Annotated in this window: 80 protein-coding genes and 1 rRNA gene; 50 read left to right on the plus strand and 31 right to left on the minus strand. The window is 47.6% G+C overall.

What is annotated here, in order from left to right; genetic code table 11:
- The first annotated feature begins 75 nt into the window (after positions 1-75).
- The 3 genes from tnpB to ASC49_RS17035 all read left to right on the plus strand — a co-directional run bounded on the left by tnpB (position 76) and on the right by ASC49_RS17035 (position 2,804).
- Complete coding sequence (gene tnpB, locus ASC49_RS17025) at positions 76-435, plus strand: IS66 family insertion sequence element accessory protein TnpB (RefSeq protein WP_055464446.1); 360 nt, start codon at positions 76-78, stop codon at positions 433-435.
- Between the two features lie 39 nt (positions 436-474).
- On the plus strand, positions 475-2,067 hold the full coding sequence (gene tnpC, locus ASC49_RS17030) for an IS66 family transposase (RefSeq protein ID WP_055464447.1): 1,593 nt from the start codon (positions 475-477) through the stop codon (positions 2,065-2,067).
- A gap of 185 nt (positions 2,068-2,252) precedes the next feature.
- Complete coding sequence (locus ASC49_RS17035; RefSeq protein ID WP_055464448.1) at positions 2,253-2,804, plus strand: zinc metallopeptidase; 552 nt, start codon at positions 2,253-2,255, stop codon at positions 2,802-2,804.
- On the opposite strand, the gene ASC49_RS17040 is transcribed toward ASC49_RS17035, so the two are convergent.
- From ASC49_RS17040 to ASC49_RS17080, 9 genes are all read right to left on the minus strand, one after another.
- On the minus strand, positions 2,801-3,247 hold the full coding sequence (locus ASC49_RS17040) for a GNAT family N-acetyltransferase (RefSeq protein ID WP_055464449.1): 447 nt from the start codon (positions 3,245-3,247) through the stop codon (positions 2,801-2,803). The two genes, ASC49_RS17035 and ASC49_RS17040, sit on opposite strands and share 4 nt — an antisense overlap.
- 35 nt (positions 3,248-3,282) lie before the next feature.
- Complete coding sequence (locus ASC49_RS17045; RefSeq protein ID WP_055464450.1) at positions 3,283-3,783, minus strand: GNAT family N-acetyltransferase; 501 nt, start codon at positions 3,781-3,783, stop codon at positions 3,283-3,285.
- Positions 3,784-4,094: 311 nt separating this feature from the next.
- Positions 4,095-5,759 (minus strand): choline dehydrogenase, encoded by a 1,665-nt coding sequence (gene betA / locus ASC49_RS17050; protein WP_055464451.1) that lies wholly within the window; start codon positions 5,757-5,759, stop codon positions 4,095-4,097.
- A 15-nt stretch (positions 5,760-5,774) separates the two neighbouring features.
- Positions 5,775-7,232 (minus strand): betaine-aldehyde dehydrogenase, encoded by a 1,458-nt coding sequence (gene betB / locus ASC49_RS17055; RefSeq protein ID WP_055464452.1) that lies wholly within the window; start codon positions 7,230-7,232, stop codon positions 5,775-5,777.
- A gap of 260 nt (positions 7,233-7,492) precedes the next feature.
- Positions 7,493-7,798, minus strand: coding sequence for an isoamylase early set domain-containing protein (locus ASC49_RS17060; protein WP_055464453.1), 306 nt, complete (start codon positions 7,796-7,798; stop codon positions 7,493-7,495).
- Between the two features lie 354 nt (positions 7,799-8,152).
- Entirely contained in the window at positions 8,153-9,886 is a 1,734-nt protein-coding gene (locus ASC49_RS17065) for a GNAT family N-acyltransferase (RefSeq protein ID WP_055464454.1), read from the minus strand.
- A gap of 158 nt (positions 9,887-10,044) precedes the next feature.
- A complete protein-coding gene (locus tag ASC49_RS17070; RefSeq protein WP_055464455.1) occupies positions 10,045-10,227 on the minus strand; it encodes a hypothetical protein in 183 nt (60 codons plus the stop codon).
- An 84-nt stretch (positions 10,228-10,311) separates the two neighbouring features.
- Positions 10,312-10,998, minus strand: coding sequence for a ChrR family anti-sigma-E factor (locus tag ASC49_RS17075; protein WP_055464456.1), 687 nt, complete (start codon positions 10,996-10,998; stop codon positions 10,312-10,314).
- A gap of 5 nt (positions 10,999-11,003) precedes the next feature.
- Entirely contained in the window at positions 11,004-11,579 is a 576-nt protein-coding gene (locus tag ASC49_RS17080) for a sigma-70 family RNA polymerase sigma factor (protein ID WP_055464457.1), read from the minus strand.
- Between the two features lie 166 nt (positions 11,580-11,745).
- Between ASC49_RS17080 and ASC49_RS17085 the strand changes: the two genes are divergently transcribed.
- The 9 genes from ASC49_RS17085 to ASC49_RS17125 all read left to right on the plus strand — a co-directional run bounded on the left by ASC49_RS17085 (position 11,746) and on the right by ASC49_RS17125 (position 18,520).
- A complete protein-coding gene (locus ASC49_RS17085; RefSeq protein ID WP_055464458.1) occupies positions 11,746-12,195 on the plus strand; it encodes a nuclear transport factor 2 family protein in 450 nt (149 codons plus the stop codon).
- Entirely contained in the window at positions 12,196-12,948 is a 753-nt protein-coding gene (locus ASC49_RS17090) for an SDR family NAD(P)-dependent oxidoreductase (protein ID WP_055464459.1), read from the plus strand.
- Between the two features lie 18 nt (positions 12,949-12,966).
- Positions 12,967-14,220 (plus strand): NAD(P)/FAD-dependent oxidoreductase, encoded by a 1,254-nt coding sequence (locus tag ASC49_RS17095; protein WP_055464460.1) that lies wholly within the window; start codon positions 12,967-12,969, stop codon positions 14,218-14,220.
- The gene (locus tag ASC49_RS17100) at positions 14,220-14,996 is read left to right on the plus strand and encodes a DUF1365 domain-containing protein (protein WP_055464461.1); all 777 of its coding nucleotides are present in this window, start codon (positions 14,220-14,222) and stop codon (positions 14,994-14,996) included. The genes ASC49_RS17095 and ASC49_RS17100 overlap by 1 nt, the downstream gene beginning before the upstream one ends.
- Before the next feature lie 10 nt (positions 14,997-15,006).
- Positions 15,007-16,269, plus strand: coding sequence for an SAM-dependent methyltransferase (locus ASC49_RS17105; protein WP_055464462.1), 1,263 nt, complete (start codon positions 15,007-15,009; stop codon positions 16,267-16,269).
- 26 nt (positions 16,270-16,295) lie between these two features.
- Positions 16,296-16,820 carry a DUF2878 domain-containing protein gene (locus ASC49_RS17110; protein ID WP_055464463.1) on the plus strand — a complete coding sequence of 175 codons (525 nt, stop codon included), beginning with the start codon at positions 16,296-16,298 and terminating at the stop codon, positions 16,818-16,820.
- Positions 16,813-17,511: a hypothetical protein gene (locus ASC49_RS17115; RefSeq protein WP_055464464.1), complete on the plus strand. Its 699-nt coding sequence runs from the start codon at positions 16,813-16,815 to the stop codon at positions 17,509-17,511. Before ASC49_RS17110 ends, ASC49_RS17115 begins: the two co-directional genes overlap by 8 nt.
- A 35-nt stretch (positions 17,512-17,546) precedes the next feature.
- Positions 17,547-18,086: a DUF3833 domain-containing protein gene (locus tag ASC49_RS17120; protein WP_055464465.1), complete on the plus strand. Its 540-nt coding sequence runs from the start codon at positions 17,547-17,549 to the stop codon at positions 18,084-18,086.
- A gap of 71 nt (positions 18,087-18,157) precedes the next feature.
- Positions 18,158-18,520: a DUF6164 family protein gene (locus tag ASC49_RS17125; protein WP_055464466.1), complete on the plus strand. Its 363-nt coding sequence runs from the start codon at positions 18,158-18,160 to the stop codon at positions 18,518-18,520.
- A 7-nt stretch (positions 18,521-18,527) separates the two neighbouring features.
- On the opposite strand, the gene ASC49_RS17130 is transcribed toward ASC49_RS17125, so the two are convergent.
- On the minus strand, positions 18,528-18,944 hold the full coding sequence (locus ASC49_RS17130; protein WP_055464467.1) for a CBS domain-containing protein: 417 nt from the start codon (positions 18,942-18,944) through the stop codon (positions 18,528-18,530).
- Between the two features lie 66 nt (positions 18,945-19,010).
- Positions 19,011-19,979 carry a DMT family transporter gene (locus ASC49_RS17135; protein ID WP_055464468.1) on the minus strand — a complete coding sequence of 323 codons (969 nt, stop codon included), beginning with the start codon at positions 19,977-19,979 and terminating at the stop codon, positions 19,011-19,013.
- Positions 19,980-20,088: 109 nt separating this feature from the next.
- Here ASC49_RS17135 and ASC49_RS17140 point away from each other — a divergent pair, with 109 nt between their 5' ends.
- The 3 genes from ASC49_RS17140 to ASC49_RS17150 all read left to right on the plus strand — a co-directional run bounded on the left by ASC49_RS17140 (position 20,089) and on the right by ASC49_RS17150 (position 22,842).
- Complete coding sequence (locus ASC49_RS17140) at positions 20,089-21,021, plus strand: LysR family transcriptional regulator (RefSeq protein WP_055464469.1); 933 nt, start codon at positions 20,089-20,091, stop codon at positions 21,019-21,021.
- Between the two features lie 83 nt (positions 21,022-21,104).
- Entirely contained in the window at positions 21,105-22,055 is a 951-nt protein-coding gene (rlmF, locus tag ASC49_RS17145) for a 23S rRNA (adenine(1618)-N(6))-methyltransferase RlmF (protein ID WP_055464470.1), read from the plus strand.
- 67 nt (positions 22,056-22,122) lie between these two features.
- A complete protein-coding gene (locus ASC49_RS17150; protein ID WP_055464471.1) occupies positions 22,123-22,842 on the plus strand; it encodes a 1-acylglycerol-3-phosphate O-acyltransferase in 720 nt (239 codons plus the stop codon).
- Between the two features lie 15 nt (positions 22,843-22,857).
- On the opposite strand, the gene ASC49_RS17155 is transcribed toward ASC49_RS17150, so the two are convergent.
- Positions 22,858-24,216, minus strand: a complete 1,359-nt coding sequence (locus ASC49_RS17155; RefSeq protein ID WP_055464472.1) for a DUF3482 domain-containing protein — start codon at positions 24,214-24,216, stop codon at positions 22,858-22,860.
- A gap of 4 nt (positions 24,217-24,220) precedes the next feature.
- On the minus strand, positions 24,221-25,465 hold the full coding sequence (locus tag ASC49_RS17160; RefSeq protein ID WP_055464473.1) for a DUF2868 domain-containing protein: 1,245 nt from the start codon (positions 25,463-25,465) through the stop codon (positions 24,221-24,223).
- A gap of 196 nt (positions 25,466-25,661) precedes the next feature.
- Here ASC49_RS17160 and ASC49_RS17165 point away from each other — a divergent pair, with 196 nt between their 5' ends.
- The gene (locus tag ASC49_RS17165; RefSeq protein WP_055464474.1) at positions 25,662-27,275 is read left to right on the plus strand and encodes a methyl-accepting chemotaxis protein; all 1,614 of its coding nucleotides are present in this window, start codon (positions 25,662-25,664) and stop codon (positions 27,273-27,275) included.
- A gap of 64 nt (positions 27,276-27,339) precedes the next feature.
- Here ASC49_RS17165 and ASC49_RS17170 read toward each other — a convergent pair whose 3' ends face one another.
- Complete coding sequence (locus ASC49_RS17170) at positions 27,340-28,236, minus strand: LysR family transcriptional regulator (protein ID WP_055464475.1); 897 nt, start codon at positions 28,234-28,236, stop codon at positions 27,340-27,342.
- A gap of 120 nt (positions 28,237-28,356) precedes the next feature.
- On the opposite strand from ASC49_RS17170, the gene ASC49_RS17175 reads away from it, so the two are divergent.
- From ASC49_RS17175 to ASC49_RS17190, 4 genes are all read left to right on the plus strand, one after another.
- Positions 28,357-29,736: an MATE family efflux transporter gene (locus ASC49_RS17175; protein ID WP_055464476.1), complete on the plus strand. Its 1,380-nt coding sequence runs from the start codon at positions 28,357-28,359 to the stop codon at positions 29,734-29,736.
- Positions 29,737-29,897: 161 nt separating this feature from the next.
- Entirely contained in the window at positions 29,898-30,083 is a 186-nt protein-coding gene (locus tag ASC49_RS17180) for a type II toxin-antitoxin system HicA family toxin (protein WP_055464477.1), read from the plus strand.
- A 9-nt stretch (positions 30,084-30,092) separates the two neighbouring features.
- Positions 30,093-30,497 (plus strand): type II toxin-antitoxin system HicB family antitoxin, encoded by a 405-nt coding sequence (locus tag ASC49_RS17185; protein ID WP_055464478.1) that lies wholly within the window; start codon positions 30,093-30,095, stop codon positions 30,495-30,497.
- A 14-nt stretch (positions 30,498-30,511) separates the two neighbouring features.
- Entirely contained in the window at positions 30,512-31,186 is a 675-nt protein-coding gene (locus tag ASC49_RS17190; protein WP_141656871.1) for a hypothetical protein, read from the plus strand.
- 54 nt (positions 31,187-31,240) lie between these two features.
- Here ASC49_RS17190 and ettA read toward each other — a convergent pair whose 3' ends face one another.
- Entirely contained in the window at positions 31,241-32,902 is a 1,662-nt protein-coding gene (gene ettA / locus ASC49_RS17195; RefSeq protein ID WP_055464480.1) for an energy-dependent translational throttle protein EttA, read from the minus strand.
- Between the two features lie 117 nt (positions 32,903-33,019).
- The gene (locus tag ASC49_RS17200; RefSeq protein WP_055464481.1) at positions 33,020-33,925 is read right to left on the minus strand and encodes a DMT family transporter; all 906 of its coding nucleotides are present in this window, start codon (positions 33,923-33,925) and stop codon (positions 33,020-33,022) included.
- Between the two features lie 160 nt (positions 33,926-34,085).
- Here ASC49_RS17200 and nrdR point away from each other — a divergent pair, with 160 nt between their 5' ends.
- The 8 genes from nrdR (at position 34,086) to ASC49_RS17240 (ending at position 40,028) form a co-directional block, all read left to right on the plus strand.
- Positions 34,086-34,559, plus strand: a complete 474-nt coding sequence (nrdR, locus tag ASC49_RS17205) for a transcriptional regulator NrdR (protein ID WP_055464482.1) — start codon at positions 34,086-34,088, stop codon at positions 34,557-34,559.
- On the plus strand, positions 34,560-35,699 hold the full coding sequence (gene ribD / locus ASC49_RS17210) for a bifunctional diaminohydroxyphosphoribosylaminopyrimidine deaminase/5-amino-6-(5-phosphoribosylamino)uracil reductase RibD (protein WP_055464483.1): 1,140 nt from the start codon (positions 34,560-34,562) through the stop codon (positions 35,697-35,699).
- Positions 35,699-36,367 carry a riboflavin synthase gene (locus tag ASC49_RS17215; protein WP_055464484.1) on the plus strand — a complete coding sequence of 223 codons (669 nt, stop codon included), beginning with the start codon at positions 35,699-35,701 and terminating at the stop codon, positions 36,365-36,367. Before ribD ends, ASC49_RS17215 begins: the two co-directional genes overlap by 1 nt.
- 31 nt (positions 36,368-36,398) lie before the next feature.
- Positions 36,399-37,538 carry a bifunctional 3,4-dihydroxy-2-butanone-4-phosphate synthase/GTP cyclohydrolase II gene (gene ribBA / locus ASC49_RS17220; protein ID WP_055464485.1) on the plus strand — a complete coding sequence of 380 codons (1,140 nt, stop codon included), beginning with the start codon at positions 36,399-36,401 and terminating at the stop codon, positions 37,536-37,538.
- Between the two features lie 15 nt (positions 37,539-37,553).
- Entirely contained in the window at positions 37,554-38,033 is a 480-nt protein-coding gene (gene ribH, locus ASC49_RS17225; protein ID WP_055464486.1) for a 6,7-dimethyl-8-ribityllumazine synthase, read from the plus strand.
- Positions 38,033-38,512 (plus strand): transcription antitermination factor NusB, encoded by a 480-nt coding sequence (gene nusB, locus ASC49_RS17230; RefSeq protein WP_055464487.1) that lies wholly within the window; start codon positions 38,033-38,035, stop codon positions 38,510-38,512. Before ribH ends, nusB begins: the two co-directional genes overlap by 1 nt.
- A 65-nt stretch (positions 38,513-38,577) precedes the next feature.
- Positions 38,578-39,528, plus strand: coding sequence for a thiamine-phosphate kinase (gene thiL / locus ASC49_RS17235; RefSeq protein WP_055464525.1), 951 nt, complete (start codon positions 38,578-38,580; stop codon positions 39,526-39,528).
- Positions 39,529-39,542: 14 nt separating this feature from the next.
- Positions 39,543-40,028, plus strand: a complete 486-nt coding sequence (locus tag ASC49_RS17240) for a phosphatidylglycerophosphatase A family protein (protein WP_055464488.1) — start codon at positions 39,543-39,545, stop codon at positions 40,026-40,028.
- A gap of 70 nt (positions 40,029-40,098) precedes the next feature.
- Here the strand turns inward: ASC49_RS17240 and ASC49_RS17245 are convergent, their stop codons facing one another.
- Positions 40,099-41,139, minus strand: coding sequence for a Fe(3+) ABC transporter substrate-binding protein (locus ASC49_RS17245; RefSeq protein WP_342667548.1), 1,041 nt, complete (start codon positions 41,137-41,139; stop codon positions 40,099-40,101).
- 147 nt (positions 41,140-41,286) lie between these two features.
- Here ASC49_RS17245 and ASC49_RS17250 point away from each other — a divergent pair, with 147 nt between their 5' ends.
- The 3 genes from ASC49_RS17250 to ASC49_RS17260 all read left to right on the plus strand — a co-directional run bounded on the left by ASC49_RS17250 (position 41,287) and on the right by ASC49_RS17260 (position 45,394).
- The gene (locus tag ASC49_RS17250; protein WP_055464490.1) at positions 41,287-43,527 is read left to right on the plus strand and encodes a TonB-dependent receptor; all 2,241 of its coding nucleotides are present in this window, start codon (positions 41,287-41,289) and stop codon (positions 43,525-43,527) included.
- Between the two features lie 69 nt (positions 43,528-43,596).
- Positions 43,597-44,280, plus strand: coding sequence for a Fe2+-dependent dioxygenase (locus tag ASC49_RS17255; protein ID WP_055464491.1), 684 nt, complete (start codon positions 43,597-43,599; stop codon positions 44,278-44,280).
- A gap of 28 nt (positions 44,281-44,308) precedes the next feature.
- Entirely contained in the window at positions 44,309-45,394 is a 1,086-nt protein-coding gene (locus ASC49_RS17260) for an alpha-hydroxy acid oxidase (RefSeq protein WP_055464492.1), read from the plus strand.
- 64 nt (positions 45,395-45,458) lie between these two features.
- On the opposite strand, the gene ASC49_RS17265 is transcribed toward ASC49_RS17260, so the two are convergent.
- Entirely contained in the window at positions 45,459-46,217 is a 759-nt protein-coding gene (locus tag ASC49_RS17265; RefSeq protein WP_245624751.1) for an amino acid ABC transporter permease, read from the minus strand.
- Positions 46,218-46,280: 63 nt separating this feature from the next.
- Positions 46,281-47,069: a transporter substrate-binding domain-containing protein gene (locus ASC49_RS17270; RefSeq protein ID WP_055464494.1), complete on the minus strand. Its 789-nt coding sequence runs from the start codon at positions 47,067-47,069 to the stop codon at positions 46,281-46,283.
- Between the two features lie 182 nt (positions 47,070-47,251).
- On the opposite strand from ASC49_RS17270, the gene ASC49_RS17275 reads away from it, so the two are divergent.
- The 9 genes from ASC49_RS17275 (at position 47,252) to ASC49_RS17315 (ending at position 57,124) form a co-directional block, all read left to right on the plus strand.
- Positions 47,252-48,058, plus strand: a complete 807-nt coding sequence (locus tag ASC49_RS17275) for a hypothetical protein (RefSeq protein ID WP_055464495.1) — start codon at positions 47,252-47,254, stop codon at positions 48,056-48,058.
- An 8-nt stretch (positions 48,059-48,066) separates the two neighbouring features.
- Entirely contained in the window at positions 48,067-48,525 is a 459-nt protein-coding gene (gene rimI / locus ASC49_RS17280) for a ribosomal protein S18-alanine N-acetyltransferase (RefSeq protein WP_055464496.1), read from the plus strand.
- A 12-nt stretch (positions 48,526-48,537) separates the two neighbouring features.
- The gene (locus ASC49_RS17285) at positions 48,538-49,089 is read left to right on the plus strand and encodes a DJ-1 family glyoxalase III (protein WP_055464497.1); all 552 of its coding nucleotides are present in this window, start codon (positions 48,538-48,540) and stop codon (positions 49,087-49,089) included.
- 250 nt (positions 49,090-49,339) lie between these two features.
- Entirely contained in the window at positions 49,340-50,470 is a 1,131-nt protein-coding gene (gene carA, locus ASC49_RS17290) for a glutamine-hydrolyzing carbamoyl-phosphate synthase small subunit (RefSeq protein WP_055464498.1), read from the plus strand.
- Positions 50,471-50,487: 17 nt separating this feature from the next.
- Positions 50,488-53,706, plus strand: a complete 3,219-nt coding sequence (gene carB, locus ASC49_RS17295) for a carbamoyl-phosphate synthase large subunit (protein WP_055464499.1) — start codon at positions 50,488-50,490, stop codon at positions 53,704-53,706.
- Complete coding sequence (gene greA / locus ASC49_RS17300) at positions 53,706-54,182, plus strand: transcription elongation factor GreA (RefSeq protein WP_055464500.1); 477 nt, start codon at positions 53,706-53,708, stop codon at positions 54,180-54,182. Before carB ends, greA begins: the two co-directional genes overlap by 1 nt.
- A 141-nt stretch (positions 54,183-54,323) precedes the next feature.
- Complete coding sequence (locus ASC49_RS17305) at positions 54,324-55,703, plus strand: Lcl C-terminal domain-containing protein (RefSeq protein WP_055464501.1); 1,380 nt, start codon at positions 54,324-54,326, stop codon at positions 55,701-55,703.
- A complete protein-coding gene (locus ASC49_RS17310) occupies positions 55,696-56,268 on the plus strand; it encodes an Lcl C-terminal domain-containing protein (RefSeq protein WP_055464502.1) in 573 nt (190 codons plus the stop codon). Before ASC49_RS17305 ends, ASC49_RS17310 begins: the two co-directional genes overlap by 8 nt.
- Positions 56,269-56,395: 127 nt before the next feature.
- Positions 56,396-57,124 (plus strand): SDR family oxidoreductase, encoded by a 729-nt coding sequence (locus ASC49_RS17315; RefSeq protein ID WP_055464503.1) that lies wholly within the window; start codon positions 56,396-56,398, stop codon positions 57,122-57,124.
- Positions 57,125-57,193: 69 nt separating this feature from the next.
- On the opposite strand, the gene pgi is transcribed toward ASC49_RS17315, so the two are convergent.
- From pgi to dksA, 8 genes are all read right to left on the minus strand, one after another.
- Positions 57,194-58,837 (minus strand): glucose-6-phosphate isomerase, encoded by a 1,644-nt coding sequence (gene pgi, locus ASC49_RS17320; protein WP_055464504.1) that lies wholly within the window; start codon positions 58,835-58,837, stop codon positions 57,194-57,196.
- A gap of 30 nt (positions 58,838-58,867) precedes the next feature.
- On the minus strand, positions 58,868-59,719 hold the full coding sequence (gene panC, locus ASC49_RS19820; protein ID WP_055464505.1) for a pantoate--beta-alanine ligase: 852 nt from the start codon (positions 59,717-59,719) through the stop codon (positions 58,868-58,870).
- Positions 59,716-60,543, minus strand: a complete 828-nt coding sequence (gene panB / locus ASC49_RS17330; RefSeq protein WP_055464506.1) for a 3-methyl-2-oxobutanoate hydroxymethyltransferase — start codon at positions 60,541-60,543, stop codon at positions 59,716-59,718. The genes panC and panB overlap by 4 nt, the downstream gene beginning before the upstream one ends.
- A 2-nt stretch (positions 60,544-60,545) precedes the next feature.
- Entirely contained in the window at positions 60,546-61,031 is a 486-nt protein-coding gene (folK, locus tag ASC49_RS17335; protein WP_055464507.1) for a 2-amino-4-hydroxy-6-hydroxymethyldihydropteridine diphosphokinase, read from the minus strand.
- 8 nt (positions 61,032-61,039) lie between these two features.
- Positions 61,040-62,473 (minus strand): polynucleotide adenylyltransferase PcnB, encoded by a 1,434-nt coding sequence (gene pcnB / locus ASC49_RS17340; protein WP_055464508.1) that lies wholly within the window; start codon positions 62,471-62,473, stop codon positions 61,040-61,042.
- A gap of 540 nt (positions 62,474-63,013) precedes the next feature.
- Complete coding sequence (locus ASC49_RS17345; RefSeq protein WP_055464509.1) at positions 63,014-64,435, minus strand: sigma-54 interaction domain-containing protein; 1,422 nt, start codon at positions 64,433-64,435, stop codon at positions 63,014-63,016.
- Positions 64,436-64,499: 64 nt separating this feature from the next.
- A complete protein-coding gene (gene gluQRS, locus ASC49_RS17350) occupies positions 64,500-65,381 on the minus strand; it encodes a tRNA glutamyl-Q(34) synthetase GluQRS (protein ID WP_055464510.1) in 882 nt (293 codons plus the stop codon).
- A gap of 3 nt (positions 65,382-65,384) precedes the next feature.
- Positions 65,385-65,819 carry an RNA polymerase-binding protein DksA gene (dksA, locus tag ASC49_RS17355; RefSeq protein WP_055464511.1) on the minus strand — a complete coding sequence of 145 codons (435 nt, stop codon included), beginning with the start codon at positions 65,817-65,819 and terminating at the stop codon, positions 65,385-65,387.
- 167 nt (positions 65,820-65,986) lie between these two features.
- Here dksA and ASC49_RS17360 point away from each other — a divergent pair, with 167 nt between their 5' ends.
- Positions 65,987-67,147: an aminotransferase class I/II-fold pyridoxal phosphate-dependent enzyme gene (locus tag ASC49_RS17360; protein WP_055464512.1), complete on the plus strand. Its 1,161-nt coding sequence runs from the start codon at positions 65,987-65,989 to the stop codon at positions 67,145-67,147.
- A 119-nt stretch (positions 67,148-67,266) separates the two neighbouring features.
- Complete coding sequence (locus ASC49_RS17365; RefSeq protein WP_055464513.1) at positions 67,267-67,689, plus strand: RDD family protein; 423 nt, start codon at positions 67,267-67,269, stop codon at positions 67,687-67,689.
- Between the two features lie 19 nt (positions 67,690-67,708).
- Here the strand turns inward: ASC49_RS17365 and lptG are convergent, their stop codons facing one another.
- Positions 67,709-68,770: an LPS export ABC transporter permease LptG gene (lptG, locus tag ASC49_RS17370; protein ID WP_055464514.1), complete on the minus strand. Its 1,062-nt coding sequence runs from the start codon at positions 68,768-68,770 to the stop codon at positions 67,709-67,711.
- Positions 68,763-69,878, minus strand: a complete 1,116-nt coding sequence (gene lptF, locus ASC49_RS17375) for an LPS export ABC transporter permease LptF (protein WP_055464515.1) — start codon at positions 69,876-69,878, stop codon at positions 68,763-68,765. The genes lptG and lptF overlap by 8 nt, the downstream gene beginning before the upstream one ends.
- A gap of 128 nt (positions 69,879-70,006) precedes the next feature.
- On the opposite strand from lptF, the gene ASC49_RS17380 reads away from it, so the two are divergent.
- The 4 genes from ASC49_RS17380 (at position 70,007) to ASC49_RS17395 (ending at position 75,466) form a co-directional block, all read left to right on the plus strand.
- On the plus strand, positions 70,007-71,464 hold the full coding sequence (locus ASC49_RS17380; protein WP_055464516.1) for a leucyl aminopeptidase: 1,458 nt from the start codon (positions 70,007-70,009) through the stop codon (positions 71,462-71,464).
- Between the two features lie 294 nt (positions 71,465-71,758).
- Positions 71,759-72,286: a hypothetical protein gene (locus ASC49_RS17385; protein ID WP_055464517.1), complete on the plus strand. Its 528-nt coding sequence runs from the start codon at positions 71,759-71,761 to the stop codon at positions 72,284-72,286.
- 86 nt (positions 72,287-72,372) lie between these two features.
- Entirely contained in the window at positions 72,373-75,156 is a 2,784-nt protein-coding gene (locus tag ASC49_RS17390) for a valine--tRNA ligase (RefSeq protein WP_055464518.1), read from the plus strand.
- 67 nt (positions 75,157-75,223) lie between these two features.
- Complete coding sequence (locus ASC49_RS17395; RefSeq protein WP_055464519.1) at positions 75,224-75,466, plus strand: cold-shock protein; 243 nt, start codon at positions 75,224-75,226, stop codon at positions 75,464-75,466.
- A gap of 58 nt (positions 75,467-75,524) precedes the next feature.
- On the opposite strand, the gene ASC49_RS17400 is transcribed toward ASC49_RS17395, so the two are convergent.
- A complete protein-coding gene (locus ASC49_RS17400) occupies positions 75,525-75,935 on the minus strand; it encodes a CBS domain-containing protein (protein ID WP_055464520.1) in 411 nt (136 codons plus the stop codon).
- Between the two features lie 48 nt (positions 75,936-75,983).
- On the opposite strand from ASC49_RS17400, the gene tadA reads away from it, so the two are divergent.
- Both tadA and purL read left to right on the plus strand, forming a co-directional pair.
- On the plus strand, positions 75,984-76,520 hold the full coding sequence (gene tadA / locus ASC49_RS17405) for a tRNA adenosine(34) deaminase TadA (RefSeq protein ID WP_055464521.1): 537 nt from the start codon (positions 75,984-75,986) through the stop codon (positions 76,518-76,520).
- A gap of 104 nt (positions 76,521-76,624) precedes the next feature.
- Positions 76,625-80,521 (plus strand): phosphoribosylformylglycinamidine synthase, encoded by a 3,897-nt coding sequence (gene purL, locus ASC49_RS17410; protein ID WP_055464522.1) that lies wholly within the window; start codon positions 76,625-76,627, stop codon positions 80,519-80,521.
- A 57-nt stretch (positions 80,522-80,578) separates the two neighbouring features.
- Here purL and ASC49_RS17415 read toward each other — a convergent pair whose 3' ends face one another.
- Complete coding sequence (locus tag ASC49_RS17415; protein ID WP_055464523.1) at positions 80,579-81,439, minus strand: LysR family transcriptional regulator; 861 nt, start codon at positions 81,437-81,439, stop codon at positions 80,579-80,581.
- 106 nt (positions 81,440-81,545) lie between these two features.
- Between ASC49_RS17415 and ASC49_RS17420 the strand changes: the two genes are divergently transcribed.
- Together ASC49_RS17420 and ASC49_RS17425 are read left to right on the plus strand one after the other, a co-directional pair.
- A complete protein-coding gene (locus ASC49_RS17420; protein ID WP_055464524.1) occupies positions 81,546-82,409 on the plus strand; it encodes an urea carboxylase-associated family protein in 864 nt (287 codons plus the stop codon).
- Between the two features lie 428 nt (positions 82,410-82,837).
- Positions 82,838-82,924, plus strand: a 16S ribosomal RNA gene (locus ASC49_RS17425); the annotation flags it as partial.

Here is an 82,924-nt window from a genome sequence, read left to right on the forward strand (position 1 = left end):
GTAAGCGTCCGGTAATCTACACATTCACTCGTTAATTCAATCACACTAACCTCTCCATTTTTACGGAGATAAATCATGATTGGGTTTTCTGAGTCCTTGCCTGTCATATTGATATGCGGTCCAACCGATATGCGTAAATCTATTGATGGATTGTGTGCCATCGTAGCCTATGAATTGGAGCAGGAACCTTGCTCTGATCGACTGTTTGTTTTCTGTGGCCGCACTCGTAACCGCCTCAAAATTTTGCAGTGGTCTGCAAATGGTTTTTGGTTGCACTATAAGCGTTTGGAAAAAGGGGCCTTTAAGTGGCCAGGGATCGAAGATGATGAGCTGTCTCTCACCATTTCAACACGCCAGTTACATTGGCTGCTTGAAGGATTGCCTCTCGAATTAGAGCAAGCGCATCCACATGTTGTATATCGATATCATGGCTAATACGCTTTATGTTAAGGCCGTTATGGTATAATCCACGCCATGATGAAGACAATGAATGACCTCCCTGACGATATTGAACTGCTTAAGAAAATGTTGCTTGAGCAGCGACAGATGTTGACTGAAAAAGATCAACAGATTGCCAAAAAAGACACCGAAATCACGCAGTGGCAATCACGCTATCAGCATGTTTTAGAACAATGGCAACTGGCTCGTCAGCGTGCGTTTGGCAAAAGCTCTGAGGCCATGCCCGGTCAAGGCGAGTTATTCGATGAACCACAATCTCTGCTCGAAGAAGAGACAGAGCATAAAGCGATTGACACACCAATTGCACAATCTCGTAAGCAACCAAAGCGTCAGCTTTTGCCAAAAGACCTACCTCGTGAAGTGGTGCTGCTCGATATTGCGGACAGTGAAAAAGTCTGTGACGGTTGTCATGGTGCCCTGCATCGTATGGGGGAAGACAAGGCAGAGCGTCTAGAGTTTATCCCCGCTCAACTAAAAGTTATTGAAACCGTTCGCCCGAAATATGCATGCCGACAATGTGATCAAACGGGGACTAGTGTACAGATTAAGCAACGAGCTCCTGAGCCAAGTCTTATTCCAAAAGGCATCGCCACCCCATCATTGTTAGCGCAAATCATCAGTGGTAAATATCAATACGCCTTGCCGCTGTATCGCCAAGAAGCCCTGTTTAAGCAATACGGCATTGAGCTAAGCCGACAAACGATGTCGGACTGGATAGAAAAATGTGCGATCGCGATACAGCCTATTTATGATCGCTTATATGAAGTGCTGCTGGAGCAACCAGCACTTTATGCAGATGAAACCACACTGAATGTGGTCAAAGAAGCAAAAAACACCTGCTACATGTGGGTGTATTGCAGTGGTACTGATCAAGATGTCTCACCCCCCAAATTATTAGCATCGGGGGCTCAACGCATCGTGTTGTACGACTTCCAGCTCTCGCGATCAGGACAATGTCCCAAAACGTTCTTAAAAAATTATCAAGGCTACCTACAGGTTGATGGCTATGGTGCTTATGAACAAACAGACGCACAGCTGGTCGGTTGCTGGGCCCACGCACGTCGCTACTTCATGGACATTGCAAAAACGTCCCCCAAGGGAAAAGCGGGCAAACATACGCTAGCACTGAACCATATTCAAAAGCTGTATGCGATTGAAGCCCGAGCACAGCAGTGTAAGACGACTAAAGAAGCGTTTGCCTATCGTCAGGCCCATGCGCCGCAAGCGCTTGCAGATTACAAAGCATGGTTAGAGAAAACGGTTTCACAGAAGCCACCATCAGACAAACTGACCAAAGCTCTGAACTACAGTCTAAACCAATGGGATAAACTGATCCGTTACGTTGACGATCCCTGCCTCAATATCGACAACAACCGCGCCGAACGAGCCATCAAGCCGTTTGTGATTGGACGTAAAAATTGGTTGTTTGCCAACACAGCAAACGGCGCGCAATCGAGTGCGAACCTTTACAGCTTGATCGAAACCGCCAAAGCCAATGGCTTGATTGCCTATGATTATCTTGTGAAGCTGTTTGAAGAACTGCCGAAGCGGGAAAAGGGAGTGGATCTTGATGACTTATTACCATGGAACATCAAACTGACACACTGACAAATCACTCTCGCCGCCTCCATGCGGCTCAGGATCTTCCTGAAGAAAGGTAGAGCTCCCGTCCTTGGGAGCTTAAACTATCCATAGCTCTCTACCTTAGACATACCATAAAGATATCAGTGTTGGATTGCATCACTTGAGTATCAGAAAGCTGTTTTAGGTCAAAAAATAGACTCAAGGTGTGGATGCCCAGACGCTTACAGCGCTATGAATTACATGATGTTAAAGTCGAAATGGCCGATGAAGGGAAAGATCATTACGATATCCAAGCCAAGACCGTACGTCTTAGCCCGTATGTTTTGAATGAACGTTCATTGACTGCCGTCGCAGTCGCCGCCCATGAAGTTGGGCATGCCATCGCTCACCATCGCCAAGAGACGGTAGCCCGTCTCAGAACACGCTATTTGCCTTACGCCATGATGGTACAGCGTCTTGCCGTCATCATGCTATTCGCGTGGCCTGTGATAAGTGCGGCTCTTCGTTTGCCCTATACACCAGTGTTGCATGGTTTAGTCATTGTCACGTTGGGTCTGGTAACGGTATTTGTACAACTGGCAATCTTGCCAGAAGAATGGGACGCCAGCTTCAACAAAGCCTTACCGATGTTACAGAAAGGCCGCTATTTACCTAGCCAAGACATTCCCAAAGTACGCCGTATCCTGACGGCTTGTGCTATGACCTATGTGGCGTCAGCGTTAATGAATATTTTATTGTTCTGGCGTTTCCCAAGGCGCTAGAAAATTGTCATCTCCATCGGTTGAAATATTAGTCCCGCGATTTGACCAACGTTACCTGAGATCCCAAAGCCATATTTTTGATAAGCTGGCACCGAAGACAGCGATGCGCTAACGGTGATCTTATTACTGCGTACCTGCTGTAAAAGCCCATTAAAAAGTGCTTTACCTATGCCTTGTTTTTGCTGATCAGGGGATACAAACAACATAGAAACATGACAGCCATCTCTTAGTTCTGCTACACCGACTACCTTATTTTCAACCTCAGCGACCAGCATCACTGTGTCCTTAGCCATTCGCTCTCGAAAAGACTCAGGCATAGCGATGTTGCGGAAGGTGGCAATCCCTTCGTCTGGCAATGAACTGGCGACCGAGTGATGGAATGCCGCTAAACAAACGGCGCTGGCCGCTTCCATGTCGGATGGCTGTAATGTCCTTATGTTCATGAGGGTTCTCTGTTAGTAGTGTTAAAAGATATTTTTCATGTCAGAGCAGAGGTCTCTTCCTTGAAGACTTTCATGCCTCGCGACATGTAATTATTCAACGCATTCGGGTGGTCTAATGTACATGTGTGAACCCAAACTCTTTGAGTCCCAGACCATTCCCAAGCGGATGTAATCGCTTGGCTAAGCAATGCTCCACCGAATCCTTTACCAATATTTCCTTGTGAAAGGCCGAAGTATTTAATTTCGGTGTTTACACCGTCTGGTCGATACAGCTCATAATAACCTGCAATGCTTCCACGGTAGTAAGCAACCCATGTTCTCAAATTTTTATCTTCTACCCGAGCCTGCCACTGCTTATCTGTGAAGCTATCTAAATCCCCCCAATCCCAAGCACCGCCAACGAGCTGATATAGAAAACGGTTAAATTCGTATTGTGGTTGCTCACATTCAACAATGTTCAGCGACTCTGGGAGCGTTTTAGCATTGAGTTGATGAGGAGAATGCATTTCCAAATAGTAGGTAGTGAAAGTTGCCATCGTGGTTACGGATCCATGTGTACAGAGACGAAATTAATATACAAAGTACTGATAAACCTTGAACAGAGCAATGGTTAAGTTTATGTGCTGAGGCAGTTACCAAAACAATTTCGCGGCGACTTCTAGCGCTTGCGCGTGGAGCTAAAAATTGGTTTTGGTGGCTGTGATGTGAAGAACTAACTATCTGAGGCAATGCGAGTTTGCTCCCCGAACAGAGTCGGGTCGTACGACTCTCGTTTTGGAAACTGCAATCTATAGACATAAAAAAAGCCTCCGAGGAGGCCTAAGGTGGAGTAACGCTAAACTAATGTTTAGCGTTGCTGGGTCTCATAGTTAGGATGAATCCAGACTGGAACACCGGCTTCGGGCAACAGATCTTTGCCTAGAATCATGTCGGCAGCACGTTCTGCCACCATGATGGTTGGCGCGTTTAAGTTGCCGTTAGTAATGGTTGGGAAGATCGAAGAGTCCACCACGCGTAGGTTTTCCACCCCACGGACACGACATTCTTCATCTAACACTGCCATCGGATCGTCATCCGCGCCCATCTTACAAGTACAAGAAGGGTGATAAGCGCTTTCCACGTTGTCTTTTACCCAACGGTCGATTTGCTCATCTGTCTCGATATGCATACCCGGTTGAATCTCTTCACCACGGTATTCGTCTAATGCTGATTGTTGCAGTAACTCGCGGGTTAGACGGATGGTGTCGCGCCAATCCTGTTTGTCCTGTTCAGTGCTCATGTAATTAAACTGAATGCGTGGTTTGGCTTCTGGGTCATTCGATTCGATCCAGACTTTACCGCGACTTTCCGGTTTGTTCGGGCCCACGTGTACTTGGAAACCGTGACCATCCACCGCTGCCTGACCGTCGTAGCGCATCGCCGCTGGTAGGAAGTGGTATTGAATGTTAGGCCATTTAAGCCCTGCACGAGAGCGGATAAAACCGCAGGATTCAAAATGGTTGGTCGCGCCGAGGCCGTCTTTAAACAGAATCCAACGGGTGCCGATCATGCCTTTACTAATTAAGCCGAGCTTACTATTCAGTGTGACGGGTTTTTTACACCAGTATTGGAAGTACACTTCCAAGTGGTCTTGTAGGTTTTCACCGACCCCCGGCAGATTGTGTACAACCGGAACATGGGCATTGTCTAAGACTTGTTTCGGACCCACACCAGAGCGTTGCAAAATGGTCGGTGAGCCGATCGAGCCGGCACTTAGGATCACTTCTTTGTTGGCTTTGGCCTGAGTGATCTGACCGTTGTAACGATACTCAAGACCTGTGGCACGTTTGCCGTCAAACAGAACGCGCTTAGTAAGAACGCCAGTCAAAACGGTTAGATTCGAGCGCTTCATAGCGCGGCGAAGGTATGCGTTTGAGGTGGACGCGCGCACGCCATCTTTCACCGTCATGTGCATGGGGCCGAAGCCTTCTTGACGGTAGCCGTTGTAATCGTCGGTTGTACCATAACCCGCTTCCGCACCAGCGTTAATAAATGCTTGGTACAAAGGGTTCATGGTCATATCGTTGCCATTGTTAGTCGCTAATGGACCTTCGCCACCACGGTAGCTGTCTGAGCCACCTTTCCACGTTTCGGCACGCTTGAAATAGGGCAGAACGCTTTGGTAGTTCCAGCCCTTGGCACCATGTTCTTCCCATTCGTCAAAGTCACAGGCGTGACCACGTACGTAGACCATGCCATTAATAGAGGATGAACCACCTAGTACTTTGCCGCGAGGACAGTGCATTTCACGGCCATCAAGGCCAGCTTCTTTGTCGGTGTGGAATTGCCAAGCGTACTTGTCAGTGTTCATTGGGTAAGACAATGCGGTCGGCATTTGAATAAAGATGCTCTTATCCGAACCGCCCATCTCAACCAATAGCACGGTATGATCGCCGCTTTCTGTTAGGCGGTCTGCTAGCACGCAGCCTGCGGAACCCGCGCCAACAATGATGTAATCGTATACGTTATTCATGATGACTCCGCTGCATTAGTAAGGGCTAGGGATATCCGTCATAGACACCAACACACTTTTCACTTGAGTGTAAGCGCGTAATGTCTCAATACCGTTCTCTCGGCCAATGCCGGATTCTTTGTAGCCACCTACTGGCATTTCTGCTGGGGAGGCCCCCCATGTATTGATCCAGCAAATGCCCGCTTCAAGCTGCTTGATAACACGGTGAGCGCGGCTGATGTCTTTGGTAAACACGCCAGCGGCCAAGCCGTACTTGGTATCATTGGCGCGGCGGATGGCTTCGTCTTCCTCTTTGAAGCTCAATACAGACATCACGGGGCCAAAGATCTCTTCGCGCACTTGTGGCATATCATCTGTACAGTTAGTGAATACAGTTGGCTTCACAAAGGCGCCATTTTCACAGCCGTTTTCAGCATAACGCTCGCCACCACACAGCAGTGTCGCGCCAGCGTCTTTGGCGGCTTGGATGTAGTCTAGGACTTTTTGCATATGGCCTTGGTTAATCAAGGAGCCCACTTGCGTGTCCATATCCATTGGGTCGCCGATGACCATGGCTTCGGTGCGCTGTTTCAATTCGGCATTAAAGGCTTCAATCATGTCTTCGTGCACAAATACACGTGTGCCGTTGGTACAGACTTCACCTTGGGTGTAGAAGTTAGCCAACATGGCACCAGACACGGCTTGATCAACCGGCATGTCTGGGAAAATGATCAAAGGTGATTTGCCACCCAGTTCCATGGTCACTTCTTTGAGTGAAGTGGCTGCCGCAGACATGACTTTTTTGCCAGTGCCCACTTCGCCAGTAAAAGAAACTTTGTCGATTTCAGGGTGATGAGTGATTAACTGACCGGTACGACCATCCCCTTGAACGATATTGAAAACACCGTCCGGAAGGCCTGCTTCGGTAAAGATCTCTGCCAATTTGTAGGCTGTCAGCGGTGTTTCTTCCGATGGTTTAAAGATCATCGCATTGCCCGCTGCCAGCGCAGGACCAGATTTCCAACAAGCGATTTGAATAGGGTAGTTCCATGCGCCGATACCTGCGCAGACACCCAGTGGTTCACGGCGCGTGTAGTAGAAGCTGTCGGCATTCAGATCTTGGAAGTCGCCTTGGATTTTGTCGGCAAGGCCAGCGTAGTACTCGATCACGTCGGCACCGGTTTGAATATCGACAACGATGGCTTCTTGCAGCGGCTTACCTGTGTCTAATACTTCGAGCTTAGCGATTTCTTCGTTGTGCTCGCGCAGTAGATCCGCTGCACGTTTTAGGATGCGACCACGCTCTACACCACTCATAGCTGCCCAGACACGTTGACCTTGCTTGGCTGAATCAACAGCGGCTTGAAGCTCTGCTTCACCTGCCAATTCTACCGTTGCTAGCAGTTCACCTGTTGCAGGATTGTACGTATTGAAGGTTTCACCTGTCGTAGATGCAACGTAGCGGCCGTGGATGTATTGCTGCTTATTAGCCATGTATCACCTCTCAAAGTCTAAAACGTCATGCCCTTATGGGGCTGAATTGGGTTGCTCAAGTATATTTCATCTCACAATGATTTTTGTTAAATGAGCGTTTAATAAAAATCATTGTACATAAAATGAGTGATTTTGAAATGGATAGAGATAAAAAATTTTCTTGGGACTTGTAGGGTGACGGCTAACTGCTTGACACAGAAGCATAAAAAAGGGCCTTTGCTATGTCAGCAAAGGCCCTTCGGAACCGCAGATGAGGAGAATTACAGGTGCAATACGCAGTTATGTTCTGAACTCACAGGACTCTGTGCATAGGCATCCGCGCTGTCGTCATTTAGCCAAGTAGTACCATCGACTAGGTAGCGGAATTGGTACTGCTTGTCCTTCTCAAGATTGATGGTTGAGGCAAATACGCCAGTTTTTTGTCTGCGCATTGGGGTTGCCGATTCATCCCAATTGTTAAAGTCTCCGACTAGGAAAACTTGCTTTGCCCCTGCCAGTTGCTCAGCAGGTAAGGCAAATTTTACTTTGCACTCGGGTTTGGTTTTCAAATAGGTCTTTTCAATCATCTTCAGCTCCTTGAGTCCGCTATAGGATTTTGTGACTTATGCACATCTAACTATGTTGCAAGCAAGTCTTACGCCAATGGGGGTAAGTAAGGGGGTTATCCCCAATCCGCCCGAGTTAAACGCTCCTATAACCCATATTACATAACTTGAGCGCTAAAAATGAGGGCATATTGTTCAAACTATGCACAATTTTTTGGCTTCGACGACTAAACTCAGGAAGTAACACACGTTCAATGAGGAGGTTTCTATGGAATTCGCTCATGTCGTATTACTTGTCCTAGCGGTCGCCTTTATTATCAAATTAGGTTATTTGTGGTATCGCAAACACCATCAGCATGACACGCATCGCTCCCATCACGATTCTTGAGCTATATCGCTTTCAGTTAGGTAGCGCTTACGTTTACTGTCTTTTACTTTCTCTAAATCCACTAACACTAGACCGTCGACGCAGTAACCGAAGCTAGCGTCGACACCAAAGTCTAAGAAGCGCACACCGTTGTCGTCACATAGTTCACTGTATTGTTTGAACAGGGTCGGCACCGCTGCACCAAGGTTGCCAAGCTGCTCTTTCAGGCTCCGGAAATCTTCTTCGTAGCTCGTGCCAGAGAAGTAACTCTTCAGCAGTTCTTTGTGCTCTGGCTGAATGGTGTAACGATTAAAAGATGCCGCCAAGTGCTCATGGTCGGCAAAGTAGGTGCGATAAAAGTGCACAATCATGTCTTTTGCCAGCGGAGGAAAATTACCACTCAAGCTTACCGGACCGAACATGTAGCGCACTTCTGGATGCTTCATTAGATACGCGCCAATGCCATACCAAAGGTAATCAAGACTGCGTTTACCCCAGTATTTGGGTTGCACAAAGCTACGGCCCAGTTCGATACCTTTCTCAAAATAAGGCTCCATATCGCAGCTGTAGCTAAACAAGGTGCTGCTATAGATGCTGTGGTCTTTGTCGGACTTAAGATAGCGATAGACTTCGCCGATGCGATAAGCCCCGACGATCTCTAATTCCTCTTCGTCCCATAGCACTAGGTGACGGTAATACTGGTCGTATTTATCGAGGTCTTTTTGCTCGCCAGTACCTTCACCGACTTTACGAAAAGCGATTTCACGCAGACGACCGATTTCTTGCATCAAGCTCGATTCGTGTTCGTATTCCGCCAGATAAATTTGTTTGTTGTCTTTCGTGGAGCCTAGGTGTTCTGCTCGTTTGAGTTCTAATTTTAACTGTTGACGATTTTGTGGGTGCGAGATGGTCTTTTCGGTTTTCAGTAACGGTTTACGACCCTTGGCGATGCGATATAAATGGCGCTTCACCAGTTTGTTCTTTTCCTTAGTACTGAGGGGGAGTTTAGCCAGTTCTTGGATCGGAATCGGCTCACCTACTTGGATTGGAATACGGCGGTTACGCTGGCGGAACATTTCATTGGCCAACTGCATCGTCGATAGTGGACGATACACCCAAGAGCTGGTGTAAAACATCATTGAGTTGCGTCCACCGATGTGGACCGGCAGGATTTGACTATTGGTTTTCTCTGCAATTTTTAAATAGCTCGAGTTCCATTTCAAATCTTTCACACCACTTGGTGATAACCGTGAGACTTCCCCTGCAGGGAAAATGATCACACATTCTTCACGGTGTAAGCAGTCCATAATGGCTTTTAGCTGCTTACGACCGGTTTTGCCGCCGATGTTATCGACCGGCAGAACCAAGCCCTTCAAAGCATCAAAGCCCATTAATAAGTCGTTGGCAACAATCTTCACATCTGGGCGAATTTCTGCGATCAAACGTAGAATCGCCAAACCATCCAAAGCGCCTAGGGGGTGGTTGGCAACGATCAAAGTGCGGCCAATGGCTGGAATATTGCGACGATCTACCTGACTGGCTTGGTAACCAAAATTGAAGTGATCCAAGACGCGGTCAATAAACTCAAAGCCAACACAATGGCCATGTTGTTCAAGGAATTGGTTAACTTCGTTTTCGTGAAAAAGACGCTTTAAAAAGCTGATAGTAGGCTTGGTGATAAGAGGACTCTTATCGAAAAAACCAGGGGCCTTGCTAGAAATAATTTGTTCGACTTGTAACACGATGTAGCTCCGCTAACCTTTTAGTATCTTTAAAACAGGCTAGGGAGTGACGGTGACAGCGCGGTGACGAAATTGTGTCTACTTGATGACAAAGTGAACAGTTAGACACTTTGTCACTGTATACAAAAAAGCCGATACAAGATCGGCTTTCGGAGGCGTTAAGCTTTCGGCTTACTGTTACCAAGGGTAATGTGGCGCGAACCTTTAAAGTTTGTCTGACCACTAACGCCTTGGTCGATCTGCTCGATCTGTCCACCACGTGCCAAAAACTCTTCCATTTGTTTTGCGATTGTCGCAGATGTTTCCATTGGAACATCGGCTTGTTTCTTCTTCGAGGCCATGGTGTATTCCTTGTAGTTTTTAGATTGAGTTCTAATTATATCAAATTTCCAAGGACAAGGCTTTAGTTTATTTTTTCGACGACATTAGCCGCCGTTAAGTGCATTACTTGGGTGGAAATGACGCATAATTGGATTCAACAAACGGGTCAAGCAACCCGTGAATTCGATAGGGGAATCGAGCACGATCAGACAAATGCACTCCGCATCTTTGGTCACGCGAGGCTGGTGTTTGTCGTGATGATCGCGACAAATAAAGTCACCTTCGCGGTATAAACCGTCTTCGTCAGAAAAGGCTCCCTTGAGTACTACGGTGATCTCATTACCGGTATGACGGTGGCTAGGCAAACGCGCCCCTGGTTTCACCCGTGACAAGGCAATTTGAGCGCCGCCCATTTCATTGCAAAGAGTGGCCAGCTTGAAAGAAGGCGTTAAATGAATCCAGTTCAAACCATTGAAGCCTTTCGGGATAAAGCGACGTAGGGATTGTGGAATGTGCATAAACCCCTCCCGCTCCTCTGGGGATTCAGCTTGCGCTTGAGAGTTAGCAATCGCAGCCATGACGTTGTCTTTTAGCTTGGCCATGTGCTCTTGGCTAGTGGTTTCAGAATGCGTGGCAAACAGCTCAGCGCCTACCATGTTAAGACGTCTAACTTGCTCACGGCACTGAGTACATTGGTCAAGGTGCACGGATACAGCAAGTGCGTGGGCCAGCGGCAAAGCACCGGCAGAATAATCGGTCAATGTGTCTAGTGTTGGATGGCAGCTAAGCATATCGACTACCTCTTAATAATTACGGATAACTTACTTAACGCGAGACGGATACGAGACTTGACCGTACCCAGCGGTAAGCCAAGCTCTTCAGATGCTTCGGAATGACTTTTGCCTTCCAAATAGACTTTTGACAACACTTGCTGTTGTTCATTTGGCAGTTGTCTCAAGCCTTCACGAATGCGTTCTTCATCTCGTTGTTGTTGCGCTTCACGAAATGGATCCGCATTTTCATCGGCCATTTCGCTCCAAAATTCTTCGGGATCAATATCACTCTGATAGCGTCCGTTCTTACGCATATAATCAATGCGCGCATTTCGAGCAATGGTAAAGATCCATGTGTTCAATGACGCCGTAGCAGGGTTGTAAAGATGCGCTTTGTTCCATATGCGAATCATAACTTCTTGCGCGATGTCATCTGCCATCAGATTGGCGCCGGGTTGTGCCGCAAGGCAAAAAGCCCGAATGCGCGGCGCATAATGATCAAACAGGTGCGTAAGAGCTCGAGTATCGCGAGCATTAGCAACTTTGGTCATTGCGTCCAGCAAACTGGTGTCAGTCGTTGTTTCAGAAACAGTGTTCATCCTAGGGCTCCAAACGTGCACGTGGGTCAGTCTGGGTGTGGCGAAGACCTCTCCGCAATTGCATTATACGAGTCTGTCTGGTGATTGGATCAGTGATCTAAAGTTTTTTTTCTGGCGTATAACCATCATAGGCACATTCCATACTACGACGCATAGGATTATCTGTATGCATGTTACCGATACAAATTCAAAGCTGGTGTTAATAGAACGCTTCAAAGCGTTTTATAAGGATGTTAAACATCCTCGACTTGACGCCATTGGCGATGTGTATTCCTGTCAGGTGAAGTTTCGAGATCCTGTTCACCAGATTCAGGGGTTAGCAGAGTTGCATGCTTATCTTTCAGATATGTGTGAAAGTGTGGAAAGTGGTCGATTTGAGTTTCTAGATCAATTAGTTGGCACTGATACCGCTTACATTAAATGGAATATGTATTTCCGTCATCCTAAACTGGGCAATGAGACTCATGTGGTACGCGGCATGTCTCAAATTCAATTTGATGATCGCATCTATTATCACGAAGATGTTTATGACATGGGGCAGATGATTTATGAGCATGTGCCAGTGCTTGGTTGGGCGGTCAAAAAACTACGTAAACGTCTAGCCACGGAGGGTTAAATGGCAGCAACAACGAAAGTAAAAACAGTATGGATTACAGGCGCCAGCTCAGGACTTGGGTTGGCATTGGCTAAGCATTATCTATTGCACGGATGCAAAGTTATTGTTTCAGCTCGTCGAGAAGGGGAGTTAAAGCATCTGCAACATCTATACCCTGAGGAGTTGTCCTTTATTCGTTTTGATGTCAGCAAAAATGAAGACGTCGAGCGGGTCAAGGCAGAGCTAGAGCAGCGAACAAAGCAGCTTGATTTGGTGATTTTAAACGCAGGCACTTGTGAGTATTTGGATATTGATGAACCTGATTGGGATTTATTTGAGCGCGTCAATCAGGTCAATTACATGGGGATGGTGCGCTCTTTACAGGTTTGCTTGGCGCTGCTGAAAAAAAGCGATGATGCGCATTTGGTTGGGATTTGCTCTCAAGCAGTACAAGCCCCTTTCATCCGCTCTGAAGCCTATGGTGCAAGTAAGGCGGCCGTGCGTTATTTATTGGATTCATTGCGCTTGGATTTAGCGCCGGACGGTATTGCCGTAAGTTGTATTCTGCCGGGCTTTATCGACACGCCCTTAACTCAGCGTAACGACTTCGATATGCCGTTTATTATGTCCCCAGAACAAGCGGCGCACCGCATTGAAACCGCGATTGAAAAACGGGTCTACGAATACGCCTTTCCGAAACGTTTGTCTGCCGTATTAGCGCTGGCACGTCTGTTTCCTCGAACTTGGCTTAAGCACAATGCGCGCAAGCGCTGAAAATAAGGGTAAACACTCATGAAAGTTGCCGTTATAGGTAGTGGTATTTCAGGATTAACTGCGGCGTACTTGCTGCGCAGCGAATACGACATCACGGTATTTGAGCGTGACTCTCGCATAGGCGGCCATACAGCCACCAAGGTGGTCGATGATCAAGGTGTTGAGCGTCATATTGATACGGGTTTTATTGTCTATAATGACTGGACCTACCCCAACTTCATCCGCCTGATGAAAGAGCTAAATGTGGTGACTAAGCCCACAGAAATGAGCTTTAGCGTAAGCTGCGAGCGCACTGGCTTGGAGTACGGTGGTAATAACCTAAATACCCTGTTTGCACAGCGTAAGAATCTTGTGAATTGGTCTTTTCTGACCATGTTAAAAGATATTTTGCGCTTCAATAAAGAGTCCATTCAGGATTTGGAATCGGGCAAATTAGCGGCCGATATCACGCTCGGTGAATACCTGAAACGTCAAGGCTATGGTGAGACGTTTGCAAGTCATTATCTGATTCCTATGGGCAGTGCGATCTGGTCGGCTACGTTGCAAGAAATGATGCAGTTTCCGCTGATTTTCTTTGTACGTTTCTTTAAAAATCATGGCTTGTTAAGTGTCAGTAATCGTCCTCAGTGGCATGTGATTAAAGGTGGTTCCAGTGCCTATTTGGAACCCTTAACTAAGCCTTTTAAAGACAAAATTCGCCTTGATAGTCAGATTGGGCGTGTCGTCCGTTCTCCGAACAAAGTGACCCTGTACTTTGCCGATCAGACCTCCGAAGAGTTCGATCACGTGATCTTTGCCTGTCACAGTGACCAAGCCTTGGCTTTGTTAGGTGAAGATGCGTCCGCGCAGGAACGAGCCATTCTAGGCGCCATTCCTTATCGCGACAATGAAGTGGTGTTGCATACGGATACCGCCTTGTTGCCCAAAGCGAAACTGGCTTGGTCAAGTTGGAACTATCACCTAGGAACGGATCAAACCAAGCCCGCAACCCTGAGTTATAACATGAATATCTTGCAGGGCATTGAAGGCTCACAGCAGACCTTTGTAGTGACCTTAAACCACAGTGCGGGGATTGATCCGAACAAAATTATTGGTCGTTATCACTATGCTCATCCGACGTTTACCTTGGCGGGTATCCAAGCACAGGAGCGTTGGCATGAAATCAACGTCGGCAATACGTGGTTCTGTGGTGCTTATTGGCGTAATGGTTTCCATGAAGACGGTTGCTGGAGTGCGGTGCGCGTTGCTAAGGCATTGGGAGTGAACTGGTAATGTCTGACTGGGCCAGTGCTCTGTACACCGGACGAGTGCGGCACCGTCGCTTTAGCCCGCGTCAGCATAGCTTTACTTATGAAGTCTGTATGGTGCTGTTTGACCTTGACGAAGTGGAGTCGATTCTGGCTTTGACCCCTTGGTGGTCGGCAAAACGCTGGCGTCCTGCTCGATTTGTTCGTGACGACTATTTTGGTGATAGTGCCAAGCCCTTGAAACAGGCGGTTTTAGACGAGGTAAATGGGCGTTTAGGACTTGCCTTATCAGGTCCGGTACGATTGCTCACCAATGCTCGCTACTTCGGTTATCTAATCAATCCTATTTCAGTGTATTACTGCTATGACGAGCAAGAACAGTTGCGTGCCATGTTACTCCAAGTGACGAATACTCCTTGGGGTGAAAAGGTCGCTTATGTCTTTTCTTGTGATCCAGAACGCCCCATTCAGCGTACTCATATTAACAAGTCGATGCATGTTTCGCCGTTCCATCCGATGGATCACTTTTACGACTGGCGCAGTAATCTGCCAGGTGACAAGTTAGCGATCCACATGCAGAACAAACAACAAGATGGTGAACAGCAATGTGTGTTTGACGCGACTTTATCTTTGCGTCGAGAGCCGATTACCAAAGCTAGCCTAACTTCGATTTTATGGCGTTATCCATGGATGACCGCCAAGGTGGCTTGGGGCATTTATTGGCAAGCATTGAAGCTGTTTATGAAGCGTGTACCCGTACACGATCACCCAAAACATAACTTGGGGCATTCTTCCGATTAAGGAGTACTCAATGATCAACTCAGTCAGTCTTGGTTTGGGAAAAAAAGCGTCTCGTCGTGGCAGTATGGTTGATAAGGCGGCGAAGAAAGCGGTCTTTGCGATCTTAAAGCGCTTGGAAATTGGCCATTTAGTATTAGAAGATGGCGACAACACCTACACTTTTGGCGAAAGTCTCGTTAGTGCCCAATACCACGCCCACATTACAGTGCATGATAATCATGCTTACAAAGACGTTTTTACCAACACCAGTATCGGTGCGGGCGAAGCTTATATGAAAGGCTACTGGAGTACGCCGGATTTAACCGCTGTGATACGTCTGATGTGTGCCAACTTGAGTGTGATTAATGAAGTCGATGCCAATCGTCCGATCTGGTCACGCTGGGCCAGTAAAGCGTTTCACGCATTGAACGCTAACACCAAGGGTGGTTCGCGAAAAAACATCGCGGCCCATTATGATTTAGGCAATGATTTTTTCGAGTTGTTCCTCGACCCGACCATGATGTATTCCGCGGCCATTTATCCCTCTTCGGAGGCGACTTTGTATGAGGCCTCTGTGCACAAGTTGGATCGAATTTGCCAGAAACTGGAGCTGAAGCCCGATGACCATCTACTGGAAATCGGTACGGGTTGGGGCGGTATGGCGATCCATGCGGCGCAGAACTATGGTTGTCAAGTGACCACCACGACCATTTCAAAAGAGCAATACGAGTTTGCCAAAGCGCGAGTGTTAGAGCTGGGCTTGCAAGACCGCATTACCTTGCTTTTGGAGGATTACCGAGACCTATCCGGTCAGTACGATAAGCTGGTATCGATCGAAATGATTGAGGCAGTAGGGCATGAGTACTACAACAGCTACTTCAGCAAATGTAGCGAGCTGTTGAGAGCCGATGGTTTGATGTTGATTCAAGCCATTACCATCGCCGATCAACGTTATGATTATGCCCGAAAATCAGTCGATTTTATTCAGCGCTATATTTTCCCTGGTGGCTGTTTACCCTCTAACGCGGTGATTGCAGAGAAAATTGCGACGAAAACCGATATGCAAATTGTTGCCGTCGAAGACATTACTGAACACTACGCAGATACCTTGGCGGATTGGCGTGAGCGTTTTCACAGCGCCATTGAAACAGTAAGACAGCAGGGGTTTGATGATGTGTTTTGCCGTATGTGGGATTACTACCTCGCGTATTGTGAGGGGGGCTTCCGAGAGCGCGCCATCAGCACTGGGCAGTTTGTCTTTGCTAAACCCCATTACCGTTTTTCTCATCGCTAGTTGAACAAACCGATCGGGGGCCTGCCATGCTTAAGTCTCTGTTCAATGCCATTAGCTTTCAGTTGTTTTGGTTTGCCTGTGTGCTGGGAGGCGATAACTGGGCAGTGGCGGCCATCGTGGTGTATTTCGTGATACATCATTTGGTTTTTGTTCAATCTTCCAGTGAATGGTGGCTTATCTTATTGTTTGTCGCTTTGGGCGTAATTGTTGATGGCGTACTGATTTTTGATGGTTGGTTGGTAATGCCGCCGTCGATCTGGACGTTTCCCATTCCGCCCCCTTGGTTGCTAGGGCTTTGGGCGGGGGTTGGCTCTTTATTTCTTCACTGTTTAAGTTGGGGATTGGATCGTCCTTGGTTATTGAGTGTATTGGCAGCGTTTTTTGCGCCCATGAGCTATTTTGTAGGCGCTGATTTCGCAGAAGTGTCATTAGGTCGGTCTAGTATCGTGACATGGGCTTTGATGGCGTTTATCTGGTTTTGGGTGATGCAGATAGGCGTCTTCGCCGCCAAACTCACACTAAAACATAAGGGACGTAGAAGTCATGCTTAAACTTATTGCTACTGCGACGCTAGCTTTGTGCGCGATGCAAGTCAGTGCTCAGGCATCTAAAACCGTTATTGGCGAAGCATACGATACCGATTCGAAAAAACTGTTGTATGTGGAAAAGCACCGTTATGTGGCTGGTAACAAGCACGAAGTGAAATACTACAACCCCGCTGGTGAGTTATTTGCTGAGAAGCTATTGAGCTATGGTGAATACGAGCAAGCGCCAGCGTTTGAGCAGACCAACGCGCTGCGCGGCGAATGGATTAAAGTCACAGGCCAAGGTGATAGCTTAAAAGTGGAATACCGTGAAAAATCTGATGCACTGGTGTTCGATAAACACATAAAAGTAAATGATCATCTGCTGGTGGATGCAGGTTTTGATCGTTATGTAAAAATGCATTGGGACAACTTGGTTAGCAATCAAAAGATGGACATTGACTATCTGGTGCCTAGTCGTCTCACTACCGTAGGCTTTGAGGTAGGGCGCGTCGACTGTCTAGAGGGCACGCGTGAAGAAGCGGTCTGCTTTGCCATTACGCCGACCTCTTGGTTTGTCTCCTTAGCGGTGGATCCGATTACCGTAGCCTATGACCCTGAGTCCCATAACCTGTTGCGTTTTAATGGCCGTGGCAACATTGCCAGCAGCTCAGGCAAATATCAAACCGTCGATATTCATTACCAATATCCAGAATAAAACTTTCCCTGATAAAGCTTTTTTGGAGGCTGATCATGATCCGTTTACTTACCCTGTTCTTGAGTATTGTCTGGCTCACAGGCTGTTCTTCAACGGCGATAGAGGAATACCAAGATAACCAGCCTAAGTTTAATGTTGAGGCATTTTTTCAAGGGGATTTGGTGGCTCACGGAGTGCTAAAAGATCGCTCCGGCAAAGTCACCCGCTCTTTTTATGCCGATCTTAAAGGCAGTTGGAATGAGGGGGTGGGAACTCTAGAAGAGTGGTTTGTATTCGATGATGGAGAGCGCCAAGAGCGGGTTTGGACACTCACGCCAAATACCGACGGTACGTATACAGCCACGGCGGGCGATGTGGTCGGTCAAGGTCAGTTAGAAACGGCGGGCAATGCCTTGTTTATGAAATACGTACTGCGGGTGCCTTATGATGGCGATACCATTGATTTAAATGTTGATGATCGTATGTATTTAGTGACGCCAGATCATTTGATTAACGAGTCAGTACTGACCAAGTTTGGCTTTGAAGTGGCGTCGATTACTCTAAGTATTCGCCAAAAAGCTCACCCTGTTGAATAAGCGTTTGATTGATCAAAGGGGTCTGTTATCCTGCGCAGCGAACCCAGATTGATAACTAAGTGGAGAGTGGCGTGGCACAGTTGGTATTTCGTTTAAAGAATGTTCCGGACGAAGAAGCGGATGACATCCGTGGTCTACTGAACGAGCATGAAATCGAGTTTTACGAAACCAGTGCTGGTCGTTGGCAGATTTCCATGGCTGGGATTTGGGTGCGCGACAAAACCCAAGCTCAGCAGGCAAAAGTGCTGATTGCGGAAGATCAAGCGCAACGAGCGGCGCGAGCACAACAAATCACCACTCGTGATTGGCTGGCGGGCTTTATTACCCATGCTCGACAAAACCCTGTTGAGTTCGTGTTTACCGTCGTCGCTGTCTTACTGGTGTTGTCCCTTAGCGTGATTCCGTTCTACATCGGCAAGCAACTTGCCAGCTAAATAAGGGTTAAACCGGGACACAACTGCGTTGCGCTTGCAGCAAGGTCTTAGTGACTAAGCGTCGCGTGATCACACCAATCAAGCGACCATCCTCAACGACTGGGAAGATTTTCGGTTTGTCTTCCATCATCAGCTTAGCCACCTGCATGACCTGCATGCTGGGTGACACAGTCAGCACGTCTTCACGCATGACGCTCTCCACATTACCGGGTTGGTGGCAGTAATACACCGACTGGCTCAATGGTTCGAGTAAGTCCTGCTCAGAGACAAAACCAATCACGTGGTCATATAGGTCGGTGACAGGAGCGCCACTTAGCTTATGGTGCGCCAGCTGTTCGGCACAGTCGTCTATACGTGTGTTTGGGTAAACATGAAAGGTATTGCGAGACATGACATCGCGCACACAAAGGGCATCAAATTTCATAAGTCTCCCCCACTTTTCAATGACTATCTCTTCATTGTAGCGGGGGAATTGAGAATTGCGTAACGACTAAGCGGCAGACGTCTCCAGCTGCTCTAAACGTCGTTGACGTTTATTTAACGCCGCCGTAATAAACTGCACCGAGATGGCCGCCATCACCACCAGAGCCATACCAAATAAACTTAATGTATCGGCATGACTGGATTCGATAATGCCTTGCCACAATCCCAGTGCAACGCACAGCTCAGTGACAATAAAGGCAATTACCGGTGTGAGGGCAATGGAAGCGCTGACTTGCACCGTTTGCCAGTAATTCATGGCTTGAGCAAAGGCACCATAGGCAATCAAGGTATTCACACAGCAGAAAGCCGCCACCAAGGTTTGCGACCTGTCCATTTCTAGCAGTTCGCTTGGCGAGCTGAATGGCAACATCACAACCAGCGCGTATAGATAAATGCCCAGCAAAATATTGGTTGATGACAGTTTATTAAAAAGCGATTTTTGTAATAAGGCGTAGAAACACCAAGCACACGCGGAGGTTTGTACGATCAGAAAACCTAGCGCGATCATACTGGGGTCGCCGTTCAGGTTACCGCTTAACACTGGGTGAAAAAATACCAGCATGCCCAATGCCAATAGGGCAAAGCAGGCCCATTGTTGCCAGCGAATGCGCTCTTTGAAGAACACCATGCCACCCACCGCTAAAAACAAGGGCGCGACCTGAAAGCTCAATTGCGCCACACCTGGGTGTAAGAAATCCAAGCTCCAAGCAAAAAAGCTGTAGTTAATGATCAGCAGCGTGCCAGCAGCCAGCAGGATGAGCCACTGTTTACCGTTCAGTTGGGTGAATTCCTGTAATTTGCCACGTAGACCTTGCCAGATCAGTAAAACAATACCTGCCACAGAGAAGCGTAACCAAGTCAGTGTGACAGGATCAGAGAATCCTCCAGAAAGCTTGAGCGCAATGGGCAAGGTGCTCCAAAACAGCACGCACAGGCTGCAGAAAAATAAACCGTACAGAAACTGTTGGCGCTGCATGGCGATGTCCTCGGAAACAGTGAATAGAATGAATTAAATGGTGTGCTAGTTTTGCTCATTTATCCAATGCATAATGTTTTTAATAATTATGCGATAAGTGGATAAAGCTATGCTGTCGAGCAACATGATGCATCTTGATATGAAAACGATGACGGCGCTTTTGTATTTGTTAGAAGAACGCAATGTCGGGCGTGTCGCGGATAAACTGCATTTAAGCCAACCTGCGATGAGCCGTATGCTGAATCGCTTGCGAACCGCCTTTGATGATCCGCTGTTTGTTCGTACCAACAAGGGGATGATTCCAACCAGTAAGGCATTGGCGCTGGAAATGCCGTTGCGACAAATCCTTGAGCAGATGAATGGCCTGAGCAATGAGCGGGAATTTAACCCACAAAAATCCGAACGTGTATTCCGTCTGCAGACCTCTCATTATCAGGCGCAGGCGTATATGCCGACCATTGCGGAACGTTTTTATCAAGTCGCTCCCAACGCCTCATTGGAAACCAGCTTGGTCACGGAAACCAGCTTATTACGCAGTGAAAACCAAACCGTGGATGCGGTGCTTTGCAGCGAATATGTTCAGCTACCAAGTCGCTTCGAACGATGCTTATTAGGGCAAGAGAAGTTCGGCTGTATTATGTCTAAGCATCATCCGTTGGCCGCTCAAGAGCAGATAAGTTTGGATGAGTTCTTGTCTTACAATCATGTTTTAGTGACCCTTGGTGGCAGTACTCAGGTTTACAGTGAGTCTGCGTTAGGAGAGCGTGCTAAAGAACGCAGTTATACGCTCCGTACGCCGTACTTTATGTCGGCATTGGAAGCGGTGGGCAAAACCGAGTTGCTGTTTAGTTCCAGTCAGTTACTTGCGTTGCGTTTTCAAAAACAGTTTGGCTTGTTGATTAAACCGCTGCCCTATGACTTTCCGCCAGTGAACTATTATTTATCTTGGCCTTCGGAACAAAGTCATGATCCCGGTGGTATTTGGTTACGAAACCTTTGCGCGGGTGTTGTTCAAGATATGATTCCCTATCCCGCTTCGTAGTAGTATTTGTTAGTTCACGGTAAAACCCTTTAAAATAGGCATTTTTATCAACCCGTTTTCTACCAATTTGGCCAACTTAACGCATGTCGAAAAAAGAGCTCAAGTTAAAGCTACATCCACGTAATCCTCATCGTTCCCGCTATAACTTTACCTTGTTAGCGGATTCGTGCCCTGAGCTTGCGCCTTATATTCAGTTGAACCAATACGGTAGTCAGACCATCAACTTTGCCGACCCTAATGCGGTCAAGGCGCTTAACCGTGCCTTGCTCAACCATTTCTATGGGGTGCTGTTTTGGGATATTCCAGAAGGCTACCTGTGTCCACCGATTCCCGGGCGTGCCGATTATATTCATTACTTGGCCGACTTATTGGCGGACAGTAATGACGGGCAAATTCCCCGTGGACGAGGTGTTCGTGCGTTAGACGTAGGCACTGGGGCGAACTGTGTGTATCCGATTATAGGTTCGCAAGAATACGGCTGGCAGTTTGTTGGCTCAGATGTAAACCCGATCGCTGTTCAAGCGGCACAAGCTGTGGTCGATGCTAACGCCAGTTTGAAAAAACGCATCAAGCTACGTTTACAAAGAGATGAGCAGTCCATCTTTGATGGCATCTGGCAAAACGAAGATCTGTTTGATGTGACCCTGTGTAATCCGCCGTTTCATGCCAGTGAGCACGACATGAAATCGGAAAACCAACGCAAGTGGCGTGGTTTGAAGGGCGAGTCGAATAAAAGCACACTTAATTTTGGTGGCCACGCCCCTGAACTTTGGTGTGAAGGCGGTGAAGCTGGTTTTATCGCGCGCATGATCAAAGAAAGTGTGGCTTACAAAGATCGCTGTTTCTGGTTTACCAGCTTGGTCGCACGCAAAGAGAACCTGCCTGCCGTCTATCGTGCTCTAGAAGCGGCGGGTGTGGTGCAAGTCAAAACGGTCGAAATGGCGCAGGGACAAAAAATCAGCCGCTTTGTGGCGTGGAGTTTTTTGGAACCAGCCCAGATCGATTTTTGGCGCGATACCCGCTGGCGCAAATAGTTGCTTAGGTAGACTGCTTGTCTATGAGCTAGAATACGAGAGTTGACGTGAGAATAAGGGTGTTGTGATGATCGCGTTTTTTCGGCTGGTGATACTGTTTTTTCTGATCGTAGTGGTGACCACTGGGGGGCTTATCATGAGTCTCTTTTTGGCGCGCTCCAAAGATCGCGTGTATTACATTGCCAAAGCTTTTGCTCCTGTTTCCAAGTTATTTGGTTTAACGGTTTATAAGCATGTTTCTTATAAAGTCTACGATGTGCCGCAGGCGGTTTATATTGGCAACCATCAAAATAACTTTGATCTGTTTACCTTTTCTCATGTCGTACCGCACGGCACTGTGACCGTAGGCAAAAGCACCCTTAAGTGGTTACCTTTTTTTGGTTGGCTCTATTGGGCCACCGGCAATTTCCTGATTCACCGTAATGATCGCGATAAAGCGATTGCCACCATTGCTCAAATTGTTGAGCGCATGCGTGAGACGGGGCTGTCGATTTGGATGTTTCCAGAAGGTACGCGAAGCCGAGGTCGCGGCTGGTTGCCGTTTAAGCGTGGCGCTTTTCACGCCGCGATTCAAGCGGGAGTGCCGATTATTCCTGTAGTCTGTAGTTCAACTCATAATCAAGTCAAACTCAACTGCCTTAACAATGGCTATGCTAAGGTCGAAGTGATGGATCCGATTTTTACCGAAGGGCTAACCGAAAAAGACATTCCCGAGCTAGTACGTCATTGCGAAGAGCTGATGAAAGCCAAACAAGAAGCGCTGGATCAAGAACTTGCCTTGCTCTAATTCTCTGCGTTTCGCTCATTCATTCTCGGGTAGGCGTTGTGCAATCTCGTGCTGCAGTTGTGAGATCAGCTCGTGCTCTGGCGCTTGCGGCAAGCCTTGCCATTCCGTGCGTTGACCGATTTTGGCGAATAACTTCTCTAAACGGGCTAACTCCGCTTTCGACGCAGCGGTGGCGTCAGAGCCTTGGTATGCCAGCTGAGCAGCGTGGCCACGATGATGCAAATGCTCAATCAATTGCGTACCACGCCACAGCAGGGCAATTAAGCTTTCTGGCTTGAGCGCCAGTACCGAGCGATTACGAAGTTTATTCATTAAGGTCGTTTTGAAAGAGCGTCCAGTTTGTACGCCAGCGCCGATTAGCGCGCCTAAGGTGGTAGCAGCACCTAAGCTCAACCCAGCGGTTAAAATATCAATGCCAGCACCAATCGCAGCGCCAGCCGCGGCACTGGAACCGGTGCTAATGCCCCAACTCTTTAGTGTGTCTGCGTCAAACAGATCTTGCTGCCACTGACCTTCTTGCAGTGCTAGATCATCCAATGCAACGTCTTCTTCGCGAAATGCGTAGAGTGATAAACATTGTTTAATAAAGTTTTTTTCCAGTTGTCGGATACGGTTTTCAAAGCGGTATGTTTCTTCCGCTGTGGGGGCTTGTGTTTGACAGATTTGCTGGCCGGTCGCGCATTGTACGAGTGTGTGGGCAAGCGCCCGTTTGGCATTCTTTAAGCGCAACTCAGCATCGTGTTCCCGTTGTTTGATGAATGTCTGCAGTGCGTCGTATTGTTCTGGCAGCAGGCTTTGTAAGGTTTGATAGAGCTTACGTTCATCGGCGAGATAGAACGCTACCGTGTCATAGCGCACATAAGCATGTAACTGGCGCTCAGCCAGATAACGTTTCCAATCCTGTTCATAATTGTCTTGGGCGTTGCAGAAATTCAGAATTGGCACAATCGGCTTATTGGCGCAAGCGAGAATGTTCAACTCATCCAGATATTTGCCGAGAGGTGCTTGGCGAATATCAATAACGTACAAAATGATATCGCAGCGACTCAGCTGTTTAAGAATCTTAAACTCCTGCTCAAAGTCTGTGTGCAGGCGAGTGTCCTGTTGCACTTGGTTAAGCCATTGCTCGTTTGAGAATGAGGCATAATCCGGCGTTTGGCGGGTTTGCCATAGGCCGATGGAATCCTCAAACCCAGGGGTATCGATCAGGTCGAGTAGTGGTTGATCATTAAGCTGTAAAGATATTTTCTCAACATGACGTGTGGTGCCCGAGTAGTTTTGAATGTCACCAAACTCATGATCTCTTATCAAGGTGCGGATCAGCGAGGTTTTGCCTGTGTTGGCGTGACCGACAATAAGTAAAGAGGTTGGCATGAGCTTATCCTTGGTGATTATCCGATAGACGAGCGATTTGTCGCGGCTCGATACCGCGCTCTAGCAATGCCTGTGTCCAAGCTTCAACAAAGCCATCGCCACACACATAAAACTGGTTGGTCAGCGGCTGAGCTTGGCCCATAAAGCGTAAGCTGCCACGATCCGGACTGACCTCTGCATCAATAACAATAATGCGCCCATCTTGGTGTGTTTCAAGAAAATGTTGCTGCGCTTGGCTGTCATTTAAAGTGCTAAGGTGCTCAGCTTGCTCCAGGGCAGGCGGTATGCCTCGACTCCATTCAAACAAAAAATAGTGAACAGGTTGAGAGGTTTGAATGATAGCCGTCTTTGGTGCTGGTACCTTTGCATCCGCGGCAGAGGCTTGTACGACAGAGATTTGCTCTGCGTCTAGGATCTCGCGATGCGTCTGTGAATCAGGTCGCGAGGTAGGAATAAAAGAGCGCCATAACTTGTTTCGCTGTTGACGATAGAAGAGATGACACAGTATGACGAACAGTCCGCGCACCATAACGCCGTAAATTAGCACGCAGGATAAGATCCACACGGCCCAAGTTTTTCGAGTGTCGTCGGGTTGTGTCAGATTGCCGATTTGGCTCCAAGCAATATCATCCAAGCTTGGTGGTGCAACACCCAACCAAGCAGGCACGACGCTGATGGCTTGAGTTAAAGTACGGAAGTCCGTTTGGGTCAGCAAAGTGGTTTCCCAAATGAATTGCACTTGATGGGTCATTAGAAACAGCAGCGCACTTAGCAAGCCACCGACCAAATAGCCAGTCCAAGCACTATGAACAATACGCCCAATGTGCCAAATGCCGACCGCACCACTGAAACGTAATTGAATAAAATAACTCAGCGTTTGCTCTGACAAGCCGAACAGGCGTCCTAGCTTGTTGAGTAAAACGCTGAACCAAGCGGGAGCGTGAGCTGTTTGGGCTGACTGACGTAGTTGACTAAGCAGCCATAGGAAAAGACTTAGGAAATGGGTGCCTAATAAGACGATTAGAAGCCAAAAAATATTCAGTTGCTGATCACTACCGGTACGAAAAGCCATTGGGGCAGCGATACTACCAATAATGAAGAAAAGTAGGATCAGTCCAATTTGCAGATATTTAGTTAGGCTTAATACCTTGCTGTAAGACTCTATATGATCGCTTTCCGCCATGTGATTAGAAGAGTCATTAGCCACTAGGCTCTGCAATGCTGTACGCTCGTCGTATCGAACTGTCATGAAGCAGGCTTCCTTAGCAATAATCTTTTTGTGTTAACGAGTTAACATTCTAATCGAGTCTAGCAATCAGTGACAGGCGTTAGCGAATTGTTAAGCATCGCAGGGAATGTGTTGGTAATTGTTACAGGGGATTGTCCTCTGCTGATTAACTAAATTAGTATCGCTTTAGCAAAAAATTAAGAAGGTTGGGTTGAGCATGCGTTTAAATTCCATCAGGGTAAAAGTTACGGCACCAATAGCGTTATTGGCGTTAATTTTGATAGCAGTGTTTTTATCGTCAATCTATCTACTAGATATGCAAAACACTCAGATGAAAAAGCAGTCTGAAAGCTATTTTAAGGCGAGTAATTCAGTACTAAACGGTGACCGAGATATCTATCAGGCGTTGGTCGGGCGCAATGCCATTATTAATAATCAAGGTAACTACGCTGATAATCTAGATGACTTTGAAAGCAATGCAAAACAAGTACAGGATCGCTTCAACACATATCGTGCGGCGTTGTCTGATGAGCGCGAATTACTAAGCAAATTCTCTAACTTTGACTCACTATTTAATAAATGGTTGTCACAAGAGAGACAGCTAATCAACTTGGTGCAATCCGGTCAAGATACTGCGTCTGCGCTAGCCGCTGCGGACACTAGCTTCTCTGCAATCCGAGGAATTTTGGATCAAGCTGGTGAAGCTGTGGTAGCCCGTGCTGAAGAAGAGCAAGCGCAGACTACTAGAGAAATTATTTGGCTTGAAAAGATACAAATGGCCGTCATCATTTCTGCTCTAGTCATTGCCGCAGTAGCTGGATATGTCATTCCTAAACGTGTGAATCAGCGTGTTGCTCACCTTGCGGGGCGTATCAAGGAAATCGCTGAAGGGGATGGTGACTTAACACAACGTATCAATTCGACCGCAAAAGATGAATTGGGTGATTTGGCCCATGAGTTTGATGGTTTTGTTGAGCGCTTGCGCGGCATTATTAGTAGCATTCGTCAGCAATCACAATCCCTCGGTGGTATGACCAGCGATTTGGGGCATGCCTCTGAACGCACCTCTGGCGTGACTATGAACCTAGTGAATGCGTCCAACTCGATTGTTAGCGCCGCCCATGAAATGAGTATGTCGAGCCAGCAAATGGCAGGTGTGGCACATGAAACGGCCAGCGAAGCACAAACCTCTAGCCAGCTAACCACCCAAGGTATTGCCGCAGTGAACAGCTCTCAAGCTGCGATTGACAGTCTAGTTAGCGATATCAATGATGCTTTGTCCCGTGCAACTGAGTTAGAGCGAAGCTCCGAAGCGATTGCCTCGGTGCTGGAAGTGATTCGTAATATTGCCGAACAAACAAACCTATTGGCTTTGAACGCAGCCATCGAAGCGGCTCGAGCCGGTGAACAAGGGCGAGGCTTTGCGGTAGTGGCCGATGAAGTTCGTACTCTTGCGACCCGTACGCAGGATAGCACTAATGAAATTGAAACCATGATTGATCAGCTTAAAGTCAATGTACAAGCCTCGTCTCATGCGATTCAGAACAGTCGTAACAATGCTGATACCACGGTTTCAAACTTTGATGAAGTGATTCGTATCTTCGGCTCGTTGCAGGAGTCTTTTGGCAAGGTACAAGAAATGGCTGCCCAGACTGCCCAAGCCACTCAAGAGCAATCAACCGTATCGGATGAAATTAATGAAAACCTTTCGTCGATGAAACATCAAACGGACGAAGTGCAATCGGTCTCAGAGTTGGTGCAAGCGCAATCTCGCCAGATCAGCGACCTATTTGAAGAGCTAGATCGTCAAGTAGGTAGTTTCAAAGTGTAGTGTTCACTAAATCAATTATGGATCCACGATGTGAAAGCCGCCTATATTAAAGGGCGGCTTTGTTTTAAGTGGAGCGTTCATTCGGCGTAGTCGCCATCAATTGGCGTGCTTGTTCAGTAATCCAATCGGTAAGCTTCGATTTAGGGCTTTCGACTAGCGTTACAATTCCCACCTCAATGTAGTGATCAGATAACGCATCGCTGGTAACGATTTTTATTTGCTGAGAAAACCAATGTGCACTGGCGATGTGCTCAGGCACTAAGGCCCAGCCTTGGTGTTGCGTCACCAGCTCACAGATCAAATAGTAGCTGTCGATATCCCAATGGTCGGGACTCAATGGCTGCTCACGATTCTCCCCCGAACGATTACAGAGTACGAACTGTCGATATTGCTGTAATTGCGACAAACTTAAGGTCTGTTTACCGGCTAAGGGATGCTCTTTACCTACGATAAGGACTTTCTTCAAATAGCCCAGTGGGTGTAATTGCAGCTTGGCGGGCAGCTGACTGTTACTAATCATTAAGCCAATATCTGCATTGCGATCCGCAATGGCAATGGCGATATCGTCTTGTGAGCCACTGGTAATGACCAAATGGGTATTGGGAAAGGTGTCACCTAGTTGAGAGAAAATAGTATGAATGGTCTCTAAGGGCAGGGCTTCATCAATCGCTATACGCAATGAAATGGGCTCTTGACCAGCGGCTGTTAGGGCTCTTGATTGCAAGCGAAGACATTGACTCAAAACAGCTTGAGCCTCGGGCAGCATCTCTCTTCCTAAGGGCGTTAACACGGGAAACTTTGAGCGACGATCAAATAGTTCAAATCCCAAGTCGAGTTCTAGGTTAGCAATGGCGCTGCTGATGCGTGACTGTGCCTTGTTGAGCTTTCTGGCGGCGGCTGAGAAAGAGCCCAATTCGGCGGCTGTTACAAACGCCAGCAGCTGATCTAACGTCCAATTCATAGAATCACTCATAATGTAAACGCTTTAAGTTGATAACCTATCCGTTAAGCGGATGGTAGCTAACTTTTTTATATCCCAATTTGTCATATTATTCTCTCTTTTTCTCAAGGGAGAGTCGTCATGCAAACTGAAACACCAAGCGAGCTGCCTCAATCAGTCGCTCGGGCCTTTTGGCGTTTTGCGATTCCTTCCATTATTGCCATGCTTGTCAGTGGTTTGTATCAGATCATTGATGGCTTCTTTGTCGGTCGCTATGTGGGCAGCGAAGGATTGGCCGGTATTAATATGGCCATTCCTTTGTTGGGCTTGATTATGGGCTTTGGTTTGCTGATCGGCATGGGCGGCGGCAGCGTGTTGTCTCAATATCGTGGTGAGAAGAACCTTTTGGCCACTCAAGCGACATTAACCACGTCTTTGTATTTGGCCATTAGCATTGGTGTACTCGCGTCTTTGCTGTTTATTACATTCGGCGAATGGGGGCTACATTTACAAGGTGCGACAGAGAGCACTTTGGCTCTTAGTTGGCAGTATGTGGAAATCATGTCTTACGGTGCTTTTATCTCGATTGGTGCCAGTGCCATGCCCATGCTGGTGCGTAATGACAACAGCCCTAATTTGGCCACGCTCTTTATTGTGGTAGGTGCTTTGTTAAACATTGCTTTGGATTATCTCTTTTTAGGTCCGCTGGGAATGGGGCTGAAAGGCGCCGCGATGGCCACTTTGATTGCTCAGTTTGCGACCTGTGTTCTATGTTTAAGATATTTTACTTCGCCGCAAGCCAAAACCGTCTTATCTCTTAATCAGTTTGATAAACACATTGCGAAACGCATCACGCAGCTAGGGGCGTCGAATTTAGTGATGTTTATCTATCTAAGTTTCATTATTGCCCTGCACAATCGACTATTTATGGAGTATGGCAATACCACGCAGTTAGCGGCGTTTGCCATCGTCGGCTATTTGGCTGGTTGTTATTATTTCTTTGCAGAGGGATTGGTCAGCGGTCTACAGCCTCCCGTAAGCTACTACCTAGGAGCAAAGCAATACCAAAGGATTATTCAAACAGTGGCCCTAGCATTTGCCGTTACGGTGGGCTCGGGGATTGTCGTGGTCATTGTCTTAAACTTATTCCCAGAATGGTTCACTCGCTTTTTTGCCAATACTGATGAATCGCTCATTGCAGCGACTAAAGTGGGTATACGGTTACATTTGATGGCGCTGTTCTTAGATGGCTTCTTGTTTATGGCATCGATTTATTTTGTCGCGGTCGGTAAAGGTGGCCAAGCCCTATTTGTCTCAGTCGGTAATATGGTCGTGCAACTGCCTTTTCTATTTATCCTGCCGCGTCTTTGGGGAGTGGAAGGAGTCTGGCTGTCCGTACCGTTATCCAATATCGCTTTCACCGCCATAGTGGTGCCGATGTTGTGGATCAACTTGAAAAACTTAATGTCACAACACCACAACGAGAGGAAGCAAGCGATGGCTTTATCAAACGCTCGTTAGCCGACGTTATGTTTATCAATAAAAAACCGCTTGCTGACGACAGTAAGCGGTTTTTTGTTATGTAGGTTTAGAAGAGAATATCGGTGTTGCAGGAGGATAGGTTGGAATTTTAGGGTTATTGGGGTTATCTTTAGTGTGTAAAAGATCAAAGGAATGATCTAATGAAAAGTCGAGACGTGATTCAAATGCTATTGAAGGATGGCTGGATACAGGTAAGGGTGAAAGGCAGTCATGTTCAATTTAAACATCCAACGAAACGCGGCACGGTTACAGTGCCGCATCCGAAAAAGGATTTACCCCTTGGAACTTTCAATAGCATCAGAAAACAAGCTCAGCTTGATGAGTAGGTACAAACCATGAAATATCCGATTGTATTACACACAGATAATGGCGTGAGCTACGGCGTTACTGTCCCAGACATTCCTGGTTGTTTCTCCGCAGGGGATACCTTTGATGAAGCGCTAGAAATGGCCGAAGAAGCGATTTTTAGCCATTTGGAATTGATACTTGAAGATGGAGAGGATATTCCCCTTGCCAGCCCAATTGCCGAACTAAAAGATAATCCAGACTATCGTGATGGCGTATGGGCCATTGTAAATGTCGATATCACGCCACTGCTGGGCAAAAGCGAGAAAATCAATGTGACGCTGCCGCATTTACTAATTACCAAGATTGATAAAGTCGTTGCCGCGAATCCCAAGTATAAATCCCGTTCTGGTTTCTTGGCCGAGGCGTCGAAACGAGTACTCAATTTAAGCTAACTAATGGAATGATTTTGAAAAATACACACAATGAAGTTAAGCATCCCGTGGAGTCTTGGGCTCGGCTCAACACAAACGCTAGTATGTATCGCGATATAGCGTTGCAAGAAGCTGCTCAAGGAATTGAATATCGACACAAGAAAAAGGTTAGTCATGATCAATTTGAAATTGGCGAGTACTCCACACTTGCCTATCAGCATGCTATCAAAGCTATAGTCTTCGCTAGTATGTGTGTTGAGTCAGGAATAAATGATTATGCTGGCATACAGCTAGGTGATAAATATTGTGAGAAACATATTTACAGTATGGATGTTGTATCTAAATGGGTACTAGTTCCCAAACTGGTTTGTGGAAATGAAATAGACAAATCTGGTGCTGCTTATAAAGCATTGAAGCAACTTGTACAAAGTAGAAATAGGTTAGTTCATAACAAGTCAAAAAATATCGGGGCTCTATCTTTAGAGCTAGTCGCAAAGCTGGAGAAAGCTGAGCAGGACTTTGAAAGTGATTTTCAAAACTCGTTTAAAGCTTTGTTTTTACTTTCTATGGAGATGGATTACGTTGTTGGTCAGAGATTTAACCCTATCGGAACATTCGATAGGAAAGTGGCTTTATTCCGAACGATACCTGAGATTTTGTCTGCTGAGCTAAGTGAATGCAAAAGAATGATGAGGAATCGTAAACAATAAAGCCGCTTCGATTGAAGCGGCTTTTGTGTTTTAAGCGTGGTGTCGAGGCGCGTATTACGCGTCGATACGCTTGTATTTGATACGCGTTGGTGTCGCGTCTTTGCCGGTACGAGACTTGTAGTCGGCTTCGTATTCAGCGTAGTTCCCTTCGAAGAATACGGCTTTCGAGTCGCCTTCGTACGCTAGGATGTGAGTTGCTACACGGTCAAGGAACCAACGGTCGTGGGAAATAACAATGGCAGCACCAGGGAAAGCAAGTAGCGCTTCCTCTAGAGCACGTAGTGTTTCAACGTCCAAGTCGTTGGTCGGTTCGTCCAATAGCAATACGTTGCCGCCTTCTTTCAAAAGCTTAGCAAGGTGCAGACGGTTACGCTCACCACCGGATAGGTGCTTCACTAGTTTCTGTTGGTCAGAGCCTTTGAAGTTGAAACGGCCGATGTAAGCACGTGAAGGCACTTTCCAGTTGTTCACTGTGATCATATCAAGACCATCAGAGATCTCTTCAAATACTGTCTTCTCACCGTCTAGTTCACGCATCTGGTCAACGTACGCCAGCTGTACCGTATCGCCCAGTGTCACGGTACCAGTGTCTGGTTGCTCAATCCCCGCGATCATTTTGAACAGAGTCGATTTACCGGCACCGTTACCACCGATCACACCCACGATCGCACCTTGTGGTACCACCATGTTGAAGTCTTCTACCAAGACGCGGCCATCGAAGCCTTTGGAAACGTTTTCGATTTCGATAACTTTCGTACCTAGGCGTGGACCCGGTGGAATGTACAGTTCGTTGGTTTCGTTACGATCTTGGAATTCTTTCGAGTTCATTTCCTCGAAACGCGCTAGACGAGCTTTCGACTTAGACTGACGGCCCTTAGCGTTTTGACGAACCCACTCAAGCTCGGCTTTGATGGCTTTGTTGTGTGACGCTTGTTGCTTGGCTTCCATTTCTAGACGCGCATTCTTCTGGTCTAGCCAAGAAGAGTAGTTGCCTTCATATGGGATACCGTGGCCACGGTCAAGTTCAAGGATCCAGCCCGCCGCGTTATCTAGGAAATAACGGTCGTGGGTGATCGCCACCACAGTACCTGGGTAATCTTTCAAGAAGCGTTCTAGCCATGCCACAGACTCAGCGTCCAAGTGGTTAGTTGGCTCGTCTAGAAGGATCATGTCTGGTTTGTCTAGTAGTAGACGACACAACGCCACACGACGACGTTCACCACCAGATAGATGGGCAACATTGGCATCCCAAGGTGGTAGACGTAGGGCATCGGCCGCCACTTCTAACGCACGATCAAGGTTGTGACCGTCTTTCGCGGTGATTAGGTTTTCTAGTTCCGCTTGTTCTTTCGCTAGGGCATCGAAATCCGCATCAGGATCCGCGTACGCAGCGTATACTTCGTCTAGACGAACGAGGGCTTCTTTTACGTCGGCAACGGATTCTTCCACGATAGCACGTACGTTTTTAGTTGGGTCTAGCTCAGGTTCCTGAGGTAGGTAACCCACTTTAAGACCCGGCATTGGGCGCGCTTCACCGTTGTACTCTTGGTCAACGCCGGCCATGATGCGAAGTAGGGTAGATTTACCAGAACCGTTTAGACCCAAAACACCGATTTTAGCGCCTGGGAAGAACGATAGAGAGATGTCTTTTAGAATCTCGCGTTTTGGCGGTACAACTTTGCCAACGCGGTTCATGCTGTATACAAACTGTGCCATAAGGTGATGTCTGTCCTAAGTTGAATAAACGAATTGAGGGCGAGTTCGGATTTTCTGGACTGCGCTGACTCAATTAGAAAGCGAAAAATGTTGGCGCTAAGCATAGCACAACAACTATTAATGCAGAATAATCCCCATGGCGCCAAACACAACCAATAAGGCGCCAACCCATGCCCCCGGTGCTGGGCGTTGCTTGGTCGTGAGCCAGAGCCCCGGCAAGATTAAGACCGGAACCGTTGCTGATAGAGTGGTTACGAGTCCGACGTCAGCATTCGCCACCCCCCAGACTAAAACACTCATACCGATGACCATACCGATGGTCGCCACGGCGACTAAGCGTAGCCAAAGAATCAGCGGAAAGGAATGCAACGTGCTCATGCTTTGCGGCACGCGTTTGTGGAAATACAAACGATAGGCCAGCAATAAACAGGCAGCGCTGGCACTGACGCGTGCGGCTGAGGCCACCACTGGATCAATGCCTGCCAATAGCGCAGGTTTAGCGAGTAATGCGCCCGTTGCTTGGCACAGTGCCGCAATCAAGGCAATAACGATTGCTATGGGCAGTGAGCCTTTGGTGCTTTCCCACGCGTGAGTTTGACCTCGTTTGCCAAATAGAATGGCAATGACGACACCGATTAAGACAATGCCACAGCAGATAAGCTCTATTAGAGACAATGTCTCGTCTAAGAAAAGCCATGCCAGTAAAATTGAAAACGGTGCGTTCATGGCAAACAGAATGCCGGCACGCCTCGGCCCGATACGATTGACCGCACTGAAGAGACAGTTGTCACCGATAAAGATGCCAATTACGCCAGACAATACCAGCAGCGGCAGATAGCTCGCCAACGTTTCCCAGGAAACAAAGCGCCAGAGGCCGAGCATGCACAGTAGCAAAGCAGCAATGGTGATGCGGTAAGTATTAAATCGAAATGTACCCATACTCTCGATTAAGCGAGGGGCCATCAAGCTTGATAAGGTCCAGCAGAGTGCTGCCACCAGACCGGACAGCTCTGCAAAGGGCATTCAAAGTCTCCGTGATGAAAAAAGTTAACCTAGGTTTGTGGGCAGTTACCCCGGTCGATGAGTAGCCAATATGTGTCGGGATTGGTATTATTTATCGTCATTATTAGCCATGTAAAATTGGCATCCATCGTACGAAATTTCCCCAATTATTGGAACCAGCATGCGTTGTCCTTTTTGCGGTACTCAAGATACCAAAGTCCTAGACTCACGATTAGTCTCTGAGGGGGCGCAAGTGCGTCGTCGTCGTACCTGTGGACATTGCCAAGAGCGTTTTACGACGTTTGAAATTGCCGAGTTACAAATGCCGAAACTGATTAAAAATGACGGCAGCCGAGAAGCGTTTGATGAAGACAAACTTCGCTCAGGCATTGTTAAAGCGCTCGAAAAGCGCCCCGTTAGTATTGAAGCGATTGAAACGGCGATCACGCGTATTAAAGAAAAACTGCAAGCCACGGGCGAGCGTGAATTACCGTCGCGTATTATTGGCGAAGCGGTGATGGAAGAACTAAAACGCCTAGATCAAGTCGCTTATGTGCGCTTTGCATCGGTCTATCGTAGTTTTAAAGACATCAGTGAGTTTCGTGAAGAAATCGAACGACTAGAAAGTGGTCAAACCACTTCTGAGGAGAAATAAATGGCGCAGCCTCTGCATCAAGAATATATGGCCCGCGCCGTGCAGTTAGCGCGTCAGGGTTGGTACACAACACATCCGAACCCACGAGTGGGCTGCGTCATCGTCAAAGACGGGCAAATTATTGGTGAAGGCTTTCATAAAAAAGCCGGAGAAGGCCATGCGGAGGTGCAAGCGCTAGCCAGCCTGACAGCAGACGCCAATGGGGCAACTGCGTATGTCACCTTAGAGCCTTGCAGTCATTATGGCCGCACGCCACCTTGCGCGGAAGCCTTGATTAAAGCAGGTGTTGTGACCGTGGTATATGGCATGCAAGATCCGAATCCACAGGTTGCGGGTAATGGTTTGAAAATGCTCGTTGATGCAGGCATCGAAGTGCTTGGGCCCGTATTAGAAAACGAATGTCGCGCACTCAATCCAGGTTTTATCAAGCGCATGGAAGAAGGCTTGCCCTACGTACGTGTCAAAATGGCTATGAGTGTGGATGGTCGTACCGCAATGGAATCGGGTGAAAGCCAATGGATTACCGGTCCAGCTGCCCGCCAAGATGTACAACGTCTGCGCGCGCAAAGCTCCGCGATTGTCACGGGTATCGGTTCGGTGATCATGGACAATCCAAGCATGACGGTGCGCATTGACGAGCACGACCAAGAAGCGGATACCAAAGCTGTGCGTCAGCCGCTACGGGTCATCATGGATACTGCGTTATCCATTCCGCCGGAAGCGAAAATCCTCTATCCAACCAACGAAGTGCTGGTGTTCTGCGACGAACAAGAAATCGAGCCAGAGCACTTGAAAGCGCTGCAGAAGAAAAAAGTCGATGTGCGCTTCTTACCGTTGGCAGAAGACGGACGTTTGGATCTGGTGGAAGCTATGGGGCAACTGGCTGACGATGGTATTAATGAAGTGTTGGTGGAAACGGGCGCCGTTTTAGCGGGAGCGTTTTTAGATGCAGGGCTAGTGGATGAGCTAGTGATATACATGGCACCTAAGCTGCTAGGCTCGGAAGCGCGCCCTTTGTTGAGTCTGCCATTGGAGCACATGTCTGACGCAGTTGAGCTAAACTTGTTAGACTTGGTGAAAGTCGGTAGCGACATTAAGTTAGTGTACCAGCCGATCTACCCTGAAGGTGAAGACGAATAATGTTTACTGGCATCATTGAAGGTTTGGGGCGCGTCGCTCAGCTACAGCGTAAAGGCGGCGATCTGACGCTGAAGATTCATGCTCAGACATTGGATATGTCTGATGTGAAGCTCGGTGATAGCATTGCCACCAACGGTGTTTGCTTAACCGTAACGCGATTAGAGGGCGCAAGTTACTGGGCAGATGTTTCCGCGGAAACCTTAGCGCATACGACGCTTGGGCACTGGCAAGTGGGTCAGACCGTTAACCTTGAAAAAGCGCTGCAACCGATTTCTCGTTTGGGAGGCCACCTAGTCAGTGGCCACGTGGATGCAATTGGGGAAATTAGCGCTATTTGGCCGGATGCACGCAGTATTCGCTACCGTGTCAAGGTAATGCCTGAGCTAATGCGTTATATTGCCCTGAAAGGCTCCATCTGTGTGGACGGTATCAGTTTAACCGTGACAGGTTTGGACGCGCATGAGTTTGAATTAAGCATTGTGCCACATACTGCGCATGAGACCATAATGTCAGGTTACAGCGTCGGTACTCACGTAAATGTGGAAGTAGATCAAATTGCGCGTTATCTAGAGCGTTTACTGACTCCGCAAACGGCCTCTGTAAAAACAAAAGAATCGACGTTAACCGCAGCTTTTTTGGCTGAGCATGGATTTGTAGGGCGCCGCTAAGCGTCCGCTATCGAATAAAAGGTGAAGTACCATGGCAATCAATACCATTGAAGAAATCTTGGCGGATATGCGTCAAGGCAAAATGGTCATCCTTATGGACGACGAAGATCGTGAAAATGAAGGTGACCTGATTGTACCAGCGGAATGTATTACCCCAGAAATCATTAACTTCATGGCGGTTCATGCTCGTGGCTTGATCTGCTTGACCTTGATGCCTGAGCGCTGTGAACAGTTGAACCTGCCATTAATGGTGACGCAAAATGGTGCTCAGTTCAGTACCAACTTCACCTTGTCCATTGAAGCGGCTGAAGGTGTAACGACAGGGATCTCCGCTGCTGATCGGGCGCTGACGGTAAAGCGTGCCGTCGCAGCGAATGCGAAACCGTCGGATATCGTTCAGCCCGGCCACGTTTTCCCTCTGATGGCGCGTCCTGGTGGCGTGTTATCCCGTGCAGGTCACACCGAAGCGGGCTGTGATTTGGCGCGTATGGCAGGTTACGAAGCGGCGTCTGTAATCGTCGAAGTTATTAATGACGATGGCACCATGGCACGTCGTCCAGATTTAGAAAAGTTTGCCGAGAAACATGGATTAAAAATTGGTACAATCGCCGACCTGATTCATTACCGCACACTGAACGAAGCGACTGTGCAGCGTGAAGCTGAACAGGTAGTACAAACGGAAGTGGGCGAATTTAATCTGATCACCTACCGTGACACGGTTCACGGCTTGAGCCATATGGCTTTTGTGAAGGGTGACATTTCTCCTGATACACCGACTCTCGTGCGCGTGCATGTGCGTGATCCAGCTCGTGACATTGCTGGCATCATCAGTGCGGACGGCGAAGCGAAATGGTCGATGTCAGGAGCACTTGCATACATTGCCAAAGAAGGCGCCGGTGTAGTGGTGTTGGTCGACTCATTAGATCGTCCAACCGACTTAGCGGAGAGCTTCGCGGCGACATTTAACCCACCTGCGGGTAAGGGTTCGGACAAGAGCGGTTCAGGTACTTACTTGACCGTTGGTACGGGGTCTCAAATTCTGCGTGATCTTGGTGTGTGTAAAATGCGCCTGCTAAGTTCACCCCGAAAATTCTCCGTCACAGGATTTGATTTAGAAGCCGTGGAATTTATTCCATACAAGGGCACTTCAGTCAGTGCCGATCAAGTTTAAAGTTTAGAGGCAGATATGAGCGATATTAAGACTTACGAAGGTCATTTCGCAGCACCAGGCGCAAAATTTGCGCTTGTCGTTGGCCGTTTTAACAGCTTCATCGTTGAAAGCTTAAAAGAAGGTGCCATCGATACCCTAGTTCGCCACGGTATCAAAAAAGAAGACATCACAGTGATCTATTCGCCGGGTGCGTTCGAGATCCCTGTTGTGGTTAAGAAAGTTGCTGAGCAAAACCAATACGATGCGATCGTTGCCCTAGGTGCGGTGATTCGTGGTGGTACACCACACTTTGAATACGTTGCCGGTGAATGTGTGAAAGGTCTAGGTCAACTAGCGCTTCAATTCGGTATTCCTGTGTCATTTGGTGTATTGACCGTTGATACCATCGAGCAAGCGATTGAGCGTGCCGGTACCAAAGCAGGTAACAAAGGCGGCGAAGCAGCCCTATCTGCACTAGAAACAGTTGCTGTATTGCGCGAATTGGAAGGCAAATAATGAGTGATCAAGAACAGGCTAAGAAGCCTAAAAAACCTTCTCGTTCACAACTGCGTAGCGCATCGCGCTCGTTTGCTTTGCAAGCCATTTACCAGTGGCAAATGAACCACTCATCGGTTAATGAAATCGAAGCCCAGTTCGCGGTTGATCATGACATGAGTTCATGTGATAAGACTTACTTCCGTGAATTAATCTACGGTGTATCGTCTAAGTCAAAAGCACTAGATGCCTTGTTTGAACCTTTCTTGGATCGTTCATTGTCTGAGTTGGATGCTATCGAACTAGCGACGCTACGAATCGGTTCTTTTGAACTGTCTGAACGTTTAGACGTACCTTACAAGGTAGCGATCAACGAAGGTGTTGAGTTGGCTAAGTCTTTTGGTGCAAGTGAGAGTCACAAGTACGTGAACGGCATCTTGGATAAGCTAGCCCAGCGAGTGCGCCGCGAAGAGATCGCCGCGCGTCGTAACGCTAAGTAATCCAGTCGCCGTGTTAGAAAAGCCATCAACTGATGGCTTTTCTTTTATATAGCCTAGGTAATGCGATGCAAGAGTTTGAGTTAATCCGTTCAATATTTCAGTCGTCGATCATGGCGCAGACAGAAGGTCGTTCCGATATCCTTTTGGGGATTGGCGACGACTGCGCGCAGGTGATTGTTCCTGAGGGCCAGAGTTTGGTGTTCTCTATGGATACCTTAGTTGAAGGCCGTCATTTTCCGTTTGATGCGGATCCGGTTGATATCGGCTACCGTGCAGTCGCAACCTGTGTCAGTGATTTGGCGGCGATGGGGGCGAAACCTGCATTCTTCACCTTAGGTTTGACCTTGCCTGAATCCGATCCACAATGGCTGGCAGGGTTTGCCGAGGGCATGGCAGAATTGGCGGAACCGATTGGTTTGTTGTTGGTTGGCGGTGATACCACCAAAGGTCCGCTGACGATTACCTTGCAGGTGCATGGCTATGTCGAGCGAGAGCTGACACCCAGACGCAGTCAAGCTCAAGTCGGCGATGACATTTATGTTACCGGAACACTGGGCGATGCGGCGGCGGCCGTGCCGATCGTGACGGGCGAGCTACATGTAACGGCGGAGCGCTTTGATTACTTCTATGAGCAGTATTGGCGTCCATCTCCACGCTTGATTGCGGGTATGGCATTGAAGCGTGTGGTGCACAGCATGATGGATATTTCCGACGGTATTGGTCAAGACCTGCAGCATATTACCCGAGCCTCGGGCGTTGGGGCTCGTATTGATTTTAATGCTTTGCCAGTGTCAGACATGCTCGCTAATTGGCAGCCGGACAGTGCGCGTATCTTGGCGCTAACAGGTGGTGATGATTACGAGCTGTGTTTTACTGCCCCACCAAGTGCTCGCGACGAAATACAGTTGATCCTGCAAACTTTGCATTTGCCCTGTACGCGTATTGGTGAGATTACCGAGTCAGGTTATGCGGTAGACGGCTACGATGGTGACACCGCTGGCTGGCAGCATTTTTAGATTAGAGAGGCATTATGGCTGATAAACATCCTGTGCCGGATTCTGTATGGCGCAACCCGATCCACTTTCTAGCGTTTGGCTGTGGTTCAGGTACGGTGGATAAAGCACCTGGAACGTTTGGGACGTTGGCGGCGATTCCGCTGTACCTTTTGATTCAGGATTTATCCGTTAGTAACTATTTTCTAGTGCTTATTCTATCGGCCTTGGCAGGTATCTTTATCTGCGGCAAAACTTCCCATGACCTTGGTGTACATGATCACTCTGGTATCGTTTGGGACGAGTTTGTGGGTTATTGGATTACCATGTGGATGGCACCTGAAGGCTGGAGCTATATTGTTTTGGGCTTCATTCTGTTTCGTATTTTTGATATCTGGAAGCCTTGGCCAATATCGTTGGCGGATAAGCATGTGCATGGTGGTTTCGGCATCATGTTTGACGATATTTTGGCGGGTATTTTTGCTTTCTTTGCCTTACAGGGTGTTGTGCACTTGATTGGCTGATGAGTAGATTTTAATAAATAGCCCCGCAATTGGGAAACCATTGCGGGGTTTTTTGTGTCTGGGAAAGTGTTTATTTCCAGCCGTTCGCGTCCATCAGCTCGGTTGCAAGACGATTGTTTTCACCTAGCTTATCTAGCTGCAAAGTGTCTGCTTTAAAGGTGCCAAATGGCTCTAATGTACTAGGGTAGGCGACGCCTTCAATGACAGGGTATTCGTTGTTCACTTCAGCGTACCACTCTTGGCTTTCATGGTTTACTAAGAACTCGATCAAGCGACGAGCGTTACGCACGTTGGTGGCGGAGTTTGTGATGCCGATGCCACTGACGTTAACGTGGGCACCGCGCTCACCTTCTGCTTGGTTTGGCCAGAACAGTGCCACATTGTTGTACACGGATTTCATCGCAGGGTCATCGCTGTGGCCTAGGCGACCGTAGTAGTAGGTATTTGCTAGAGTAATATCACAGACCCCTGCCTCAACGGCACGCAGTAGGTCAGTGTCTCCGCCAAACGGAGGGCGTGCTAAGTTAGCGACAAAACCTTTGATCCATTGGCCAGTTGCTTCTGCGCCATCTGCGGCAATCATCGATGCAATAAGAGATTGATTGTAAATGTTACTCGACGAACGAGTACAGATTCGACCCTGCCATTTGGGGTTGGCAAGATCTTCATAGGTTGACAGTTCTTCTTTAGTCACCTTTTTAGGGTTGTAGAAAATAACGCGAGCACGTTGCGAAAGGCTCACCCAGTAATCTTCTGAGTCACGCAGGTGAGTGGGAATGACTTCTTTGATGGTGTTCGACTCGATTTTGCGTAACACGCCTTCTTCCTTGGCACGGTGCAATCGACCCGCATCCACCGTGATAAATACGTCCGCTGGACTTGCATCGCCTTCCATTTTTAAACGATGCAAGAGCGTATCGGCGTCCCCTGTGATCAAATTTACCTGTACATGATATTCCTTTGAATAAGCCTCTAATGCCGGCGCAATCAGCGCTTCTTTTCGGGCCGAGTAGACGTTTACCTCGCCTCGCGCTTGAACTGTGGTAGACGCTAGGCTTAGTCCAGTTGTGGCTGCCATTAGTAACGCTAAAGAATAGTTTAATTCTGACACTGTTATTACCTAAATGGATGGGTTGGGGTAGGGGGATAAGGATTCAGTAAATATTTATCACTAATAATATTGACAATCGTTCTTATTTGCAAATAATAAGGTCGCTTTATAATTGATTCTAATTCTTATTATTGTTTGAGGTTTCGAGTGTCTAATATCTTGAGTGTTACGAAAGAAGCGCAAGTGTCATCGCGCGCTCCTATGAAATTGACGGCCTTGGCGATCGCTATATCTGGGGCTCTATCTGGTATGGCATTTGCGGAAGAGAATAGTAAAAATCTGGATACCCTCGTGGTCGAAGGTCAACAGGTGGCTGCAGATGCGAACCCTTACGCTGAGCCAGATGCGCCTTACAAAGCGAACCGTATGTCAGACATTAAGTACGCTCGAGACATTGCTGAAACGCCTAAAACCATTACGGTTTTGACCAAAGATGCCATTGAAGAATCGGGCAAAACAGATCTTGAGTCGATTCTAGCTGCACAGCCAGGTATCACGCTGGGTACTGGCGAAGGGGGTAACTCATTTGGTGATCGTTACATCATCCGTGGCTATGAAGCGCGTAGTGATGTGTACACCGACGGTTTGCGCGAACCTGGCCTGATTACCCGTGAAACCTTTGCTTTAGACCAAGTAGAAATCACCAAGGGTCCAAGCTCTACCTTTGGTGGCCGTGGTACCACTGGTGGTGCGGTCAACTCGGTGACTAAGAAGGCTTCTTTGGATGATGATTTTTCTAAACTAAGCGGCACATTGGGTACGGATAACAAACAGCGCTACACCTTGGATACCAATAAGGTGGTAGGTGAAGACTCCGCGATACGCTTCAATGCTTTGTACTCAGAACGTGATATTCCAGATCGTGCACCAGCGGATGAGCAGCGCGAAGGCTTCTTGTTATCCGGTACGCATGATATTAATCCAGATGTCTCTATCAGTGCGGATTACTACTACTTCCGTGCCGACGATAAAGACGATGTGGGCAACAAAATTGACCGCAGCACCGGCAATATCATTGAACGCGATTACGTGGGGCAAAAGGGCCTAGATTTTAAAAAGAGTGAAGCGGATATTGCGACATTCACAGTGGATGCCTACCTAACGAACAACCTGCGTCTGCAAAACAAAACTCGCTACGGTGAAACGAAAAACGATTACATCGTGTCTAACGTGCACTCTCGTTTCGCCAACAGTCACCGTCAATTTACGGGTTGGCAGGAAAACGAATATCTAGGCAACCAAACCAACTTCCTATGGGATGGCGATCTGTTCGGTAAGCGCAATACCGTTGTCGCGGGTGTGGAATACGCTAAAGAGGATGTGGACGCGGGCAATTATTCGGTTAATACAACAAACAGCTACACGCTGACGGAAACCAATACCAACAACAACTTATGGCAAGGTTCGTACGCACGTAGTGCGGCGCGTAGTATGTTGACACTTGAAACGGTGTCGGCTTATTTAAGCGATACAGTCACCCTAAATGATGACTGGGAAGTGAGTGGTGGCGTACGTTACGATCACTTTGACTACGACATGTTTGTGCCGGCTTACAGCAGTCGTGGTAATAATTACCCAGATACCAACTACCAATTCTCTGATGGCTTCTGGAATGGTCAGCTAGGCGTGGTGTATTCACCTTGGGAGCACGGTAACGTTTACGCCACTTGGTCAACGTCGTCGAACATCAATGGTGGTGAGTCCGATGCAGCGACTAACTGTGGTTACGGCGGTCTATGTACCGATGCTGATGGCAACTATTCTAGCGCGGATCCTGAGCAGTCAACCAACTATGAAATTGGTACTAAGTGGCAGTTAATGGATCACAAACTATTGTTAACGGCTGCGTTGTTCCAAATTACGAAAGATGACGTGATTGAAGACAATGGTGACTCTTACAGCAGCGGTGGTTCTTTGAATACCGGTAAGAACCGTGTTCGCGGTGTTGAGTTAGGTCTATCAGGTAACATGACTGACAAGCTAAGCGGCCAAGTCGGTGTGGCGGTCATGGATTCTGAAACGTTGGCTTCTTACAACCCTGATAATGTAGGTCGTCCAAAAGCCAACTTTGCTGAAAAGAGCCTATATGCGCAAGTGAAGTACGATGTATCGTCTGATTTCGCAATTGGTGGTGCGATGACTTACTCGAGTGAGATGCTTGGGGGGCAACCAGATGCTGGAACGAGCAAAGACACTGTGATCAGAGTACCGTCTTACACGGTGTACGACTTGTTTGCGACTTACCAAGTGACAAAAAACTTTGACCTGCGAGCAAATATTCAAAACGTAACGGATGAAGACTACTACACGGCGATCTACCGTGGTGGCGACATTATCTATATTGGTGATGCGCGCTCAATCAGTCTAACGGCTAACTATAAGTTCTAAAATCGGCTTTTGCTAAGTCAAGGCTCCTACTGCTACGGTGGGGGCCTTTCATCGTTTTATGAGGCTCTTATGGTGATTACCATTCCGGGCGTGTTGAGCGCCCACGAACTGGCTCAATATCAACAGCATTTAAGCCAAGCTGAATGGCAAGACGGTGCGGCGACAGCGGGCGCTCAGGCAGTGGGAGTCAAACAGAATCTTCAGATTGATCCCAATAGCAAGCTTGCACAGCAGTTGGGCGATCATATTCTACAGGTGCTATCCGAACAGCCGCGTTTTATTTCCGCGGCTCTGCCGTTGAAGATTTTACCGCCCATGTTTAATTTGTATCAGGACGGCGGTAGCTATGGTTGGCATGTGGACAACGCCATTCGCTTTATTCCCAACACGCCGAAGCGTCTGCGCACCGATTTATCAGCGACGATCTTTTTGAATGATCCCGAATGCTATGAGGGCGGCGAGCTGTGCATCCAAGATCGCTATGGTGAGCAAAAGATCAAACTGAACGCTGGCGATATGGTGCTATACCCATCGACTAGCTTGCATCAAGTCAGTCCTGTGACCAAAGGTCAGCGATTGGCGAGTTTTTTCTGGATTGAAAGCATGATACGTGACCATGAACTTCGCGAAGTACTGTTCGACTTGGATCAAAGTATCCAGCGGTTAACTTCAGAACGTGGCGCAACAGATGTAGAAACCATGAAATTAAGTGCTATTTATCATCGATTGATCCGCTTGCATGCGGATACCTAAGTGTATTGTCTAAGAAGGTAATCCGACCGTGAGTCACGTAATAATTCCAGAAGATGCTCTATGTGTGGCGGACTATGAACGTCTTGCTAAAGAGGTATTACCACATGCTATTTACGAGTACGTCTATGGTGGTGGTGCCGATGAAATGACTTTGCGCGGTAATCGTGAATCCCTTGATGCAATCAAGATACTGCCGCGTATGCTCAACGATGTGCGTCATGGCTCCACACATACTCAGGTGTTGGGGCAAACGTGGCGGACGCCCATGATGTTGGCGCCAGTGGCCTTTCAAAAGATGGCTCATGAACAAGGGGAAATAGCGACGGCTCAAGCGGCCAGTGCCTTAGAAATCGGCATGATGGTCAGTACCTTAGCGTCTGTGGAAATGGAAGCCATCAGCGAACAGCTGAACTCACCGAAATGGTTTCAGTTGTACTGGCAGGTGGATCGTGACTTCAATCTAAGTCTGATCAAGCGTGCAGAAAAAGCGGGATATCAAGCCATCGTCTTAACCGTAGATTCAGCCATTCATGGCATTCGTAATCGTGCTCAACGAGCTAAGTTTGCTTTGCCAGAAGGTGTCTCAGCAGTAAATTTAAAAGATCGCCCAGAGCTGCCACGACAAGCCTTTACGCCAGATCAAAGTATTGTTTTTCAGGGCATGATGAGTGAAGCCCCAAACTGGAATGATGTGGCATGGCTGATTGAGCAAACCGAATTGCCAGTGATTATCAAAGGTATTTTACATCCAGCGGACGCACGTAAAGCTCAAGAATTGGGGGCTCAGGGTGTGATTGTATCCAATCACGGTGGTCGTACCCTAGATTGCGTGCCAAGCGCTATTGATATGGTCGCAGCAGTACGTGAAGCAGTTGGTTCAGAGTTTTGCGTGTTGTTAGACGGCGCCATTCAACGTGGCACGGATGTGTTTAAGGCAATTGCTTTGGGGGCCGATGCGGTGCTGATTGGGCGTCCGCAGTTTTACGCCTTGGCTGTGGCGGGGGCAGCAGGAGTGGCCCATATGCTACGTATTCTGCGAGAGGAATTCGAAGTAGCCATGGCGCTGGCGGGCGTTGCTTACGTTAAGGACATCACGCGCTCATCACTTCTTTAGTTGCACTTGGCGCGAATGCCTCAAGTAAAATGCAATCTCACTTGAGGCACTGTATGGTTTAGCGTTAGCGATGATGTTCATGGCGGCGAAGATACTTTTCAAACGCACGAATGAGTAAAGACAGGCTTAAGGTTAACGTCAGATACATAAAAGCCACGACGTTATAGGTTTCAAAAAACTGGAAAGTGGAAGAGCTGTAGACCTTGCCCAATTGCGTAATGTCTTGTACACCCAGCACAGAAACTAAGGACGAGTCTTTGATGAGTGCCACAAAGTCGTTGCCAAGTGGAGGAAGAATCTTGCGCAGTGCTTGAGGCCAGATGATTAGGCGAAAACGTTGCCAGCCGCTAAGCCCTAAAGCTTGAGCCGCTTCGATTTGACCTTTGCCTACTTCTTGAATACCGGCACGAAAAACTTCTGCTATAAAAGCGCTGTAGCTAATCGCTAACGCTAGAATCGCTCGCCACAGTAAGGTGAAATCTCGTGTGCGAGCCTTGTCTAGCCATCCCCATTCGATTGGTTTTTGTAACGCCCAATTCCAAAGCTTGATGAGTTCTGGCGCGCCAACAAAAGCGATATAAAACAGCAACACGAGTACAGGAATGCCGCGCAGAATTTCAATGTAAAAGCGTGAAATTTCTCGAACAAGCCGCCACTTTGAGAATCCAGCCATTGCCACGGCTAAGCCTAAAAGGGAGGCAAGAATAAACGCACAAAGCGTTACGCCTATAGTGGTTAGCAGGCCTTTGCTAAGCGTTCGGGTGATATCTTGGTAGCTTTGGTCAGCAATAATATTCCAGCCAAGAAGAGCTCCGAGAACCACAGTGGCCAATAGCCACCATGGTAATTTTTTTAAAGAATGTTTAGAGGGCATGAAAAGGCGCAATTATTGGTTGTAGTCGAAGAACCATTTTTGATTGAGCGCATCCAGTGTGCCATCTTGCTGCATGCTTTTAATGGCAGCGTTAACGGGTTCAATTAGCTTCGAACCCGGTGTGAAAATGAAGCCAAACGCCTCAGAGCCTAGGGCGTCTCCGACGACTTTAAAAGCGCCAGGGTTCGCTCCCATGTAACCACGTGCCGAAGTGCTATCCATTAATACCGAATCCACATCACCAGACTTCAGTGCTTGCACGGAGGCGCCGAAGGTTTCAAATAAGCTAATACGAGGATTGGTTTCATCGCCATCGAGTACGTCATAAACGGCCACGTAAAAGTTCGTTGTCGCGGGTTGGGCACCAAAGTATAAGTCTTCATTCGCGGCGAACTCTTTGGCATTAGAGAAGCGATCTTCATTGGCGCGTACCAGCATGAATTGCTCTGAAATCATGTAGGGCTCTGAGAAGTCTACTTGCTGCTTACGCTCATCATTGATGGTAATGCCATCCATGCCAACATCGTATTGGCCTTGTTTCACACCTTGAATCATGGTGTCCCAGCTACTCAGTTGCCAATCTACTTTTGCATTTAGGCGTTTGGCAATCTCATTAAACGCATCGTACTCCCAGCCAATGCCTTCACCTGTTTGCGGGTCAACGAAGTTGAGTGGTGTATAAGCATTTTCCGTAACGGCAACAATCGTCTGCCCCTTAAGGTCCGGAAGGGAAGCTGCATTGGAAAAAGATGGCAGACTGAGCAGAAGGAGGTTTGCGATGCAGAGTAATGATTTTTTCATAGAGAACCTTTGTTGGCGTGATCTTTACTGAGAGGGGGCATTATACGCATCCTAAACAAGGGCCTCTATGTAATCTTGACGTATCGGTTAAAAAAGCGCATCAAACTTCTTATTTGAGAGTTTGGCGTGGCTCGTCCCTGTGCGTATAATTCTGGCTATTCATAATTTTTCAGGAAGTGCCCGTGTCGCGCGAACTCTCTCACCATCAGGCCTTTCAAACGCAATGCTTAAAAGAGTTAGGCGTTGTCAGTTGGATGCAGGGGCAAATGCCTGTGCAGGGCGAAGTGTTTCGAACGCCGCAGCCTTGGGCGCGCGCCGATGGCGTAACGCCAATTGCGCCAGCACAACCACAAATTATTCCCGAATCAACCTTTAAACCGCCTGTGCCAGCGGCGACTGCGGTGGATGAAAAGCAGAAAGACGCCTCTGTAGCGGATCTACGTCGCCAGCTCGGCGCCGCGCCAGAAGTCATTGTCGAAGATCTTCAGCCTATTGAAGAGATTTTAGCTCCGGTCGAAACGACTGCGTCTGAAATAGCGCTTGGCTTGCCGATCCCTTCTCAGATGTGTGCCTATATGTTGGCTGGACAGCTGTTGCTGATTACAGATTTGCCAAGCTCTTTCCAAGAACAAGATCAGCTGGATAAGTTGGCTTTAAGCCTAGCTAAAGCGTTACTCAAACAAGAAGTCGGAGAGTGGAGCGTTGCGTTGTACCAGTGGCCAGGCAAGCTCAAAAACCACCACCTTGTACAGCGCCAAGATTGGGCAATCGGCGCATTCGAGCAATTTTTGCATAACCAAAGTGCCAGCCAGATGCCACAGCGAGTGATTCTTGCGGGTGATCACTGTGTGCAATATTTTGCGGCCCTTGCTGAACAACACCCTTTAAAAAACTTGCCCCGAGCTCAGGTGCATAGCTTGCCACAGATGTTACGCATTCCTGAATTGCGTAAAGAAGCATGGCAAGTGATGCAGCGAAGCTTCGCTTGAGAACTATAATGACCTCACCTTTTGTGCTAAGAACAGCGGACGTATCGGATTTAGATGAGATTGTTGCGTTAGAGCAGACTTCTGATCCGCATCCATGGAGTGCTTCCTTAATAGAAGAGGCGCTGTTGAATCGTCAAAATTGGCTGTTCGAGTGTTGTGAGTCAAAGCAAGTGGTTGGCTGGCTAACGGCATCATTGCTGTTTGATCAATCTGAGCTAGAGTTAGTCGTCACAGATCACAACAAGCGTCGCCAAGGTCTAGCAAAGCAGCTATTGCAGCAATGGTTGTCTTGGGCGCTTGAGCAAGGTTGTGAAGAAGGCTTATTAGAAGTGCGCGAATCGAATCATGGCGCCATTGCATTGTATCTGCAGCTTGGTTTTGAGCAGGTTGGCTTACGTAAGAATTATTACTCACTAAATGAGGGCGGTAGAGAAAACGCCGTGCTCATGACATGTAAATTGAAATAAGCGAGATAACACATGACAACAGTATTGGTACCGATTGCCAACGGCAGTGAAGACATTGAAGCGATCACCATCATTGATGTACTCCGTCGTGGGGGAGCTGAGGTGACCGTCGCTAGTGTGCATGAGGAAAAACAAATTAAAGCGGCAAACGGCACCAATATCGTTGCCGATGTTCTGCTGACGGATGTAGCGGAGCAAATGTACGATGCCATCGTATTGCCTGGCGGTATGCCTGGTGCAGAGCATCTGCGTGATAGCAAGTTATTGATCGATATGCTGGAAAAACACGATATTCAAGACGCCTTGCTGGCGGCTATTTGCGCCTCACCTGCGGTGGTTTTTGGTACTCATGGCTTTGTAGTGGACAAGCAAGCGACCTGTTATCCAGGTTTTGAAGCAGGTCTAACGGGCGCGGAATACATTGTGGATCAGCCAGTCGTTATGGATGGTAATGTGATCACAGGGCAGGGGCCAGCGATGGCCATGGCATTCTCTTTGGCAGTATTGGCGAGCCTTCAGGGGATTGATAAAACCCAAGAAGTAGCACAAGGCTTACTTTGCTAACTTGTTCAATCTTGTCTGAATGGTCAGCTAAAAATGCGCAAAAACGGCTAAACTTTGCGGATTAGGGCGGTCTTTTGTATGGACGCTATCGCCATATAAGAGTAAAATTGTCCGGATTTATTTAGTCGTAGCGGCTCATCACATAGCAGTAGTTTGATTACGACATCAGCATGATTTTATGAAAGCGAGGTGGGCCACGAGTTTGCCTCGCTTTTTTGCAACCTAAAATAGGCTCTAACGGGAGGTTCCTTTGGCAACATCAGCGATTCTTGCTCTGGAAGACGGCACTATATTCAGAGGAGTGTCGATCGGGGCAGATGGCTCCTCAACCGCAGAGGTTGTATTTAACACCTCTATGACCGGTTATCAAGAAATTCTTACCGATCCTTCCTACGCTCGACAAATGGTCACTTTGACCTACCCACACATTGGTAATACTGGCGTTAACGCCGAAGACGAAGAGTCTGGCCAAGTATGGTGTTCGGGCCTGATCATCCGTGACCTACCTTTGCTAGCAAGTAGCTGGCGTAAACAAGAAACCCTAGATGCGTACCTAACGCGTAAAGGTGTGGTAGGCATTGCAGATATTGATACGCGTAAATTGACTCGTATCTTGCGTGAGAAAGGTGCACTAGCTGGCTGTATTATGGCGGGCGACAATATCAACGAAGAGGAAGCCGTTGCACAAGCAAAAGCTTTCCCTGGTTTGAAAGGCATGGATCTAGCCAAAGAAGTTACGACCGACAAATCTTACGAGTGGACCGAGTCAACTTGGGATTTGGTAGACGGTCACACGACGCCAACGGAATTTCCATTCCACGTTGTGGCGTACGACTACGGTGTAAAAACTAACATTTTGCGTATGCTTGTTGAGCGTGGTTGCCGCTTAACAGTTGTACCTGCGAAAACACCTGCAAGTGACGTACTTGCACTGAATCCAGACGGTGTTTTCCTATCAAATGGCCCTGGTGACCCGGAACCATGTGATTACGCGATCAATGCGATCAAAGAAATCCTAGAAACTGAAATTCCCGTTTTCGGTATCTGTCTAGGACACCAGTTGCTTGCTCTTGCAAGCGGTGCGCAAACGCTAAAAATGAAGTTTGGTCACCACGGTGCGAACCACCCTGTACAAGACATTAAATCTGGCCGTGTGATGATCACTAGCCAGAACCACGGTTTCGCCGTAGATGAAGCAACGTTGCCTGCAAATCTTGAAGCGACACACAAATCATTGTTTGACGGTTCTCTACAAGGTATTGCACGTACTGATAAGAAAGCGTTCAGCTTCCAGGGGCACCCTGAAGCAAGCCCTGGTCCACACGACGTGGCGCCGCTTTTTGATCTGTTCATTGAAAACATCAAAGCAACGAAAGCCTAAGCGAGAACGAGAAGACTATGCCAAAACGTACTGACATAAAAAGCGTCTTAATCTTAGGTGCTGGTCCGATTGTCATCGGTCAGGCCTGTGAATTTGACTACTCAGGTGCGCAAGCCTGTAAAGCCCTTCGTGAAGAAGGCTTCCGAGTAATCCTTGTGAACTCGAACCCTGCAACCATCATGACTGATCCAGTGATGGCGGATGCAACCTACATCGAGCCAATCGAGTGGCAAACAGTTGAAAAGATCATCGAGAAAGAGCGTCCAGATGCCGTTCTTCCGACAATGGGTGGTCAAACAGCATTGAACTGTGCCCTAGATCTAGAGCGTCACGGTGTACTTGCGAAATACAATGTTGAAATGATCGGTGCAACGGCCGATGCAATCGACAAAGCGGAAGACCGTCACCGTTTCGACCAAGCGATGAAGTCTATCGGCCTAGAATGTCCACGTGCGGGTATCGCGCACAACATGGACGAAGCACTTGGTGTACTGAACGAAGTTGGCTTCCCATGTATTATTCGTCCATCTTTCACAATGGGTGGTACCGGTGGTGGTATCGCTTACAACATGGAAGAGTTCGAAGAGATCTGTACTCGTGGTTTGGATCTTTCTCCAACCAACGAGCTTCTAATCGACGAATCTCTAATCGGTTGGAAAGAGTACGAGATGGAAGTTGTGCGTGACAAAAACGACAACTGTATCATCGTTTGTGCGATCGAAAACTTCGACGCCATGGGTGTTCACACCGGTGATTCGATCACGGTTGCACCCGCTCAGACTCTGACGGACAAAGAATACCAAATCATGCGTAACGCTTCCTTGGCGGTATTGCGTGAGATCGGTGTCGAAACAGGTGGCTCGAACGTACAGTTCGGTATGGATCCTAAGACTGGTCGTCTAGTGGTTATCGAGATGAACCCGCGTGTATCGCGTTCCTCTGCACTAGCGTCTAAAGCAACAGGTTTCCCAATCGCTAAGATCGCCGCTAAATTGGCAATCGGCTACACCCTTGATGAGCTACAAAACGACATCACTGGTGGCCTAACACCTGCGAGTTTCGAGCCGTCAATCGACTACGTTGTTACTAAGATTCCTCGTTTCACATTCGAGAAGTTCCCAACAGCAAACGATCGTCTAACCACGCAGATGAAGTCGGTTGGTGAGGTGATGGCGATCGGCCGTACGTTCCAAGAGTCTTTGCAGAAAGCATTGCGCGGCCTTGAGACGGGTTCTGATGGTTTTAATCCACAGCTTGATCTTGCAGATGAAACCAGCAAAGAGAAGTTGCAGCGTGAATTGAAAGCACCTGGTGCAGACCGTATTTGGTATATCGGAGATGCGTTCCGTTCAGGCATGAGCATTGACGAAGTGTACGAAGTGACTGGTGTTGATCCATGGTTCCTTGTACAAATTGAAGACCTAATCAAAGAAGAACAAGCGCTAGAAAACGCTGGTCTTGCGGATCTTGATTACGACTACATGCGTCGTCTAAAACGTAAAGGTTTCTCTGATGCGCGTTTGGCATCTTTGCTAAGTGTGACTGAGAAGTCTCTGCGTGAGCGTCGTTACCTAGTGAACGTACACCCCGTGTACAAGCGCGTAGATACTTGTGCGGCAGAATTTGCGTCCAACACTGCGTACATGTACTCAACGTACGAAGATGAGTGTGAAGCAGCACCTTCTGATCGCGAAAAAGTGATCATCCTAGGTGGTGGTCCTAACCGTATCGGTCAAGGTATCGAATTCGACTACTGTTGTGTACACGCAGCCCTAGGTCTACGTGAAGACGGTTTCGAAACGATCATGGTTAACTGTAACCCTGAAACCGTTTCTACTGACTACGACACCTCTGATCGTCTTTACTTCGAGCCAGTAACGCTAGAAGACGTACTAGAAATCGTTCGTACTGAGAAGCCAACAGGCGTGATCGTACAGTTCGGTGGTCAAACACCACTTAAGATTGCTCGTGCTCTGCAAAACGAAGGCGTGCCAATTATCGGTACGACGCCAGAAGCAATCGACCGTGCGGAAGACCGTGAACGTTTCCAAAGCATGATTCAGCGCCTAGGCTACAAACAGCCTAACAACGCGACCGTTCGTTCTACAGAACAAGCGATCGTGAAAGCTGCTGAAATCGGCTACCCATTGGTTGTGCGTCCGTCTTACGTACTAGGTGGTCGCGCGATGGAAATCGTATACAACGAGAAAGAGCTGTCTCGTTACATGACGTCTGCTGTGAAAGTATCGAACGACAGTCCAGTACTACTAGACCACTTCCTAAACTCAGCGATCGAGATTGATATCGACTGTATCTCTGATGGTAAGCAAGTAGTGATTGGCGGTATCATGCAGCACATTGAGCAAGCCGGTGTTCACTCTGGTGACTCAGCATGTTCTTTGCCGCCATACTCATTGCCAGCGGACATCCAAGATCAAATTCGCGATATGATCAAGCGTATGGCGCTTGAGCTTGGTGTCATCGGTCTAATGAATACTCAGCTAGCGGTTCAAGACGGTGAGATCTACGTAATCGAGGTTAACCCTCGTGCATCACGTACGGTGCCTTTCGTATCGAAATGTATCGGTCGTTCTCTAGCGCAATTGGCTGCTCTAGTCATGGCTGGCAAGTCTCTAGCAGAGCTAGGCTTCACTGAAGAAGTGATCCCAAGTTACTACAGCGTGAAAGAAGCGGTATTCCCATTCAACAAATTCCAAGGTGTTGACCCAATTCTTGGCCCTGAAATGAAATCTACGGGTGAAGTGATGGGTGTGGGCGATACGTTTGCTGAAGCGTTCGGCAAAGCGGCATTAGGTGGTGGTACAGTGCTACCAACATCTGGTCGTGCATTCATGTCTGTTCGAGACCAAGACAAACCAGGTGCGGTTGAAGTGGCGAAACGCCTCATTGGCCTAGGTTTTGACCTAGTAGCAACAGGTGGTACTGCGAAGTTCCTTGCAGAAAACGGCGTTGACGTTCAGAAAGTCAACAAAGTAAACGAAGGTCGTCCACACATCGTGGATATGTTGAAGAATGGCGAAATCGCTTACATCATCAACACAACTTCTGGTACACAAGCGATTGCAGATTCTTCTGTGATTCGTCGTACAGCGCTACAGGGCAAAGTTTGCTACACCACGACTCTAGCGGGTGCGGAAGCGACTAGCCTAGCCATCAGCCGTATGAATGAAGAAATCAAAGTCAGAAGACTGCAAGATTTGCATTCGGGGAAATGATGAAAAAGGTACCTATGACGGTGGAAGGGGAAGCGCGTCTTCGCGAAGAACTTAATCACCTTAAAACTGTGGTTCGTCCTCGTGTGATCGCAGACATCGCGGAAGCACGAGAGCACGGTGACTTAAAAGAGAATGCGGAATACCACGCGGCTCGTGAAGAGCAAGGCTTCTGTGAAGGCCGTATCTCTGAGATTGAAGGCAAGCTTTCAGACTCGCAAGTGATTGATGTGAAAAGCATCCCTCACACGGGTAAGGTTATCTTCGGGACAACGGTAACTCTGTTTAACGTTGATACAGAAGAGACGGTAACTTACAAAATTGTGGGTGATGACGAGTCTGATGTGAAAGCGAAGAAGATTTCTTACGCATCACCGATCGCCAAAGCGATCATCGGCAAAATGGAAGGTGACGAAGTCGCCATTAAGATTCCAGCTGGTGAAGTGGTCTACGAAATCGAAAACGTCGAACACATCTAATCACAGAAATTAGTGTTATCAAAAACGCCAAGAGGGAGACTTCTTGGCGTTTTTTTGTTCTGATAAGGTAAATTTTCTGTCAGTTTTGTCGATAGGCTATGATCAATAGCCAATGACATCTTTATTAATGGATGAGCTTTCATGAATAGAATTCTCTTATCTGTATTATGTGCGGTTGCTTTATCTGGTTGTGGCACACCAGAAGAATCAGGAGATTCTGGGGCCGTGGATGGGGGTACGGATACACCTGCAACGCCAACAACCCCCACAACACCGACAACTCCCACGACGCCAGAAGAGCCAGCCACACCAGAAGAGCCCGTTACACCCACTGAGCCTACAACACCTACCACACCAACCGATCCTGATGAGATGCCAGATCCTGCGGACTATGCTGTGGATGCGGCGTTACAGGCTCCAGTGTCTTTGACTGCGGTGGCGGCGAACCAGCAAGTGGTGTTACGTTGGAATGACACGCCTAATGCGGCGGCTTATACCGTATATTATTCAACCGAAGAAATTACCGTAGACAGTGAGTTATCAAGCTTGCTGATCGCGGTCGACAATCTACAAGGCACTAGCTATATCTCGCCAGCGGCGTATTTGAGCAATGGTTCGACGTATTATGTGGCGGTGGTTGCTAAAGAATCGTTGACCTCTACTAACGTTAGTTCGTTCAGTCCAATAAAAGCCTTTGTTCCACAAGAGAATGGCATAGTGGCAGAAGATTTCTTGCAAATGCGTGAACTGAACGATACCGGAACCCGGTTTTCGGTTACCTCAGAGGAGCATTTAGAAGGCTGTGCCGAGGGGGATCGAGCGAGCAAAGGGCAAGACTGTAGTTTTGGTCGAGATGTGGACGCGATTGCCAGTGGTGATGAGGACGGTCTCGGCGGATTTAGTTTTAGCAAAATTGGCAGTGATGGCAGCGTGCTAACCGCGGATTCTGAAGATTGGAGCTGTGTGTTAGATCAAGTCACGGGTCTGATGTGGGAAGTTAAAGAAGCGGGTGACAGCGCCCGTGGTGATGGCTTTAGTAGTGGTCTGCACGACGCGGACGATGTTTTTACATGGTATGAGCCGAGCCTCAGCGGCTCTGGTGTGACGGAAGGGGAGCAATCTCATGCAAGTTCCCCAGACACCTGCTTTGCTTATAACGGCTCTGATAGTTTTTGTAATACCTCTGATTATCGAGCTCGAGTCAATCTAGAAGGATTATGTGGCTACACTGATTGGCGCTTGCCAACGGCGAAAGAGCTACTGAGTATTACCTACTATGGGGACAGTTTTGCTCGTCGCTCAAGTTATGCTGTGGATACTAACTTTTTCCCATTTAGTGCGGATACGTTGGCAGACAGCTATTGGACGATGTCGCCTTACTATGATGTCAGTGATGCGGGTCGAGCATGGCGAATTTACCTACGTGATAGTGTGTCTAGCGGACAGAATCTTGGTGTAATGAACGGGATGTCGAAAGGCACCAGTGCTGGAGTAATCTTGGTGAGGACGGCTCATGAATAAGTTTTTTATCGCTTCTCTGCTAACAGGTGTGGTTGCCTTACAGGCTCAAGCTGCCTGCAATACCTCAACAATTGCGGCGACCACGCCCACGGCCAACTTCACCATTGATGAAGACAAAGGGGTTGTGGTGGATCACACGACTGGACTGATGTGGAAACGTTGTGTTGAGGGTTTTTCTGGGGCCGACTGTCGTTCTGGTAGTACCTTACAGTCTACTTTTGCTGCGGCGATTGAATACATTGATACCTTGAATGAGGGGGAAGGGTATGCGGGTTACAACGATTGGCGCTTACCTAACCTAAAGGAGTTACGCAGTATTGTTGAAGAGCGATGCGCACGCCCATCGCTAAATGAAGAAGTGTTTCCATTAAAAAATACGGAGGCATCGGATGATCGTACGACCATTAATAGTATGACGCTGTTCTCGTCAACACCGACATCCTATTTTGATTCCACGGATACCTTTATCTGGACGGTAAGCTTTGCCAACGGAACATTTGAACGTAGTTCTCTTGGTGAGTATGACTACATTCGCTTTTTCCGACTGGTACGCGACGCTCGTTAATCTCTTTTCATTTAAAAGCACAAATAAGCATTACTTCTTGCGGCTAAAGTAGCAAGAAGTAATGCCCTCTGCGGTTAATAATAAGTGTTCTAGAAATTTACTGACAATAAAAGTAGAGGGCGCTGTTATGAGCTATTCACTCCAAAATAAAAACGCTGCGATCACTGGCGCTGCGTCTGGCATAGGATGGGCCAGTGCACAGGCAATGCTCGAGGCGGGTGCTAAGGTGGTGTTGATTGATCGTGACGCGGCGTCACTAGAGCGAGTGTGTGCTGGTTACGTTAACGCTATTCCGCTGGTGATTGATTTGCTAGATCCAGAAGCTTGCAAAACACTCATGGTCTCGATTCTTGAATTATTGGATGGGCCACTGGATATTTTTCATGCCAATGCCGGTCTGTATGTGGGGGGGGATTTAGTCGATGCAGACCCTGATGCGATTGATCGTATGTTGAACTTGAACATTAATGTGGTAATGAAAAATGTACGTGATGTCATCAAACATATGGCTCCCAATAAAACTGGCGACATCATAGTGACTAGCTCCTTAGCGGCGCATTTTCCAACGCCATGGGAGCCTGTATACGCCTCATCAAAATGGGCCATAGACTGTTTTGTGCAAACTACCCGTCGACAAGTGTTCAAGCATGGATTACGTATTGGCTCGGTGTCGCCCGGCCCAGTGATTACTGGATTGCTGGATGACTGGCCGCAAGACAAACTGGATGAGGCTAAGGCTTCTGGAAGCTTAGTGGAAGCGAAGGAAATCGCAGAGATCATTCTGTTTATGCTGACTCGTCCGCGAGGAATGACTATTCGTGATGTGGTTGTGATGCCGACCAATTTTGATCTTTAGATCAGCGGGACTGGAAACGAAAAAGACCTTCAAATGAAGGTCTTTTGCATTGAGCTGTTCCAGCAAAGATTACTGAGCCGTTTTAAAAGCTGCGATCAGAGCTTGGGTAGAGGCATCCAATTGGCTGTTATCCGTATCGTTGACAAGGCGATTGTAGATATCAGTACCCAACACTTTACCAAGTTCAACGCCCCATTGGTCAAAGGAGTTTATGCCCCAGATGGTGCCTTGCACAAAGGTACGATGCTCATACAGCGCGATCAATGAGCCTGTTGTGAAAGGTGTTAGCTGCTCGGTTAACAACGTATTGCTTGGACGGTTGCCAGGAATGACTTTGTGTGGCGCAATCGCAGCCACTTGTTCTTCCGTTGCGCCTGCATCGCGCAGCTCTTGCTCAGCTTGCGCTAAGCTTTTACCAACCATAAGGGCTTGAGATTGGCTTAGACAGTTGGCAAATAGCTGTGCATGGTGGTCGGCCACTGGATTATGGGTTTTTAGTGGTGCAATAAAGTCTACTGGAACCAAGCGCGTGCCTTGGTGCAACAACTGGTGATACGCATGCTGACCATTTGTGCCTGCGCCCCCCCAAATGATTGGACCGGTATCTGTTTCAACGCCAGAGCCATCAACCAGATTAGCTTTGCCATTGCTTTCCATATCCAGCTGCTGAATATGCGCAGGCATAGCACGTAGGTAGTGGTCGTAAGGAATCAGTGCATGTGTCTGGGCGTTATGGAAGTTGCTATACCACACCCCTAGAGCCCCCATGATTACAGGTAGGTTCTGCTCAAATGGTGCGCTTTTAAAGTGCTCGTCCATGGCGTGAGCGCCATCAAGTAGCTCATAAAAGTGGTTCATACCGACTGCAACCGCAACCGGTAAGCCAATCGCGGACCAAAGCGAGTAGCGGCCGCCAACCCAATCCCACATAGGGAAGATATTTTCTTCCGCCATGCCGAATTTAACGGCTTTTTCAACATTTGAGCTAACGGCTGCAAAGTGCTTTTTGATCTCAGCTTCTGGTACACCTTCAGCGATACACCAAGCTCGTGCGGCGTTAGCGTTATAAAGTGTTTCTAGTGTGCCAAATGACTTAGACGAAACAATGAAGACCGTGCTGTCAGCCTTAAGAAGTTTAAGTTTCTCAGTGATGTCTGAGCCATCAATGTTGGCAACAAAATGGACCCTAATGTCGTCTTTTTTGTAAGGAGTTAGGGCCTCAGTGACCACTTTTGGGCCAAGGTAGGAGCCGCCAATACCGATCGATACTACGTCTGTAATCTTCTTGCCGCTGTAACCTTTCCACTCACCACTATGTAGCTGAGTAACAAAATTCTCCATCTGTGCCAGAGTATTACGTACTTCGTCTAGTACGTTGACGCCATCTACCATCAGTGCCTCTTGTGCTTTGCTGGCACGAAGCGCTACATGAAGAACAGAGCGATTCTCGGTATTGTTAATATGATCGCCTTTGAACATGCCTGTGATAGCAGACTTCATACCTGCTTGCTCGACTAATTGTAGCAACAGCTTCATAGTGTCGGTGTTAGCACGGTTTTTTGAGTAATCTAGCGACCATCCCGCAGCGGATGCTTTGAAAGACTCGGCACGGGTTGCATCGTTGGCAAATAATTCAGTCATTTTGACTGAGGCCATTGCTTGCTGATGTTGTGCCAGTGCTTGCCACGCGGAATGTTGCGTTGGTGAGCTCATGTCTATCTCCCTAGGTTGAGTATAAGAGTGTTACGGTAGATCTACGGTTAGGTTATCGATCAACCGAGCTTTGCCCAAATAGGCAGCAACCAGAATGACCAGTCGCTTCTCTTTCTCTGATGGTGTCAGTAAGTCATGTTGTGCACGTATTTCAAAATAGTCACGCTTAAATCCCACTGCTTCAAGCTTCTGTTGAGCTTGTTCGCAAATGTCTGCGTAGCTTACGTGACCTTCTAGGATCTGTTGCTTTGCCCATAGAAGGGTTTGGTAAAGAGTTGTCGCGGTGTTGCGTTCAGCCTCAGTTAGGTAACCGTTGCGTGAACTAAGTGCAAGGCCTGACTCAGCTCGAGCAATATCTACGCCAATAATTTCAACGTTGGAGCTCAGGTCGCGCACCATGTCTTCAATGACTTTCAATTGTTGATAATCTTTGTTACCAAAGATCGCACAGTCAGGCATAACGATGTTAAAAAGTTTGGTGACTACTGTTGCCACGCCAACAAAATGGCCTGGGCGAGTGGCGCCACACAAAATGTCTGACAGTCCAGTCACTTCAATCTGTGTTTGGCTGCGTTTACCATCTGGGTACATTTCTGAAGCCGATGGTGCAAACAGGAAATCACAGCCATTGCTTTCCAGTAATGCTTGATCCTCTTTTAGTGTACGTGGGTAGCGCTCTAAGTCTTCATTGGCTGAGAACTGCATAGGGTTCACGAAAATAGAGGAGACCACCACATCGCCTTCTTTACGTGCGCGGCGGATCAGTTCCATATGGCCTTCATGTAAGTTACCCATCGTCGGTACGAAGGCAATGCGTTTGTCTTGTAAACGTTCGCTTTTTAGGGCTGTGCGAAGTTCAGCCACTGTGTGAAATGTTTTCATGCGTCAAATGTGTGTTCTGGTGCTGGGAATGTACCATTTTTGACTTCGTCTACATAAGCGGCGAAAGCGTCAGTGATGGTGCGACCGTTGGTCAAAAAGTTTTTTACAAAGCGGGCTGGGCGACCAATGTTAATGCCCAGCATGTCGTGCATCACTAGGACTTGGCCATCGGTGTCCGCACCGGCGCCAATGCCGATGACCGGTACACTAACAGCTTGCGTCAAGGATTTACCTAGTTCACTAGGAATGCATTCGTACAATAGAATATCGGCGCCAGCGGCTACCAATTCTAACGATTCTTGTAGAATTAAGTCTGCTGCTGCCTTGTCCTTTCCTTGTACTTTATAGCCACCGAGCTTATGAACGGCTTGTGGTGTTAAGCCTAAATGCGCACAAACCGGAATGCCGCGCTCAGAAAGTAAACGTACCGTATCGGCAAGCCAGCTACCGCCTTCAAGCTTAACCATATTGGCGCCAGCCTGCATCAACTTGGCGGCGTTATCGAGCGCTTGGTTTGGGGAGCTATAACTCATAAACGGCATGTCGGCGAGAATAAAGGCATGACTGTTACCACGCTTTACCGCTGCTGTGTGGTAGCACATATCGTCAATCGACACGGGCAGCGTACTGTCTTGGCCTTGTACCACCATGCCTAACGAGTCTCCTACGAGGATGGTTTCAACCCCAGCCTTATTCATCGCGTGAGTAAAGGTGGCATCGTAACAAGTTAAACAGGTGAATTTCTCCCCTGCTTGTTTCATGCGCTGTAGTTTGGATAGGGTAATAGGGCTAACAGGTTTTTTCGCTGACGTGTCTGAATACATGGTTATGCTTCTTCTATTGTTACCAAATCGCTGGTATCAAGTTGAGTGACATGCTCTGCAACGGTTTTGCCATTGTGCAGCAGCAGCTCAGGTGCTAGATCGAACAAGGGACGGATCACGAACCCGCGTTCTAGCATAAAGGGGTGGGGGACATTCAGGCGAGGCAGATCAATGGTGTCTTGATTGAATAGCAGAATGTCGAGATCCAGAGTTCTTGGTCCCCAGTGGCGTTCCCGCACACGTTGATGGTCTTGTTCGACGCTTTGTAGAAGGTCCAGTGTTGCTATGCTATCCAGCTCGGTTTCGAAGCAGGCCACAGCATTAACATAATCCGGCTGATCCTGAGGGCCAACCGGTTTGCTTGAATAGATATTTGAACAGGTGAAGTTGGCAATGTCGCCATGTTTAGAAAGCTGTTCAATCGCACTTTTCAGTTGTGCCAATGGGTTTTCTAGATTGCTGCCTAGGCCAATGTATACCTTGTTCATGGGTCATCTCACTGTTCTTGTGAACGTTTGGCATTACTACTTTTGCGGCGACGTGGTCGACGGCGTTTCGCTTTTGGAGCCTCTCCACCAGCTTTACGCTCATCGGCTCTATTGATTAGGTCGCGCTGTTGGTTTTCCGGTGCTTGCTGGAAATCGTTCCACCAGTTGCCCAAGCCGCCTAGGTCGGTACCACTTTGTTCGCGAATCAATAGGAAGTCAAATGCGGCGCGGAAACGTGGATGATGTAGTAGTGTGAAAGCACGTTTGCCGTAGCGCTTTGGTAAGCGGAATTGCAGATCCCAAATTTCACGCATTGGGGTAGAGAAGCGACGTGGGATTGCTGTGGCAGCGACTTGGTTGTCCAGTACCATGGTCGCGGCTTGATGCAGCGCAGGCAACTCAGGTAGACCTTGCTTCTCAAATTCTTCATGGCGAAGCGCAACGCTTGGCCATAATAGAATGGCGTACAGGAAGTAAGGGGCTGTACTGCGGCCACCTTGAATGCGTTCGTCTGTGTTCTGTAGGCCCTGTAGAATGAAGGCTTCAGGATCAATGTCCTTACGCTGCCAGCCACTTTTTAGTAGAGCATCCGTGTCTGGGAATAAGTATTTAAATAAGCCGTATTCGCGTAATAGCTTAAAGGTTTCTGTGCCATTACCGCTGCCGAGTAGCTTAAGTACTTCTTCAAATAAACGAGCCGGTGGAATGTGATCTAGCAAATGCGCCATTTCTTTGATTGGTGCAGCTGTCTCGGGCTCTATGGAGAAATTTAACTTTGCCGCGAAGCGAATGGCGCGCAGCATACGCACTGGGTCTTCTTGGTAGCGCTGACGAGCATCACCAATGATACGAATCTGACGCTTTTCTATGTCAGCCAGGCCGCCGCAATAATCGTTAATCGAGAAATCTGCGATGTTGTAATAGAGCGCATTGAAAGTGAAATCTCGGCGTTCAGCGTCTTCTTCGATAGAGCCATAGACATTGTCTCGCAAGATAATGCCATGAGATGAGCGGGCAGTGTCTTTGTCTTTAAGAGATTTGCGTTGATCGCTTTCAGCGGGGTGTTGAGCGGCTGTGTTGGCGCGGAAGGTAGATACTTCAATGATTTCACGCCCGTAAGTAACATGCACCAGTTTAAAGCGTCGGCCAATCAAACGAGAGTTGGAGAACAGGGCATGGGCTTCTTCTGGTGTGGCGTTGGTGACCACGTCGAAGTCTTTTGGCTCAATGCCAATTAAATGGTCTCGAATACAGCCCCCGACGAGATAGGCATCGAAGCCTGCCTCATGAAGGCGATATAGAACTTTCAGCGCATTTGGGCTGATGTTCTTTCTCGAGAACGTATGTTTGTCCCTAGGAATTTCTAGGGGTAGTTGTCGAGACTCATCTGAGCCAAATAAGGAAGTCGCTTTACGAACCAAAGACCTAAAACCTGCAAGCATTATTTAAAAAATTTCAACAATTGATGGGTTTGGTTATTCTACACGGCTAGGGTAGAAGTTACACGATAAAGAGAGATTGAATTAACTTGGAAGATGAGAAAGGGTAAAACAGTGGAGGTGCGAAAATAAAATAATCGCTTTGGATACATCGAAGATACTAGTTCCGAAAACAAAGTTCGTGCTGCTTCTGCAGTTCTACTCAAGTTTTATTTTTATTATTGCAATGTTTTCATCGCCTTTCGGCTTGTATATCTAAAAAAATCAATTATCCAAAGCGATCTTTCCATCCGTAGCCTCAGATTTTATTTTTATTTTGAGAGGCTACAGTGTTCCTTTTGTTTTATTTTTATTTTAAGGAACGTACAAAATGATTAACTTATTTTTATTATCGTCAATCTTGTTATCGTTGTGTCATATATAAGGCATTAGTTGTGCCAATTTTTTCAATATACTGAAAAATAAGGATTTTTCAAAAAAGTTGTGCACTTTTTTTACGATATTGTAAGGTTTTGATGGGTATTATCGTATCAGGTGTTACTTTTATTCTGTTACTTTTCTGGGTATTCCGAGTTTTTGTCGTCGCTCCCAGAGGCTTTTTCGTGAGATGCCCAGAGACTGTGCAAGCTGTGTTTCTGTCATTTTATGTTGGTGCGTTAACACGAAATGCTTGAAGTAATCGTCTAGCGTTGTCCCTTCAATGGCAAATTGAGGTGCGCTATCGGCGGCACCAGTTTGCGTTGCTTTTGTAGCGGTTGTATAGCTGTCCTTGGTTTTCAGCTTTAGATTGCTGGCTTCTAGCTTGCCTTCTGGACTTAGAATAATGGCTCGCTCTAGGGCGTTTTCCAGCTCCCTGACATTCCCCGGCCAAGAGTGCTCGCGAATGGCTTTATCGAATGCTTTAGTGTACTGAGGAATGGGCTTGTCATGCTTTTTACAGGCCTTCTCCAGTAAGGTTTTGGCGATCAGTGATATGTCTTCACCGCGTTCGCGTAATGCTGGTACAGTTAGCTCCATGACATACAAACGGTAGTATAAGTCTTCTCGGAACATGCCTTTCTGAACCATTTGCAGTAGGTTTCGATGGGTGGCGGTGACCAGTCGAATATTTACCTGAGTGGAGGTGACGGCGCCAACACGACGAATCTCGCCTTCTTGCAGCACTCGCAATAAGCGAGCTTGAGCTTCTAGTGGGAGCTCTCCGATTTCATCTAGAAACAAAGTGCCGTTGTCGGCAGCCACAATCAGGCCATCCCGCGCGGAGACGGCACCAGTGAAGGCGCCTTTTTCATGACCAAACAGCTCTGATTCAATTAGGTTTTCTGGAATGGCGGCACAGTTCACACTAATCAAGGCGTTATTTTTTCGCTTCGAAAGGTTGTGGATGGACTTTGCTACCAACTCTTTACCTGTTCCTGATTCGCCATGAATGAGCACGGTGGCGTTGGTTTTAGCGACTTTCTGCAGTTCATCAAAGAGCACGTGCATTACGGGGCTATTCCCGATAATGCCGCTTTCTGGGGAGCCCAGAGCCGGACTGTTGGAGCTACTCGATTGATTGGCAAAAAGACTGATGTCGCTGCTACTCGGTTCGGCAATCAGTTCAGCTGATTTAGTACTGCGCTTAGGCTTTTCTAGTGCTTCAATAACTTGAGTGAGTACTGTATCAGGGTCTGTAGGCAAGGGGATAAAGTAGCTTGCGCCTTTGGCCATGTACTCAATAGCACCGTTAAGGCTAGGGCGCTGATCAAAAATGATAAAGGTTTGCTGGCTGATTTTGGCGAGCGATTCGTCTGATGTGACCTCTGCGTCGACCAGTAAGAGTTCAAAGTCATCCAGCTCATAGTACTTGATGGCTTGCTCAATGGTTTGGCTGATGTTGACATGAAAGCCGTTGCGGCTTAACCAACGATCGACCTCTTTGAGTGGTGAATTGTCACCGCAGATCACCATAACATGATACATCTTGTCACCCCTTGTAGCTTAGTGTAACGATTATACCCAGATTGATGGTTGGCGCGAGCGTCAATTAACGGATTAAATCCTGATCGTTTTCATCTAAAGATAGACTTGCTTGACGTAGCTGTTTGCGTGACCAGTGCTGGCTGGCCCATTCGAGTAAACGGGGGATGCTTAAGTCGGTTGGTATATGGCTAAACCCTAAATAATGAAGTACTCGTTTTAACACGGTTAGATCGCCATTAGGGATGGCTTTGGCGTGATTCTGCTTACTGATTTTGTCGCCGTGCTCATTAATGATTAAAGGTAAGTGACAAAGTTCAGGGGCTTGCCAATTAAGCTGCTGGTAGAGCCATAGCTGCTGTCCTGTAGTGTCTAGTAGGTCTGCGCCGCGAACAATATGACTAATATTTTGTAAATGGTCGTCGACCACCACGGCCAGCTGATAGGAGAAATACCCATCCTTGCGTTTCAAAACAGGATGATTCAATGGCTGGCTGATATCAAAGTATTGCGGTCCTTGAATTGGATCGACAAATGCAAAAATTCCTTGATCGCATTGTGCCCGCCAAGAATGATCAGCATGAAGATCACATTGACAGCGTTTAGGATGTAGTCCTTGGGTTGCTTTTAGGGATGCGCGGGTGCATTGGCATGGATACGCCTGATCTTGTTTGATCAGCTGCTCCAGATAATGTTGATACAGGTCGTGCCGTTCGGACTGAATGATGACGGCTTCATCGGAAAACAGTTGGTAGCTATACAGAGTATCTAAGATGGCTTTTTGAAAGTCTAATGAGCAGCGTGTGCCATCGACATCTTCAAGGCGAATAAGCCAAGTGCCTTGTTGTTGACGAGCGTCTAGGTAGCTGGCCACCGCACTGAGCAGGGAGCCAAAATGAAGCGGGCCGGTTGGCGAGGGGGCAAACCGGCCGCGATAAGCAGTGGGCATGTGTTAACCGCCGATTTGCTTCTCTTTAATCTCAGAAAGAGTCTTGCAGTCGATACACATGGTTGCGGTTGGACGTGCTTCAAGTCGACGAATGCCGATTTCAATGCCGCACTCATCACAGAAACCGTAGTCGTCTTCGTTAATGCGTTCGATTGTTTGGTTAATCTTTTTAACTAGCTTGCGCTCACGGTCACGAGCACGAAGCTCTAGACTGAACTCTTCTTCTTGACTGGCACGATCGTTTGGATCTGCATAGTTCACCGCTTCTTCTTGTAAGTTGTGTACGGTGCGATCAACCTCTTCCATTAGGTTTTGCTTCCAGTTGAGAAGGATGCTTTTAAAATGCGCCAATTGTTTTTCGTTCATGTACTCTTCACCTTCCGCTGCAACGTAAGGTGTAAAGTCTTTCATCAATGATTCAGGATTTTTACTTGGCATAGTCTTGCCTCACTTCCCAGGTGTCCTTGTGGTAACCTGTTTACATTAAGTTAAGGTGGTTTAATTTTTCGGGCGGAAACTTATCAGATAATTTGTGCCATAACCACATTTTTTGCGCAAAAACTTTATTCTTTTTTCGCGTATTTTTAAGGATTTTAGAGATTAGTATGCAGACTTTAGCCAAACGCGTCGAGCAAATAGCCCCTTTTCAAGTGATGGCGGTGATGGAGCGAGCTAAGCAACTTCAGGCCGTAGGTAAAGATGTAATTCACTTAGAAGTGGGGGAGCCAGACTTCAGCGCCCCTGCGGCCGTGAATGAAGCGGGTATGGCTGCGATCAGAGACGGTAAAACGGGTTATACGGCCGCAACGGGCTTGCCTGAGTTACGTCAAGCGATCAGTGATTTCTATCAGCAACGCTATGATGTGAACGTTGCGCCTGAGCGTATTGTGGTAACGCCGGGAGCATCTGGAGCCTTGTTGCTGTTGAGTTCGTTGATGGCGGAAGTAGGCTCTGAGGTATTGATGCCTGATCCTTGTTATCCGTGTAACCGTCACTTTTTGCTACAGGTCGGAGCAAAAGCACGCATGTTGGAATGCTTGAGCGAGAATAACTTTGAAATCGATCTGAGCGCGCTTGAGGGGCATTGGCAGGAGCAAACAACAGGGCTTTGGTTAGCATCCCCTGCCAATCCAACGGGTTCGGTCTTGTCTGCAGACTATATTGCCAAGGCTTGGGAAATCGTTAAGCAGCAGGGCGGCCATATGCTAGTGGATGAGATTTATCAGGGCTTGGTATTTGATGGCGAAGATTTTACGGCGTTGAGTGTCAGTGATGATATTTTTGTAGTGAACAGTTTTTCAAAGTACTTCGCCATGACTGGCTGGCGTTTGGGTTGGATTGTAGTGCCGCAGTGGGCCATTGAAGGCGCAACAAAACTGGCGCAAAACCTTTTTATTTCCGCGCCTTCCATCGCTCAGCATGCTGCGCTTCGTGCATTCCAACCAGATGTCTTGGCAGAGTGTGAGCAGCGTCGTCAAACGTTGGCGGAACGTCGTATGACGTTAGTTCAAGGTCTGGAACGGTTAGGCTTGCCGATCGCTTCTGCGCCTCAGGGGGCCTTCTATGTTTATGTGGATGTGTCGAGCATTACTTCGGATGCTATGCAATGGTGTTTGGCGTTATTGCAAACGGAGTTTGTGGCGCTTACCCCAGGGGCTGACTTTGGTATGAAGGACGCGCATAAATATGTGCGCTTTGCCTATACCTGTGATTGTGCTCGTATCGAGCAGGCGTTACAACGCATCGAGCGCTTCATTCAGTCTTAGCGTATTTTATTGACCTCAATCGTATTCTACAGAGGTTTTCTAAAAGCTACTTCAAAAGCGCATTATTACTCTGCATTATAGTTTCCACTGTTATGAACATGGGAAAGTGAAGAGTAACAATGCGCAAAGTTCATTTATGGCGTCGCTTGGCGGCGGCGTTCTACGATTCTCTACTATTAATTGCCCTCTATTTTCTGGTTGGCTGGATCGCGGTGATGGCGAACGATGGTGAAGCTGTCGATGGTCCGTGGCTGTTTTGGTTGCTGTTAATCATTGCTTGGGGATTTTTTGTGAAATTCTGGCGTTACCCAGGACAAACCTTGGGAATGCAAGTCTGGAAGTTTCGCGTTGTACAGGACAACGGGGCGCCATTAACTGTGCGCCAAGCGACTGCCCGTTATGTCTTGGCACTGGTGTCTTGGGGCTGTTTCGGTTTGGGTTTTCTATGGGCGTTAGTCGACAAGAATCAGCTGACTTGGCATGACAAGTTGTCGCAAACTCGACTGGAGTTCATCGATCATAAACAACGCAACCGTACCTAGGTTGCGTTGTTCTTAAGGGCTAGTGACGACGTTTTAGCAAGTAAAGACCTATCGCAAAACAGACCAAGATAGGCAACAAGATGCCTAGTAATGGTGGTAAAGAGCTGACGAGGCTTAAGCGCCCCATAATATAAAGAGTGTTTTGGAAAGCTAGACCAATCAATACGCCAGAGAAGATACGCCCGCCCATGGTTGAGGATCGCAATGGTCCAAATACCGTTGAAATAGCTACAATAACCAGTGCTAGCGACGACAGAGGTCGGAATATCTTACTCCAAAATGAGAGCTCGTAATCGCCGGGGTTAAGCCCTTGCTCTTTTAAAAAGGTTGAATACTGATACAACTGTGTCAGCGAAAGGCTATCGGGTTCTTGGGTCGACAAATATAAATAGTCTGCCTTAAGTGAGGAATACCATTCTTGTGTCGCAGCATGGCTGACCGTAACTCGATCTTCACCAAAAGTTGAGGTGGAAATATTGTGTAGTGTCCACGTGTTTTCTGACTCTTGAGAGGCACTACTTGCTGTGTGAATTGCTTTCAGAGTATCGCCTTCGCGATCGTAAATAGTGATGTTGTATAGCTTTCCTTGGCGATCGGCGGCATCAATGTAAACATAGTCTCCGTTGGTTTTTAGCCAGCTACCGCCAGTAATGGCGAAGTTGTTGTTCACGCCTGCTTGTAATTTGTCTACAAGATTGGCTTTTTGTTCGGCGATTGGTGAGACGAATTCGGCTACCAATAATCCTGCTAGAGCGAGTGCTAAAACGGGTTTACAGGCAGCAAAGCCTAAACGCCAGAGCGGTACTCCTGCGGCACGCATCACGGTTATTTCCGATGTTGAAGCCAGTGCGCCTAAGCCCACCAAAGTGCCAATTAACGAAGCCACAGGAAGGTATTCGGCGAGTTTGCCTGGAATGCGTAGGCCTAATACTTGAATTAATGTGGTCGCGGTGTATTGGTCGTTGACCTTTTTCACCTCTTCGATAAAAGTAATCGCGAAATCCAATCCCAGCAGTACAAAGGCGACTAAGCAGACCGCCAGAAGAACGCTCATGCCAACATAGTGGTCGAGTTTACGCATGGCGCCCTCCCGTGCTGTTGGGTAATTTGGCTGCTTTGCGCGAAAACACTTGGTTAAACAGCAAGAAGGTATAAGTGGCGATCATAATAAACACCCCATGCACCCACCAAAGTCCAAGTTGAGTGGGGATGGTTTGTTTCTCAATCGCGGTACGCCCCCAGATCAGTAGCCCTAGGTAAGCAATCAATAAAACGATGGCCGGCAACATTTTAAAGAAGCGACCTTGGCGTGGATTTACTTGGCTCAGGGATAGGCCAATAATGGCAAGAATTGGCACCATAATGACTAGGCTCATTCGCCATTGAAGTTCAGCCACCAGCTTAGGGTCGGTTGCATTGAGTAATGAAAGGGTAGACTGCGCTTCTTCTGCTGTGATTTCGCCAGCCGGGGTGTCTTCGATGCGCAGTGCGTAGGTATCGAATGTTGTAATCGTATAATTAGCGGTGCCGGGTTTGCCTTGATAACGCACGCCATCTTTTAAGACCAAATATTGCAATCCGTCGTGCTCGGCAAAGCGTACTAACTCGCCATAACGTGCCAGTGTTTGCGTCGGTACTAACTGGTGATTCTTGTTGGTGTAGTCGGAGACAAACATGTTTTCCATCCAGCCTTCATTATTAGTGAAGCTTTCGATGTAGGTGGCACGTTGTCCCGCGCTTTCAAATTTGCCCGGCTGTAAAAAGTCAAACGCTGTTAATTGGTCTTGTGCCTGCGTGATTTCTTGAGCCTTGTATTCAAATGTCGGTGAAATCCAAAAATTAATACAAGCTGAGAGCGCTGTTACAAAAAGTGCAATACCAAGCGTGTAACCTGCAAGCTTGATTTTGCTGATGCCGCTGGCGAACAAAATCGACATCTCGTTTTCAATGTACAGACGGCCGTAGGCCAATAGTAATGAAAGGAAAAATGCTAAAGGCAAAATGACCTGAATGAAGCTTGGGACGTGTAGACCTAGTAAAATAAATAGGAAGTCAAAGCTCATACGGCCATCAGCGACGCGACCTAGATAGTTAAAGATGCGCCCACTTAAAATGACAAGAAGTAAGATGAGGGTCACCGCTGCGGTTGACACCAACACTTCTTTAGCCAAGTATCTGAATAGTTTCAAAGGAACCTCTACTGGAGTTCTAGCGTGACTTCAGGTGATCGCTACTAAAAATTAAACGGCCAATATTATCTCGTTAGTTGCCGTAGGTAGCCAGTATTTTAGAAAGATTATTGAATTGGATGGGAAATATGAAAACACAATTGTTCAACAATGTTGCTGACGTTCAAGCAGACCTGCTTGTGGTATTTGTTCCAAGTGAAGGGGAATTGCCTGCCGCGACGGCACAAGCGGACGAAAAAGTGAATGGCCAGATTGCTGCACTTCGCGAACAAACCGTTTTCAAAGGCTCTGTGGCACAAACGTTGCTGCTGCCAAGCGTTGTAGAAGGTCAGCCGGCTCTGTTGTTGGTTGGCACCGGTAAAGAAGCGCTGTCTGATATGAATGTTAAAAAAGTGGCGGCTGCAGTAGGTACTCAAATCAAGTCTCTGCCATATGCTAACGTGGCGGTGGCTGCGAGCGGTTTGTCAGTGAAAGATCGTGATGCTGACAATATGACGACTTTGTTGGCGCAGTGGCTAAACGAAGCTTTCTATGAATTCCTAGGCTTTAAGCAATCGGATGCGGAGAAAGTGAGTAAAGTGGAAACTTTGCAAATCGAAGGCACGAGCGAAGACGCTCTGAAAGTGGGGGTGGCGACTGCGGCCGGTTCTGCATTCACGCGTCAATTGGGTAACCTTCCAGGAAACGTGTGTACACCTGCTTACTTAGCGTCTAAAGCGCAGCAATTAGGCGAAGACTACGACATCGAAATTGAATTGTTAGATGAAACGAAAATGGACGAGCTAGGCATGCACTGTCTATTGTCTGTTGGTCGTGGTAGTGATCAGCCAAGTTACTTGATCGTGATGCATTACCGTGGTGGTAAAGAAGATGAGGCACCACATGTATTGCTCGGCAAAGGTATCACCTTCGATACCGGTGGTATTTCATTGAAACCAGGCGCGAAAATGGATGAAATGAAGTACGACATGTGTGGTGCGGCTAGCGTATTCGGTACTATGAAAGCTATTTGTGAGTTGAAGCCTGCATTGAATTTCACAGCAGTGATCGCGGCAGCGGAAAACATGCCAAGTGGCCGCGCAACGAAACCAGGGGACATCGTTAAAACCATGTCAGGCAAAACGGTTGAAGTATTGAATACAGATGCTGAGGGTCGTTTGGTGTTGTGTGACGCGTTAACTTACATTGAGCGCTTTAAGCCGCAATCTGTGGTAGACATTGCCACATTAACAGGGGCTTGTATCGTTGCTTTGGGCAGTGTGAACTCTGGTATGTACGCTAATAAGCAAGACGTAGCGGATGCATTAAAAGCAGCCAGTAAAGGGGCGGCAGATAAACTGTGGCAAATGCCGTTGGACGAAGAATACCAGCAGCAACTGGATAGCAACTTTGCCGATATCGGTAATATTGGTGGCCCAGAGGCAGGCTCTGTCACCGCTGCATGCTTCCTATCTCGCTTCACTGAAAGCTACCCTTGGGCGCATCTGGACATTGCTGGAACGGCTTGGGCTGGTGGCGCTAGCAAAGGTGCCAGCGGTCGCCCGGTTGGTCTTTTGACTCAATATTTATTAAGTAAAGCTAACTAATTGCTTTTAAAGTATTTTAAAGCTCTGCCGTAGCTAAGTTATGGCAGAGCTTTTTGCTTTAAGGGAGAAACTTTTCCTCTTCAATGAGAAAAGGATAGGAATTCTAGAGTTTGTATCCTGTTGCAAGAAAATAATGGGTATAGATTAAGATGCTGATGTTGATGCGTATGAGGGTGGACTTTTGCGAGCGTCAGTGCGAAAGTTGTACAAATTAATCGTTTCCTAACAGCATCTTCGGCATCATTCTTCTGCCTTTGATTATGCTGATAAATTTGGCTTTGATTGTGGTTTTCTATGTCTGATGTGCTTTCCGATGCTCAAATGTATTTATCTGAGCCGGACGAAACTGTCCTAACTGCTGCGCTGCGTAACAAAGATGACATTCCTATTTTGATGGATGTTGTTGGTGCAGACGAAGTGACTACGCCTGTCAGTCAAGAAATGCACTTAAAAAACTTGTTATCTGTAGAAAAATCGCCGACACCGTCTGAGTCTAAAAAAACGCTATCGGATAGTGTTGTGCCAGAGTCGACACCGTCTGCTACAGCAAGAGTTGCGCCGCACTTTAAGTACGAGCCCCCTGAAACCAAAAAAACAGAATTCAAATACGAGCCGCCGGAAGAAACCGTTACAGCGGTGGTCGAAGCGGTCTCTGCATCGGTAAGCAAAACGGCCGAAAAAACCGTCAAACCAGTGCCGCAGGCGAGTAAAACTGAGCAATCTCAGCTAATCGCAACGGCTATTCGTAACGTGTTAGAGCGCCGATTACCCGGCTTGGTCGCAGAAGTCATGACAGAAATCTCGAAACGTAAAGGCCAGTAGGTGTTACGTGACTTTCTCGGTCGCTGCGTAAGCGTTATAATTCCCACAACTTAATTTTTGCCATCCAAGAGCTTTAAGACACCATAATGGAAAAGACTTACCAACCTCAAAGTATCGAACAGCCGATTTATGCGCGCTGGGAAGAAAATAATTACTTCGCACCTAAGGGTGACGGCACGCCATTCTCAATCATGATTCCGCCGCCGAACGTCACAGGTAGTCTGCACATGGGCCACGCGTTCCAGCACAGCTTGATGGACGCCATGATCCGCCGTGCGCGTATGCAAGGCAAACGCACATTGTGGCAACCAGGTAGCGACCACGCCGGTATCGCAACGCAGATGGTGGTTGAGCGTCAATTGGCAGCACAAAACCTAACGCGAACTGAGCTAGGCCGTGAAAAGTTCCTAGAAAAAGTATGGGAATGGAAAGGTCAATCGGGCGGTACTATTTCGGATCAAATGCGTGTCCTAGGTGACTCGGTAGACTGGAGCAAAGAACGTTTTACCATGGACCCTGGTATGTCTGCAGCGGTTCAGGAAGTCTTTGTTCGTTTGTACGACGAAGGCATCATTTACCGTGGTCAGCGCCTAGTTAACTGGGATCCTAAGCTACACACCGCGATTTCTGATCTTGAAGTTTTGTCAGAAGAAGAAAACGGCTTTATGTGGCATTTCCGCTACCCACTAGCGGATGGCGTGACAACAGCCGATGGCAAAGATTACATCGTGGTTGCGACGACGCGCCCAGAAACTATGTTGGGTGACTCAGCTGTGGCGGTTGCGCCTGACGATGAGCGTTACGCGGCATTGGTCGGCAAAGAAGTTATTCTGCCACTTGTTGACCGTCGTATTCCAATCGTTGCGGATGAATACGTAGACAAAGAATTCGGTACTGGCTGTGTGAAAATCACGCCTGCACACGATTTTAACGACTATGAAGTGGGTAAGCGCCATAACCTACCAATGATCAATATCTTCACGGATGATGCGTCGATCAACGATGTAGCGCCAGAAAAATACCGTGGCTTAGATCGTTTTGATGCACGTAAAGTCGTGGTGAAAGATTTTGAAGAGCTTGGTCTATTAGAAAAAATCGCAGATCACAAACTGAAAGTGCCGCGCAGTGAGCGTGGTAATACCGTGGTTGAGCCTTACCTGACTAATCAGTGGTACGTGGCGGTAGAATCGCTTGCGAAACCTGCCATTGAAGCGGTTGAAAATGGCGATATCCAGTTTGTACCGAAGCAGTGGGAAAACACTTACTTTGCGTGGATGCGTGATCTACAAGATTGGTGTATCTCACGTCAGTTGTGGTGGGGCCACCAAATCCCAGCATGGTACGACAACTCAGGCAACTTCTATGTTGGTCAGAGTGAAGAGGATGTACGTCAGAAATACGGATTGGCAGCAGACCTAGAGCTGGTTCAAGATGAAGACGTTCTAGATACGTGGTTCTCTTCTGCGTTGTGGACTTTCGCAACACAAGGTTGGCCAGAGCAAACCGAAGACCTAGATCTGTTTGGTGAGTCAGACGTCCTAGTGACGGGCTTTGATATCATCTTCTTCTGGGTTGCTCGTATGATCATGATGACCTTGAAGTTTACGAACAAGGTGCCGTTCAAAACGGTCTACATCACTGGTTTGATTCGAGACGAGCGCGGCGACAAAATGTCGAAGTCCAAAGGTAACGTTATCGATCCATTGGATTTGATCAACGGTATTGATCTTGAAGCGTTAGTCGCGAAACGCACTTACGGCATGATGCAACCGCGTCTTGCTGAAAAAGTTGAGAAGAACACTCGTGAAACTTACCCAGAAGGTATGCCTGCCTACGGTACCGATGCACTACGTTTCACATTGTGCTCACTGGCATCTGGTGGTCGTGATATCAAGTTCGATCTTAACCGTTTAGAAGGTTACCGTAACTTCTGTAATAAGATTTGGAACGCAGCCCGCTATGTGTTGATGAACACCGAAGGTCAAGATTGCGCGCAAAATGGCAGTGAAGTGGAGTTATCTCTAGCGGATAAGTGGATTATTTCTCGTCTACAGCACGCCGAAGATGCGGTAAACAAAGCCTACGAAACGCACCGTTTTGATTTGGCGGCACAAGCAGTTTACGAGTTCATGTGGCACGAATACTGTGATTGGTATCTAGAGCTTTCGAAGCCAGTGCTATGGGACGAAAATGCGACTCCAGCACAGCTAGCGGGTACACGCCGTACTCTGGTACGTGTATTAGAAGGTTTCTTACGTCTTGCCCACCCAATGATGCCATTTATCACTGAAGAAATTTGGCAGCGAGTGGCGCCGCTAGCGGCGCAAGAAGGTGAAACCATCATGACTCGCCCATACCCAGCAGCGGATGAGGCGAAGAAGGATGCTGTGGCGGAAGCAGACGTTGAATGGCTAAAAGGTGTCATTGAAGGTATTCGTAATATTCGTGGTGAAATGAATATTGCACCGTCTAAGCCACTGGAGATTTTCTTCCGTAACGGCTCTGAGCAAGATAAAGCTCGTATGGAGGCTAACTTAGCGTTCTTAGAGAAACTTGCAAAGATCGAGTCCATCACTTGGCTGGAAACAGGTGCGGAAGCGCCTATGTCTGCGACGGCTCTAGTAGGTGAAATGGAAGTGCTCGTGCCAATGGCGGGTCTGATCGATAAAGAGGCAGAGCTTGCACGCCTGCAAAAAGAAATCGATAAAGCGAGTAAAGATCTACAGCGTATCGAAGGCAAATTGGGCAATGAATCATTTGTTGCCAAAGCGCCTGCAGAGGTTGTTGAGAAAGAAAAATCGAAGTGTGAAGATCTGAAGTCAGTCGTTGCTCGACTAGAAGAGCAAAAGGCTAGCATCGCGTCTTTGTAAGAACGGTTTGCTCTAGCCTGTACTCAGGCTAGAGCGGTTGGCTCAAATCAATAACAAGAGGTGGTCAATGGCAGAACGGTTTTTTGGTAAAGTGCGTTGGTTTAATGACACCAAGGGGATTGGTTTTATTAAGCGCGATGACTTACCGGATGTGTTTGTACACTATAAATCGATTTTGTCAGAGGGTCATAAGACCTTAAAAAAAGGACAGTCAGTCAGTTTCGAAATTATGGAAACGGATTTCGGCCTGCAAGCGTCCCACGTTATGCTTGAGAAGCGCCCGTTACAGCAAAGCTCTGATCAGTCATGATTGCTTCGCTTAAAAAACCAGCTTATTACGCTGGTTTTTTTATCTCTAAAATAAGGTTCTACAGCATGCTATGGGCCAGTTTGACAAAGTCGATAGGGCTGAGAATACCTACCAGCTTACCATTTTCAACAACCGGTAAACTGCCGTATTTATTCTCGATGAAAAATTCTGCCGCAGCTTTTAACGAAAGACTGGGTTCGATACTAAGAAGGTCTTTGTTCATGGCATTGCGTACAGGCGTTTGTTCTTCTTTCTTAGATAGTTGTTGCGTACCAAATTGACTGACCAAGTAAAAGGCGTGTTTTAAGTACTCACGTTGTGTAAGCATGCCAACACAGGCGCCTTCATCATCAACGACAGGCAGGTTGCGAATGTTTTTTTCTGCCATCAAGGCCTTGGCTTTGGCAAGTGAATCGCTCTCTTTTAGGGTTACAAGATTCGTAATCATCAAATCGGCTACGGTTTGCACGCTTCAAACTCCTTGTATAATAGTTTCCCTGAGTTTAGGAGATATGAAATGCCCAGTGCAATAGACCCGAGTCATTCACAGCAAGAGAACGACGAATATTGGATGGCTAAGGCCCTAGAATTGGCTTGTGCGGCCGAAGCAGAAAGTGAAATACCTGTCGGAGCGATTATCGTGTTGGATGGTGAAATCATCGGTCAAGGTTTTAATTCCCCCATTCACACTTGCGATCCGACCGCTCATGCTGAGATTCAAGCGATTCGTGACGCCTGTAAAAATGTTAATAATTACCGTCTCCCCGACGCAACCTTGTATGTGACATTGGAGCCGTGTTCTATGTGTGCGGGGGCGATTGTACACAGTCGTATTGCCCGTGTGGTGTATGGCGCGACGGAGCCTAAGAGTGGTGTGGTGGAAAGTCAGCAGCAGTTTTTTCAAAATAGCTTCTTAAATCACCATGTCGAATCCCACGGTGGCGTATTAGCGGAGCAGGCGAGTACTCAGCTTTCAAATTTTTTTCAGTATCGCCGCGAGCAAAAAAAACGATTAAAACAACAGGCTAAGGCGCGAAATAACGACGCTGAGTAAGGAATGTGGCGATATTGCAAAGACTCTACTGGCTTCAAAACGCCTCAATGATTTAAAATACCCGCAAATTTTTCCCCAAACTACCACATGAGGCAAAACTCGACATGCTGACTCTGCATGGTTCCGCGGCGCTTTCTGCGTTTCGCAAAGCTAAGCTTTTAGCAGGTCTACAAGATCTGTATCCATCCATCACAGATATCGATGCCCAGTTTCTACATTTTGTTGAACTAAAGTCAGGTCAGGCGCTGACAGCGGAACAGCAAGGCGTGCTAGAACAGGCTCTGACTTACGGGGCTAAGTCTGCGCCGATTCAAGTATCTGACAACTACGTTTTGGTAGTGCCACGTCTTGGTACCATCTCGCCATGGTCTTCTAAAGCAACGGACATTCTGCATAACTGTGGTCTTGAGTTAGTAGAGCGCGTTGAGCGCGGTGTGCAATACTTTATCCATTCTAGCGAAGCATTTTCTGATGCACAGCGTAGTGACATTGCGGCGCTACTGCATGATCGTATGACAGAAAGCGTTTTGCTAGATGTTGCGGCGGCGCAAACTATGTTTAGCCATGCAACGCCAGCACCAATGAGCAGCGTAGATATTTTAGGCGGTGGTCGCGATGCATTGGTAGAAGCTAACCAAAAACTTGGTCTAGCCTTGGCGGAAGACGAAATTGACTACTTGGTAGAGTCATTCAAAGAATTGGGTCGTAACCCAAATGACGTAGAGCTAATGATGTTTGCGCAAGCAAACTCTGAGCACTGTCGTCACAAGATCTTTAACGCATCTTGGACCATTGATGGCGAAGAGCAAGAGCGCTCTTTGTTCAAGATGATAAAGAACACACACGAGCATAACCCAGATGGCACTTTGTCTGCGTACAAAGACAACGCGGCGGTTATGGAAGGTCACAAAGCAGGCCGTTTCTTCCCGAACCCTGAAACTCGTGAATACGATTTCTCACAAGAGAACATCGATATTTTGATGAAGGTTGAAACCCACAACCATCCAACGGCGATTGCCCCATTTGCGGGTGCGGCGACTGGCTCCGGTGGTGAAATCCGTGACGAAGGCGCGACTGGTATCGGTGCCAAGCCGAAAGCGGGTCTAACAGGCTTTACCGTTTCTGACCTTAAAATTCCAGGTTTTGAACAGCCATGGGAAAGCCAATACGGCAAGCCAAGCCGTATCGTGACGCCATTGGATATCATGATCGAAGGTCCTATTGGTGGCGCGGCATTTAACAACGAATTTGGTCGCCCAGCGCTACTAGGTTACTTCCGTACTTTCGAACAAAAAGTACAGGGCCCAACTGGTGACGAAGTGCGTGGTTACCACAAGCCAATCATGTTAGCAGGTGGTATTGGTAACATCCGTCGTGAGCACGTTGAAAAAGACGAGATCCAAGTAGGTTCTAAACTAGTGGTACTAGGTGGCCCTGCGATGTTGATCGGTCTTGGCGGTGGTGCTGCGTCTTCGATGGCCTCTGCTGACGGTAACGAAGATCTAGACTTCGCTTCGGTACAACGTGGCAACCCAGAAATGGAACGCCGTTGTCAGGAAGTAATCGACCGTTGTTGGCAGCTTGGCGACAAGAACCCAATCAGCTTCATCCACGACGTGGGTGCGGGTGGTCTGTCTAACGCCTTGCCAGAGCTTGTTAAAGACGGCGAGCGTGGCGGTAAGTTCGATCTACGTAAAGTATTGAACGACGAACCAGGCATGTCACCACTAGAAATCTGGTGTAACGAATCGCAAGAACGCTACGTCATGGCGATCCCTGCGGATCGTATCGACGAGTTTGCAGCGATTTGTGAGCGTGAGCGTTGCCCATTTGCTGTGGTTGGTGAAGCGAAAGAAGAACTGCACCTAGAAGTGGAAGATCCACACTTTGACAACAGCCCAGTTGACCTACCAATGTCTGTACTATTTGGTAAGCCACCTAAGATGCACCGTGAAGCGACTAAAGCCGATGTTAAAGGCGATGACTTTGACGGTTCTGACGTTGAGCTTGCAGAAGCAGCGAAACGCGTTCTTAGCCTGCCAACGGTGGCGTCTAAGAGCTTCTTGATCACCATCGGTGACCGTACTATCACAGGTATGGTGGCACGTGACCAAATGGTCGGTCCATGGCAGGTACCAGTAGCGGACGTAGCGGTAACGACTTCGTCACTAGACAGCTACACCGGTGAAGCGATGACCATGGGTGAGCGTACGCCAGCAGCACTATTGAATGCACCAGCCTCTGGTCGTATGGCAGTGGGTGAAGCGCTAACTAACCTTGCGGCAGCGAAAATTACCAAGCGTAACCACATTAAGCTATCGGCAAACTGGATGGCGGCTGCGGGTCACGCAGGTGAAGATGAGAAGCTATACCAAACGGTTAAAGCCGTGGGTATGGAACTGTGTCCTGCACTGGATATCGCGATCCCTGTGGGTAAAGACTCTATGTCGATGAAGACAGTATGGAAAGAAGACGGCGAAGAGAAAGCGGTTACTTCACCATTGTCTCTTGTGATTTCTGCGTTTGCGCCAGTGGAAGATGTTCGTAAGACACTGACTCCAGAACTTAAGAAAGCAGACAGCCAATTGATTCTATTGGATCTTGGTGCGGGTCAAAACCGTCTAGGTGGTTCGGTTCTAGCGCAAGTATTTAACAAAGTCAGTAACGCAACACCTGACGTAGACAGCGCTGCGGTTCTAGCAGGCTTCTTTGATACTACGCAAACCTTGAATGGCGAAGGCAAACTGCTTTCTTACCACGACCGCTCAGATGGTGGTCTTTTCGCAACACTTGTCGAAATGTCTTTCGCTAGCCACATCGGTCTAGATGTTGATCTAACCAATATTGCTAAAGACAAAGCGTCACTAGCCGCAGCGTTATTCAACGAAGAACTAGGCGCTGTGATTCAAGTAGCAAACAGCGAAGTGGATGCGGTACTCGCGGCTTACCAAGCAGCGGGCGTTTCTGCGACAGCAGTTGCGACACTAAACGACAGCGATACCTTGAACTTCGCGTTCCAAGGCGAGCAAGTGCTTTCTCAAGATCGTATCACTTGGCAGCGCACTTGGTCTGAAACAAGCTACCGAATCCAAGCGCTACGTGATAACCCAGAATCAGCGCAGCAAGAATTCGATAACTTGCTCGATGCGAAAGACCCTGGTCTATCTGCGAAACTAAGCTTCGATATCAATGCGGATGTGGCTGCGCCTTACATCAATACTGGCGCGAAACCGCGCATGGCCGTATTACGTGAGCAGGGTGTTAACGGTCAAGTAGAAATGGCAGCTGCCTTCCATAAAGCTGGCTTTACTCCAGTTGACGTTCACATGAGCGATATTCTGTCAGGCCGCGTTTCCCTAGAAGAATTCCACGGCCTAGTGGCGTGTGGTGGTTTCTCTTACGGTGACGTACTAGGTGCTGGTGAAGGTTGGGCGAAGTCTATCCTGTTTAACAGCCGAGCACGCGAGCAGTTCGAAGCTTTCTTTAACCGTCAAGAAACCTTCTCTCTAGGTATTTGTAACGGTTGTCAGATGCTGTCTAACTTGCATGACCTGATCCCAGGTGCGCAAAACTGGCCGAAGTTCGTACGTAACCAATCTGCACAGTTTGAAGCACGTCTAGTGCAAGTAGAAGTGAAAGAGTCTAACTCTGTTCTACTAGCAGACATGGCAGGTTCGATCATGCCGATCGCAGTTGCCCATGGTGAAGGTCACACGGAATACCGTGATGAGGCACACAAAGCCATCCTTAAAGCGAATGGCCAAGTAGCACTGCAGTTCGTTGATCACTATGGTCAAGCGACAGAGCGTTACCCATTCAACCCGAATGGTTCCTCTGAAGGTATTACTGGCGTGACCTCAGAAGATGGTCGTGTCACCATCATGATGCCTCACCCAGAGCGTGTTTACCGTGCGGTACAGCACAGCTGGAAGCCAGAAGGTTGGCAAGAGCAAGGTCCTTGGTTGCGTCTATTCCAAAACGCACGCAAGTTCCTAGGCTAATAGCCAACTAAAGTAAGAACGTAAAAGGCCCGCTACTTGAAAGAGTCGCGGGCTTTTTTATTTCTCTGGTTGACTTAAGTAATCAACCAGTTGGCACACATTGTGATGCGCGTAACGATTGCGCTCAATCCCGTAATAACGCCCTAAATTCCCTTTATGCTCACTTAGTGTCACCAGAGTTCCCTGTTGTATGTCTTGCTGAATAAGAAACTCTGGGCACAGAGCTACCCCTTGTGCGGCCTGTGTGGCCATTTTTAGTAGGTGGAAATCTTCATAAATGAGAGAGGCAGGTTGCTGAAGTCGCATCCCTTGTTGTGTGAACCATTGCTCCCAGCTATGGGATGAGTGGTCATGAAGTAGGTCTGCGTGTAAAAGGCCATTAATTGAATTAAGTTCTGAGTGTTGGCTCAGGTAAATCGGACTACAGACTGGCAATGTTTCTCCAGAGAACAGAGGGATTACTGGGTAATGGGGACAGGTATTTGCTTCGTAACTACCAAGGCGCAGGCTGTGTTCATCCAAATACTCTGGTGAGGAAGCATGATAGCGAATTTCCAGTTCAAGGTTCGGATGGTTCTCTTTAAAGCTGATTAGTTTTGGTAACAGCCAAGGCTGTAATAAAGAGGGCAGGCAATAAAGTGTAATGGGCTTGTGCGCATGTGGTTTTTTGTCTAATAACATTTGATCAATGTGGTCAAATGGCTGCTCTAGCTCTTTTGCTAGTAATGCTCCTTCCGGTGTGGCTTTTAGCTGTCGCCCAGATTTATAAAACAGTGTGTAGCCTAATTTATCTTCTAAGCGCTTTATTTGATGGCTTACTGCAGATTCCGTCAAACTTAAATGCTCAGCCGTTTGCTTAAGTGACCCATAGCGAACGGCTAAATGAAAGGTGTGAAGGGCGGTGTAGGGCAGGCTCATTTTAGAACTCTGAAAGTTTTGTCATGTATTAAAAATAAATGTCACTTATCTTCAGTTTCACCATTCTTTAATGTGAGTCAATCGAAAACTCAAAAGAGGGCATTTCATGGCGAACATTGAAGCTGCATATCGTTCTGGAGAAGGTTCAAAACTTGAGATTAACAAAGCGTTCTACGCATCGTTAAAACAAGGGAATGCAAAGCGTACCTTAGTGGAAACCGTAAAAGTTCCGATACGCTCAGGCATTGCTTGGAAGGTCCCCGCTGGTCATGTATTTCGAATTCGTGTGTCAGAAGGGCCGCAAGTGGGGGATTTCAATATGTGGAATCTTCATGATCCGCGCGAAAGAATGTGGGCTTCGCGTACGCGCCAGCTTCAACGCGCTCATGTGAGTACCTATGATCGGCTTTGGTCAACCTTGCCATTTCTGCGTCCAATGGCAACCATCATTGAAGACACCTTAGAAAATTACGGTAAAGATGAAGATGGTGGTCGTGTGCATGATTTACTCGGCACCCGCTGTGACCCTTATATTAATTACCTTTTGACTGGCGAAGACTTTGATTTTCACTGTCATTCAAACTTGGTAAGGGCGATATTGCCCCACGGCTTAACAGAGTTTGATGTGCACGATGTATTAAATGTCTTTCAGTGTACGGGGTTAAACAGTGATGATCAGTACTTTATGAAGCCATGCCCGGCGAAGAAAGGAGATTACCTAGAGTTCTTTGCTGAGATTGACCTGTTATGTGCGATGTCTTGTTGTCCTGGTGGGGACTTGTCGGTGGATTTCTTGGGGCGAGATGGAGTAGACCCCCTATCAACCTGTCATCCATTAGAAGTAGACATCTATAAGTTAGAGGATGCTGCCTTAACAGGCAGGGAGTCGCCAAAATGTCCTGCTTATAAAGGTGCTCATGGTATGAAATTACCAGCAACTGACTGGGCTGCAATAAAACGTGAGCTCTAATGCTGGAAGATCACATGCTGCGTATGATCGCTATGAAAACACCAAATCATTTGCTGTTACCTAAGAAAGTGGCTGAAAAACAGCCAATGAAGATGTCTTATGAACGATTTTGATTGTTATTTAAGCAGGTTTTCGGTGTTTTCAAATTATTTTAAGTTATTTTAAAAAAGTGCTTGCGCTGAAAATTCTGATGCGTATTATACGCACCCACTGACACGGACAACGCTTCACAACAACGAAGCACACCGCGTCAGACGCTCTTTAAAATAGATAATCAGATAATTTGTGTGGGCGCTTGCTGGAGACTTCTCAAAAACTTTGAAGTCTTAAACAAGTGACCATGTCAATTCGCTTTACGTTCTTTAATCTTTGGGTTGAAGGATATAGTAAAAGTCAGACGTGATTCACGAGTTTGAGCAAACTTTTTTAAACTGAAGAGTTTGATCATGGCTCAGATTGAACGCTGGCGGCAGGCTTAACACATGCAAGTCGAGCGGTAACAGGAATTAGCTTGC

The organism is Marinomonas fungiae (assembly GCF_001418205.1).
GTDB lineage: Bacteria > Pseudomonadota > Gammaproteobacteria > Pseudomonadales > Marinomonadaceae > Marinomonas > Marinomonas fungiae.

Coding starts and splice junctions, on each gene's coding strand:
- ettA (WP_055464480.1), bottom strand. CDS start 32,902: ATGGCACAGTTTGTATACAGCATGAACCGCGTTGGCAAAGTTGTACCG.
- ASC49_RS17415 (WP_055464523.1), bottom strand. CDS start 81,439: ATGAGCCTGCCCTACACCGCCCTTCACACCTTTCATTTAGCCGTTCGC.
- ASC49_RS17105 (WP_055464462.1), top strand. CDS start 15,007: ATGATCAACTCAGTCAGTCTTGGTTTGGGAAAAAAAGCGTCTCGTCGT.
- ASC49_RS17310 (WP_055464502.1), top strand. CDS start 55,696: ATGAATAAGTTTTTTATCGCTTCTCTGCTAACAGGTGTGGTTGCCTTA.
- ribBA (WP_055464485.1), top strand. CDS start 36,399: ATGGCAATCAATACCATTGAAGAAATCTTGGCGGATATGCGTCAAGGC.
- ASC49_RS17240 (WP_055464488.1), top strand. CDS start 39,543: ATGGCTGATAAACATCCTGTGCCGGATTCTGTATGGCGCAACCCGATC.
- ASC49_RS17285 (WP_055464497.1), top strand. CDS start 48,538: ATGACAACAGTATTGGTACCGATTGCCAACGGCAGTGAAGACATTGAA.
- ASC49_RS17395 (WP_055464519.1), top strand. CDS start 75,224: ATGGCAGAACGGTTTTTTGGTAAAGTGCGTTGGTTTAATGACACCAAG.
- ASC49_RS17365 (WP_055464513.1), top strand. CDS start 67,267: ATGCGCAAAGTTCATTTATGGCGTCGCTTGGCGGCGGCGTTCTACGAT.
- ASC49_RS17090 (WP_055464459.1), top strand. CDS start 12,196: ATGGCAGCAACAACGAAAGTAAAAACAGTATGGATTACAGGCGCCAGC.
- ASC49_RS17040 (WP_055464449.1), bottom strand. CDS start 3,247: ATGAACATAAGGACATTACAGCCATCCGACATGGAAGCGGCCAGCGCC.
- panC (WP_055464505.1), bottom strand. CDS start 59,719: ATGAAAACATTTCACACAGTGGCTGAACTTCGCACAGCCCTAAAAAGC.
- ASC49_RS17345 (WP_055464509.1), bottom strand. CDS start 64,435: ATGTATCATGTTATGGTGATCTGCGGTGACAATTCACCACTCAAAGAG.
- ASC49_RS17165 (WP_055464474.1), top strand. CDS start 25,662: ATGCGTTTAAATTCCATCAGGGTAAAAGTTACGGCACCAATAGCGTTA.
- ASC49_RS17155 (WP_055464472.1), bottom strand. CDS start 24,216: ATGCCAACCTCTTTACTTATTGTCGGTCACGCCAACACAGGCAAAACC.
- pgi (WP_055464504.1), bottom strand. CDS start 58,837: ATGAGCTCACCAACGCAACATTCCGCGTGGCAAGCACTGGCACAACAT.
- nrdR (WP_055464482.1), top strand. CDS start 34,086: ATGCGTTGTCCTTTTTGCGGTACTCAAGATACCAAAGTCCTAGACTCA.
- purL (WP_055464522.1), top strand. CDS start 76,625: ATGCTGACTCTGCATGGTTCCGCGGCGCTTTCTGCGTTTCGCAAAGCT.
- lptG (WP_055464514.1), bottom strand. CDS start 68,770: ATGCGTAAACTCGACCACTATGTTGGCATGAGCGTTCTTCTGGCGGTC.
- ASC49_RS17130 (WP_055464467.1), bottom strand. CDS start 18,944: ATGAAATTTGATGCCCTTTGTGTGCGCGATGTCATGTCTCGCAATACC.
- ASC49_RS17420 (WP_055464524.1), top strand. CDS start 81,546: ATGGCGAACATTGAAGCTGCATATCGTTCTGGAGAAGGTTCAAAACTT.
- rimI (WP_055464496.1), top strand. CDS start 48,067: ATGACCTCACCTTTTGTGCTAAGAACAGCGGACGTATCGGATTTAGAT.
- ASC49_RS17045 (WP_055464450.1), bottom strand. CDS start 3,783: ATGGCAACTTTCACTACCTACTATTTGGAAATGCATTCTCCTCATCAA.
- tnpC (WP_055464447.1), top strand. CDS start 475: ATGATGAAGACAATGAATGACCTCCCTGACGATATTGAACTGCTTAAG.
- ASC49_RS17120 (WP_055464465.1), top strand. CDS start 17,547: ATGATCCGTTTACTTACCCTGTTCTTGAGTATTGTCTGGCTCACAGGC.
- betB (WP_055464452.1), bottom strand. CDS start 7,232: ATGGCTAATAAGCAGCAATACATCCACGGCCGCTACGTTGCATCTACG.
- ASC49_RS17035 (WP_055464448.1), top strand. CDS start 2,253: ATGCCCAGACGCTTACAGCGCTATGAATTACATGATGTTAAAGTCGAA.
- ASC49_RS17390 (WP_055464518.1), top strand. CDS start 72,373: ATGGAAAAGACTTACCAACCTCAAAGTATCGAACAGCCGATTTATGCG.
- greA (WP_055464500.1), top strand. CDS start 53,706: ATGAAAAAGGTACCTATGACGGTGGAAGGGGAAGCGCGTCTTCGCGAA.
- ASC49_RS17170 (WP_055464475.1), bottom strand. CDS start 28,236: ATGAATTGGACGTTAGATCAGCTGCTGGCGTTTGTAACAGCCGCCGAA.
- ASC49_RS17115 (WP_055464464.1), top strand. CDS start 16,813: ATGCTTAAACTTATTGCTACTGCGACGCTAGCTTTGTGCGCGATGCAA.
- tadA (WP_055464521.1), top strand. CDS start 75,984: ATGCCCAGTGCAATAGACCCGAGTCATTCACAGCAAGAGAACGACGAA.
- pcnB (WP_055464508.1), bottom strand. CDS start 62,473: ATGCTTGCAGGTTTTAGGTCTTTGGTTCGTAAAGCGACTTCCTTATTT.
- ASC49_RS17315 (WP_055464503.1), top strand. CDS start 56,396: ATGAGCTATTCACTCCAAAATAAAAACGCTGCGATCACTGGCGCTGCG.
- nusB (WP_055464487.1), top strand. CDS start 38,033: ATGAGTGATCAAGAACAGGCTAAGAAGCCTAAAAAACCTTCTCGTTCA.
- ASC49_RS17110 (WP_055464463.1), top strand. CDS start 16,296: ATGCTTAAGTCTCTGTTCAATGCCATTAGCTTTCAGTTGTTTTGGTTT.
- ASC49_RS17095 (WP_055464460.1), top strand. CDS start 12,967: ATGAAAGTTGCCGTTATAGGTAGTGGTATTTCAGGATTAACTGCGGCG.
- ASC49_RS17135 (WP_055464468.1), bottom strand. CDS start 19,979: ATGCAGCGCCAACAGTTTCTGTACGGTTTATTTTTCTGCAGCCTGTGC.
- tnpB (WP_055464446.1), top strand. CDS start 76: ATGATTGGGTTTTCTGAGTCCTTGCCTGTCATATTGATATGCGGTCCA.
- ASC49_RS17075 (WP_055464456.1), bottom strand. CDS start 10,998: ATGCTTAGCTGCCATCCAACACTAGACACATTGACCGATTATTCTGCC.
- betA (WP_055464451.1), bottom strand. CDS start 5,759: ATGAATAACGTATACGATTACATCATTGTTGGCGCGGGTTCCGCAGGC.
- ASC49_RS17150 (WP_055464471.1), top strand. CDS start 22,123: ATGATCGCGTTTTTTCGGCTGGTGATACTGTTTTTTCTGATCGTAGTG.
- ASC49_RS17255 (WP_055464491.1), top strand. CDS start 43,597: ATGGTGATTACCATTCCGGGCGTGTTGAGCGCCCACGAACTGGCTCAA.
- ASC49_RS17100 (WP_055464461.1), top strand. CDS start 14,220: ATGTCTGACTGGGCCAGTGCTCTGTACACCGGACGAGTGCGGCACCGT.
- ASC49_RS17175 (WP_055464476.1), top strand. CDS start 28,357: ATGCAAACTGAAACACCAAGCGAGCTGCCTCAATCAGTCGCTCGGGCC.
- ASC49_RS17080 (WP_055464457.1), bottom strand. CDS start 11,579: ATGAACACTGTTTCTGAAACAACGACTGACACCAGTTTGCTGGACGCA.
- ASC49_RS17180 (WP_055464477.1), top strand. CDS start 29,898: ATGAAAAGTCGAGACGTGATTCAAATGCTATTGAAGGATGGCTGGATA.
- gluQRS (WP_055464510.1), bottom strand. CDS start 65,381: ATGCCCACTGCTTATCGCGGCCGGTTTGCCCCCTCGCCAACCGGCCCG.
- ASC49_RS17200 (WP_055464481.1), bottom strand. CDS start 33,925: ATGCCCTTTGCAGAGCTGTCCGGTCTGGTGGCAGCACTCTGCTGGACC.
- ASC49_RS17140 (WP_055464469.1), top strand. CDS start 20,089: ATGCTGTCGAGCAACATGATGCATCTTGATATGAAAACGATGACGGCG.
- ASC49_RS17360 (WP_055464512.1), top strand. CDS start 65,987: ATGCAGACTTTAGCCAAACGCGTCGAGCAAATAGCCCCTTTTCAAGTG.
- panB (WP_055464506.1), bottom strand. CDS start 60,543: ATGTATTCAGACACGTCAGCGAAAAAACCTGTTAGCCCTATTACCCTA.
- ASC49_RS17070 (WP_055464455.1), bottom strand. CDS start 10,227: ATGGCCTCGAAGAAGAAACAAGCCGATGTTCCAATGGAAACATCTGCG.
- ASC49_RS17160 (WP_055464473.1), bottom strand. CDS start 25,465: ATGACAGTTCGATACGACGAGCGTACAGCATTGCAGAGCCTAGTGGCT.
- ASC49_RS17270 (WP_055464494.1), bottom strand. CDS start 47,069: ATGAAAAAATCATTACTCTGCATCGCAAACCTCCTTCTGCTCAGTCTG.
- ASC49_RS17060 (WP_055464453.1), bottom strand. CDS start 7,798: ATGATTGAAAAGACCTATTTGAAAACCAAACCCGAGTGCAAAGTAAAA.
- ASC49_RS17305 (WP_055464501.1), top strand. CDS start 54,324: ATGAATAGAATTCTCTTATCTGTATTATGTGCGGTTGCTTTATCTGGT.
- rlmF (WP_055464470.1), top strand. CDS start 21,105: ATGTCGAAAAAAGAGCTCAAGTTAAAGCTACATCCACGTAATCCTCAT.
- dksA (WP_055464511.1), bottom strand. CDS start 65,819: ATGCCAAGTAAAAATCCTGAATCATTGATGAAAGACTTTACACCTTAC.
- ribD (WP_055464483.1), top strand. CDS start 34,560: ATGGCGCAGCCTCTGCATCAAGAATATATGGCCCGCGCCGTGCAGTTA.
- thiL (WP_055464525.1), top strand. CDS start 38,578: ATGCAAGAGTTTGAGTTAATCCGTTCAATATTTCAGTCGTCGATCATG.
- ASC49_RS17380 (WP_055464516.1), top strand. CDS start 70,007: ATGAAAACACAATTGTTCAACAATGTTGCTGACGTTCAAGCAGACCTG.
- ASC49_RS17385 (WP_055464517.1), top strand. CDS start 71,759: ATGTCTGATGTGCTTTCCGATGCTCAAATGTATTTATCTGAGCCGGAC.
- ASC49_RS17185 (WP_055464478.1), top strand. CDS start 30,093: ATGAAATATCCGATTGTATTACACACAGATAATGGCGTGAGCTACGGC.
- ASC49_RS17215 (WP_055464484.1), top strand. CDS start 35,699: ATGTTTACTGGCATCATTGAAGGTTTGGGGCGCGTCGCTCAGCTACAG.
- carB (WP_055464499.1), top strand. CDS start 50,488: ATGCCAAAACGTACTGACATAAAAAGCGTCTTAATCTTAGGTGCTGGT.
- ribH (WP_055464486.1), top strand. CDS start 37,554: ATGAGCGATATTAAGACTTACGAAGGTCATTTCGCAGCACCAGGCGCA.
- ASC49_RS17085 (WP_055464458.1), top strand. CDS start 11,746: ATGCATGTTACCGATACAAATTCAAAGCTGGTGTTAATAGAACGCTTC.
- folK (WP_055464507.1), bottom strand. CDS start 61,031: ATGAACAAGGTATACATTGGCCTAGGCAGCAATCTAGAAAACCCATTG.